This is a genomic window from Pseudomonas sp. HR1 (genome assembly GCF_030175875.1).
Classification (GTDB): Bacteria; Pseudomonadota; Gammaproteobacteria; order Pseudomonadales; family Pseudomonadaceae; genus Chryseomonas; species Chryseomonas oryzihabitans.
Map to the genome: position 1 here is coordinate 1 of NZ_JASNRF010000001.1, position 114,750 is coordinate 114,750.

The window sequence follows — 114,750 nt, forward strand, 5'->3', positions numbered from 1 at the left end:
GGTCGAGCGCAGCGAAGCCCGATAGATCCAGCTCAGTCGTAGGGTGGATGACGGCGCAGCCTCATCCACGCGTGCCGACTTGCCCCCACCCCAACCCTCCCACGCCAGCGGGAGAGGGGGCAGTTAGGAGTAGGCTGGGTCGAGCGCAGCGAAGCCCGACAGATCCAGCTCAGTCGTAGGGTGGATGACGGCGCAGCCTCATCCACGCGTGCCGGCTTGCCCCCACCCCAACCCTCCCCCGCAAGCGGGAGAGGGGGCAGTTAGGCGTAGGTTGGGTTGAGCGCAGCGAAGCCCAACGGCCGAACCCTAAACTCGTTTCAATCCCAACAGCGCCTGCGCAGTCCCCGCCACCACGATGGCCGGCAGGGTCGCGCCCCAGGCCGGGAGCAGGGTCGGCAACAGATGGTAGACGGCCACGCCCAGGGCCCAGGCGATCAGGGACTCCAGGCGCAGCGCCTGTGTCCGCTGCGGGGCCTTGCGGCGGCGCAGCAGGAAGTGATCCACCAGCACTACGCCGAATAGCGGAGCGAACACCGAACCGATCAGCAGCAGGAAGTGTTCGTACTGGGCCAGGGGTACCAGCAGCGCCAGCAGGGTGCAGAGGATGCCGATGGCCAGGGTCAGCTGCCAGATCTTCACCTGGGCCAGGAAACCCGTGGCCACCGCCGCCGAGTGATAGGCGGCGAAGGCGTTTTCCGACTCGTCCAGCAGGATCAGCAACAGCGGCAGGCCGAGGCCGGCCACGGCCAGGGCGCGCAGCAGGGCGTCGGCTTCACCGCCGCTGGCAAAGGCCAGGGTATAGGCGAAGCCCAAGCCCATCAGCCAGAGGTTGCCGCAGAAATAACCCAGCATGACGCCGCGCCCGGCGCTGCGGCCGGTGCGGGCGAAGCGGGTGTAGTCGGCGATCACCGGCAACCAGGACAGCGGCATGGCCACCACCAGGTCGAAGCCCAGGGCCTGGCTCAGGGAGCCGTCGCCCGGGCGCTGCCAGAGCGCGGCCAGGTCGGCGCGCAGAAACAGATCCAGGGTCAGCCAGGTGCAGGCGCCGAGCAGCAGCCAGATGCCCCAGCGACTGAGAAAGCGGCGGACGAAGGTCAGCGGACCGGCCACCGCCAGGGCCGTGGCCAGGGCGCCGAAGACCAGGGTCCAGAGCACCGGCGAGGCCCAACCCTGCAGACCCCAGCTGCCCAGCAGCACGCTGGCCGCCTCGCGCATCACCACCAGTTCGAAGGCGCCCCAGCCGATCAGCTGGGTGATGTTGAGCACCGCCGGCAACAGCGCGCCGCGCTGGCCGAGACTCTGGCCCAGGGCGGTCATGCCGGCGAGGCCCGTGTCGCTGCCCACCAGGCCGGCAGCGGCCAGCAGCAGCACCCCGACCGCGGTGCCGAGCACCAGCACCAGCAGGCCATCGGCCAGGCCCAGTCCGGGCGCCAGCAGCGCGCCGGCCTGGGCCACCATCAGGCCGATGCCGAGGGAGAACCAGAGGGTGAAGAGGTCGCGCCCGCCAAGGATGCGGCGGTCCGCCGGAACGGGGACGGTGGGGGTATAGAGGCCGGGGGCCTGGGCCATGATGGGTCTCGTGGATAAGGGGTTGAGGACGCCCAACGTCGTTGGTTGGCGTTGGGCATTGTTGGGCTTCGCTGGGCTCAGCCCAACCTACGGAAACAGGGTGCTGGCCTAGCAGACGTAGGTTGGGCTGAGACGGCTCTACCGTCGAAGCCCAACAGTGCGGGATCGATCTGGGCATTGTTGGGCTTCGCTGCGCTCAGCCCAACCTACGATTTTCAGACCTGCTTGTAGATCACGCCGCCTTCGTCCTTGAAGCGCGCCGCCTGTTCCTGGAAGCCGGCCTCGATGGCCTTCTGCTCGTCGGTCAGGCCGTTTTCCTTGGCGTAGTCGCGGACCTCCTGGGTGATCTTCATGGAGCAGAACTTGGGTCCACACATTGAGCAGAAGTGCGCCACCTTGGCCGAGTCCTTGGGCAGGGTCTCGTCGTGGAAGGCGCGCGCCGTGTCCGGGTCCAGGCCCAGGTTGAACTGGTCTTCCCAGCGGAATTCGAAACGCGCCTTGGACAGGGCATTGTCGCGGATCTGGGCGCCCGGATGCCCCTTGGCCAGGTCGGCGGCATGGGCGGCGATCTTGTAGGTGATGATGCCGGTCTTGACGTCGTCCTTGTTGGGCAGGCCGAGGTGCTCCTTGGGCGTCACGTAGCAGAGCATGGCACAGCCGAACCAGCCGATCATGGCGGCGCCGATGCCGCTGGTGATGTGGTCGTAGCCGGGGGCGATGTCGGTGGTCAGCGGGCCGAGGGTATAGAACGGCGCCTCGTCGCAGCACTCCAGCTGCTTGTCCATATTCTCCTTGATCAGCTGCATGGGCACATGGCCGGGGCCTTCGATCATGGTCTGGACATCGTGCTTCCAGGCGATCTTGGTCAGCTCGCCGAGGGTTTCCAGCTCGCCGAACTGGGCGGCGTCGTTGGCGTCGGCGATGGAGCCCGGGCGCAGGCCATCACCCAGGGAGAAGCTCACGTCGTAGGCCTGCATGATCTCGCAGATGTCTTCGAAGTGGGTGTAGAGGAAGTTTTCCTTGTGGTGCGCCAGGCACCACTTGGCCATGATGGAACCGCCGCGGGAGACGATGCCGGTGACGCGCTTGGCGGTCAGGGGCACGTAGTGCAGGCGCACCCCGGCGTGGATGGTGAAGTAGTCCACGCCCTGCTCCGCCTGCTCGATGAGGGTGTCGCGGAACAGCTCCCAGGTCAGTTCCTCGGCGACGCCGCCGACCTTTTCCAGGGCCTGGTAGATGGGCACGGTGCCAATGGGGACCGGCGAGTTGCGGATGATCCACTCGCGGGTCTCGTGGATGTGCTTGCCGGTGGACAGGTCCATCACGGTGTCGGCGCCCCAGCGGATGCCCCAGGTCAGCTTTTCCACCTCTTCCTCGATGGAAGAGCCCAGGGCACTGTTGCCGATGTTGCCGTTGATCTTCACCAGGAAGTTGCGGCCGATGATCATCGGCTCCAGCTCCAGGTGGTTGATGTTGGCCGGGATGATGGCGCGACCACGGGCTACCTCGTCGCGGACGAACTCCGGGGTGATCTCCTGGGGAATGCTGGCGCCGAAACTCTGGCCACGGTGCTGGTTGCCGAGCAGACCGGCGGCGCGGGCCTCCTGCAGCTTCATGTTCTCGCGGATGGCGATGTATTCCATCTCCGGGGTGACGATGCCCTGGCGGGCATAGTGCATCTGGGAGACGTTGCGCCCGGCCTTGGCCCGCCGCGGCTGGCGCGCCAGGTCGAATCTCAGGGCGGCGAGACTCGGATCGGCCAGGCGCGCCTGGCCGAATTCGGAAGAGAGCCCGGCCAGCAGTTCGGTGTCGCCGCGCTCTTCGATCCAGCGCGAACGCACGTCCGGCAGGCCCTTGCGCAGGTCGATGCGCGCCGCCGGGTCGGTGTAGGGACCGGAGGTGTCGTAGACGAATACCGGGGCGTTGCGCTCACCGCCAAAGGCGGTGGGGGTGTCGGCGAGGGAAATTTCCCGCACCGGCACGCGGATGTCGGGGCGCGAGCCGGTCAGATAGACCTTGCGCGAATTGGGCAGCGGCTGAGTGGACTGGCGGTCGACGCGGGTGAAGTCGGTGACGTTGTTCTGCTTGTTCATCGAGGCTCTCCTGGTGGGCGCGTTGCCGAGGGAAGAACCTGGACGAAGGGTGGGCACGCTAGAAGCGGCAAGCCCGGACGGATGGCGACCACGGAATAAGGCTGCGGACGCCCTCTTGTTCCCTACGCAGGTTGACGCACCGCCATGCGGCGCGCCTAGCCTGATCAGGTTCAACGGGATCCGGGACTACCCGATCTCAGCGCCTCGTAGCGCACCCCGACAAGAACGCGGCCAGTGTAAACCCAGAGCGGCAGAAACTTCGACCGCTATTTCCTCTCCTATGCCGGATTCGGACGAAGCCACTACACTGGCGCGGTCCCTCAAGGAAGGCTCCCAGAATGCGAAGATTCCTGCTGCTCGCGGCGCTCTGCAGCTCGGCCGGCCTGGCCCAGGCCCAGGCCCAGGCCCAGGTCACCGGCAATGGCCTGCTCGACGTCTACCGCGAGGCGCTGGACAACAACGCCGACCTCGCCGCCGAGCGCGCCGGCCTCGGCGCCCAGCGCGAGGCGGTGCCCCAGGCGCGCGCCGGCCTGCTGCCGCAGATCGGCCTTGGCGCCCAGTTCAACGACACCCATACCAGTCTGCAACTCAAGGACAATCCGGCGTTGGGCGTCCAGGGTGGCCGCTACAGCAGCGATCGCAGCAGCCAGCTGATCCAGGCCACCCTCAGCCAGCCGCTGTTCCGCGCCGATCGCTGGTTCCAGCTCAAGGCCGCCCAGGCCGCCACCGAGCAGGCCGAGCTGCAATTCTCCGCCGCCCAGCAGCAACTCATCCTGCAGACCGCCGAGGGCTATTTCAGCGCCCTGCGTGCCCAGGACGCCCTGGCCACCGCCCGCGCCGAGGAAAAGGCGCTGTACCGCCAGCTGGACCAGTCCCGCGAGCGCTACAAGGTCGGCCTGACCGACGACACCGACGTGCTCCAGGCCCAGGCCAGCTTCGACAACGCCCAGGCCAACCGCTCCCAGAGCGAGCAGCAGGTGGCCGACGCCTTTCAGGCCCTGACCCGGCTGACCGATCGCGACTACGGCAGCATCGCCGGCATCCGCCACGACCTGCCGATCCTGCCGCCACAGCCCAACGATGCGCGGCTGTGGGTGGACACCGCCATGCGCCAGAATCTGCAGCTGCTGGCCGCCGGCCAGGGCGTCAACGCCGCCCAGGAGACCTTGCGCCAGCGCCGCGCCGGACACCTGCCGACGGTGGATGCGGTGGCGCGCTACAGCCACAGCGACAACGACGCGGTGAATCTGCCCAACGCCGAGCAGCTGTCCCTGTTCGGCAGCCCGGTCAACAGCCGCAGCATCGGCATCCAGGTGGAAGTACCGCTGTACAGCGGTGGGGCCACCAGCTCCCAGGCGCGCCAGGCCTATCAGCAGCTGGACCAGAGCGAACAGCGCCAGGAGAGTCTGCGCCGCCAGGTGGTGCAGAACACCCGTAACGCCCACCGGGCGATCAATACCGACATCGAGCAGGTGCGCGCCCGCCGGCTGTCCATCGCCTCCAGCCAGCGCGCCCTGAGAGCCACCGAGATCGCCTACCAGGTGGGCAGCCGCACCATCGTCGACGTGCTCGACGCCCAGCGGTTGCTGTACAACGCCGTGCGCCAGTACAACGACGCCCGCTACAACTACATCCTGGACACTCTGAGGCTCAAGCAGGCGGCCGGCACCCTGGCGCCCAACGACCTGCTGGCGCTGTCCGGCTATCTCGATCCCCACTATGACCCGGATCGCGACTTCCTGCCGCCGGATCTGGCCAAGACCCGCGCCGACGTCCTGCCGGCGCGCTCGGTTCAGGGGGTGAGCAACCTGTCCAGTCCGGAGAGCAGCCGCTCCAGCGCGCCCTGATTGGCGGCCAGTACCGCCAGGCCCGCCTGCTGGCGTCGCGCGGCTTCCGCCGGCTCGGCCCAGAGCCGGGCCACGGCGGCGGCGATCGCGGGTGCTTCCGCCACGGTTTGCAGAGCGCCGGCGTCGCGCAGCTGGGCGACGATGTCGAGGAAGTTGAACACGTGCGGACCGCTGAGCACCGGCAGGCCGAGGGCGGCCGGCTCCAGCGGATTGTGACCACCGCGCTCGATCAGGCTGCCGCCGACGAAGGCGACATCGGCAAGGGCGTAGAGAAACAGCAATTCGCCCATGGTGTCGCCCAGCAGCACCTGGGTCTGCGGCTGCACCGCCTCTCCCGTCGAGCGCTGCACCACGCCGAAACCTTCACGACGCACCTCGGCCAATACCTCGGGGAAGCGCTCGGGATGGCGCGGCACCAGGATCAGCAGGGCATCGGGGTGTGCGGCCAGCAGCTGGCGATGGGCCTGGAGCAGGATCCCGTCTTCGCCGGCATGGGTGCTGGCGGCGATCCATACCGGGCGCTGGCCCCAGCCCTGGCGCAGCGCAGCGGCGCGGACCGGCAGTTCGGGATCGATGCGCAGGTCGAACTTGATGGAGCCGGTCACCGTGACCCGCTCGGCACGGGCGCCCAGGGCGCGAAAGCGCTCGGCTTCCACCGGCGTCTGCACCGCCAGCCAGGCCAGTTCCGCCAGCATCGGCCCCGTTACCCCACCCAGCTTTCCGTAGCCACGAGCCGAGCGCTCGGACAGCCGGCCATTGGCCAGGGCGATGGGAATATCGCGGCGCGCCGCCTGGTGGATGAGGTTGGGCCAGAGCTCGGTCTCCATCACCACGCCCAGGCTTGGCCGCAGCCGGTCAAGGAAGCGTCCGGCCAGCCAGGGCAGGTCATAGGGCAGGTAGCAGTGGTGGACGTCGTCACCGAACAGGGCGCGGATGCGCTCAGAGCCGGTGGGCGTCATGCAGGTCACGGTGATCGGCAGGTCGGGATGCCGCTGGCGCAGGGCGCGAATCACCGGCGCGGCGGCGATGCTCTCCCCCACCGACACCGCGTGTACCCAGATACCGCCGGGCGGCACCTCAGGCAAGCCCAGCGCCAGGCGTTCGCCGATGCGCTGCCGATAGGCGGGGGCCTTGCGCCCGCGCCAGAGCAGGCGCAGCAGGATGAAGGGCAAGGCCAGGGTGAAGATCAGGCTATAGAGGGTACGATTCATGGCGGCAGAGCTTAATGAAGCAGGGCCGCTAGTGCGAGCCCGATACCTCCGAGCCTGTCCAGAAGGCTGCTGCGCGTCGGCCAAACGGCGTTGAAAATGCTTTCGGAATGCTCATTTACTATTCGTAAACTCCGCGTCCTCAAACATTTTCGCCTTGTTTGGCTCTAGCTCGCGAGCCTTTGAACAGACTCTCAGTGCGAATGCCGCGGCACCCCACCCTCGCGCGCGATCACCTTGAGGTGCAGGGTGGCCGGCTCCAGGCAGCCACCGGTGGAGAGCTGGCCCACCAGTTGCCGATAGAGTTCCTGCCAGGGGGTCTGGGCCGGCGGCAGGTTGGGCGTCCATTCGGCGCGGCGGCGCTCCAGTTCGCCATCGTCGAGCAGCACGTCGACGCTGCGGGCATTGAGGTCCACGCGCAGCCGGTCGTTGGTCTTGAGCAGGGCCAGACCGCCGCCCACCGCCGCTTCCGGCGACATGTTGAGGATCGAAGGGCTGGCCGAGGTGCCGCTCTGGCGACCGTCGCCCAGGCACGGCAGGGAATCGATGCCCTTCTTGATCAGCGCCGCCGGGGGCGCCATGTTGACCACCTCGGCGCTGCCCGGATAACCCACCGGACCGGCGCCGCGGATCACCAGGATGCAGCGCTCGTCGATGTCCAGCGCCGGATCGTCGATGCGCGCGTGGTAGTCCTCCGGGCCTTCGAAGACGATGGCCCGCGCCTCGAAGCTGTTTTCCTTGCCCGGCTCGGCCAGGTAGGTCTGACGGAAGGCCTCGCCCACCACCGACATCTTCATGATGGCGCTATCGAAGAAGTTTCCGCTGAGCACGATGAAGCCGGCGCGGTGCTTGAGCGGCGCCTCATAGGGCTGGATCACCGCAGGATCCGAGCTGGCGGCGCCCTCGGCGATGGTGCCGATGGTCTTGCCGGAGACGGTCAGGCACTCGCCGTGCAGCCGGCCGGCCTTGAGCAGTTCGTGGAGCACCGCCGGCACCCCGCCGGCGCGGTGGAAGCCTTCGCCCAAATACTTGCCGGCCGGCATGCAGTTGGCCAGCAGCGGGATGTCCTCGCCCAGGCGCTGCCAGTCGTCCAGCGATAATTCGATGCCCATGTGCCGGGCGATGGCGATCAGGTGCGGCGGACAATTGCTGGAGGCGCCCAGGGCCGAGGCCACCACGATGGCGTTCTCGAAGGCCTCGCGGGTCATGATCTGCGAGGGGCGGACGTCGTCCAGCACCAGCTGGCAGATGCGCTTGCCGGTGGCATAGGCCATCTGGCCGCGCTCACGGTAAGGCGCGGGGATGCTGGCGCAGCCGGGCAGCGACATGCCCAGGGTCTCGGCCAGGGCATTCATCGACAGGGCCGTGCCCATGGTGTTGCAGTGGCCCACCGAGGGCGAGGCGGCAGTGGTCAGGGCCATGAAGCCCTCGTAGTCGATCTCGCCGGTCGCCAGCAGGTTGCGTGCGTGCCAGAGCACGGTGCCGGAGCCGATCAGCTCGCCCTTGAAATGCCCGTCGAGCATGGGTCCGCCGGACAGCACGATGGCCGGCAGGTCGGTGGTGGCCGCGGCCATCAGGCAGGCCGGGGTGGTCTTGTCGCAGCCGGTGGTGAGCACCACGCCATCCAGCGGGAAGCCATGCAGGATCTCCACCAGGCCGAGGTAGGCCAGGTTGCGATCCAGGGCCGCGGTGGGCCGGCGGCTCTGCTCGGCGATGGGGTGCACCGGGAATTCCATGGGGATGCCACCGGCATCGCGGATGCCGGCCTTGACCCGCTGGGCCAGTTCCAGGTGGTGGCGATTGCAGGGGGTGAGGTCGCTGCCGGTCTGGGCGATGCCGATGATGGGGCGACCGGACTGGAGTTCGTCGCGGGTCAGGCCGTAGTTCATGTAGCGCTCGACATAGAGCGCGGTCATGTCGGCATGGGCAGGGTCATCGAACCAGAGCTGGCTGCGCAGCGGGCGTTTGGCGGAAGTCATGATGGTCTCTAGTTGTTATTAGGAAAGAAAGGATCAGCGGCCCAGCAGGCCACGGGCGGCCAGGTTGTGCATCAGGGCGCCGAGGCCGAAGCGCCAGGCCGGGGCCTGGTCGCTGGTGGTCACCCGGTTGTGCAGGGTCCCCAGCAGCGGGCTGGCGATGCTCACCCGGTCACCCACCTTGTGGGTGAAGCCACCGCCCGGGGCGTCGCGGTCCTGGGTCGGGGCGAACAGGGTGCCGAGAAAGAGCACGAAGCCGTCGGGATACTGGTGGTTGGCATTGAGGGTCTGGGCGGCGAGATCGGTGGGATCGCGACTGATCTGCGCCATGGAGCTGCTGCCCTGGAGTCGGAAGCCGTCTTCGCCCTGGACCTCCAGGGTCACCACGCACTGGCGCACCTGGTCGAGATCGAAGGTCTCGTCGAACAGGCGGATGAAGGGCCCCAGGGCGCAGGAGGCGTTGTTGTCCTTGGCCTTGCTCAGCAAAAGGGCGCTGCGGCCCTCGATGTCGCGCAGGTTGACATCGTTGCCCAGGGTGGCTCCATGCAGGCGGCCGCGGCTATCGGCCACCAGCACCACCTCGGGTTCGGGATTGTTCCACTGGGACACGGGGTGGATGCCGATGGCGCTGCCAGAGCCGACCGCGGCCAGCACCGGCGCCTTGGTGAAGATCTCGGCGTCCGGCCCGATGCCCACCTCCAGGTACTGCGACCACATGCCCTTCTCGATCAGCAGCGCCTTGAGCGCCTGGGCGCGCGGACTGCCCGGCTCCAAGCCCTGCAGGTCCGCGCCGATCACCGCCTGCACCTGCTCGCGGATGGCTACGGCGCGCCCGGCATCGCCACCGGCCTGCTCTTCGATCACCCGCTCCAGCATGCTGGCGGCAAAGGTCACCCCGGCGGCCTTGATCACCTGCAGATCGGCTGGCGGCAGCAGGTGCAGACGGTCCGCAGCGGCCTGCTCGCCGCTGTTGGCCAGCAGTTCCTCCACGCTGCCGAGGTAACGTCCGGGGGTATCGCGCAGGGCCTGCAGCGGCGCGTCTTCCTCGAACAGGGCACTTAAGGTGGCGAACCGCTGGGAGACATCGAAGACGCCGTCTTCGCGCAGCACCACGGGCGAGGGACCGGCCAGCGGGCCGGGCACCCAGGCGCGGCCCACCAGGGTGCCGGCCAAGCCATCGGTGGGAAGGGTGTTGGCAGGCGAGAGACGAAGGGACATGGGCAGGACTCCAGGGCTGATGGGTCCACGCTAGGCAGCCGGACTGATAAACTCAAATGGGCTTATTTCATCATTCGATAACCTGCGCTTATCGCCTGGGAGGCACCCGTGTCCGAGCCGTCGTTCAGCCAGATCTGCCACTGGCTCAAGTTTCGCCACCTGCTGCTGATCGACACCCTGGGGCGCACCCGCAACATGCACCTGGCCGCGCAGCAGATGAATCTCAGCCAGCCGGCCATCAGCAAGATGCTCAAGGAGATCGAGCACCTGCTGGGCTTCGCCCTGTTCGAGCGCCAGCCGCGCAGCATGCCACCCACCGCCCTGGGTGAGCACGTGCTGCGCTATGCGCGGGTGGCGCTCAACGATGCCCGCGACTTCGCCGAGCAGATCGACAGCCTGAGGCGCGGTGGTCATGGCCAGCTCAAGGTCGGCGGCATCTTCGCCGCCACCGCGGTGGCCCTGCCGCAGGCCATCGTCGCGATCAAGCAGCGCTGGCCGCTGCTGGCCATCGAGGTGATGGAGCAGACCAGCGATCACCTGATGGAGATGCTCGACGACAAGCTGCTGCACCTGGCGGTGGCGCGTTTCACCGACGAAGCCCAGGCCCAGCGCTTCGACTTCCAGCCCCTGGCGCCGGAGCCCTTCCGCTTCGTGGTCAACGCCGATCACCCGCTGGTGGGCAGCGGCCCCGTGGGCCTCGACCAGGTGCTGGCCTGGCCCTGGATCCTCTATCCCAAGGGCACGCCCATCCGCGGGCGCATGGAGCGGGCCTTCGCCGCTGCCGGCCTGCCGGTGCCGAGCAACACCATCGACACCATCTCCATGCAGACCTTTCTCCAGGTGCTGCGCGCCGGCCCCATGATCGGCATGCTGCCCGAGGCCATGGTCGAGCCCTATCTCGCCAGCGGCGCGCTCAGTGCCCTGGAGCTGCCCTTGCACCTGCCGGCGCAGGACTACGGCATCCTCACCCGCAAGGGCGAACCCCTGGGCGAGGCGGCGCGGGAATTCGCCGCCATCCTGCTGAGCCATGCCGGTCGCGGAGAGGCCTCGGCCTAGAGGCTTCGATAACGCGCCGTTATCGAATGATCCGCAAATGCCATTGGGAAAGAATCGCTCTCGCTCCTAGAGTGGCCTGGCGATTCAGACGGCCACCCTGCATCCCCGGCCGCCTTCGACCTCTTCAATAACAACAACGGGCCCCAAGGCCCCGAAGGTCATTCCCATGTTCGAGACCACCGCTCCCCAGGGCGCCGCTGGCGATGCCTTCGAAGAACGCACCTATCGCAAGGTGGTGCTGCGCATCCTGCCGATCCTGCTGCTGTGCTACATCGCCGCCTACCTGGATCGGGTCAACGTCGGCTTCGCCAAGCTGGACATGCTCGACGACCTCGGCTTCAGCAACACCGTCTATGCCCTTGGCGCCAGCATGTTCTTCTGGGGCTACTTCCTCTTCGAGGTCCCCAGCAACCTGCTGCTGCATCGCTACGGCGCGCGCTTCTGGATCGCCCGCATCATGCTGACCTGGGCGATCATCTCCATGGCGGTGGCCTTCACCCAGCCGCTGGCGCAGTTCTTCGGCATGCAGTCGAGCACCCTCTTCTATGTGCTGCGCTTCCTGCTGGGCGTCTGCGAGGCGGGCTTCTTTCCCGGGGTGATCCTCTATCTCAACTACTGGTTTCCGACCCGCCGACAGAGTCGGGTGATGTCGGGCTTCCTCATCGCCCTGCCCTTCAGCCTGAGCTTTGGCGGCGTGCTCTCCGGCTGGCTGATGAGCAGTCTGCACAACTGGCACGGTCTGGCCGGCTGGCAGTGGATGCTGCTGGTGGAAGGGGTGCCCTCGATCATCATGGCGGTGGTGGTGTTCTGCTGCCTGAGCGACAACATCGACAAGGCGCCCTGGCTGGACGCCCGGGAAAAGGCCCTGCTCAAGCGCAACCTGGAGCAGCAGAACGCCGGCAAGGCCTCGCGACTCGGCGAAGTGTTCTTCAATCCGCGGGTCTGGCTGCTGGTGTTCATCCTGCTGATCTTCAACACCGGCTTCTATGGCCTGGCCTTCTGGATGCCCTCGATCATCAAGAACGCCGGGGTCAGCGGCAGCCTGCAGATCGGCCTGCTCACCGCCATCCCCTACAGCGTCGCCCTGGTGGTCATGCTGCTCAACGCCCGCCACTCGGCCCGCACCGGCGAGCAGCGGCTGCACGCGGCGGTGCCGGCCTTCGTCGGCGCCCTGGGCCTGGTGCTGAGCGCCTGGTTCATCCACAACATCGTGCTGTCGATCTTCTTCCTCACCGTGGCCGCCTCGGGCCTGCTGGCGCTGATGCCGATCTTCTGGTCGCTGCCCGGCACCCTGCTTTCCGGCGTCGCCGCCGCGGCGGGCATCGGCATGATCAACGCCATCGGCAACCTCTCCGGCTTCACCGGTTCCATGATCACCGCGACCATGGAAACCCTCACCGGCGACATCAACAACGGCACCTATGTGCTCGGCGCCTGCCTGTTCGTCAGCGGCCTGCTGATCCTGGCGATCCCGGCCTCGATGCTGCACCGCGCGCCGACCGCCGTGCCGCTGGACCTGAAGCCCGCCTAGCCCGCCTCGGGCACGGCCGAGCGCCCGGCTCCCGCGGCGCTCGGCCGGCCGATCCACAGGGCCATCAGCGCCGCCAGGATGCCGGTCAGGCCGGCCAGCACCAGGGCCTCCTGGTAGGAGCCGAAGTGCTCGCGCAGGGCCCCGGCGAGAAAGGCCGCGCAGGCGGCGCCGAGCATGTGGCCGCAGAACACCCAGCCGAACACCACCGGCGCGCTCTTTTCGCCAAAGCTCTGGTTGGTCAGCTTGACCGTGGGCGGCACCGTGGCGATCCAGTCCAGCCCGTAGAAGATGCCGAACAGCAGCAGCTGCTCGGGGGCGAAACCGGAGAACGGCAGATAGATCAGCGAGAGACCGCGCAGGCTGTAGTAGACGAACAGCAGGCGGCGCGGATCGTACCTGTCGGTCAGCCAGCCGGAAGCGGTGGTGCCTACCAGATCGAAGATGCCCATCAGCGCGAGGATCCCGGCGGCCTGCACCTGGGACAGCCCGTGGTCATGGCCCATGGCGATGAAGTGGGTGCCGATCAGCCCGTTGGTGGTGAAGCCACAGACGAAGAAGGTCAGGAACAGCAACCAGAAATCGCGCCGCCGACTGGCCATGGCCAGGGTGCCGAGGGTCACGCGAAACAGGTTGCCCGGTGCGGTAGCAGCTGGCGCCTGGTAGTCCGCCGGGGCGCCATGGGGCCGCAGGCCGATGTCCGCCGGCCGCTCCGGCAGCAGCCAGGCCACCAGCGGGATCAGCGCGGCGCTGGCCACGGCCACGGTCAGCACCACGGTCTGCCAGCCTTCGTGGCTGGCGAGATGGGCCAGCAGCGGCAGAAAGACCAGATTGCCGGTGGCGGTGCTGGCCGCCAGCAGCCCCATCATCAGCCCCCGCCGGGCGACGAACCAGCGATTGACGATGGCCGCGCCCAGCACCATGGCCACGCAACCGGTGCCCAGGCCGCTGAGCACGCCCCAGGTGGCGACCAGATGCCAGGGTTCGCGCATCAGGGTGCTCAGGGCGGTGGCCAGGCTGATCAGGGTGAGGCCGCCGAGCAGGGTGCGGCGGATGCCGAGGGTCTGCATCAGGGCCGCGGCGAAGGGGCCTACCAGGCCATAGAGAAAGATGCCGATGGCGGCGGCAAGCGAGACCGTCTCGCGACTCCAGCCAAAGGTGTCCTGCAGCGGCAAGAGCAAGACGCCGGGGGTGGACCTGACGCCCGCCGAAACCAGCAGGGCGAGAAAGATCAGCGCCAGGACGACGAAGACAAAGCGCTGGCCGAGGGCGGGAGGTGTGGTCATGGCGATCTTCACCGGCGGGAAAGGGATGAGTCGAGTATTGCAGCCCGGGCGACCTGGCGCTGGTCAAGCTGGCCCACGGATCTGGCCAGAATGGGTGTTCGTTGGAAAGAGTTGTGGGCGAGTGCTGGAAGCCCAACACGTCGATTCAACCGATCGCCCGCAACTCTTCCGCCAGGCGCTGCGCCAGCCAGCGCGCCGCCGGTCCCGGTGCGGCGTTGCGGCGCCAGGCCAACTCCACCACCAGGGCCGGCGGTACCCATTCGCAGGCCAGTTCGGCCAGCAAGCCCTGGTAGGTGGGATAGCGCGCCACGTGTCGCGGCAGCCAGCCCCAGCCCAGGCCGCGCATCAGCAATTCGGCGAGCAGGTAGAAGCTGTCGGCGCGCCAGACCTGGGGGGCGATCTGCTCGCCGCCGGGATAGGGATTCTCCAGCGGCGCGATCAGCAACTGACGGTGGCGGGCCAGTTCGCGCCGGCCCACACCCTGCTGGCGCGCCAGCGGATGCTGGGCGCCGCAGGCGGTGACCTGGGCGACATCGCCCAGGGCCTGGCGCTCCAGGGCCTCGGGCATGTGCTCATGGCGGAACAGCAGGCCGAGGTCGGCCTGGTCGGTCAGCAGCTTGCGCGCCACATCGCCCTGGGCGCCGCTGGTGAGCTGGACCTCCAGGTGCGGAAAGGCCGCGGCCAGGGCGTCCAGCGCATCGAGCACCGGCTGGTAGGGCATGGCCTCGTCCAGGGCCAGGCGCAACAGCGGTTCCTGTCCAGCGCAGAGGGCCTGGGCCCGGCTGTCCAGCCGCTGGCACTGGCGCAGCACCTCGCGCGCCTCCTCCAGCAGGGCCAGACCGGCCGCGGTGATGACCGGCGTGCGCCCGTTGCTGCGCGCGAACAGCGCCACGCCCAGATCGGTTTCCAGCAGGGCGATGGCCGAGCTGATCGCCGATTGCGCCCGACCCAGACGCCGCGCCATCGCCGAGAAACTCGCGCCCTCGGCGATGCCGACGAAGATCTCCAGCTGCTCAAGATTCCACTGCACGACCCATCTCCCCAATAGATAGGTATCAACTTTCACCTATCGCCCGAAAAGGCACAATGGGGCCTTCTACAGGAGGAAGCCCCATGAGCGGATACATCTACCTGGCCATCGCCATCGCCGCCGAAGTCGTCGCCACCACCTCGATGAAGGCCATCAGCGGCTTCAGCAAGCCGCTGCCGCTGATCCTGGTCGTTTGTGGCTACGGGCTGGCCTTCTGGATGCTGACCCTGGTGGTGCGCAGCATCCCGGTGGGCATCGCCTACGCCATCTGGGCCGGCCTTGGCATCGTGCTGGTGAGCATCGCCGCGGCCTTTCTCTACGATCAGAAGCTGGACCTGCCGGCCCTGCTGGGCATGGGGCTGATCGTCGCCGGGGTGGTGGTGATCCAGCTGTTTTCCGGCAGCACCGGGCATTGAGACCAGCGGCGGCGAGGAGCGTGTAAAATCACTTCTTTGCCGATCACCCGAGCAGGCCGTTCATGTCCCAACCCTGGTCCACCGATATCCTCATCGTCGGCGGCGGCGTCGCCGGCCTCTGGCTCAACGCCCGCCTCCGACGCGCCGGCTACGCCACCGTGCTGGTGGAGACCGGCGCCCTGGGCGGCGGCCAGAGCGGCAAGTCCCAGGGCATCATCCATGGCGGCACCAAGTACGCCCTGACCGGGATGCTCACCGGTGCCTCCGAGGCCATCGCCGACATGCCGCGGCGCTGGCGCGAGAGCCTGGCCGGCAGCGGCGAGCTGGACCTTTCCAGCGTGCGCCTGCTCTCCGAAGCCCATTACCTCTGGTCGCCGGGCAGCCTGGCCGGCAACCTCACCAGCTTTTTTGCCAGCAAGGCGGTGCGCGGCCGGGTGGATGCCGTCAAGGGCGACGAACTGCCACCCGCCCTGCGCGACCGCGCCTTCAAGGGCAAGGTCTATCGCCTGGCCGAACTGGTGCTGGACGTGCCCAGCCTGGTCGCGCGCCTGGCCGAGCTGGCCGGCGACAGCCTGCTGGCCGGGCATGAGCTGCAACCGCTGCGCGAAGCCGGCGAACTGACCGGCCTGGTGGTGGACGGCCAGCCCATTCGCGCCCGCCGCATCGTGCTCACCGCCGGCGCCGGCATGGCCGATCTGCTCCAGGCCCTCGGTCTCGAACAACCGGCCATGCAGCGCCGCCCGCTGCACATGGTGGTGGTCAAGGGCCCCATGCTCAAACCCCTCTATGCCCACTGCCTGGGCGGCGGCCCCAAGCCGCGGGTGACCATCACCAGCCACCCCACCGCCGACGGCCAGTGGCTGTGGTACCTGGGTGGCGACCTGGCCGAAGCCGAGGGCGTGGCGCGCGAACCCCAGGCGCAGATCGCCGCGGCGCGCGAGGAGTTGCAGCGCCTGCTGCCCTGGATCGACTTCGCCGGCGCGCGCTGGGCGACCCTGCGCGTGGATCGCGCCGAGCCGGCGCAATCCGGACTGGTGCGTCCGGACAATGCCTTCCTCGCCGAGGAAGGTCGCCTGCTGGTGGGCTGGCCGACCAAACTGGCCCTGTCGCCCGACCTGGCCGACCGCGTCCTGGCCAACCTCGACCGCGATGGCATCGCGCCGGGGCAGTACCCCGCCCTGCCCGCCCATCCGCAACCGCCGGTGGCCGCGCCCTTCTGGGAGGAGCTGCTGCCATGAGTCTGCGCACCCTGCATGGTCTGCAGCGTCCGCTGGGCAGCACCGGTCTGGAGATCTCCCCGCTGGGTCTGGGCACGGTCAAGTTCGGGCGTGACCAGGGCGTGAAGTATCCCAATGGCTTCACCATCCCCGACGACCGCAGCGCCGCGGACCTGCTGAGTCTTGCCCGCGAACTGGGGATCAATCTGCTGGACACCGCTCCGGCCTATGGCCGCAGCGAAGAACGCCTGGGTCCGCTCTTGCGTGGCCAGCGCCAGCACTGGGTGATCGCCAGCAAGGTCGGGGAGGAATTCGAAGATGGCCTGTCCAGCTTCGACTTCAGTCCGGCCCACACCCGCCGCTCGGTGGAACGCAGCCTGCAACGCCTGGAAACCGACTGGCTGGACCTGGTGCTGGTGCACTCCGATGGTAACGACCTGGCCATCCTCCAGGACAGCGGCTGCTACGAGACCTTGGCCGAGCTCAAGCGCGAGGGGCTGATCCGCGCCTTCGGCTTTTCCGGCAAGACCGTCGCCGGCGGCCTGAAAGCCCTGGAAGCCGGCGATTGCGCCATGGTCACCTTCAACCTCAACGAAGACGCCGAGATCCCGGTGATCCAGGCCGCCGCCGCCCAGGGCAAGGGCATCCTGATCAAGAAGGCCCTGGCCAGCGGTCACGCCGTGCTCGGCGCCGGCCAGGATCCGGTGCGGGCCAGCTTCGCCCGGGTGTTCGGCGAGCCCGGGGTGAGCAGTGCGATAGTCGGCACTATCGATCCCCTGCACCTGTCACATAATGTCCGTACCCTGGCCGAAGTGATCACCGCTCGGCCCTGATCCAGAGCGTTTCGCTGAACCCTTGCCTTCGTCCGCTGGACGCCCCGCCCGGCTTGCCCGGGACGGCGCGTCCGCGGCATACAACAAACAGGAGTCGGCCATGCCCCAGCTCATCGCCCGCCACAATCCCAAGGCGTTCAAGACCCTGCCCCTTTCGGTCGAGGCCAACCATGACGGCCTCACCTACCAGGCCCTCGGCCAACCCCTGAATTTCAGCGAGATGCTGGAGCGGCGCAAGCCCATCGAGATCGACGATGCCCAGCACTTCAGCGCCAGGCTCGCCAATCTGGGGGTCTCGGTACGCCTGACGCTGAACTGGCAGGGCCAGGATCACTGGCTGCTGGTGCGCCAGCGCCGGCCCGATCGGGGCGACGTGGTGCTCAAGCTGATCTCCGGTTACATCCCGACCCACGAACTGGCGCTGCCGCTGCTCACCGCCGTCCAGGAGGTGGCCGAGGAGTGCCTGATCGAGACGCCGCGCGGCTGGCTGGCGGGACGCTTCGCCGACACCTGGCTGCCGACGCCCTATGCCCCGGCCCTGCCCTATCGCGAGGACGTGGCCTTTCGCCTGACCCCACGTTCGGGCGCGGCGCGGCCGGTACGCTGCGGCAGTCTGGCGCTGCTGGAACGCCCACGCGCCTATGTGCACACCCCCACCGCCTCGCTGCAACTGGTCTATGACCTGCTGCTGGAGCTGCCCAAGGAGTGCAAGGCGCCGAGTCTGTTCCACGTCGACGAGAAGATCGAGAACGGCCAGTTGCTGGCGCGTCTGGCCCGGCAACGCCCGGATCTCTATCTGGTCGCCCTGGACGACGGCAAACCCACCGGCGAGCTCTATACCCTGTCCGCCGGCCAGCGCCTGCCGGTATCGACCCGCGGCCTCTGGCTGTCGGAAAGCTTCGCCCGCCAGGACGGCTGGCTGGTCCACGACAGCCGGGTACGCTGGCGTGACTGGCTGGAGCGCATGGCGCCCCAGAGCGCCCTGCAGCGGGCCTAGGGTCGGCGGGAGATCAGTCGCCACCGGCGCGGCGTTCACCGACGCCGCCGCCGGCCGCGGCCTGGACCCGGCCCGCTAGCCGGGAAAAGGGCAAGGTCTGGATCCACACCGTGCCGTGGCCGCTCAGGGTTGCCAGCACCAGGCCTTCACCGCCGAACAGCATGCTGCGCAGGCCACCTGCCAGCTTGATGTTGTAGTCGATGCCGCTGGTGAAACCCACCAGACAACCGGTGTCCAGGCGCAGGGTCTCGCCCCTCAGTTCCTTGCGGATCACCGTGCCGCCGGCATGCACGAAGGCCATGCCATCGCCCTCCAGCCGCTGCAGGATGAAGCCTTCGCCGCCGAAGAAACCGGCGCCCAGACGGCGGGTGAAAGCCACGCCGATGCGGGTGCCCTTGGCCGCGCAGAGAAAGGAATCGCGCTGGCAGAACAGGGTGCCGCCCAGGGCGGCGAGGTCCAGGGGTACCACCTGCCCGGGATAGGGCGCGGCAAAGGCGACGTGGCGCTTCTCGCGGCCTTCGTTGGTGAAATGGGTCATGAACAGCGACTCGCCGCCGAGCATGCGCTTGCCGGCGCCCCAGAGCTTGCCGAGCAGGCCGGCGGAACCATCGCCCATGCGCGCGGTGAAAGCTATGTCGGCCTCCATGTAGGTCATGGCGCCGGCTTCGGCGATCACCGTCTCGCCCGGATCAAGGCCGATTTCCACCGCCTGCAGGGATTCACCGAGAATGCGATGATCGAGGATATGGCTGGGCATGGCTGTGGGACTCCTGGTGTAGCGTGGAAAACGGCACAGCCTTTTCCACTGTCCTGCGTATGGGCAAGGCGCGTGGAAAACGCTGCGCGGTTTTCCACCCTACAACATCGCGGCCATTACCGGCGCTACCTGGCTTCCCTCACCCCAACCCTCTCCCGGAGGGAGAGGGGGATATCCGGTGCGGATGGACATTCCGTAGGTTGGGTTGAGCGCAGCGAAGCCCAACCTATTGCAGCCCGTAGCGTGGAAAACGGCACAGCCTTTTCCACTGTCCTGCGTATGGGCAAGGCGCGTGGAAAACGCTGCGCGGTTTTCCACCCTACAACATCGAGGTCATTACCGGCGCTACCTGGCTTCCCTCACCCCAGCTCTCTCCCGGAGGGAAAGGGGGATATCCGGTGCAGATGGACGTTCCATAGTTTGGGTTGAGCACAGCGAAGCCCAACCTATTGCAGCCCGTAGCGTGGAAAACGGCGCAGCCTTTTCCAGTGCCCTGCGAATAGGCGACGCGCGTGGAAAACGCTGCGCGGTTTTCCACCCTACGAATCGGCTCCCACGTCTCGCAGTTCGCCAGCGAAGCGCGCCAGGCGCTGGCGCAGACGCTGGTTTTCGCGGCGTAGTTCTTCCACCTCATCCAGCAGGTGCAGGGCCAGGGCGGTGGCGGACCAGTCCAGTTCCAGCTCGTGCCTCAGGCGCACGGCGCGGCGGGCGCGATGCAGGGCGCTGGTATCGAAGTGCCACTCGGCCGGGCGCTTGCCCCGCTGGGGTGCCAGGATGCCGTGCTCGACGATCTCCACCACCACCGGCTCGCTCACCTCGCAGAGCACGCAGAATTCCTGCAGGACGATCAGACTGCTCATCAGACTTTCCTCCAGTCGCGGCGGGGATCGAAGGCCGCCCGCTCGGCCAGTTGGCGCCACAGCGCCTGGGTTTCTTCATCGCCCCTGGGCGGCATCACCACCTTGAGCAGGGCATGCAGATCGCCCTGCCCCGCCTTGCCGACCAGGCCCTTGCCGCGCACCCGCAGCCGCGCACCGTTCTGGCTGCCGGGCGGGATACTGAGCATGATCTGTCCATCAAGCGTCGGCACCTGCACCTTGGCGCCCAACGCAGCTTCCCAGGGGGCGAGCGGTACGCTGACCACCAGATCCTGGCCGTCCACGTCGAACAGCGGATGGGGCACCAGGCGGATGACCAGATAGAGATCCCCCGCCTCCGCGCCGCCGACGCCCGGCTCGCCCTGGCCTTTCAGGCGGATACGTTCGCCGTCGGTGCTGCCGGCGGGAATCTTGACGTTGAGGGTCTTGGTGGTCTCGCCGACGCGGCGGCCCAGCTCGTCGCGCTGCGGCAGCGTAAAGCTCAGTGGCTTGGTGCTGCCCGCCTGGCTCTCTTCGAGAAACAGCGGCAGCTCCAGCTCGACATCGCGGCCACGGCGGGCGAAGCCACCGTGCTGGGAACGCCCGGCAGCACCGAACAGGGATTCGAAGAAGTCGGAGTAGTCCGCGCCGAAGCCGGCATGGGGATCGCTGTAGTCATCGCCTGAACCCGGCTGCCAGTCCGGCGGTACTTGGAAGCGCTCGCCCTGCTGCTGGTAGAGGCGTACCTGGTCGTACTCGGCGCGCTTGTGCGGATCGCGCAGGACGTCATAGGCCTCGGCCACCTCCTTGAAGCGGGCCTCGGCATCGGCCTCCTTGCTCACATCGGGGTGGTACTTGCGCGCCAGCTTGCGATAGGCGGTCTTGAGGGTCTTGTCGTCGACGTCGGGAGCGACGCCGAGCACCTCGTAGTAGTCCTTGAAGTCCATTGCGGTCTCCAGTAACGGTTCTCCTAGAGACCGCGGAGCGCCCCCAGGGGTTGCACGCAGCCGGTCAGTCGCCTCGCTTGCGAAAGGCCAGGGTGCCGGCCAGCACCGTGAAGGTCGCCACCAGCGCCACCAGGATCCAGAAACCATGGGGCGAATCGGCCAGCGGGATACCGCCGACGTTCATGCCGAAGAAGCCGGCGATGATGTTGATCGGCAGGGCCAGCACCGTGACCAGGGTCAGGGTGAACAGGGTGCGGTTGGTCTGCTCGGCGGAGGCGGCGGCGATCTCTTCCTGCAACAGCTTGAGCCGCTCCACCAGGGCGGCGAGGTCGTCCAGCACCCGGTCGAATTCCTCGGTGGCCTCCCGCAGGGTCTGGATGTCGTCGCGGCGCAGCCAGGCCGGCGGCCGGTTGAGCAGCCGCAGCAGGGAACCCGGCTCCAGGGCCAGCAGCCGTTGCAGCCGGACCAGGGCGCGTCTCAGGCTGCCCAGTTCGGCGCGACTGGCGGACAGCCGCTGGGACAGCAGGCGATCCTCGATGGCATCCACCTTGACCGTGGTGTCGCGGATGATGCCGGTCAGTACGTCGGCCTGGTCGCGCAGGAGATGCACCAGCAGTTCCAGGGTCGAGCCGAAGCCCTCGCCGCGGCGTACCGCGTGGCGCAGGCGATCCACCGAACGCAGTGGCTGGGCCCGGGCGGTCACCAGCAGCCCCGGGCGGGCGCAGGCCCAGAGGGTGGCGACGTCCACCGACACCTGGCCGTAGGCGAGGGTCACGTCGTTCACCACCCCGAGCAGGGTGTCGTCGGCCGGTTCCAGGCGGGTCGAGTGGGAACCGGCATGCAGGGATTCGAAGAATTCCTCGGGCAGCCCCAGGTGCTCGCGCATCCAGCGTTCGGCGGCGGCGTGGGCCAGGTTGAAGTGCAGCCAGCGAAATCCGCCCTCTTCCGCCTCCCAGGGATCTTCCGGCGCCATGGTCAGGGCCCGGCCCGGCTGGCCGGAGGTGAAATGATAGGCGTATAGCAGCCCCAGCCGTTCGGCGGCCGGATGCAGGGGGATCAGCGTATTGGTCATGGCTACCTGCGGAGGGAACGCGACATCAGGGCTCTGTTAGCAGGTCCGAATGAACCTTTGATGACAGAGCCCCGGTCGGCAGGCACCGAAGCGACGCCCCGGACGGGACGCCACTTTTATTGCGGACGCATGTGCGGGAAGAGGATGACGTCGCGGATCGACGGCGAGTTGGTCAGCAGCATCACCAGGCGGTCGATGCCGATGCCTTCGCCGGCAGTGGGCGGCATGCCGTATTCCAAGGCGTTGATGAAGTCGGCGTCGTAGTGCATGGCCTCGTCGTCACCGGCGTCCTTTTCCTGGACCTGCAGCATGAAACGCTCGGCCTGGTCTTCGGCGTCGTTGAGCTCGGAGTAGGCGTTGGCGATCTCGCGGCCGCCGATGAACAGCTCGAAGCGGTCGGTGACGCTGGGATTGTCGTCGTTGCGGCGCGCCAGTGGCGAGACCTCGAAGGGGTACTCGGTGATGAAGTGCGGCTGCTCCAGCTTGCTCTCCACCAGCTCCTCGAAAATCATCACCTGCAGCTTGCCCAGGCCTTCGTGGCCGAGCACCTTGGCGCCAGCCTTCTTGGCGATGGCGCGGGCCTTCTCGACGTCCTGCAGGTCTTCCGCGGTGATGTCCGGGTTGTACTTGAGGATGGAGTCGTACACCGACAGGCGCACGAAGGGCTCGCCGAAGTGGAAGACCTTTTCGCCATAGGGCACATCGGTGGTGCCGAGCACGGCCATGGCCAGTTCGCGGAACAGTTCCTCGGTGAGGTCCATGTTGTCGCGGTAGTCGGCGTAGGCCTGGTAGAACTCGAGCATGGTGAACTCGGGGTTGTGCCGGGTCGAGACGCCTTCGTTACGGAAGTTGCGGTTGATCTCGAAGACCTTCTCGAAGCCACCGACCACCAGGCGCTTGAGGTACAGCTCCGGCGCGATGCGCAGGAACATGGCCATGTCCAGGGCGTTGTGGTGCGTCTCGAAGGGCTTGGCCGCCGCACCGCCGGGAATGGTCTGCAGCATGGGGGTTTCCACTTCGAGGAAGCCCCGCTCCATGAGGAAGCGGCGGATGTGGGCGATGACCTGGGAGCGTACGCGGAAGGTCTGGCGCACCTCTTCGTTGACGATCAGGTCGACATAGCGCTGGCGATAGCGCAGCTCGGTGTCGGTCAGGCCGTGGTGCTTGTCGGGCAGCGGTCGCAGCGACTTGGTCAGCAGTCGCACGTCGCTCATGTTGACGTAGAGATCGCCTTTGCCGGAGCGGGCCAGGGTGCCTTCGGTAGCGATGATGTCGCCCAGGTCCCAGGTCTTGACCGCTTCCAGGGTCTCGGCCGGCAGGGTCTTGCGGTCGACGTAGACTTGGATGCGCCCGCTGGTGTCCTGCAGCACCATGAAGGCGCCGCGGTTGAGCATGATGCGGCCGGCCACCTTGACCTTGATGCCCGCGGCTTCCAGCTCTTCCTTGGTCTTGTCGGCGTACTGCTGCTGCAGATCACCGGCCAGGCTGTCGCGGCGGAAGTCGTTGGGGAAGGGAATGGCCTGCTGGGCACGCAGCGCGGAGAGCTTTTCCTTGCGCTGGGCGATCAGCTTGTTGTCTTCCTGTTCCTGGGCTTGGGGGTCTAGGGGTTGTTCGCTCATGTCTGCTGTTTACCTGGGGAGTGCTTGCCGTAGGAGCGGCCCATGGCCGCGATAACTAGCAGGATCGCGGCCATGGGCCGCTCCTACAGAGATAGATTGGTTAGATGCCCTGCTTGAGGCTGGCTTCGAGGTATTCGTCCAGATCGCCGTCGAGCACCTTGTCGCAGTCGCTGCGTTCCACGCCGGTGCGCAGATCCTTGATCCGCGAGGCGTCGAGCACATAGGAGCGGATCTGGTGGCCCCAGCCGATATCGGACTTGGAGTCCTCCAGCGCCTGGGAGGCGGCGGTGCGCTTCTGCATCTCCAGCTCGTACAACTTGGCCCGCAGCATCTTCATGGCGGTGTCCTTGTTGGCGTGCTGGGAACGCTCGTTCTGGCAGGCCACCACGGTGTTGGTGGGCACGTGGGTGATCCGCACCGCGGAGTCGGTGGTGTTCACGTGCTGACCACCCGCACCCGAGGAGCGGTAGGTGTCGATGCGCAGATCGGACGGGTTGATCTCGATGTCGATGTTGTCGTCGATCTCGGGCGAGACGAACACCGCGGTGAAGGAGGTGTGGCGACGGTTGCCCGAGTCGAAGGGACTCTTGCGCACCAGGCGGTGCACGCCGATTTCGGTGCGCAGCCAGCCGAAGGCGTATTCGCCCTTGATGTGCACCGTGGCGCCCTTGATGCCGGCGACCTCGCCTTCCGACAACTCGACGATCTCGGCGCTGAAACCGTGCTGGTCGGCCCAGCGCAGGTACATGCGCAGCAGCATGTTGGCCCAGTCCTGGGCCTCGGTGCCGCCGGAGCCGGCCTGGATGTCCAGGTAGCAGTTGTTGGGGTCCATCTCGCCGCTGAACATGCGGCGGAATTCCAGCTTCTCGAGGATGCCGCGCAGGCGCTCCACCTCGGTCGCCACGTCATCGACCGCGCCCTGGTCCTCCTCTTCGGCGGCCATCTCCAGCAGGTCGCTGGCATCGGCCAGGCCACCGGTCAGCTCGTCCAGGGTCCCGACCACCTGGGCCAGCTGGGCGCGCTCGCGGCCGAGATTCTGGGCGTATTCGGGCTTGTTCCAGACAGCGGGATCCTCGAGCTCGCGCTCGACTTCGACCAGACGATCCTTTTTCAGATCGTAGTCAAAGATACCCCCGAATGGTCTGGGTACGGCTGGTGAGGTCCTTGATGCTGGTGACGATCGGGTTGATTTCCATGGGGGAAACACTCGCGAGAAAAGCTGTGGAAAAGCTCGCGAGTATAACCCAATCGGCGGCGAAACTCAGCGGGCGGCGGGCAGCGCCGCCCGCACGCGCCTCAATCGGCGTCGAGATCGCGATGGCGGGTTTCCGGCAGGCACAGCAGTCCCACCACCAGGCTGACGCCGGTGATCAGCACCGGGTACCAGAGGCCGTAGAAGATGTCGCCGGTATAGACCACCAGGGCGAAGGACACCGTGGGCAGGAAGCCGCCGAACCAGCCGTTGCCGATGTGGTACGGCAGCGACATGGAGGTGTAGCGGATGCGCGTGGGGAACAGCTCCACCATCAGCGCCGCCAGCGGTCCGTAGCAGAGGGTGGCGATCAGGATCAGGGCGAAGATCACCGCCACCACCATCGGCTTGTTGACCTGGGCCGAGTCGGCCTTGGCCGGATAGCCGGCGGCCTGCACCGCGGCGCGCAGGGCCGGTTCGTCGAAGCCGACGATGAGCTTGTCGCCGACGCTGACCTGCACCGCATCGCCGGGCGCCGCGGCCACGCTGCGGTAGGGCAGACCGCTCTTGGCCAGCAGTGTCTTGACCCGGTCGCAGGGACTGTCGAAACGCGCCTTGCCCACCGGATCGAACTGGAAGGTGCAGGTGGCCGGGTCGGCGGTCACCACGATGGGCGCCTGCTGGCTGGCCTGGTAGATCTGCGGATTGGCGTAGTGGGTCAGGGCCTTGAACAGCGGGAAGTAGAGCACCGTGGCCAGCAGCAGGCCGAGCATCAGGATCGGCTTGCGCCCGACCTTGTCCGACAGCCAGCCGGCGATGACGAAGAAGGGGGCCCCGAGGATGACGCTGATGATCAGCAGGTTGTTGGCCAGCACCGGATCCAGCTTGAGGGTCTGGGTGAGAAAGAACATCACATAGAACTGCGACAGGTAGAAGGTCACCGCCTGGCCGCCGTTGATGCTGAACAGCGCGATCAGCACCACCTTGAGATTGCTCCAGTTGGTGAAGGAATCGCGGATCGGCGCCTTGCTCTGCTTGCCTTCGGCCTTCATGCGCACGAAGGCGGGCGATTCGTGCATCGACATGCGGATCCAGGTGGAAATGGCCAGCAGGAAGATCGACAGCAGGAACGGCAGGCGCCAGCCCCAGACCTCGAACTGGTCTCCGGTCAGGTACCGGCAGACCAGGATCACCACCAGCGACAGCAACAGCCCCAGGGTCGCGGTGGATTGCAGCCAGCTGGTATGGGCGCCGCGCTTGCCGGGCGGCGCGTGCTCGGCGATGTAGGTGGCGGCGCCGCCGTATTCGCCGCCCAGGGCCAGGCCCTGCAGCAGGCGCAGCACCACCAGGATGATGGGTGCGGCCACGCCGATGCTGGCGTAGGTGGGCAGCAGGCCGACGCCGAAGGTGGCGATGCCCATGAGGATGATGGTGGCGAGAAAGGTGTACTTGCGGCCGACCATGTCGCCCAGGCGCCCGAACACCAGGGCGCCGAAGGGCCGCACCACGAAGCCGGCGGCAAAGGCCAGCAGGGCGAAGATGAAGGCGGTGGTGTCGTTGACGCCGGCGAAGAACTGCTTGCTGATCACCGCCGCCAGGGCGCCATAGAGAAAGAAGTCGTACCACTCGAAGACGGTTCCCAGGGACGAGGCGAAGATCACCTTGCGTTCTTCGCGGCGACTGCTGGCCGCGCTGGGTTGGACCCGGGGTTGGGCATAGTCGGACATCGCACGTTCTCCTGACCCGGGATCGCCGGGCTGATTGTTGTTATGGGCGACAGCTACTACGGTGGAAACGGCAGGAGGCCCCGCCGTCGGTGAAAGCGGAGAGACGCCGCTAGGCCGCCGAGACCGCGCTGGCCCGGGCCACCGCGGCGGGCAGCTCGTGCTTGCCCTGCTCGCGCGCCTCGGCCAGCATGAAGCTGGCCGCCTGCTCGGCGATCATCAGCGTTGGCGAGCAGCTGTTGCCCGAGACCAGGGTCGGCATGATGGAGGCATCGGCCACCCGCAGCCCGGGAATGCCATGCACCCGCAGGCGCGCATCGACCACGGCGTCGGCGTCCTGGCCCATGCGGCAGGTGCCGGATGGATGGAAGATGGTGGTGCCTATGGCGCCGGCCGCCTGCTGCAATTCCTCCTCACTCTGGTAGGCCGGTCCTGGCAGGTATTCCTCGGGTCGATAGGCGGCCAGGGCCGGAGCGGCGACGATGCGCCGGGTCAGGCGGATGGCGTCGGCGGCCACCTTGAGATCCTCCGGCGCGCTGAGGTAGCGCGGCTGGATCAGCGGCGCGGCCAGCGGGTCGGCGCTGCGGATGGCCACCTGGCCGCGACTGGCCGGACGCAGGTTGCACACCGAGGCGGTAAAGGCGGGAAAGCCGTGCAGCGGCTCGCCGAAGCGCTCCAGCGACAGCGGCTGCACGTGATACTGCAGATTGGCCGAGGGCTGCCCGGGATCGGAGCGGGCGAAGGCGCCCAGCTGACTCGGCGCCATGGCCAGGGGACCACTGCGTTTCCAGAGGTATTCCAGGCCCATCCCCAGCTTGCCCCAGAGGCTGCCGGCCAGGGCGTTGAGGGTCGGCACGCCGTGCACCCGGTAGATCAGCCGCAGTTGCAGGTGATCCTGCAGATTGCCGCCCACCCCTTCCAGGCGGTGCCGGACGCCGATGCCCAGGCCTTCGAGCAGACCGCGCGGCCCTATGCCGGAGCGCTGCAACAGGGTCGGCGAGCCGATGGCGCCGGCGCAGAGCACGATCTCCCGCCGTGCCACCAGGCGCTGGGGCTCGGCCTGGCCCGGCAGGCGCGCCAGCACCGCCCGTGCCCTGCCCTCCTCCAGCAGCACCCGCTCGACCTGGACGCCGGTCAGCACCTCGAGATTGGCGCGCTGGCGGACGGGCTTGAGAAAGGCCTTGGCGGCATTCCAGCGCACACCGTTGCGCTGATTGACCTGGAAGTAGCCGCAGCCTTCGTTGTCACCGGTGTTGAAGTCCTCCACCGGCGCGATGCCGGTTTCGCCGGCGGCGGCGCGAAAGGCGTCGAGCAGCGTCCAGTGCAGGCGCTGCCGCTCGACCCGCCATTCGCCCCCGGCGCCATGAAACTCTGAATTGCCGTCGCAGTGATCCTCCATGCGCTTGAACAGCGGCAGCACGTCCTGCCAGCCCCAGCCGGGATTGCCGGCGGCGGCCCAGCCGTCGTAGTCGCGGGCCTGGCCACGCATGTAGATCATGCCGTTGATGGACGAGCAGCCACCCAGCACCCGCCCGCGTGGATAGTTGAGCGCGCGGCCCCCCAGGCCCGCTTCCATCTCGGTCTTGAAGCACCAGTCGGTGCGCGGATTGCCGATGCAGAACAGATAGCCGACGGGAATGTGGATCCAGGGATGGTTGTCGCGCCCGCCGGCTTCCAGCAGCAGCACGCGATAGGCCGGATCGGCGGACAGTCGATTGGCCAGCAGGCAGCCGGCCGGACCGGCGCCGACGATGATGAAGTCATATTCCGCAGCAGGACCGGGCATGACGTTCCCTCGCTTTTTTGTTGTTGTGGTCCCTATCCTAGTGTCGTCATCCGCGAACAACAGTCGCAGAAAACGGGCACCGGCTGTGCATTTCTGAACAGCGCCCCGCAAGCGACCGCGCAGACAGACCTAGACGAGGGAGACGGGATGTTCGACTGGAACGATCTGCGGGTTTTTCTGGAGATCCAGCGCCATGGCCGCCTGCTGACCGCCGCCCGTAGCCTGGGCGTCAGTCATGCCACCGTCGCCCGCCACCTGGAGGCCCTGGAGCGCGCCCTGGGCAGCCAGCTACTGGTGCAACAGGCCAGCGGTTATCAACTCACCCCGGCTGGTCAGGCCCTGCTGGCGCACGCCCAGGCAATGGAAGAAGCCGCGTTGCTGGCCCAGGAGGCAGTGACCCAGAGACTCAATCCGCTGGGCCAGGTGCGGGTCGGGGTGACCGAAGGCCTGGGCACCGGCTTTCTCGCCCAGCGCCTGGGAGCGCTGCTGCGCGACTATGCGGGCCTGGAAGTGGAACTGGTCTCGGTGCCGCGCTTCGTCAGCGTCACCAACCGCGAGGCGGACATCGCCATCACCCTGGAAAGGCCCACCGCCGAAGGCCTGATCGGCCGGCGGCTGACGCCCTATCGCCTGAGGTTCTACGCCAGTCGCACCTACCTGGATCGGGCGCCGCCCCTGGGGGCCGAAGCCGACCTCGGCGAGCAGACCTTCATCGGCTACGTCGACGACCTGCTGTACACCCGCGAACTGCAATTTATCCAGGGACTCTGCCCCGAGCCGCGCATCGTCTTTCGCAGCACCAGCGTCATCGCCCAGCGCGAAGCCGCCTGTGCCGGCATCGGCATCGCGGTGTTGCCCTGCTACCTGGTGGGTCAAGGCACGCCCCTGGAAGGCGTGCTCCCGGAGCGCTCCTTTACCCGGGAGTACTGGATTTCCACCCACCGCGAACTGCACCGCTCCGCGCGCCTGCGCGTGGTCTGGGATTTCCTGCTGCACCTCTGCGCAGCGGAGCGGAGCGTCCTGCTGGGCGAGGAACGTGCCCTCGCCTAGCCGTCAGACCGCTGCGGCCTCGCGCTCCAGTTCGGCGCGCAGGCCGGGCTCCAGTCGCAACTGGCGCGCCAACTCGTCCAGATAGGCCTTTTCCATGTATTGCTGATCGTCGATCAGCATCAGGCTGGCCAGGTACATCTCGGCCGCCATTTCGGGGGTTTCCGCCGCAGCGGCGACCTTGGCCGGGTCGAGCGGCTGTTCCAGTTCGCGCTGCAGCCAGCTGCGCAGTTCGGGATCGTTGTCCAGCTTGGCCATCTCGGCTTCGATGGCCTGACGTTCCTGGTCATCGACATGGCCATCGGCCTTGGCCGCCGCGATCAGGGCGATCAGCACCGCCCGGCCGTGGGCCTCGGCTTCGTGCTCCGGTACCCGATCCACGGTGCGGGGCTCGGCGGCCGCCGCGCCCTGGGCCTGGTTGGCCTGCCAGGACTGATAGGCCTTGTAGGCCACCATGCCGAGCGCCGCCAGACCGCCATAACCGACCGCCCTGCCCCCCATGGCACGCCCGCGCTTGCTGCCCAGCAGGGCGGTCAGGGCTCCCGCGGCCAGGCCGCTGTTGCCCAGTCCGGAGAGCAGACCGCCGAGGGGATCCTTGCCGGAAGACGGGGTACCGGGTCGTGGGGCCGCGTGGCCGGTCTTCTTGGCCAGGGCCTGCTGGCCCGCCTTGAGCAATTGATCGAGCAAACCGCGGGTGTTCATGGATGACCTCCACAGAGTCGGGATTCAGCCTCTTGGGACCGCCGTCCGCACCGTCCGGCTCCCGGCACCTGCTTACCGGATGTTGCCGGGAACACCGTCGCCAGCGGCCAGCCGCTACAAAATATTGCTGACCGCGGGCCGCCCACGGCGCTACTCTTGCGCCTCCCCCCCTGCAGTTGCCGGAGACACCCCATGCGCTCGCGTCTGGCTGTGCTGTTCGCGCTTTCGGTCGCCCTTACCGCCGGCCAGGTCCAGGCCGCCGCCGAGGATGCCCGCCTCATCGCCAATCGCTATCTCGATGCCTGGAACGATCACGACGCCGAGGCCGCCAGCGCCCTGCTCGATCCCAAGGTGCAGTATTTCGACAGTGGCGCCGCCACCACCGAGACCAGCCGCACCCAGGCCCGCGACAGGATCGTCAAGGTCACCCTCAAGGCGGTACCGGATCTGCAGGTGAAGATGGTGCACAAGCCGGTCATCGGCCCGCGCAGCATCGCCTTCGAATGGGAACTGACCGGCAACCGCACCACCGCCACCGGCAAGCAGCCGGTGAAGATTCGCGGCGCCAGCATCATGAAGATCCGCGACGGTCGCATCTGGTACCTGGGCGACTACTACGACAGCGACGCCCTGGAAGCCATGCTGCGCCCGGTCAAGCCCTGACCCGGGAGCCATCCGGGCGGATGGCTCCGTTGCTCCCCTATTCCACCCCGAACGGCTTGCGCAGCGGCGTATCCCGGTGCGCGGCGCGGACATACTGCGGCGGCCAGGAGACCTTCTCGCGCAAGGCTTCGGCGGCATTCAGCGGCCAATAGGGATCGCGCAGCAGCTCACGGGCCAGCAGCACCAGATCGGCCTGACGGGTGCGCAGCACGTGCTCGGCCTGGGCCGCATCGGTGATCATGCCCACCGCGCCACTGGGAATTCCGGCTTCCTTGCGCACCCGCTCGGCGAACTGGGTCTGGTAACCGGGGCCGGTGGGAATGTCGGCCTGGGCCGCGGTGCCGCCGGAAGAGACATCGATCAGGTCGACGCCCAGGGTCTTGAGCCGGCGCGCCAGTTCCACCGTCTCGTCGACGTCCCAGCCGTCTTCCACCCAGTCGGTGGCCGAGACCCGCACGAACAGCGGCAACTCCTCCGGCCAGACCGCGCGCACGTCGGCGGTCACCTCCAGCAGCAGGCGGATGCGATTCTCGAAATTGCCGCCGTAGTCGTCTTCGCGACGGTTGGAGAGCGGCGAGAGGAACTGGTGCAGCAGATAGCCGTGGGCGGCATGGATCTCGGCCACCTTGAAGCCGGCCGCCAGGGCGCGCTCGGCGGTGTCCACGAAGGCCCGGCGGATGCTGGCGATGTCGTCGCGATCCACCGCCGTGGGCCGGGTGTGCTGGGGATCGAAGGCGATGGCCGAGGGCGCCACCGGCACCCAGCCGCCTTCGGCGATGGGCACGCTGCCGTGCTTGCCGAGCCAGGGTTGCCAGGTGCTGGCCTTGCGCCCGGCGTGGGCCAGCTGGATACCGGCCACACTGCCCTGCCCCTCAATGAACTGGGTGATGCGCCGCAGGGGCTCGATCTGCTCGTCCTTCCACAACCCCAGGTCCTGGGGCGTGATGCGCCCGTCGGGGGTGACCGCGGTGGCCTCGAAGATCACCAGGCCGGCACCACCGGTGGCGCGACTGCCCAAGTGGACTAGGTGCCAGTCGTTGGCGAAACCGTCTTCGCTGGAGTACTGGCACATCGGGGAGACCACCACGCGATTGGGCAGGGTCAGCTGACGCAAGGTCAGGGGCTGGAACAGGAGACTCATGGCGGACCTCGTCTTCTCGGGATTCACGGCATTGGAGTGTTCCCGAACAGAATAGGTCGCTATTCCGACTAACGAGGTGCCAGGTGCACCACCAGCAACTGCACACTCTCGTTGCCGCGGAATTCGTTCACGTCCAGCCGATAGGCCAGCTCGGCCCAGCGGATGTTGGGATCGGGCCAGGTGTCGCGATCGATGTTGAAGGCGATGCCGTCCAGCTCCGGTCCGCCCTGCTCGCTGCGCAGGGTCAGCTTGAGATGCCGCTCCTTGAGCAGGCGCTGGGAGAGGATCTCGAAGGTGCCGTGGAACAGCGGTTCGGGAAACTGCTGCCCCCAAGGACCGGCCTGGCGCAGGGCCTGGGCCAGGCCGAGCTGGAACTCGGTGGGAGCCAGGCAACCATCGGTCTGCAGGCGACCACTGAGGTCGTCGGCCTGCAGATGGCGGCGCACCTCGGCGTCGAAGGCCGCGGCAAAGGTCTCGTAGTGCGCCTGGGGCAGGCTGAGGCCGGCGGCCATGGCGTGACCGCCGAACTTGGTGATCAGTCCCGGATGCCGGGTCGCCACGGCGTCCAGGGCATCGCGGATGTGCAGCCCGGGCACCGAGCGCGCCGAGCCCTTGAGCATGCCGTTGCCACTGCCGTCGTCGGCAAAGGCCAGCGCCGGGCGGTGATACTTCTCCTTGAGGCGCGAGGCGAGGATGCCGATCACGCCCTGGTGCCACTCCGGATCGAACAGGCAGAGACCGAAGGGCAGATTGTCTTCCGGCAGCTCCTTGAGCTGCTTGAGCGCCTCGCGCTGCATGCCCTGCTCGATGCTCTTGCGATCCTTGTTGAAGTCGTCCAGCTGCTGGGCGTATTCCTGCGCCAGCTGCGGGTCTTCGCAGAGCAGCAGCTCGATGCCGATGGACATGTCGTCCAGCCGGCCGGCGGCATTGAGCCGCGGGCCGAGAATGAATCCGAGGTCGCTGGAGGCCACCTTGCCCGGCTGGCGCCCGGCCACTTCCAGCAGCGCCTTGAGTCCCGGCCGTGCGCGGCCGGCGCGGATACGCATCAGCCCCTGGTGCACCAGGATGCGGTTGTTGGCATCCAGCGGCACCACGTCGGCGACGCTGCCGAGGGCGACCAGATCCAGCAACTCGGCCAGATTGGGCTCGGCCAGGCCCTGACGCGCGAACCAGCCGTTCTCGCGCAGGCGACTGCGCAGGGCCAGCATCACATAGAAGATCACCCCGACCCCGGCAATGCACTTGCTGGGAAAGGCGCAGGCCGGCTGGTTGGGATTGACGATGGCGTCGGCGGCGGGCAATTCGGCGCCCGGCAGGTGGTGATCGGTGATGACCACCTGCAGCCCGGCGGCCTTGGCCGCGGCCACGCCGTCCAGGCTGGAGATGCCGTTGTCGACGGTGAGCAGCACCTCGGGTTCGCGCTGCAGGGCCACGGCGACGATCTCGGGCGTCAGGCCGTAGCCGTATTCGAAGCGATTGGGCACCAGGTAGTCGACCCAGGCCGCACCCAGACGCCGCAGCGCCAGCACGCCCACGGCACTGGCGGTGGCGCCATCGGCGTCGAAGTCGCCGACGATGAGGATGCGCCGACGCTCTTCCAGGGCCCGCGCCAGCAGCTCCACCGCGGCCTCGATGCCCTTGAGCTGGTGATAGGGCACCAGCCGCGCCAGACCCTTGTCGAGTTCTTCCGGCAAGGTCACGCCGCGCGCGGCATAGAGCCGGGTGAGCAGCGGCGGCAGATCGCCCAGGTCGGGCAGCACCGCCGGCAGCGGACGGGGCTCCAGGCGCATCAACGTTCGCCCAGCAGCCATTCCAGCTGCAATTCGTGCTGACCGCGGTCGTCGGTGACGAACAGGGTGCCTTCGCTGATCATCACCTGCCAGGAAATGCTGCGTGGCAGGTCGCGGGCCAGCTCGGCCAGGGGCTCGGCAGGCACCGCGGCGATGTGCAGATTCTTCAGCGTCCTGACCGCGTCCACCACCTTGGTCTGCCAGACGCGCAGGTTGCCATAGGCCAGCAGACTGGTGCGCTCGGTGCGGCGGCTGCACCAGGTCAGGCGCTCAGCATCGGGCTGGCCGACTTCGATCCAGTGCAGCACCCGGCCATCGAGGCTCTTTTCCCACAGCGCCGGCTCGTCGACGTCGGACAGGCCGCGGCCGAAGGCCAGCTGCTCGTTGTACCAGAGCACATAGGCCAGCAACCGCACCGCCATGCGCTCCTCGGTCTCGGAGGGATGCCGCGCCACGGTCAGGCGCAGATTCTCGTAGACCCCGCGATCCAGGTCGGTGAGGTTGAGTTCGACTTTGTAGGGCGTGGCTTGCAGAGCCATGGCGGGTCACCGGCAGGGAAAGCCGGGCATTGTACCGGAAAAGGCAGGGGGCTCGGGATCAGAGGAGCGTCAGGGGATCGGTGGAGCGGAGGTAGGATGTATCGCGGCCATGCCGGTGCGCCGTAGCGACCGCTCCTACAGGTGCTCAGACTTCCCGTAGGAGCGGCCCATGGCCGCGATAACCGCGATCTAAAGGGCTAAAAATCTACAGCGGCTGCCCACGCTTGCCGTGGCGGCTGACGAAGGCCTGGACGGCGGCCAGGTCGTTGGGCAGCACGGTGCAACGCTCTTCCCTCTGCAGCAGGTCGGCCAGGTGGTTCGGCAGGCTGAGGGTCGCGCCGATGCCGGCCTTTTCCACCGCCTCGGGGAATTTGACCGGGTGGGCGGTGCCCAGCACCACCATGGGCGTGGCCAGGCTGCGTCGGCATTCGCGAGCGGCGCGGACGCCGATGGCGGTGTGCGGATCCAGCACCTCGCCGGTGGCGGCATACACCTCGGCGATGGTGGCGCAGGTCTCTTCATCGCTCACGGCGAGGGAATCGAACAGCTTGCGCGCTTCGGTCCAGCGATCGTCGGCCACCGTCAGGGTGCCGCTGCTGCGGAAATTCGCCATCAGCTCGGCCAGGGCCAGGCCGTCGCGACCGTGCAGGTCGAACAGCAGGCGCTCGAAATTGGACGAGACCATGATGTCCATGGACGGCGACAGCGTGGCTTCCAGCTGCTGCTTGTCGTAGCGGTTGCCCGACATGAAGCGGTGCAGGATGTCGTTGCGGTTGGTGGCCACCACCAGCTGGCTCACCGGCAGACCCATGTTGCGGGCCAGGTAGCCGGCGAAGATGTCGCCGAAGTTGCCGGTGGGTACCGAGAAGGCGATGGAGCGCGCCGGGGCGCCCAGCTGCAGGGCCGCGTGGAAGTAGTAGACGATCTGGGCCATGATCCGCGCCCAGTTGATCGAGTTGACCGCCACCAGCGGGGTGCCCTTGAGGAAACCCTGGTCGGCGAAGCTGGCCTTGACCATCTCCTGGCAGTCGTCGAAGTTGCCTTCGATGGCGATGTTGTGGATGTTGTCGCCCAGCAGCGTGGTCATCTGCCGGCGCTGCACTTCCGACACCCGCTGGTGCGGATGGAGGATGAAGATGTCCACGTTCTCGCAGCGCTTGCAGCCTTCGATGGCCGCCGAGCCGGTGTCGCCGGAGGTGGCGCCCATGATCACCACGCGCTCGCCGCGCTTGGCCAGCACATGGTCGAGCAGCCGCCCCAGCAGTTGCAGGGCGAAGTCCTTGAAGGCCAGGGTCGGGCCGTGGAACAGCTCCAGCACCCATTCGTTGGCGTCCAGCTGGCGCAGCGGCGCGATCGAGCTATGGGCGAAACCGGCGTAGGTCTCTTCCAGGATGGCCTTGAATTCGGCATCGGCGATGGAGCCGGCGACGAAGGGCTTCATCACCCGGAAGGCCAGCTCGTGGTAGGGCAGACCGGCCCAGGAGGCGATCTCCTCCAGGGAAAAGCGTGGCAGGTTCTCCGGCACATAGAGACCGCCATCGCTGGCGAGACCCGCCAGCAGCACTTCTTCGAAATTCAGCGCGGGCGCCTGGCCGCGGGTACTGATGTAACGCATGACTCGACCTCGGGAAAGACGGCGGCGCCGGGCGCCGCCAGGCTGCTCAGTTCAGGTGCTCGACGCGGATGCGGACGACATCGCCGACGACATCGTCCAGGGCTTCCAGCGCGGTGATGGCCTCGACCATGTGGCGCTCGGTCACGCGATGGGTCAGCAGGATCATGGGCACCAGGCCGTCATGTTCCTCGGCTTCCTTCTGCATGATGGACTCGATGTTGATGCCGCGCGCCGAGAGGATGCTCGCCACCTGGGCCAGCACGCCCGGGTGGTCCTTGGCCTGGATGCGCAGATAATAGGCGCTCTCGCAGGCCTCGATCGACAGCACCGGATGGTCGGACAGCGCATCGGGCTGGAAGGCCAGGTGCGGCACGCGATTCTCCGGATCCGAGGTCATGGCGCGCACCACGTCCACCAGGTCGGCCACCACCGCCGAGGCGGTCGGCTCCTGGCCGGCACCTGCGCCATAGAACAGCGTCGAGCCGACGGCGTCGCCATTGACCATCACCGCGTTCATCACGCCGTTGACGTTGGCGATCAGGCGATCGGCCGGGATCAGCGTCGGGTGTACCCGCAGCTCGATGCCCTGGTCGGTGCTGCGCGCCACGCCCAGATGCTTGATGCGATAGCCCAGTGCCTCGGCGTAGCCGACGTCGGCGGTGGTCAGGCGGGTGATGCCCTCGGTGTAGGCCTTGTCGAATTGCAGCGGGATGCCGAAGGCGATGGAGGCCAGGATGGTCAGCTTGTGGGCGGCATCGATGCCTTCCACGTCAAAGGTCGGATCGGCCTCGGCATAGCCCAGCGCCTGGGCTTCGGCCAGGACATCGGGAAAGGTGCGACCCTTCTCGCGCATCTCGGAGAGGATGAAGTTGCCGGTACCGTTGATGATGCCGGCCACCCAGTTGATGCGGTTGGCGGCCAGGCCTTCGCGCAGCGCCTTGATCACCGGGATGCCCCCGGCCACCGAGGCTTCGAAGGCGACGATCACGCCCTGCTCGCGCGCCTTGGCGAAGATCTCGTTGCCGTGCACGGCGATCAGCGCCTTGTTGGCGGTGACCACGTGCTTGCCGTTGGCGATGGCTCGCAGCACCAGTTCGCGGGCCAGGGTGTAGCCACCGATCAGCTCCACCACCACGTCGATCTCGGGATTGTCGGCCACCGCCAGGACCTCGGCGGTGATCGGCGTGCTACCGGTGTCGCATTGGGGATTGGGCCGGCGCTGGGCGATCTGCGCCACCTCGATACCCCGACCGGCGCGCCGGGCGATTTCCTCGGCGTTGCGCTTGAGTACGTTGAAGGTCCCGCTGCCCACGGTACCCAGACCACAGATGCCTACTTTGACCGGCTTCACACCCTTATCCCCATGTCGTGTGGGACCGCTCCGCGGCCCCGTTCATAACTCTGATTGAGGCGCCTAGCGGGCGCCGATTGCCGCTTCCGCCAGCTGGTCGGCCGGCTGGTAGCCCGGGATCATCTGGCCATCGGCGAGAATGATCGCCGGCGTGCCCTGGATACCCATGTTCTGCCCCAGCGCGAATTGCTGGGCGACCGGATTCTGGCAGCTCTCGGACTTGACCTCACGACCGGTGAACATCTGGTTCAGCGCCGCCGGCTTGTCCTTGGCGCACCACACCGCCTCCAGTTGCTTGGAGCCCGGCGAGCCCATGCCCTGGCGCGGGAAGGCCAGGTAGCGCACCTCGATGCCGCGCTTGTTCAGCTCGGGCACCTCGGCGTGCAGCTTCTGGCAATAGGGGCAGGTGGTGTCGGTGAAGACGGTGATGTGCGCCTTGGTCTCGCCCTGGGCGGGATAGACGATCATCTGGTTGCGATCGAGGCCGTTGATCTGCCGCGCCACGGCGACGTTCTCGGCCTTCTCGGTCAGGTTGGAGGCCTTGCCGTCCTTGACCTGATACAGATAGCCCTGCATGACGAACTGGCCATCGCCGCTGGCATAGAGCACGCGCCCGCCCTTGAGCTGGACCTGGTAGAGCCCTTCCAGCGGACTCTTGGCGATGGACTCGATGGCGAGATTGGGTTGTAGCGCGGTCAGGCTCTGGCGAATGGCCTGCTCAGGTTCGGCCTGAGCCAGTTGCACGCCGAGCCCCAGGCAAGCGGCGAGCAACAGTTGGGAAATACGCATGTTTGACTCCTGTTGAGACGCCGGCAAGCCTACCACAGACCTGCCGGCTACGGCGGTCCCGCCCTACCCCCGCGGATGGTGCTGGGCGTGCAGTTGCTGCAGCCGCACGCGGGCGACGTGGGTGTAGATCTGGGTGGTGGACAGGCTGGTATGGCCGAGCAGCATCTGCACCGTGCGCAGGTCGGCGCCGTGATTGAGCAGATGGGTGGCGAAGGCGTGCCTCAGGGTATGCGGCGACAGCGAGGTGCGGATGCCGGCCACCTGGGCATGCAGCTTGATGCGGTGCCAGAAGGTCTGCCGGGTCATGGGCGTGCCGCGCTGGCTGGGAAAGAGGATGTCACCGGGCTGGCCGCCCAGCAGCAGCGGACGCGCGGTCTTCAGATAGCTTTCCAGCCAGGCGATGGCCTCTTCGCCCAGGGGGATCAGCCGCTCCTTGCTGCCCTTGCCGAAGACCCGCAGCGAACCCTCGCGCAGGTTGATCTCGTCCAGGGTCAGGCTGATCAGCTCGGTCACCCGCAGGCCGGTGGCATAGAGCACCTCGAGCATGGTGCGATCGCGCAGGCCCAGGGTGTCCTCGGTATCCGGCGCGGCCAACAGGGCTTCCACATCCGCCTCGGACAGGCTCTTGGGCAGCGGCGCACCCAGCTGCGGCATGCTCACCAGCAGCGTCGGGTCCTCGGCCAGCCGCCCCTCGCGCACCGCATACTTGTAGAAGCTGCGCAGCCCGGAGAGGAAACGCGCCGTAGAGCGCGCCTGGTAACCCTCGCTCAGGCGCCAGCCGAGGTGATCGAGCACGGCGTCGCGGCCGACGGACTCCAGGGTCAGGCCCCTGCCCTCCAGCCACCGAGCGAAGGCCAGCAGGTCGGTGCGGTAGGCGCTGCGGGTATGGGGCGACAGCCCCTTCTCCAACCACAGGGCGTCGAGGAATTCCTCGATCAGCCGCTCGGCGTTCACGCGGCGAATCCGGGCAGCACCGGCGTCGGCTTGCCCTCGTCATCGACGGCGACAAAGCTGAAGGCGCCATTGATGGCGCGCTCGCGGCCTTCCGCCAGCATGCCTTCGACGAAGACCTCCACCTGCACCTTGATGCTGGTGTTGCCGACCTTCACCACCCGGCCGATCAGTTCGACGATGGAGCCCGCGGGAATGGGATGGTTGAAATCGATGCGGTCGGTGGAGACCGTGACCAGCGGCTTGCGACAGAAGCGCGTCGCGGTGATGAAGGACACCTCGTCCATCCAGGCCAGGGCGGTGCCGCCGAACAGGGTGTCGTGATGATTGGTGGTGGGCGGGAAGACCGCCTTGGCCACCCGGGTTTCCGACAGCGCGGTGCGCCGCTGGATTTCCGCTTCGCGGGTCGTCATGTCTTACCTCGAACCTCAGAACCTACACAAAATCTGCTGCGCGTCGGCCAAACGTCGTTGAAGCTGGCCTGGAAGGCCAGCCCCGTCAGAATGCTCATTTACCAGCTGTAAACTCGCGCGCGAGCCCGGTCCGCTTCCTCAGCCAGCTTCGCCTTGTTTGTCTCTAGCTCGCGAGATTTTGACTAGGCTCTTAGAAACGAAAAAAGCAGCCGAAGCTGCTTTTTTCTGGTCACGCCGCGATCAGGAAAGCTTTTCCTTGATGCGGGCAGCCTTGCCGGACAGTTCGCGCAGGTAGTACAGCTTGGCCTTGCGCACGTCACCGCGACGCTTGACGCTCAGGCTGTCGACCAGCGGGCTGTAGGTCTGGAAGGTACGCTCGACGCCAACGCCGTTGGAGATCTTGCGTACGGTGAAGGCGCTGTTCAGGCCGCGGTTACGCTTGCCGATCACCACGCCTTCGAAGGCCTGCAGACGCTGACGGTCGCCTTCCTTCACCTTAACCTGGACAATCACGGTGTCGCCGGGGGCGAACGCCGGGATTTCTTTGTTCATCTGCTCAGCTTCGATCTGGGCAATGATTTTGTTGGTCATGTCACTCTGCTCCTAAGACAGGCCGCGGCCCGCCATCGATACCTAACTATCGTTCCGCTGACGGAGGTATTCCGCCAACAGGTTCTGCTCTTCTCCAGAAAGCGAGCGGCCATCCAGAAGATCGGCGCGTCGCTCCGCAGTGCGTCCCAGGGACTGCTGCAGGCGCCAGCGCCGGATATGCTCGTGGTTACCACTGAGCAACACGTCGGGTACGCGACGGCCCTCGTACACCTCGGGTCGGGTGTAGTGCGGGCAATCGAGCAGGCCATCGGTAAACGAGTCCTGCTCGGCGGAATCCGCATGCCCCAAGGCTCCAGGCAGCAGTCGCGTGACCCCATCGATCAGCACCATGGCCGGCAATTCACCGCCGGACAGCACATAGTCGCCAATCGACCATTCTTCATCCACGTGCGTCTCGATGAAACGCTCGTCGATGCCTTCGTAACGCCCGGCGATGAGGATCAGATGCTCCTCCTGCGCCAGTTCCCGTACCGCCGCCTGGTCGAGTTTGCGACCCTGGGGAGACAGGTAGATCACCTTTGCCGCCGAATCACCCTTGGCATCGGCCAGGGCGCGCTCCAGCGGCTGGATCTTCATGACCATGCCGGGACCGCCGCCAAAGGGCCGGTCGTCCACGGTCTGGTGACGATCCTCGGTATAGCTGCGCGGGTTGTAGCAGGTCAGCTCCAGGAGCCCCTGCTTCATCGCGCGACCGCTCACGCCATAGGCGCTGACGGCCTCGAACATCTCGGGAAAGAGGCTGATGACATCGATACGCATGGATCAGAAATCCGCGTCCCAGTCGACCTGCATCTCGCCCTTGGCCAGATCCACCGCCAGCACGTACTGGTCGGGCAGATAAGGCAACAGACGCTCACGATCGTCGAGGCTGCCAGCACAGGGCTTGACCACCATGACGTCGTTTGCCCCGGTCTCCAGCAGATGATCCACCACGCCCAGCCACTGGCCTTCGCGATTGATCACCTTGAGACCTTCCAGCTGATGCCAGTAGTAGTCACCGGCGCCCAGCTGGGGCAATTCACTGCGCGGCACGCAGATCTCGAAACCGGCCATCAGGCGGGCTTCTTCGCGATCGTCCAGGCCCTGCAGACGTACCGTCAGGACCTTGCCGTGCATCCGACCGCCGAGCACCTTGACCTGCCGGGTCTCGCCTTCGCGCCGCAGCGTCCAGGTCCGATAGTCCAGCAGATTGTCGAGCGGATCGGTAAAGGAGTAGATCTTGAGCTCACCGCGTACGCCAAAGACCGAAACTATCTTGCCCAGGACCACCAGGTCGGGGGCGGAGGTCGGCGTACTCATGGTCTTCAGGCGGTAGCCTGAGCGCTCTTCAGCAGCTGAGCGACGCGCTCGGACGGCTGGGCGCCCTGCGACAGCCAGTAGTTGGCGCGCTCTTGGTCCACCGACAGACGGATTTCGGCGCCGCTGGCCACCGGGTTGAAGAAACCGATGCGCTCGACGAAACGACCATCGCGCGCATTGCGGCTGTTGGTCACGGTCAGGTGGTAGAAGGGGCGCTTCTTGGAGCCGCCACGGGCTAGACGGATGGTTACCATTGAACTTCGTTCCTGTAGTCGGTGCTTGTAGCTGTGGGCACACTGGGCCACATGGCCCGAAAGGCCGCATATTCTAAGGGCTGTTACCCGGTTTGCCAATGGCTTTCAACGGCACCCTCGGCATAGCGGCAGCCTGGAGACTCCAGCGGTGGAGCCCCGTCGCTCGCGAAGGTGCATCAGCACTGGTGCCGACGCATCTCGCAGAGCCCTTTCCGATGCCGGCCATCTGGCGACGGGCGGCACTCGGAAATCACATCTTCGGCATGCCGCCGCCGGGGAACATGCTGCCCATGCCGCGCATCATCTTGGCCATGCCGCCCTTGGCGGTGACCTTCTTCATCATCTTCTGCATCTGCTTGTGCTGCTTGATGAGGCGGCCGACGTCCTGCACCTGGGTGCCGGAACCCAGGGCGATGCGCTTCTTGCGCGAGCCGCTGATCAGCTCCGGATCGCGGCGCTCGGCCGGGGTCATGGAGTCGATGATGGCTTCCATCTGCTTGAAATGCTTTTCTGCGGCGCCCTGGGCGTTGCCCATCTGCTGGATGTTCATGCCACCCATCATGGTCGGCAGCTTGTCCATCAGCGAACCCAGGCCGCCCATGTTCTTCATCTGGCGCAACTGGTCGCGGAAGTCTTCGAGATCGAAGCCCTTGCCCTTCTTGAGCTTCTTGGCCAGCTTGTCGGCCTTTTCGCGATCCAGGGTCTGTTCGGCCTGCTCGATCAGCGAGAGGACGTCGCCCATGCCGAGGATGCGCGAGGCGACGCGATCCGGGTGGAAGGGATCGAGGGCTTCGCTCTTCTCGCCCATGCCGATGAACTTGATCGGCTTGCCGGTGATGTGGCGGACCGACAGGGCGGCACCGCCCCGGGCATCGCCGTCGACCTTGGTCAGGATCACGCCGGTGAGCGGCAAGGCGTCGTTGAAGGCCTTGGCGGTGTTGGCGGCGTCCTGACCAGTCATGGCGTCGACCACGAACAGGGTCTCGGCCGGCTTGGTAGCCGCATGGACCTGCTGGATCTCCGCCATCATCTCGCTATCGATGTGCAGGCGACCGGCGGTGTCGACGATGACCACGTCGATGAACTTGAGCTTGGCTTCGCGGATGGCGGCCTGGGCGATCTCCACCGGCTTCTGGCTGATGTCGGAGGGGAAGAAGGTGACACCCACCTCCCCGGCCAGGGTTTCCAGCTGCTTGATGGCGGCCGGACGATAGACGTCGGCGGAGACGACCATGACGGTCTTCTTCTTGCGCTCCTTGAGGAAGCGCGCCAGCTTGCCCGCGGTGGTGGTCTTGCCCGCGCCCTGCAGGCCGGCCATGAGGATGACCGCCGGCGGCGCGACGTTGAGCGCCAGGTCTTCGTTGGCCGCGCCCATGATGGCTTCGAGCTCGGCGCGCACGATCTTCACGAAGGCCTGGCCCGGGGTCAGACTCTTGGACACCTCGGTGCCGACCGCCCGCTCCTTGACCCGATTGACGAACTCCTTGACCACCGGCAGGGCGACGTCCGCCTCGAGCAGCGCCATGCGCACCTCGCGCAGGGTGTCCTTGATGTTGTCTTCGGTGAGCTTGGCCTTGCCGGTAATGTGGCGCAGGCTTTGGGACAGGCGGTCTGTGAGATTCTCGAACATGCGGACATCCAGGGCAGAAACGGCGGCTGACCGGCAAGTATAACGAAAGAGCGCCTGAGCAGGGATAGCCGCCAGGGCCGCTACCGCGTGAAACCGTCAGCAGGGCCGGTATCGGCGAGCCGCCGAGGCAGGAGCGCGAGGCACCGACGCCAGGGCCGGTGCCTGCGGGGAGGGGATCAGAAGATCAGCGAGAAGATGCCGATGACCACCACCAGGCCGATCAGAAAGATGATGCCCATGGTACCGCCGAGAAATTTAAGCATGGTCGCGACCTCTTCAAGATATGTACCTCTTGGGACCACCCGCTGGCGGCCAGGGTTCGCCCAGCCTGGCCAGCCGGCGCCAAGGCGCGGCTCAGACTTTCTGTACCGCCCTGTCTGTGCCACACTCGCCTGCTTTCCGCTCTGCTGAAACCGGACCATGCACGCCCTGCTGCCCACCCTCCTGGCCGCCGCCCTCTATCTGCTCGCGACCCTCTACCAGGGCAGTTGCCTGCTGCGCAAACAGCCGTCGAGCAAGCCCCTGGTCCTGGGCGCCGGCATCCTGGCCCTGCTGCCCCACGCCCTGGCCGTCTATCTGCAGCTGATCCTCGAACCGACCCTGAGCCTGGACTTCTTCGACGCCTCCAGCCTGATCTCGGCGACCGCCATCGCGCTGATGCTGATCGGCTGCCTGCGCATGCCGCTGCAACCGCTGCTGGTGCTGGTCTATCCCCTCGGTGCCATCACCGCGCTGCTGGCCGAATTCGTGCCACCGGGCACCGTGACGCCGCTGGACGTGTCGCCCAAGATCGTCGTGCACGTGCTGCTGTCGATCATCGCCTACGGGCTCTTCACCCTGGCGGTGCTGCAGTCGCTGCTGCTGCTGATCCAGGATCGCCAGCTCAAGAACAAGCACCCGTCCGGGCTGATCCGCAGCTTTCCCCCGCTGCAGACCATGGAAAGCCTGCTGTTCGGCTTTCTCTGGGCCGGCTGGGTGGTGCTGTCGCTGTCGCTGATCTCCGGCTGGTTCTTTGTCGAGGACATGTTCGCCCAGCACCTGGTGCACAAGACGGTGCTCTCCTGCATCGCCTGGGTGGTGTTCGGCATCCTGCTGTGGGGGCGCAATCGCCTGGGCTGGCGCGGCCACCGGGCGATCCGCTGGACGCTGCTGGGCTTCATCCTGCTGATGCTGGCCTATTTCGGCAGCAAGCTGGTGCGGGAATTCATCCTGCATCGTTGACAGTCGTCGTTCCACTACCTGCATAATCAGGCGACCGAACCACGTTCGGCGCGACCCGGCCAACAGCCGCTTCGCGCCCGGCACGTCATAACAGGTCGTCCCGCCCGTCCCCATCCTCGGACAGCCGCTGCCCCACCGGGCCGCTCCGGCAGACGCCTCCTACAAGAACGACTGCCCGGTACCCCTGCATGTCCACGACCGCTGCCGCCTTCGACGCGCCCACCTCCGTGCCGCGCAACTCCCCCACTCGCGTGGCCACCGCCAGCTTCATCGGCACCGCCATCGAGTTCTACGACTTCTACGTCTATGCCACGGCCGCGGCCCTGGTGATAGGCCCGGTGTTCTTTCCCCAGGGCGCGGGCATGGCCCAGACCCTCAGCGCCTTCATCACCTTTGGCATCGCCTTCCTGGCGCGGCCGCTGGGTTCGCTGCTGTTCGGCCACTTCGGCGATCGCATCGGGCGCAAGTCCACCCTGGTGGCCTCGCTGCTGCTGATGGGCATCTCCACCACCCTGATCGGCCTCCTGCCCGGCTACGCCAGCATCGGCGTCTGGGCACCGATCCTGCTCTGCCTGCTGAGGTTCGGCCAGGGCCTGGGCCTGGGTGGCGAATGGGGCGGCGCGGCGCTGCTGGCCACCGAGAACGCCCCGCCCGGCAAGCGCGCCTGGTTCGGCATGTTTCCCCAGCTCGGTCCTTCCATCGGCTTTCTCATGGCCAACGGTCTGTTCCTGGCCCTGGCACTGCTGCTGGACGACGAGCAATTCCGCGCCTGGGGCTGGCGCATCCCCTTCCTGCTCAGCGCCCTGCTGGTGGTGGTCGGCCTCTATGTGCGGCTGTCGCTGCACGAGACGCCGGTGTTCGCCGAGGCCATGGCGCGGCGCGAGAAGCTGCGCCTGCCCATGGTCGAGACCTTTGGCAAGCACGGCAAGGCGGTACTGCTGGGCGCCCTGAGCATGGTGGTGTGCTACGCGCTCTTCTATATCTCCACGGTGTTCTCGCTGAGCTACGGGGTGAAGAATCTCGGCTACAGCCGCCAGGAATTCCTCGGCCTGCTCTGTGTGGCCGTGCTGTTCATGGCCCTGGCCACGCCGCTGTCGGCCTGGCTGTCCGATCGCTTCGGCCGCAAGCCGGTACTGGCGGCCAGCGCCATCGCCGCCCTGCTGTCGGGCTTCGCCATGGAGCCGCTGCTGACCCACGGCTCCAGTCAGGCGGTCGGCCTGTTCCTGGCGCTGGAGCTGTTTCTCATGGGCATGACCTTCGGTCCCATGGGCGCCCTGCTGCCGGAAATCTTCCCCACCCGGGTGCGCTACACCGGTGCCTCGGCGGCCTACAACCTGGGCGGCATCCTCGGCGCCTCCCTGGCGCCCTACGCCGCGCAGCAACTGGTGGAGGCCGGTGGCCTGAGCTGGGTGGGCGGCTATGTCTCGGCAGCAGCGGCCATCAGCCTGGTGGCGGTGCTCTGTATGCGCGAGACGCGCGACCAGTCGCTGTAGATCTCTCCAGCCAATGAAAAAGGGCCCCGCGGGGCCCTTTTTCGTGGTGCGCAGCCGGCCTTACAGCTCGACCTTCACCGCCTGGGACGCACGCACGGCCTTGGCCCGGGCGGCTTCGATGCTTTCGTCGCGGGCCAGGGCGACGCCCATGCGCCGCTGCCCCTTCACCTCGGGCTTGCCGAACAGGCGCAGCGCGGTGTCGGGTTCGGCCAGGGCCGCGCCGAGGTTGGCGAAGGCGGTCTGCCGCGAATCGCCGTCCACCAGGATCACCGCCGAGGCCGAGGGACCGAACTGGCGGATGGTGGGGATCGGCAGGCCGAGGATGGCCCGGGCATGCAGGGCGAATTCGGAGAGATCCTGGGAGATCAGGGTCACCAGGCCGGTGTCGTGGGGCCGCGGGGAGACCTCGCTGAACCAGACCTGGTCGCCCTTGACGAACAGTTCCACGCCGAACAGGCCGCGACCGCCCAGGGCCTCGGTGACCGCGCGGGCGACCCGCTCGGACTCGGCCAGGGCCTTGTCGCTCATGGCCTGGGGCTGCCAGGACTCGTGGTAGTCGCCCTTGACCTGGCGATGCCCGACCGGCGCGCAGAAGGAGGTACCGCCGACGTGGCGCACGGTCAGCAGGGTGATCTCGTAGTCGAAGTCGACGAAGCCCTCGACGATCACCCGGCCCTTGCCGGCGCGACCGCCTTCCTGGGCGTATTGCCAGGCGGCCTGCAGCTCGTCGGCGCTGCGCAGCAGGCTCTGGCCCTTGCCCGAGGAACTCATGATCGGCTTGACCACGCAGGGATAGCCCAGCGCCTCGGCGGCGGCGGCATAGTCTTCGTAGGTGTCGGCGAAATGATAGGGCGAGGTGGGCAGGCCCAGTTCCTCGGCGGCGAGGCGACGGATGCCTTCGCGATTCATGGTCAGCTGGGCGGCGCGGGCGGTGGGCACCACGGTGTAGCCCTCGCCTTCCAGCTCCACCAGGGTGGCGGTGGCGATGGCTTCGATTTCCGGCACGATGAAGTGCGGCTGCTCGCGCTCGATCACTGCGCGCAGGGCGGCACCGTCGAGCATGTCGATGACGTGGCTGCGGTGGGCGACCTGCATGGCCGGGGCATCGGCGTAGCGATCCACGGCGATGACCTCGACGCCCAGGCGCTGCAGTTCGATGACGACTTCCTTGCCCAGTTCGCCGGAGCCGCAGAGCAGCACGCGGGTGGCGCTGGGGGACAGGGGGGTACCGATACGGGGCATGACAGATCTCTCCGGCTGATGTCAGGTCAGGAAGGCCGCACCGCCCGCCCGCGCCCGCTCGCTGCAGCGCAGCAGCACCTCGCGGCGCTCGCTGTCGCTCATGGACATCCAGCGGGTGATCTCGGCGGCGCTGCGCTGGCAACCGATGCAGATGTCCTGTTCGTCCAGGGCACAGACATGGACGCAGGGCGAACGCACGGGTGAATCGGCGGTGGTCATGCGGCTTCCCTCGAATGGCCGCGCATTGTGCCCGTTAATGCCCGACTTGGCATGTGCCTTTACCTTGCCGATACCGCTCAATCCCGCCTGGGCGGTGCCTTGAGCACGATACCGGCGTCGTACAGCAGGTTGACCAGTTCGACGATGATCACCGCCGTCAGCCCCCAGATGCGGTGCTCGCCATACTGATAGCTGGGCACCTGCCAGCGCAGGCCGTCGTGGTCGACCCTGAGGGTGTAATCCGGCGGCACCTCGCAGAAGAACTGCAGGGGCACGCTGAAGATCGCGGCGATCTCGGCTTCGCTGGGAACGTATTCGAGCTGATCGGGGATCAGCGCGACGATGGGGGTCACCGCCAGGCCGTAGCGCGACACCAGCGGACTCAGGGGGGCGATCACCTCCACCAGGCCCGGTGGCAGTCCGACCTCTTCCTCGGCCTCGCGCAGGGCAGTGGCGACCAGATCGGCGTCCTCGGGATCGCGCCGGCCGCCCGGCAGGGCCACCTCGCCGCCGTGGGTGGACAGGTTGCTGGCCCTCAGGGTGAGCAGCAACTCGGGATGCTCGCCACGGATGATGGGCACCAGCACCGCCGCTTCCTGGTAGCTCTCGGTGCCGCTCAGGGTGCGCGGCTGATAGTGACGCAGGCGCTGGAGCAACTCATCCACGCCGGAATTCTCCCTTGCTCATCGTATCCCCTGGATCATGGCACGCCCGTCGGGCAATCCCAAGCCCAGCCATCGCTTGCGAGGCCCGGGATCGCCCCGGCACACTGCAGCAAAACGAGGGTGAACCATGAAGCATTGCAATCACTGTGGCGGACTGCTGGAAGAACGCCTTCCCGCGGGTGACAACCGGATGCGCCTGGTCTGCAGCCAGTGCGGCGCAGTGCATTATCAGAATCCGCGGGTGGTGGCCGGCTGCCTGGCGACCTGGGAGGGCAAGGTGCTGCTCTGCCAGCGCGCCATCGAACCGCGCAAGGGTTACTGGACGCTGCCGGCGGGCTTCATGGAAAACGGCGAGACCACCACCGAGGCCGCCGCCCGCGAGACCTTCGAGGAAGCCGGCGCGCAGGTGCAGGGCCTGGAGCTCTATACCCTCTTCGACCTGCCGCACATCGACCAGATCTACATGCTGTTCCGCGGCGAACTGGTCGACGGCCGCTTTGGCGTCGGCGAGGAAAGCCTCGACGTGCGCCTTCTGGACGAAGCCGATATCCCCTGGTCGTCTCTGGCTTTTCCGACCATCAAGCGGACACTAGAATGCTTTTTCGCCGACCGCCGTCGCGGCGAGTTTTCCCTGCGCCATGAAGGCATGGCGCCTATGGTGGTCGCACCCAAGCCTGCCTGAGCTCTTCCGAGGATCTTCCCGACATGCGTCCGTTGCACCTGTTGTTGGCGCTCTGCTATGTGCTGTGCGGTTCGTTGCTTCCCCAGCTGGCCCAGGCCAGCACCAGCGTCACGGTGATCCGCCAGCCGGCCGCGCCGCTGATCGACAAGGTGCTGGTCATCAAGTCGCGCAATCAGCTGCAACTACTCAGCGGCGATACCGTGATGAAGTCCTATCGCATCTCGCTGGGCAAGAATCCCCGCGGCCCCAAGCTGCGCGAGGGCGACAAGCGCACCCCGGAAGGCTTCTACTGGATCGACTGGCGCAAGACCAGCGACAAATTCAACCTGGCCATGCACATCTCCTATCCCAATCGTGAGGACCTGGCCCGCGCCAGCCAGGCCGGCGTGCGTCCCGGCAGCATGATCATGCTGCACGGCACGCCCATCGACGAGGAGTACCCGGAGTGGTACTTCAACTCGCTGAACTGGACCGAGGGCTGCATCGCCATGACCAACCACGACATGCGCGAGGTCTGGGGCCTGGTCAAGGACGGCACCCTGATCGAGATCCGCCCCTGAGCCTCAGGCCGTTAGGCGGCAGTCCTGCGACCGCCGCCTGAGTCCCCGCCCTACCCCGCCACCTGCTCCGCCGGCGAGACGATGGTGGTCTTGCCCCGCGACCGACCGCTGCTGAGGTAGTCGGCGATGGACTCCTGGGTGACCTCGCCCAGGAAGTCGTTGTCGGCGCTGAGCACCGGCAGCCAGGAGCTGTTGAACTGGTACATGCGCGACAGCAGGATGCGCAGGTGCTCGTCGAAGGCCGCGGTAGCCTTGAACGGGGTGATGAAGGGCGCCACCGGGCCGCTCTGCCCGCGCAGGTCGCGGCGGCGCACGTAGCCCAGGCCCTTGTTGGCGGCATCCGTCACCACCAGGTAGCGGCGATCGTGCTCCTCCATCAACTCCACGGCATCGCCGATCAGGGTCTCGGCCTGGATCGAGGGCGCGTTGTCGGCCGCATCCTCGGCGCGGATCAGCAGGAGACGTTTCAAGGTGCTGTCCTGGCCGACGAAGTTGCTGACGAAGTCGTCCTTGGGATGGGCCAGCAGGGTGTCCGGGTGATCGAACTGCACCAGGCGGCCGCCGCGGAACACCGCGATCTTGTCACCCAGGCGGATGGCCTCGTCGATGTCGTGGCTGACCATGATCACCGTCTTGTTCAGCGCCCGCTGCATCTGGAAGAACTCGTTCTGGATGGCATCGCGGTTGATCGGGTCCACCGCGCCGAAGGGTTCGTCCATCAGCAGCAGCGGCGCCTCGGCCGCCAGGGCGCGGATGACGCCGATGCGCTGCTGCTGGCCACCGGACAGTTCGCGCGGATAGCGCGACAGGTACTGCTTGGGTTCGAGCTGCACCATGCTCATCAGCTCGGTGGCGCGCTCGCGGCATCTTTTCTTGTCCCAGCCCAAGAGCTTGGGCACCACGGTGATGTTTTCCTCGATGGTCATGTTGGGGAACAGACCGATCTGCTGGATCACGTAGCCGATATGGCGCCTGAGCGTCACCTCGTCGATGCCGGTGGTGTCCTCGCCATTGATCAGCACCCGGCCCGAGGTGGGCTCGATCAGGCGGTTGATCATCTTCAGGGTGGTGGTCTTGCCGCAGCCGGAGGGGCCGAGGAAGACGCAGATCTGGCCCTCCTCCACGGTGAGGCTCACGGCGTCCACCGCGGTCACGTCCTTGCCATGCTGCTTGAAGGTCTTGGTCAGGCGGTCGAGTTCGATCATCTGGGACTCCTTAAGGGGCGCTGCGCAGGCCGCGCGGGGTGAGGCGGCGTTGCAGCCACTGCAGGACGAGGTCGGCGACGATGGCCAGCAGGCTGACCAGCACCGCGCCGACGATGAGGGTGGCCATGTCGCTGCGACTGATGGAGGTGAGGATGAGCACGCCCAGGCCGCCGGCGCCGATGGTGGCGGCGATGGTCATGACGCCGATGTTCATGACCACGGCGGTACGCACCCCGGCCAGGATCACCGGCAGGGCGATGGGCAGTTCGACCATGCGCAGGCGTTGCCAGAAGGTCATGCCGATACCGGCACCCGCCTCGCGGATGCCCGGCTCGACGCTGGTCAGCGCCAGGTAGGTGTTTCTCAGGATCGGCAGCAGCGAATAGAGGAACACCGCGGTGATGGCCGGCAGCGGACCGAGGCCCTGGCCGAACTTGGAATAGAACGGCAGCAGCAGCCCGAACAGGGCGATGGAGGGCAGCGTCATGACCACCGTGGCCACCGCCTGCAGCGGTCCGGCCAGCCAGGGATAGCGGGTCATGAGGATGCCCAGGGGCACGCCCACCAGGATCGCCAGGGTTACGGCGATCCCCACCAGGGTGATGTGCTGGCGAGTCAGTTCGAGGACCTGCAGCCAGTCGATGTGATTGAAGGAGGTGACGAAATCCATGGGTCATTGCCCTCCGTCTAGGGGGTGCTGGGCGAGGAAGTCGCGGGCCACCTGGGCCGGCGTCTGTCGCTCGATGTCCACCTTGGCGTTGAGCTGACGCATGGTGGCCTGGTCCAGGCTTTCCGCCAGGGGCCTCAGCAGCTCGGCGAGATCCGGGTGCTTTTCCAGATACTTGGCGTTGACCACGGGGGCAGCGGTGTAGTCGGGGAAATAGCCCTTGTCGTCTTCCAGCACCTTGAGCCTGAAGGCATCCAGGCGGCCGTCGGTGGTGTAGACCAGGCCGGTGAAGACCTGGCCGTTGCGCAGGGCGGTGTAGACCAGGCCCGGGTCCATCTGGCGGATGTCGTCCCGGGTGTAGCTCAGGCCATAGGCCTTGACCAGGCCGGCGAGGCCATCGGAGCGGTTGGCGAATTCGATGTCCAGCGCGGTGAGGTGCTGCTTGCCGGCCTCGGCCTTGAGCAGTCCGGCCAGGTCGCTGATGCTGTTCAGCTCGGGATGCTGTCGAGCGATCTTCTCCGGCAACGCCAGGGCATAGGTATTGTTGAAGCGGGTGGGCGCCAGCCAGGCCAGACCGACCTTGGCGTCCAGCTGCTTGACCCGCTGGTAGGAGGCCTCCTTGTCCAGTCGTTCGGTGACATGGTTGTAGGCCACCAGGGAGGTGCCGGTGTATTCCCAGGTGAGGTCGAGCTGGGCGTTCTTCACGCCATTCCAGGCGATGGTGCTGCCCAGGCCGCCGACGATCTCCGGCTGATAGCCGTGGCGGGACAGATACTGCCCAGTGAGTTCGGCGAGGATGGCCTGCTCGGTAAAGACCTTGGCGCCGATGCGGATCGGATCGGCCTGGGCAGCGCTGGCCAGCGTCAGTCCGAACCAGGCGGCGCCCAGGGCGATAAGCAACTTCTTCATCTCGTCTCCTTAGCGGGCCAGGCCGCGTTCCAGCCAGAGGCGACTGGCGAGCAGCACCAGGCCGTCCAGCAGCAGCGCCAGCAGCGCCGTGGCGGCGGCGCCCAGCAGCAGCTGCGACTGGTTCTCCAGGGCGATGGCGGGAAAGATCAGGCTGCCCAGGCTGTTGGCGCCGATGAGAAACACCAGCGGCGTGGTGCCGACGTTGATCGCCAGGGCGACCCGCACCCCGCCGATGATGATGGGCACGGCATTGGGCAGCTCCACCTTGGTCAGCACCTGGGTGGGGGTCATGCCGATGCCGGTGGCAGCCTCCTTGAGCGAGGCCGGCACGTTCTTCAGCCCCTCGTAGGTGTTGCGCACGATGGGCAGCAGCGAGGCCAGGAACAGCGCCAGGATCGCCGGCCCATCGCCGATGCCGACGATGCCCAGGGCGATGGCCAGCACCGCCAGCGGCGGCACGGTATTGCCGATGTTGAACACCTGCATGAAGCGCTCGGCGCTGCGGGCGAACGCTGGCCGACTCAGCAGCACCCCGGCGGGGATGCCCACCAGCAGGGCCAGGACCATGGAGACGGCCACCAGGTAGAGGTGGGCCTGGAGATAGAACAGCAGATCCGCACGATAGGTACTGAGGGTATCCCTACCGATCCAGTGCACCAGCAGTGCCAGGATCACCACCCCCACGGCCGTGCCGAGCAGGAGGGTCTTGAACTTCGCCATGTCAGGCTCCTTCAACGGGCGGACAGGCCGCATGCCTTCCGAGTGCGGACCTCGCACGGGGGCGAGGCGCAGGACGGCCGTCCGGGTTCAGGGTCGAGACACAGCAGGGCATGGCGGGTATGCCGGCTGGACCAACGGGGCACTGCGGATCTCTGATCTGCCTAGCCCTTGGGTGTCGCTCCGGGGGAACGACATGGCGCCTTGTCTCGACCGAAGAGATTGACGTCCATCGCAGTCGATAGTTCGCCAGCTCCTTTTCAGGCTAACCCAATAGACTCGCTCAATGCCAACCCGATCATGCAAAGCGGGACGTCTTGACAGGGTGAAAGGCCCGGCCGAGAGGCCCGGACAGCCGGCAAAAAGCGAGAGTCGCGCGCTAGAGCCTTCGGCGAATGTGTGACGATAAATTTAATACGCTTACTGTTAGCTGCTTTGCAGTACCAGCGCGACGCCTGTCACGGATGCCGGGGCAAGCCACGGCGGTTTCGTGGAGCGGCACACAGCTCAGCTGACGTACGGTCATAACTGAAACATCTTTCTGTGAGCCAGTGCGGTGACGGGGTTTTGGCACCCCTTTATCATGCCGACGAATGGCTGACGCTTTGAGGGATCATTCAGCCATACCAAGGTCAATAGGTGGCCCAGTGATAGCACCAAGCGCCATTTCTGGAACCGCTATAAAAACAGACTATTCACCGAGCTAACTTCAAAGGGAACGTTATGAATGACATGACGGCTTGTGCATCGTTGGACTCCGCTGTTCTCTCCTCTGCCCCCGTGATGCTGCTGCAACCCAAGGTGGAAAACTGGGTGGTGGTGTATGCGCATGGCGGCCTGATCGCCGAATTCAGCGACGAGGCCTCGGCCCGCCGCGAAGCCGAGCAGTGGGCTGGGATCTGCCTGCGTCGCTAAAGACCGCTTTCGAATGACCTGCCTGCGCCATATAAAGATGGAAAGCAGTCACAGGCAGTTCATTACCCGCGCTACCCTTCTTCCTGCCCTGCCCAGGGGCCGCGCTGCCCGAATCCAGCCGCCGCGGCGTCCCGCTCCAAGCTGCCCGCCAGTCTACCCAGCTCGCATTTCCGCGGTTTTCGCCCGACATTAACGTTGTCTGGCGCACCTTCTGAGCCTTGCACTGCAACTTCCCGGCGTCTCTTCAGGCCTCATGGCGGATCGGGCCACGACCGCCCGACATTCCTACGTCTTCCGTCACTGTCCGGGACCTTGCCGATGACGCTACGCCTGAAATCCAAGCTCACCCTGTTGTTCACCCTGCTTTGCAGTCTGGCTGCCATGCCGGTCGCCCAGGCCGCCACACGGGACTTCCCCACCGATCTCGTCGGCCTGAATTTTTCCGGCGCCGGGTTCGCGCCCCACGTACTGCCGGGCAAACCGGGAACCAACTACTTCTTTCCCGACGCCGGCCATTACCGACGCTGGGCGGCCAAGGGCATCCGGGTGATCCGCTTCCCGGTCATCTGGGAGCGCCTCCAGCCCACGCTGGGACAACCCCTGGATCCCGCCTACGCCAAGCTGATCGACCAGACCCTGGACAACGCCAAGCGCTATCGCATGAGCGTGATCCTCGATCTGCACAACTACATGAGATACCGCGGCCAGGTCATCGGCAGCGCGGCGGTGCCCTATCCGGCCTACGCCGATGTCCTGCGCCGGATCGCCCAGCGCTGGCACGAGCACCCCGCCCTGGCCGCCTACGACATCATGAACGAGCCCCACGATGCCGTGGAGCAATGGCCGGTGGCCGCCCAGCACGGTATCGACGCGGTGCGCGAGGTGGATCGGGCGCGTCCGCTCCTGATCGAAGGCAATGGCTGGTCCAGCAGCTATCTCTGGCCGCGCTACAACGCCAAGCTGCTCGGTCTCAAGGATCCGGCCGACAACCTGATCTATTCGGCGCACGTCTATTTCGACAATGACGGTGGCGGCAAGTACCTCAAGAAGGACATGACCGACTTCGATCCCGATGTCGGCATCCGCCGGGTCGAGCCCTTCATCACCTGGCTCAAGCAGCACGGCAAGCGCGGTCACATCGGCGAATTCGGCGTGCCGGACAACGACCCCCGCTGGCTGGCCGCCATGGACCGCCTGCTGGCGCGGCTGCGCCAGGAATGCATCCCGGCCATGTACTGGGCAGCCGGCCCCAACTGGGGCGACTATCCGCTGGCGATCGAACCGGTCAAGGGCAAGCCCCGCCCACAATGGAAGGTGCTGCAAAAGTACGTGAAGCCGGCCGACTGCCAGACCCTGGGTCCCCGCTGAGCGAAGCGCCGCCAGGCAGCACGGGCGGCGCCTTCTTGCAGTCAGGTGACAACTTGTCTGGAAATCGGTGACTGCAATCACAAAACGCCGGGCCAGGGACGGCCTAGCAAGAACTTGCTGGATTTTGGCGATCAAAATGTAACAGCAAGTAATAGTTCGACTATTAAGAAGCTTGCGACGCACAAGAGCCAGGATGCCATGTCAGCTTTCACGTTCCCGCACTACCCCTCCGCTCTTTCCCCCTAACGGCAGCGCTGCATCCGTTCGCCTCTTCTTGCCGCACCCTCAGGGATATCCCATGGAAAGATTTGTCGCTTTGGATAGCTTTCGCGGTCTGTTGGCCGTCGCCGTCGTGCTGTTTCACACCTATGTCGCTCAGGCCGCCTCGGAAAATCCGCTGATCGCCAACGCCTACCTGTTCGTCGAGTTCTTCTTCGTGCTCAGCGGCTTCGTGCTCATGCACACCTATGAGAGCCGGCTGCGCACCCTGGACGATTATCGCGACTTCGCCATCAGTCGCGCGACGCGGATCCTGCCGCTGCATCTGGCCATGCTGGGTCTCTATGTGCTGCTGGAGTGCGGTCGCCTGCTGGCGGAAAAACTGGGGGTCGGCTTCAACGATCCGGCGTTCAGCGGCGCCACCGCGCCCGAGCAATTCCTGCCCAATCTGTTGCTGCTGCAATCCTGGCTGGGCCAGGCCATCACCGGCTCCTTCAACTACCCATCCTGGAGCATCAGCATCGAGTTCTACCTCTATCTGATCTTCGGCCTGCTGGTGCTCAAGGGCCAGGGTCATCAGCGCCAGTGGTTCCTGGCGATCGCCCTGCTGGCCTTCGTGCAGCTGCTGTTTCCCTTCCTTCCGTTGAAGACCGAGATCTTCCGCGGTCTGTCGTGCTTTTTCGCCGGCGCCTGCACCTATCGCCTCTATGTCTGGATCAAGCAGCACAACGGCGGACAATTCGGTGGCACCCTGCTGGAACTGGCCTGCCTGATCGCCGGCGCCGCGGTGATGACCTCCGATCTACCGGTACCCAAGAAGGGCGTGCTGGCGACCCTGGTGTTCTGCGTCACCATCCTCACCTTCGCCTTCGAGCGCGGCCTGGTCTCCAGCGTGCTGCATCACGGCCTCTTCGTGCGCCTGGGGGTACTGTCCTATTCGATCTACCTGTGCCACGCCGCGGTGATCTTCGTGGTCAAGAGCGCTTTCATCGTGTTGGGCAAGCTGCTGCACCAGGACCTCACGGTGGTGGCGCCCTCCCATGACGCCCCGCTGCCCTTCATGATCCGCTACATCGCCACCGGCAGCGTCGTGCTGGACAACCTGGTGGTGGTGGTGGAACTGGCGGTGGTCTTCGCCTTCGCCTGCCTGACCCACAGATACATCGAGGTCCCGGGCATGGCGCTGGGCAAGCGTCTGGTGCGCCGCAAACGCACCCCACCCTGCTGCGACGGTAACATCCAGCCGCAGCGCTGAGCGGCGCCTGGTGCAGTCCTACCGACCTCAAGCCGGTAGGACTGCCCTCTGCTATACTCCGCCCCCTCTTTTTTCGCTCTCGCCCAGGTTCATCCATGACCACCCAGGCCGCCGAAGTCGCCAAGCGCCGTACCTTCGCCATCATTTCCCACCCCGACGCGGGCAAGACCACCATCACCGAAAAGCTGCTGCTGATGGGCCAGGCCATCGCCGTCGCGGGTACGGTGAAGTCGCGCAAATCCGACCGGCACGCGACCTCCGACTGGATGGAGATGGAAAAGCAGCGCGGCATCTCCATCACCACCTCGGTGATGCAGTTCCCCTATCGCGAGCACATGATCAACCTGCTCGACACCCCCGGCCACGAGGACTTCTCCGAAGACACCTACCGCACCCTGACCGCGGTGGACTCGGCGCTGATGGTGCTCGACGGTGGCAAGGGCGTCGAACCCCGCACCATCGCCCTGATGGACGTCTGCCGCCTGCGCGACACGCCCATCGTCAGCTTCATCAACAAGCTCGACCGCGACATCCGCGATCCCATCGAACTGCTCGACGAGATCGAGGCGGTGCTCAAGATCAAGGCCGCGCCCATCACCTGGCCGATCGGCAGCTATCGCGACTTCAAGGGCGTCTATCACCTCTCGGACGACCGCATCTACGTCTATACCCCCGGCCATGGCCACGAGCGCATCGCCACCAAGACCATCGACAAGCTGGACTCCGACGAGGCCCGCGCGCACCTGGGCGATCTCTACGAGCGCTTCGTCGAGGAGCTGGAGCTGGTCCAGGGCGCCTGCCACGAATTCGATGGCGAGGCCTTCCTGCGCGGCGAGATGACCCCGGTGTTCTTTGGTACCGCGCTGGGCAACTTCGGCGTCGACCAGGTGCTCGACGCCGTGGTCGACTGGGCTCCGCGCCCGCTGTCGCGCGCCGCTCACGAGCGGGTGGTGGAGCCGGTGGAAGAGAAGTTTTCCGGCTTCGTGTTCAAGATCCAGGCGAACATGGATCCCAAGCACCGCGACCGCATCGCCTTCATGCGCATCTGCTCGGGCAAGTACGAGAAGGGCATGAAGCTGCGCCATGTACGCATCAAGAAGGATCTGAAGATCGCCGACGCCCTGACCTTCTTCTCCAGCGAGCGCGAGCACCTGGACGAGGCCTTCGCCGGCGACATCATCGGCCTGCACAACCATGGCACCATCCAGATCGGCGACACCTTTACCGAAGGCGAAGCCCTGGGCTTCACCGGTATCCCGCACTTCGCCCCGGAACTGTTCCGCCGCGTGCGCCTCAAGGATCCGCTGAAATCCAAGCAGCTGCGCCAGGGGCTGCAGGAACTGGCTGAGGAAGGCGCCACCCAGGTGTTCTTCCCCGAGCGCAACAACGACATCGTGCTCGGCGCGGTGGGTGTGCTGCAGTTCGACGTGGTCGCCAGCCGCCTGAAGGAGGAATACAAGGTGGAGTGCGCCTACGAGGCCATCAACGTCTGGTCGGCGCGCTGGATCGAGTGCGACGACAAGAAGAAGCTCGAAGACTTCAAGAACAAGGCCTTCGAGAACCTGGCGGTGGACGGCGGCGGTCACCTCACCTACCTGGCGCCGACCCGGGTCAACCTGGCGCTGATGGAAGAGCGCTGGCCGGAGATCAAATTCCGCGCCACCCGCGAGCACCACTAAGCGCCATCGCCCTGACCGGTGCGCCTGGCACCGGTCAGGCGCACCCGCCCTCCTCCTGAAACCGTAGCGCCGGATCAGCCCTGGTCGGAAGACTCGGCCGCAGCTTCCAGCTCGACCATCGTCAGCTCCAGTTCCGCCCGCTCGGTCCACTGGCCGTCCAGTTCGGTGCGTACCGCCACGCCCAGCTCCTTGAAGTCGGCCACCTGCTTGACCAGGTTGCCCGGCCCGCCCACCAGTTGGCCGCAGGCCTTGCGATAGGCTTCGCCGGCCTTGTCCAGACTCTTGCCGATGCCGTCCATGCTGCCGAGAAAGGTGCGCAGCTTGTCGTAGACCTTGCCCGCGCGCTCGGCCAGTTCGGCGGTGTGGCGATTCTGGTCTTCGAAGCGCCAGAGCTGGCGGACGATGTTGAGGCTGGTGAGCAGGGTGGTCGGCGTCGCCACCAGGACATTCTGCTCGATGGCGCGCTGGAACAGACTCTCGTCGGCCTTGAGCGCCTCGACGAAGGCCGATTCGATGGGGATGAACAGGAAGACCATCTCCGGCGAATTCAGCCCCGGCAGGCTGAAGTATTCGCGATCGGCCAGTTCGCGGATACGCTCGCCCACGGCGCGCACGTGCTCGCCCAGGGCCAGGCGCCGCTCGCCCTCGTCTTCGCTGTTGACGTAGCGGGTATAGGCGTTGAGCGACACCTTGGCGTCCACCACCAGGTGCTTCTTCTGTGGCAGATGGACCAGCACGTCCGGTCGCCGGCGGCCGGTCTCGGTGGTGAAGCTGCGTTCGCGGACGAAGTCGCGCCCCTCGCGCAGGCCGGAGCGTTCCAGCACGTTTTCCAGGATGAGTTCGCCCCAGTTGCCCTGGGCCTTCTTCTGGCCGCGCAGGGCGGTGGCCAGGTCGTGGGCCTCCTGGGTGATCTGGCGGTTAAGCTCCTTGAGGTCGAGCAGTTGCTGGCCGAGGGCCGCCTGCTGCTGCACATCCTTGTGGTGGATGTCTTCGACCTTGGCGCGAAAACCCTCGATCTGCTCGCGGAAGGGCCGTAGGAGCGCATCCAGGGATTGCTGGCTGTGCTGGGCGAAGGCCTGGCCCTTGGCGTCGAAGATGCGTCCGGCCAGTTGCTCGAATTCCAGCTTGAGTTGCTCGCGACTCTCGCGCAGCAGCTGTTGCTGCGCCTGGAAGTGCTCTTCCTTCTGTTCCAGGGTGGTCCGGAGCGTCGCGTGTTCTTCGGTCAGGCGCGCATGGCGTTCCTGCACCTCGGCGTGCAGCTGCTGCTCGCGGTGCTGGCGCTCGCGCACCTCGGCGAGCTGCTCCTGGATGCCCTGCAGCTGGGCGCGGGTGGCCTCGGCCAGGGCGTGCTGTTCGGCGGCCTGCAGCTGCGCCTGGCGGGTCTGCTGGCGCAACTCGGCTTCCAACTCGCGATTGGCCTCCAGCTGGCGCTGCAGGGCGGCGGTGCGTTCGCGCTCGGCGCCCAGCTCCACCACCTGGCGACCGTTGGCCAGCTCGGCGCGTTGCAGGTCGTCGCGCAGCATGTCGTAGCGCTCGGCGGCACTGTCGAGTTGCTGTTGCAGATAGCGCTGGCGCCCGGTCAGCCAGACGGCCGAACCCGCCCAGCCGGCCAGCAGCAACAGGGGAAGCACAAGGGAAACGAAAGGCAGGGAAGTCATGGCGCTCTCATCGCGGACGGCTCCCCTCACCTTAGGCAGGCGCGAGGGGAGCGTCCAGCGTTTATCTGTACATTTACACAGTGTTTCGCAAATCCAGGTCCAGGCCGCTGACGCGGCGGACCCGACGGGCCACCGCCTCGGCGAAGATGCCGCTCCGGGCCTCGATCAGGGTGAAATCATCGCGCGCCCGGGTGATGCCGGTATAGACCAGCTCCTTGGTCAGCACCGGACTGAGCTGCTCGGGCAGCAGCAGCGCGGTATGGGCGAATTCCGAGCCCTGGGACTTGTGCACGGTCATGGCGAACACCGTCTCCACCGCCGCCAACCGGCTGGGCAGGACGAATCTCAGACCGCCGCTGCCATCGCCGCGCGGGAAGGCGACCCGCAGGACCTTGCGTCCCGGATGGGTGGCGTCGGGCAGGCAGAGGGTGATGCCGATGTCGCCGTTCATCAGCCCCAGGCTATAGTCGTTGCGCGTCACCAGCACCGGACGGCCCTCGTACCAGCCGTGCTCGCCCGCGAGCAGGCCGGCCGCCAGCAGGGCGCTGGCGATGCGCAGGTTGAGGCCTTCCACGCCCCAGGGGCCCTTGCGCACGGCGCAGAGCAGCTGGAAGTCGTCGAAGGCGGACAATACCTGGCCGGCCCAGAGCGTCCAGGCGGGATCCTCCAGGACGGTATCCAGTTGGGGCCGCGTCCCCTGCAGGACCTCGAGATAATGACGATAGCCCCGGGCGCGCCCGCGTCCCTCCAGCACCAGGCGTTCCAGGGCGCGATCCTCCGGCCCCTTGAGCAACACCCGATGGAGATCGGCATAGCCGCCGTCGACCAGCACCTGCTGAGCACCCTGGCCGTCCTGGGCATTGACCCGGCGGGCCAGCTGGCCGATCCCGCTGCCGGCGCCGAAACGCCGTGAGCGCCTGAGCATCACCACCTGCTGCGCCAGGGCGTCACCCTGGTCGTCGCCGACCGCCAGGGCCGTCCGGGCCAGCGACTGGCCACTCACGGCTTCCAGCCAGGCGCGGGTGGCCGGACTGTAGCGTCCGGCTTCGGCATCCCGGCAGAGATCGCCCAGCACCGCGCCCGCCTCCACCGAAGCCAGCTGATCCTTGTCACCCAGCAGCACCAGGCGCGCCCGCGGCGGCAAGGCCGCCAGCAGACTGGCCATCATTTCCAGGTCGATCATCGAGGCTTCGTCCACCACCAGCACGTCCAGCGGCAGGGGATGCCCGCGGTGATGGCGGAAATGGCGGGTGTTGGGCCGACTGCCCAGCAGCCGGTGCACCGTGGTCACCCCGGTGGGGATGTGCCGGCGCAGCTCCTCATCCACCGGCAGGCGACTGACCTGGCCGCCGATGGATTCGGTGAGGCGCGCGGCCGCCTTGCCGGTCGGTGCGGCCAGGCGGATGCGCAAGGGACGACCGGCCGCCACCGCGGGCGCCTGGAGCAGCGCCAGCAGGCGCACCACGGTGGTGGTCTTGCCGGTACCGGGTCCGCCGGTGACGATGCTGAAGGCACCGCGCACCGCCAGGGCGCAGGCCAGTTTCTGCCAGTCGGGTTCGCCGCCCGCGTCGGGGTCCGGCGGAAACAGCCGATCGAGACGCTCGGCGAGATCCGCCGGCAAAGGTTCGTGGGTGGCCAGGCGCTGGCGCAGGCTGGCCGCCACCGCGCGTTCGTAATTCCAGTAGCGACGCAGGTAGAGGCGCTCGCCACCCAGCACCAGCGGTCGTTCCGGACAGCTGCCGTCGCCATCGACCAGGTCGCTGGCCAGCAGCGCCCGCTGCCAGGCCTCGAGGGTCTGGCCGTGCAGCAGTTGCGACGGCAAGAGCGAGGCGCGCGCCTCGTCGCCCTCGGGCGGCAGCGACAGGGCGGCATCGGGATTGCGCAGGGTGGCGGCGAGATCCAGGCAGACATGGCCATGGCCGAGCTGATGGCTGGCCAGGGCCGCGGCCAAGAGCACCGCCGAGTCGCCCTGGGGTTCGAGTTCGCCGAGAAAGCCGGTGAAGGCCCGGTCCACCTGGCGCAACCAGCCGCGCTGCACCCAGAGCTCCAGCAGGCGAAAGAGGTCGTCCCGCTGTTCGAGCGGGGCAAGCGGGCGCTCCTGGGCCAGGGACGCCAGGCGCAGCAGCCGTTCGGTGGCGGGGCTGAAATCAGACATGGGCATTCTCCGCACCGCTGAACAACAGATCCAGGGTCTCGATCAGCGCCTGGGCGGGCCGCTCGACGAAGACGCCGTGGCCGGCCGGATCGCAGCCGCGCAGGAAGAGGTAGACGGCGCCGCCGAAGTGGCGCTCGTAGCTGTAGTCGGGCAGCCGCGCCTTGAGCAGCCGGTGCACGGCCAGGCTGTAGAGCACGTACTGCAGGTCATAGCGCTTGGCCAGGACGGCCTCCTCCATGGCCGCGCGGGTATAGGCGCCGGCTTCGGCGCCCAGCCAGTTGGACTTGTAGTCCACCACGAAATAGCGCCCCTCGTGTTCGAAGACCAGATCGATGAAGCCCTTGAACAGGCCGTTGAGCTGCCCCGGCTCCAGCATCGGTCGCACCTGGCCGCGGTGGGTACCACGACTCACCAGGTCATCCAGCCGCTCCAGATCGACGCCATGGGTGGCGAACCAGAATTCCATTTCCACCTGGTAGCGCGCCAGTTCGCCCAGGCGCTGGCTGCCCCCCGGCAGGGGCAGCGGCAGCGTCAGCAACTGGCGCAGCCAGCCCTGCAGGATGGGAATCCAGTGATTCCAGCCGCGCCGCTGGCAACGCCGGGCGATCAGGTCGTCCAGCCGCTCGGGCGCCGCCTGGATGGCGGTGAAGCCTTCCTCGCCGACCCACTCCAGCAGGCTGTGCAGGAAGGTGCCCGGGCCGGGGCCGCGGGGAAAGCGATGCAGGTCTTCACCGGCTGCGGGCTGGCGGGCCTCGTCGGGAGCGAGGCGGTCGTCGTCGAACAGCTTCTGGGCCGCCGGGGTATCCAGGTCCAGCTCCAGGTTGAACGGGCCCTCTTCCCGCGCCTCGCCCAGGCGCGTACCGATCCGCAGGGCGCTGTAGGAGGCGATCCACCAGTCCTCGCGGGCCGCCCGACGCGCCGTCAGCGCCTTGAGGGTCACCGGCGCTTCGCGGGCTTCGGGCAGGCGTGCCGGACTGGCCTCGGGGAGCGGCAGGATAAGGGTGTCGGGCTGGGCGCCGATCAGGGTGGTCAGGGCGGTGCCCAGGGCCGCCGAACTCGCCAGGGGCTCGCCGCCGGTGGCCAGGTAGCCGAGGGCACTGCGGGCGAAGCCGGATTCCTTGCTGCGCCCGCGCTTGAGATCGGCCACCCCGACCCAGCAGGCATGGCGGGCCCGGGTCAGGGCGACATAGAGCAGGCGCAGGTCTTCGGCCAGGCGCTCGTCGTCGGCGCGGGCCAGTTCCTCGGCGGAGGGCTTGAAGGTGCGGCGCAGCTGGCCTTGGTCATCGTGATAGCGCAGCGGCAGGGTCGTGCCTTCTTCGGCGCGATAGGCGCAGGCGAAGGGTAGGAACACCAGGGGATATTCCAGGCCCTTGGACTTGTGCACCGTCACCACCTTGACCAGCTCGGCGTCGCTTTCCAGGCGCAGGATCTGCTCGTCGGCGGCGCCTTGGGCGGCCAGTTGCTCGGCCAGGTGGCGGATCAGCGCCTGCTCGCCATCCAGCTCGCCGGCGGCACGCTGCAGCAGTTCGGCGAGGTGCAGCAGATTGGTCAGCACCCGCTCGCCATCGGCGCGAGCCATCAGCCGCTGCGGCAGGCGGAAGTCCTGCAGCAGGCGGCGCAGCATGGGCAGCACGCCCTGGCCGCGCCATAGCTGGCGATAGCCGCGGAATTGCAGCACCCGCGCCTCCCAGGCCTGCTCGTCGTGGTTGAGGGCATCCAGTTCGGCCAAGGGCAGGTCGAGGGTCAGGCTGCCCAGGGCCGCACGCAGCCGGCGATCCACATCGGGCTCGGCGCAGGCCTTGAGCCAGTCCAGCAGGCAGCGGGCCTCCTGGGCGGTGAACACCGAATCCTTGTCCGACAGATAGACGCTGCGCACCCCGCGCCGCACCAGCGCCTGGCGTACCGCCTGGGCCTCGCTGCCGGCGCGCACCAGGATGGCGATGTCGGCGGGCCGCAGTGGCGTGAACTCGCCGTCTTCGCGCCGAAAGCCGGCCTTGGCCTCGGCGGCCAGGCTCAGCAACCGGACGATCTCACTGGCGGTGCTCTCGGCCAGGGCGGCGCGATAGGCGGTGCCGGCCAGGGGCTCGTCACCGGCCAGCTGCCAGAAGGTCAGGGCCGCACCCGGCGTGCCGTCGATCTCCAGCACCTCACGCCGCCCCTGGGCGCGGACCGGCTCGAAGGGCACCGGATTGTCCTCGCCCTGGCGGAACAGAAAGGCCGCCCGCGGGGCCGTGGCCTCGCCATGGGCGAACACCTGGTTGACCGCCTCGACCATGGCGGCGGTGGAACGAAAGTTGGTGTCCAGCGAGTGCAGGTGGCCGGCATTGGCGCGCCGCGCCTGCAGATAGGTATGGATATCGGCGCCGCGGAAGGCATAGATGGCCTGCTTGGGATCGCCGATCAGGAACAGCCCGGTGCCCTCGCCCGCGCCATAGACGCTGCTGAAGATGCGGTACTGCACCGGGTCGGTGTCCTGGAATTCGTCGATCAGCGCCACCGGGAATTGCTCGCGGATCAGCGCCGCCAGCCGCGCGCCGGCGCCATCGGCCTGCAGCGCCCGATCCAGGCGGGTGAGGATGTCGTCGAAACCCAGCTCGGCGCGACGCAGCTTCTCGCGCTCGAATTTCTGCTGCACCCAGGCCGCCGCGTGCTCCAGCAGCGGCACCTCCGGGCTGGGCAGCTCGGCCAGTTGCCCGGGCAGGCGCGCCATGGCCGCCAGGGCCGGATGATCCGGCGGACTGGCCTTGGTCCAGGCCTCGGCGAAGCCCTCCTCGGTCAGCCGGGTAAAGCCGGTGCCGATATCCAGGTCCTCGCTGGTGGGGTTGTCCGCCCAGGCGACCAGCTTGTCGCACCAGGGCCCGAAGAATCGCTTCTGCAACTTGCGGCCGTCGACCACCTTGGCGTCGCAGCCGGCCTGGCAGAGGTCACGCACCTCTTCCGCCCACTGGGCCCAGGGCGCCTTGAGGCGTGCCAACCGCTCGCGACGCTCAGTCAGGGCGGTGGCCAGCAAGGCGGCCGGTTCGCCCCGGGGCGCGCCCAGGACCTCGCTCAGCAAGGGGCGCAGGCGCGCGGCCAGGGCACGGGGTTCGCCCCAGTGCTCGATGACCCAGTCCAGCGCCTCGCCTTCCAGGGGGTAGCAAAAGCGTCGCCAGTAGTCGCGCACCACCTGGGCGAGCAGCTCGCTCTGGTCCTGCTCCAGGTTCTGCACGAACAGACTGCCGCTGTCGAAGGCGTGCTCGCGCAGCATGCGCTGGCACCAGCTGTGGATGGTGGAGACGGCCGCCTCGTCCATCCACTGGGCGGCGATGTCCAGGCGCCGGGCGCAATCGGCCCAGCCCTCGACCGGAAAGTCCTCGCGCAACTCGGCAAGCAGCGGATCGGGCGCGGCGATCTCGTCGCGGAAGAAACGCGCGGCTTCGGCCAGGCGATGGCGAATGCGATCGCGCAATTCCTGGGTGGCGGCCTCGGTAAAGGTCACCACCAGGATCTGGGGCGGCAGCAGTTCGCGACCGAAGGCCGTCTCGGGCGTGCCATGACCCAGCACCAGACGCACATAGAGCGCGGAGATGGTGAAGGTCTTGCCGGTCCCGGCGCTGGCCTCGATCAGCTGATTGCCCTGCAGCGGAAAGCGCAGGGCGAGCGGACGCTGACTCATGCCTGCCCCTCCCCGCCCACCACCTGCCAGCCGGCGGAGTGCACCGGCGCATAGAGGGTCTGGCACCAGCCGTCGAATTCCTCGTCGGCCAGCAAGGCGGCGAAGTCCGGATACTGCCGGCGCAGCGCCGGATGGGTCGCCGCCTCGCCCTGATAGGCCTGCTCGGCGGCGGCCAGGGCCTTGTCCGGGTCATTGGCCAGCCAGGCGAAGGCGGTGCGCGGCGCGACGGGAAGCGGACGCCGCTGCCCCAGGGCCCAGGCATCCAGCAATTCGTTCAGCTGACGGCGGGCCAGCTCGGCGTCCAGTGGCGCCAGCAACAGGGTCAGATCGGTCGCCACCACCGCGGCGGTCAGCTGCAGGCCGCCAGCCGCGGCGACCAGATGCTGTACCCAGGGTCGCAGCAGCCGGTGCCACTTGCGGGTGCGCGTATTGCCCAGGCCATTGGCCTGGGCGGTCAGCGCCAGCAGGCCCTCGGGGCCGCGGCGCAGCCGTTCGAGGTTGGCCACCAGTTGCAGCTCGCGATGTTCGATATCCAGGGTCAGGGCCTCTTCCAGGGGTTCGGGCCAGCGCAGCGTCAGGGCCTCGACCTGGGCCACCACGGCGGGCAGCGGCTCGCGTAGGGCCCGCCCGGCCCGCTCGCCAAAACCGGCCAGCGGCAACCGACCACTGCCGCGCAGGCGCTCGGCGGCGGCCATGAGCGCCTGATCCGCCTCGGCCGGCGCGGCCAGAGCCGCAGCCAGCAGGTCTTCGCCCAACTGGTAGCGGGTCAGGGCGTCCAGGCCGAAAGGCTCTTCGTCTTCCGCCGGCGCATCAGGCGCCGCGAAATGCACCTTGAGGCGATTGGCGAAAAAGAGGTCCACCGGTCCGCGCAGAAAGCGTGCGAGATCATCGAGGCCCAGGGGCTCTTCGGGCACCAGTGGCGGCAACAGCTCATCCTCGTCACGCGTGGTGCGGTCATGCACGCCCAGCCATTCGGCCGCGAAGCTGAAATAGCCGCGCTCGCCGCGGAAGTAGCGGGCACTGAAAGGCTGCAGGGGATGCTCCTGGGTTAGGGCCATGAGCAGGCGCTCCGGCTCCTCTTCATGCCCCGCCAGCCGCCAACCGGCCTGGAGATGGTCGCGCAACTGGGCGACCAGCACCGACGGCGGACGCTCGCTGTTGTCGCGGATGCTGCGCCCCACCCAGCTGACATAGAACTGATCGCGCGCCGAGAGCAGCGCCTCCAGCAGCAGATAGCGGTCGTCCTCCCGTCGCGAGCGGTCCCCGGGACGGTAGTCCTGAGCCATGAGATCGAAATCCAGCGGCGACTGGATGCGCGGATAGGCGCCATCGTGCATGCCCAGCAGGCAGACCACGCGGAAGGGAATGGCGCGCATGGGCATCAGGGTGCAGAAATTGACCGCGCCGGCGAGAAAGCGCTGGGCCAGGCCACCGCTGTCCAGCCCCGCCAGCCAGGCCTCGCGTACCACGGTGAGCGGCAACTCTTCAACCAGCGCCACGTCTTCGCACAGTTCCAGCCAGCGCTCGCGCAGATTCTCCAGCTGTTCCAGCAGGTATTCGTCGTGCTCGTCCTGGGCGCTGAAGAACAGCGCCAGCAGCGCCTGCAGGCGGGCGCCCCACTCCGCCGGTCGCGCCGGCTGGGCCAGCGCCGCCTGGGCCGCGTCCAGGGCATCGAGCAGATCCACCAGCGGCCCGACCAGGGCTGCGTCCAGGCCGCCCACCTCGTCGAAGGGCTCGATGTCGCCCAGCGCTGCGCCACTGCCCACGGCATAGCCCAGCAGCATGCGCCTCAGGCCGAAGCGCCAGGTGTTCTGCGTCAGCCCCTCGGGCAGGTCCAGGCGACTGCGCTGCTCGGCGTCCAGTCCCCAGCGCACGCCGGCGCCTTCCAGCCACAGATGCAGGGTCGGCAGATCGCCCTCGCGCAGGCCGAAGCGGGCGCGCAGCGCCGGCACGTCCAGCAGGTCGAGGATCTCGCTCAGGGCGAAGCGGCTATCGGGCAGCTGCAGCAGGTGCTCAAGGGCGATCAGCAAGGGTTGGAAACCGCGCTGGTGCTGGTCGGCCAGGCTGAAGGGGATGAAGCGCGGATCGCCGCGCTCGAGCTGGCCGAATACCGCGCGGATGTGCGGCGCATAGGCATCGATGTCCGGCACCATGACGATAACGTCGCGCGGCCGGAGGCTGCTGTCGCTGCTGAAGCGCGCCAGCAGCTGGTCGTGAAGGATCTCCACCTCGCGCTGGGGACTGTGGGCCACATGGAAGCGCATGGACCTGTCCCGCGCCGGATCGACCGCCGGCCAGCGCTCGCGGGTCTCGCTCAGCGGACGCAATTCGAGAATGTCGTCCTGCAACTGGCCGAGCAGGTGCTGGGGTTCGGTCTCGGCGAAGAGGTCGATGCGCCCGCCATTGAGGTCCTCGAACAGGCGGCGATAGCCATCGGGTTCGTCGAATTCGTCCAGCAGGTGGATGTAGTCGCGGCCCTGCTTGCCCCAGCTCGCCAGCAGCGGCTGACCGTGCTGGTGCAGCGCCTCGGCATCCAAGGTCTGTGGCATGCCCGGCTTGCGCTGCTGGCGGCGATAGTTCTGCCGCAGCAGATCCTGGTCGGCGACGATGTCGGACCAGTGATGGCGACAGGGATTGTGCACGCAGAGCAGCACCTGGCTGAAGCGCGCCAGCGCGGCCAGGGCTTCGAGGGTCTGCGCCGGAATCGCCGACAAGCCAAAGATCACCACCCGCCGCGGCAGCCCGGCTGGCGGCTCGGTCGCCGCCTGCATGATCTCCAGGAAGCGCCGGTGCACGCCGGCGCGACTGCGGGCCAGACCGCCGTCGCCCACATCGTCCAGCAGCGCCCGCCACAGCTGCGCCTGCCAGCGGCAACTTTCCGGCAAGGGACGCCGGCCGTCGCGCAGGCTGGCCAGCAGATCGCGCCCCGCCGCCCAGTCGTTGAGCCAGTCGGCGCGATAGACCTGGTAGCCGTCATAGAGATCGGCCAGGCGCTCGGCCAGCTGATAGCGCTTGCGCAGATCGCCGTCATCGTCGAGAAAGCGCCGCAGGGCGGCGAAGTCCGGTTGCAGGAGCAGGGTCGGCAGGAGCCGCATCAGGCGCCAGGTCAGGGGCGCGCGGTCCAGCGGCGAGGATGGTGGGACCTGGTCACGCCCCAATACCTGGCGATAGGTCCGCCAGAGGAAGGCCGCCGGCAACTGCACCTCGAGAGCCGCAGCGACCCCGCAGCCACCCTCGTCATCACCGCGCGGATCCTCGGCCAGCGCCAGCTTGAGCCACTGGGCGATGCCATTGCTCTGCACCAGCACCTGTTCGTTTTCCAGCGGCGCCAGGGGATACCGCCGCATCCAGCCGACCGCCAGGCCACGCAGCTCTTCGAGCCGATTGCCGTGTACCACCATGAATCCGGGAGTGAGCGCCTCGGACATCCTACGCCTCGCTGTTCGCTATCTGCGGCCAGGGTAAGGATCACCCGCGCCAGACACCAGCCCGCAATGTGATGACCGACGCATGACCCAGTGCACAGCCGCTCCGTCCACCCGCCTATCACGGGGCTCCAGCCGGTAGACTCATGGCCTATCGGCCGCCGGCCTTCGACAGGATGTTTTCATGCGTTTCCTCGTTGCCCTTCCCCTGCTCCTGGGCGCCGCCCTCGCCCATGCCGACAACGGCGAGCCCGTCGACTGCGCCAGCCTGCAGGCTCAGTTGCCCTTGCCCCTGCTCCAGCAGACCTCCGGCCTGCCCCTGGCCTATGCCCGGCAGATCGCCGGCGGCTGCGCCTTCACCGATCGCGACACCGGCCAGCCGGCCAACTACCTGCTGGGGCTGTCGGCGGGCTACGAGAATGGCGGTCGGGCGCTGCCCAAGCTGCGGCGGCAGGTGCAGTCGCTGAGCGAGCAACTGGAGTGCAAGGCCATCGACGGCCTCGGCGAAGGCGCCAGCGCCTGCAGCAAGCCCTTGCTGGGCACCCAGGTCTTCTTCATCAAGCGCGACCGCATCCACACGGTGACGGCGTCCAGCCCGCTGGAATACGAGAAACCCGAGCTGGCAGCCAAGCTGCGCCAGGCGGCCCAGGCGACCGCCCAGGCGTGGGCGCAGCGGCTATAGGGGAAGGCGCGTCCTAGTGGCCGCGCCGATTGAGGTCTTCCGAATAGAGATCGTCTTCCAGCTCATTGCCGGGGATGGCGTGCTCTTCCGCTGCCCAGGCACCCAGGTCGATCAGTTTGCAGCGGTCGGAACAGAAGGGCCGGTTGGCGCTCTTCTCGCTCCATTCCACGGGTGCGCCGCAGGTGGGGCAGTCCACGGTAAGGGTGCTCATGCTTGGCCTCCGTCAAGGGTCAGATAAAAGGAATGCAGGTGCTCCACCTCGGCGTGGAGCGCAGCGAGATCGCCGTCGTTGCAGATGACGTCATCCGCCTTGGCCAGCCGCTCGGCGCGCGGCAACTGCGCCGCGAGGATGGCCCGCACCTGGGCTTCGTCCACCCCGTCACGGCGCATGGCCCGTTCGAGCTGCAACGCTTCCGGCGCGTCTATCACCAGTCCTCGCCGGACCAGCGCCCGCTGTCCGGACTCGAACAGCAGCGGCGACACCAGGATGGCATAGGGCGACTCGGCACCAGCCAGGGCCGCCAGGATTTCCTGGCGAATGAGGGGATGCAGCAGGGCTTCCAGCCAGCGCCGCTCGGCCGGATCGGCAAAGATCGCGGCTCTCAGCGCCGCTCGATCCAGGCTGCCATCCGACTGCAAGACAGCGGGCGAAAAATGCCCGGCGATCTCGGCCAACGCCGGTCGTCCTGGCTCCACCACCCAGCGGGCGGCCTGGTCAGCATCGACACAGGTGATGCCCAGTTGGGCGAAATGCTCGGCAGCGGCGCTCTTGCCACTGCCGATGCCCCCGGTCAGGCCGAGGGTCCAGGCAGAAGTCATCGGAATCCGGCGAAGTTCAGGTACAGGCCGGTTATTTGATCACCCCAGAGCAAGGCAATCCACCCCGCCACGGCGAGATAGGGACCGAAGGGCAAGGGCGTGCTGCTTTCCGCCCGCCGCAGCCGAAGGGTAATGACGCCCAGAATGGCGCCCACCAGCGACGACAGCAGGATGGTCAATGGCAGGATCTGCCAACCGCCCCAGGCGCCGAGCAGCGCCAGGAGCTTGAAGTCGCCATAGCCCATGCCTTCCTTGCCGGTCACCAGGCGGAATAGCTGGAACACCAGCCACAGACTCAGATACCCCGCCACCGCGCCCCAGACCGCATCACCCAGATTGGTGAACAGGCCGAACTGGTTGACGATCAGCCCCAGCCACAGCAGCGGCAGGACGATGACGTCCGGCAACAGTTGGTGATCGGCATCGATCAGACTGGCCGCCAGCAAGCCCCAGGTCAGCAACAGGAAGGCCCCGCCCTGCCAGGTCACGCCCAGATGCCAGATGACCCAGGCCGACAGCAGTCCACAGGCCAGCTCCACCAGCGGATAACGCAGGCTGATAGAGGCCTGACACCCATTGCAGCGACCGCGCAGGAGCAGATAACTCAGCACCGGCACATTTTCCCAGGGCCGCACGGCGCGCTGGCAATGAGGACAGCGGGAAGCAGGTCGCGCCAGGTTGAAGGGGGCGCCTGCCGGCTCGGCCGGCAGCTCCAGTACTTCACGCGCCTCCGCCTGCCAAGCCCGCCTCAGCATCACCGGCAGGCGATAGACCACCACATTGAGAAAGCTGCCCACTAGCAGCCCCAGGACCAGCGCGCACAGCGCCGCGGCCAGCGGCGCGCCAGCCAAAAACTCCAGCAGCGCCATCAAACCACCGAGCCGAGCTGGAAGATGGGCAAGTACATGGCAATGATCAGACCACCCACCAGAACCCCCAGGACCGCCATGATCATCGGCTCCATCAGGGTGGTGAGGTTGTCGACCATGTTGTCGACCTCGTCTTCATAGAAGGTCGCGACCTTGGACAGCATCTCGTCCAGCGAGCCCGACTCCTCACCAATGGCCGTCATCTGGATGGCCATCGAAGAGAACACCCCGGTGGTACGCATGGAGAAGTTGAGCTGCATACCGGTGGACACATCGCCCTTGATCTTCTCCACGGCATTGCGGAACACCACGTTGCCGGTTGCCCCTGCTACCGAGTCCAAGGCATCCACCAGCGGGACACCCGCCGCAAAGGTAGTGGCCAGGGTCCGGGCATAACGGGCAATGGCGGACTTATAGAGAATTGAGCCAATGAGCGGGATCTTCAGCAGCCCCCGATCCGTAGCGTCACGAAACTTCTCCGACTTCTTGTAGAAGTGCCGCAGGACGAAAGCCAGCACAAAGATTCCGCCCAGTACCAGCAACCACCACTCCTGCAAGACCTCGGAAATGGCGATGACCATAAGGGTAAAGGCCGGCAACTGAGCACCGAAGCCCTCGAACACCGATTGGAATTGAGGCACTACCTTGATCAATAGAATGGCCGACACGATCACCGCGACGACGATGACCGCCGCAGGATAGGTCATGGCCTTCTTGATCTTCTTCTTCAACGCCTCGGTCTTTTCCTTGTAGGTGGCTACCCGATCCAGCAAGGTCTCCAAGGCACCCGATTGCTCACCGGCATCCACCAGGTTGCAATAGAGATCGTCGAAATACTGCGGCTGCTTGCGCAAGGAGTTAGCGAGGCTGTTACCTGCGGCGACGTCCTGCTTGATGTCGTCGACCATCTTGCGCATGTTGGGATTGTCGAAGCCCTCGCCGATGATGTCGAAGGCCTGCAGCAGGGGCACTCCTGCGGTCATCATAGTCGCCAGCTGCCGGGTGAACAGGGCGATATCCATGGGCTTGATCTTCTTGCCCTTGCTGAATAGCGACGCTGACTTCTTGCGCACCCGGGTCGGATTGATGCCCTGCTTGCGCAACTGCGCCTTGATCAACGCCGGATTCAGGCCCGTCATCTCGCCCTTCACCTTGGTCCCTTTGCGATCGGTCCCCTCCCAGGTGAAGCTGCCCATCTTGATAGCTTTATCGGCCATGGCCTCGACTCGTCAAAGGCTCGGCCCGCGGTGGCGAGCCCGTCAAAAGAATGCTCTGTTCAGAGCCGGTTGCCGCTTTAAAGGCAAGCATCGCGCCAAACATCGACGGCTTTAGCGTTCTGCGGCAATCAAGACGCGTGGACAGCAATCATGCGATGCACCATTCCAGTCCCCTCTCCCTTCGGGAGAGGGCTAGGGTGAGGGAAGCCGTTAATCCTTTGTGACCCGATTAATCTCTTCCAGGCTAGTGATTCCCTGCATCGCCTTCACCAGCCCCGACCGCCGCAGATCATTGAAGCCCTCCTTACGCATCCGCGCCGCGATCTCGATGGAGTTGCCCTCCTCCATGATCATCTGCTGCAGCGCCGGGGTGATCTTCACCACCTCGTAGATCCCCACCCGGCCGCGATAGCCCGCATTACAGTCTTCGCAACCGATGGGCTGATAAAGGGTGAAACTGCCGACTTCTTCCTCGCGAAAGCCTTCGGCCAGCAGCGCCTCACGGGGCACCTCATGGACTCTCTTGCACTTGTTGCACAGCTTGCGCGCCAGCCGCTGGGCGATGATGAGGTTGACCGAGGTCGCCAGGTTGAAGGCAGGCACCCCCATGTTGCGTAGACGCGTCAGGGTTTCCGCCGCGCTGTTGGTGTGCAGAGTCGACATCACCATGTGACCGGTCTGGGCTGCCTTGATGGCGATCTCCGCCGTTTCCAGGTCGCGGATCTCACCCACCATGATCACGTCAGGATCCTGACGTAGAAAAGCCCGCAGCGCCTGGGAGAAGTCGAGCCCCTGACGCGGATTGACGTTGACTTGGTTGATGCCTTCCAGGTTGATTTCCACTGGATCTTCAGCGGTGGAAATATTGATGTCTTCGGTATTGAGAATATTTAGGCCGGTATAGAGGGATACCGTCTTGCCCGAACCGGTCGGCCCGGTCACCAGGATCATGCCCTGCGGCTGCTTGAGTGCCTGTAGATAGAGCTCCTTCTGCACATCCTCGTAGCCCAGGGCATCGATCCCCATCTGGGCGCTGGAGGAATCCAGAATCCGCATCACGATCTTTTCGCCCCAGAGGGTGGGCAGGGTGTTGACCCGGAAGTCGATGGACTTGGTCTTGGAGACCTTGAGCTTGACCCGGCCATCCTGCGGCTTACGGCGTTCGGAAATATCCATATTGGACATCACCTTGAGCCGCGCCGAGATCCGCGACACCAGTTGCACCGGCGGGCGCGCCGCCTCGTGCAAGACGCCGTCGGTACGGAAGCGTACCCGGTACATCTTTTCATAGGGCTCGAAGTGCAAGTCGGACGAGCCCTTCTTGATGGCGTCGAGCAGCATCTTGTTGACGAACTTCACCACGGGTGCATCGTCGGCGTCGGTACCCGCAACGGCTTCCTGAGGCCGCTCGCCACCCTCAGTCTCCAGATCAAGGTCGATATCGCCCAGATCCAGGCCACCCGTACCGCCATCGAGATACTTTTCGATGGCCTGGTGCAGCTTGTCATCCTCGACCAGCACCACCTCGACGGCGAGCTTGCTGCCAAAGGACACATCATTGATGGCCTGTTGGTTAGTCGGATCAGAGAGCGCGATGAAAAGCTTGTTACCTCTCTTGCTCAAAGGCAGGAAGTGATGCTGCTGCATCAACTTCTCGTTGACGATGTCCTTGGGTAGTTGCTCCTTGTCGATAGCCGCCAGATCGAGAAAGGGCACACCGAACTCCTGAGCAGCCAACTCCGCCAGAGGCCGGCTTTGCACCAGACGTTGCTGAACGAGATAGGTTACCAATGGCACCTTGGCCTGCTTGGCCTTGACCACCGCCTGCTGCGCTGCCGCCTCGGCCAGCAGCTGAGCATCCACCAACTGGCGCGCCAGCCCCGACAGCATCACAGTCTCGTTCATCGTCATTCCCACCTTTGGCTACAACAGGCGTTATAGCACCCCCCAGACCGCCCGCAAAATGGCGCCAGACAGCTGACATTTTTTGTCATGACCTGCCCCTTTGTTGACGCCCATCTCGAAGAAAACGTGCTGCAGTCGCCACTTTTCGTTGGCACGGTCTGTGCTAAGCCTCAAGCAGGCACGTTGGCCTGCCTCAACCTTGGAGATTTGGAATGAGAGCTCAAAAAGGCTTTACTTTGATCGAACTGATGATCGTTGTAGCGATCATTGGTATTCTGGCAGCTGTTGCCATTCCACAATACCAAAATTACGTGGCACGATCGCAAGTTACTAGGGTAATGCAGGAAACTGGCGCACTTAAAACAGCTGTAGAAACCTGCATCAACGAAGGTCGTACTACTGTTGGAGCTGCCGCAGGCAACTGTGATCCGGGCGCTACTGGCTCCAACCTTATGGCTGCGGCTACCGGTACTTCCGCCATGGTCACCGGCGCCCCTGCAGCTGGCCAGGGCACTCCTTCTGTAACTTCCCCTCTTACTGCCACATCCACCATTCAGGCAACTTTCGGCAATAACGCTGCAGCAGTCCTGACTACTGGCACCGCCTCAACCCTCACTTGGACTCGAAACGCAAACGGCGGATGGACTTGCGCTACAACTGCACCCGCGAACCTTCGCCCAGTTGGCTGTCAGTAAAAAAAGAAATCTATGGCGCACCCAGTGCGCCATAGATTTATAACGCCTAAAGCAAATACCGGCTTCCGCCTGATCTAAGAACGATTAGGGCATCCCCTTCCCCCCAAATGCCCCCACCACCGTTCCCGTACTAAAACTCGCATCCTCCTCCGCCAGCGCCACATAAAGCCCCGCCAATTCCGCTGGCTGCCCTGCCCGCCCGAGCGGCGTATCCTGCCCGAATTCCTTCATCTGCCCTTCCAACTGCCCGCCCGCCACCTGCAGCGGCGTCCACACCGGACCCGGTGCCACGGCGTTGACGCGGATGCCCTTCTTGGCCAGTTGCTTGGCCATGCCCTTGGTGAGATTGAGGATGGCGGCCTTGGTCGAGGCGTAGTCGATGAGTTCTTCGCCGGGATCGTAGGAGTTCACCGAAACGGTATTGATGATGCTGGCGCCCGGCGGCAGGTGCGGGATGGCGGCCTTGCTGAAGCGGAAGACGTGATAGACGTTGGTCTTGAAGGTCCGATCGAATTGCTCGTCGGTGATCTCGAGGATGTCCGCCTTGCTCTGCTGATAGGCGGCATTATTCACCAGCAGGTCCAGGCCGCCGAGTTGCTGGATGGCCTTGCTCACGACGTCTTCGCAGGCCTCCTGGGTACGGATGTCAGCCGGCAGGGTGATGGCCTTGCGGCCGGCTTCCTGGATCAGCTTGACCACCTCCTGAGCATCGGATTCTTCGGAAGGGTGGTAGTTGATGGCCACATCAGCCCCTTCCCGGGCGAAGGCAATGGCCACGGCGCGACCGATGCCGCTGTCGCCGCCGGTGATGAGGGCCTTGCGTCCGGCCAGACGGCCCGAGCCGTGATAGCTGGTCTCGCCATGGTCGGGACGCGGCTCCATCTTGCTGGTGAGCGCCGGCCATTCCTGGCGCTGCTCCTTGAAAGGCTCGCGGGTGTACTTGGTGCGCGGGTCCTGCAGTGGCTTGGCGGGACGAGTCGCACTGCTGCCATCCTGAGCAACGGCAGCGCCCGAAGCAGCGGCGGCGAGCCCCACGGCGGAGCCGACGAGGACATTACGACGGGTGAGGGAGTAATCGGTCATCGAGGCTCTCCGCATGGGCAGCTATCTAGTGGCAGGATCATGGGGTCGAAGCTGCGGCAAGGCTGGATCCGCGAAGGTTTAGGTATGACGACTCCCGTAAAGGTTTCCCGAATGCATGCCGCCCTGACCGCTGACCTTCGCGCGCAACAATCACGTCAGGCCGAGAAGCATTGACGAATCGCGAAATCAGAGGCGGACAGCAGTGCGACACATCGCCACAGGGCTTGGCACAGGCACGACGACCAGGCTTGCACAGCAGATGAGTGAAGACTTATCATTGAAAGCTTCGTGCCGGTGTAGCTCAGTTGGTAGAGCGGCGCATTCGTAATGCGAAGGTCGTAGGTTCGACTCCTATCTCCGGCACCATCCCTCCGCTTCATCCCTCCTCGCTCTTTTCAAAGCCTTCAAGGCCTTAGCCGCCTTGGGCCGCGCCTTTCTGCGCCCCTTTCCGATCTGCGCCTTGCGTGCGAGCCGACCGCAAACGCCGGAGCAAACTGGCGGCTCCCTGTCCCTCGGCTACTCTTACCCAGCGCATGACAGTGCCTTACACCGCCTGATTTCGGCTTGCTTGACGGGCGGCAACACCTGAACGGCGGCTGACCAAAGGGTCGAATATCCAGCCCCTCTGTGGCACCATACCGCGCTGCGAAATCCCGCAATTTCTGCAATCCATCAGCCTGCCGCACGGATGCCTGTCCGTTGCGGAGCATGAGGCTGGCGACAGGCACGTTGAGAGAATAACCACGATGAGCCGCTCTACTGAGGTCGTGAGATGAAACTAACGAAGTATCTAAAACCAACCGGTTGGCTTCTGGCCGGTGCCGCCGCGCTGCTGCTCAGCGGGTGCGACGCCGTGCTGCTGGACCCGAAAGGCTCCATCGGCGTGCAAGAACGCAACCTCATCTACACAGCGTTCGGCCTCATGCTGATCGTGGTGATCCCGGTCATCGTGATGACCTTCCTGTTCGCCTGGAAGTACCGCGCTACCAACAAGGAAGCCAAGTACACCCCGAACTGGGCTCACTCCTACAAGATCGAAGCCGTGGTCTGGCTGGTCCCCCTGGCCATCGTGGTGTTCCTGAGCATCCTGAACTGGAAGACTTCCCACGAGCTGGATCCCTTCAAGCCGCTCGACCATTCCGAGCAGCCGCTGGTGATCGAAGCGGTCTCGATGGACTGGAAATGGCTGTTCATCTATCCCGAGCAAGGCATCGCTTCGGTGAACGAGATCGCCATCCCGGTGAATCGTCCGGTGCAGTTCAAGATCACCTCCGAGTCGGTCATGAACACCCTGTCGATCCCGGCCCTGGGCGGCATGATCTACGCCATGTCCGGCATGCAGAGCCAGCTGCACCTGATCGCCGATCATCCCGGCGAATTCGAAGGTCGCTCGGCCAACTACAGCGGCGCCGGCTTCTCCGACATGATCTTTGCCGTGCACGCGGTACCCACCGCCGGTGATTTCGACGCCTGGGTGAACAAGGTCAAGCAGTCAGGTGGCAAGACCCTGGACCAGGCGAGCTACACCGAGCTGGCCAAGCCCAGCGAGAAGCAGCCGGTCGCCTACTACTCGACGGTCGAGCCGGATCTGTTCAGAACGGTCATCAAGAAGTTCATGAAGTCCGACTTCAGCAAGCAGACCGATCACGTGATGGACATGAGCCAGCACGGCGGTCAACACGGTACCGAGGAATAAGTCATGTTCGGTAAATTAACTCTCGCGGATATTCCGTATCACGAGCCGATCATTCTCGTAACGTTCATCGTGGTCGCCCTGGGCGGCCTGGGACTGGTGGGAGCGATCAGCTACTTCGGCAAGTGGGGCTACCTCTGGAAAGAGTGGCTGACCACCGTCGACCACAAGAAGATCGGCGTGATGTACTTCATCGTCGCCCTGATCATGCTGCTCCGTGGCTTCTCCGACGCCATCCTGATGCGTAGCCAGCAGGCCATCGCCTCCGGCGGGGCCGAGGGCTACCTGCCACCCCATCACTACGACCAGATCTTCACCGCCCACGGCGTGATCATGATCTTCTTCGTGGCGATGCCGTTCGTGGCCGGCCTGATGAACGTGGTGACCCCGCTGCAGATCGGTGCCCGCGACGTGGCCTTCCCCTTCCTGAACTCGCTGAGCTTCTGGCTGTTCGTGGCCGGTGCCGTGCTGATCATGATGTCGCTGTTCGTGGGCGAATTCGCCGCGACCGGCTGGGTGGCCTATCCGCCGCTGTCAGGCATCCAGTACAGTCCAGGCGTAGGGATGGACTACTACATCTGGGCGCTTCAGCTCTCCGGTATCGGGACGACCCTGACCGGCGTCAACTTCTTCGTGACCGTGCTGAAGATGCGTACCAAGGGCATGACCCTGATGCGCATGCCGATCTTCACCTGGACCTCCTGGTGTACTGCCATTCTGATCATGGCAGCCTTCCCGATCCTGACCGTGACCCTGGCGCTGCTGACCCTGGACCGTTACCTGGGCTTCCACTTCTTTACCGCGGAAGCCGGCGGCAACCAGATGATGTACACCAACCTGATCTGGGCCTGGGGCCACCCCGAGGTATACATCCTGATCCTGCCGGCTTTCGGCGTGTTCTCGGAAGTGACCTCCACCTTCAGCAAGAAGCGTCTGTTCGGCTACGTATCGATGGTCTGGGCAACGGTAGCCATTACCGTGCTGTCCTTCATCGTCTGGCTGCACCACTTCTTCACCATGGGCTCGGGCGCTAACGTCAACGCCTTCTTCGGCATCGCGACCATGATCATTGCGATCCCGACAGGGGTGAAGATCTTCACCTGGCTGTTCACCATGTATCAGGGCCGCATCCAGTTCACCTCGCCGATGCTCTGGACCCTGGGCTTCATCGTGACCTTCAGCATCGGCGGCATGACCGGCGTCCTGCTGGCGGTACCGGGTGCCGACTTCGTGCTGCACAACAGCCTGTTCCTGATCGCCCACTTCCACAACGTGATCATCGGCGGCGCCGTGTTCGGCTACTTCGCCGGCATGATCTACTGGTTCCCGAAGGTCTTCGGCTTCAAGCTGAACGAGAAGCTGAACAAGCAGGCCTTCTGGTGCTGGCTGATCGGCTTCTATGTCGCCTTCATGCCGCTGTACATGCTGGGCTTCATGGGCATGACCCGTCGCCTGAACCACTACGACAACCCCGACTGGCACCCCTTCCTGGTGACCGCCGCCATCGGCGCCGGCATCATCGCCCTGGGCATCCTGAGCCAGCTGTGGATGTTCTACGTCAGTATCCGCGACCGCAATCTGCCGGAGAACGTGGACGTGACGGGCGATCCGTGGGATGGCCGCACCCTGGAATGGTCGACCTCTTCGCCGCCGCCCTTCTACAACTTCGCTGAAGTGCCGGAAGTGCACGACATCGACGCCTACTGGGGCATGAAAGAGAAAGGCATCACCGAGAAGAAGGATGCGGACTACAAGCAGATCCACATGCCGCGCAACACTGGCGCCGGTATCGTGATCAGCCTCTTCGCCCTGATCCTCGGCTTCGCCCTGATCTGGCACATCTGGTGGCTGGCCATCGCCAGCTTCGTGGGCTGCATCGTCACTGCGGTTGTCCGCAGCTACGACGACGACGTCGACTATTACGTACCAGCGGAAGAAGTGGCACGCATCGAAACCGCGCGCATTCAGTCCCTGGCGAAATTGAAGCAGGCCTAACCCAATGGCGAATCAAGTTATGCATAACGAAGTCGCCCATGCCGAGGAGCATGGGCACCACGACGCCGGATCGATGAAGACATTCGGCTTCTGGTCCTACCTGATGACCGACTGCATTCTGTTCGGGACGCTGTTCGCGACCTATGCAGTCCTGAGCGGGGCCCATGCCGATGGCCCCTCCCAGAAGGACATCTTCGAACTGTCGTTCGTCCTGGTCGAAACCTTCCTGCTGTTGTTCTCCAGTATCACCTACGGCTTCGCCATGATCGCCCAGCATCATGGCAGCAAGGGTGGCGTCCTGGGTTGGCTGGCGGTTACCTGGCTGTTCGGTGCCGGCTTCATCGGCATGGAACTCTATGAGTTCAACCATCTGATCCATGAGGGCTATGGTCCGGATCGCAGTGCCTTCCTGTCCGCGTTCTTCGCCCTGGTCGGTACCCACGGTCTGCACGTGAGCTCGGGTCTGATCTGGATGATCGTGTTGATGCTGCAGATCTCTTCCAAGGGTCTGACCACCACCAACGTGACCCGCCTGTCGTGCCTGAGCCTGTTCTGGCACTTCCTGGACATCATCTGGATCTTCGTCTTCACCATCGTCTATCTGATGGGGGTGCTGTAATGGCGCACGACCATAACGCCCACGGGCATACCGCCGAGAGCCATGGCACTTTCAAGAGCTACATGGTCGGCTTCATCCTGTCGGTCATCCTGACGGTCATTCCATTCGGCCTGGTGATGTTCCCCACCTTCTCCAAGGGCGCGACCCTGGCGATCGTGGTAATCATGGCGGTGGTACAGCTGCTGGTGCACCTGTACTTCTTCCTGCACCTGAACACCTCCGAAGAGCAGCGTTGGAACGTGATCTCCTTTGGTTTCACCGTGGTCATCGTCGGTATCCTGGTCGTGGGATCCCTGTGGATCATGTACCACATGCACCAGAACATGATGATCCACTGAACCGGGCCGACGTGATGATCAAGAAGTACCTTCTCGTGACGAAGCCGGGCATCATCTTCGGCAACCTGATCTCGGTTGCCGGCGGGTTCTTCCTGGCGTCCAAAGGGAGCATCGACCCGCTGTTGCTGCTGGCGACGGCTATCGGGGTGTCGTTGGTCATTGCTTCCGGCTGTGTGTTCAACAACGTGATCGATATGGACATCGATCAGAAGATGGAAAGAACCCGCAATCGTGCGCTGGTCCAGGGCACGATCTCCTCGAAGGTGGCGCTGGCCTATGCCACCCTCCTCGGCCTGGCCGGGGTGGGTCTGCTGTACGTGGCGACCAATGCGGTCGCCACCGCCTTCGCGGTGATGGGTTTCGTGGTGTACGTAGGGCTCTACAGCCTCTGGCTGAAGCGCACCTCGGTATACGGCACCCTGGTCGGCAGCCTGTCCGGTGCCGCACCGCCGGTGATCGGCTACTGCGCCGCCAGCGGCCAATTCGACAGTGGCGCTGCGGTGCTGCTGCTGATCTTCTGCCTCTGGCAGATGCCGCACTCCTACGCCATTGCCATCTTCCGTCTCAAGGACTACACCGCGGCCTCGATTCCGGTCCTGCCGGTGGCCAAGGGGATCTCGGTGACCAAGCGTCACATCGTCTGGTACACCGTGGCCTTCATGGCCGCCACCCTGCTGCTGACCGTGCTCGGCTACGCCGGCTACGTCTATCTGGCAGTGGCCGCCGTGATCGGGGCCTGGTGGCTACGCCTGGCCTTCATGGGCTATCAGGCCGAGAACGATGTCCAGTGGGCACGCAAGCTGTTCGGGTTCTCCATCATCGCCATCACCGCCCTGAGCGTCATGATGTCGGTGGACTTCCAGATCCCGGGCGACGTGCTGCTGACCTACGCACGCTGAGACGCACCGTTCCATGAAAGAGCCCGGCCCAGTGCCGGGCTTTTTCATGTCTGCGTGAAAGCTGCTGCCGCTAGTCCTGGTTGGTGATGACGCGCCAGGTTTGGCGGCGACTGGCGGGCAGGTCACCCCGCAAGCCATTCGGCGACTTGCCGTCGCTGCCATAGATCGCCGCATCCGCCAGGGTCCCTTCCATGCTGAAAGTGCCGTCACCGTAGACGAAGGGCACGATCCCACCGAGCAGACCATCGAGCTGGATACGCCCATAGACTGTATCCGTCCCCAGGTTGAACAGGCCGCTGTTGTTGCCGCCGGTGTAGGGATCCAGGGCATAGAGGTAGGTGGTGACCCCAGCGGTACAGGCGTCGGTGCTGGGAATTAGCGAACTCATCAGCAGGGTGCCGCTGAAGAGCTGGGGCTTGTTGATTACTAGTTCGCCATTCAAGGGAAGATTCAGATACCAGCCCTGTTTGCCGTTGGTCGCCGTAATAGCGTCGTAGTTCACCGACGTCGTGGAGAGGGTGTTCGCCGTACTGCTGACACTGGAACCGGCAGAACTGGTGTAGCTGATGCGCTGGTCGGTGCCCAGGGTCTGCTGCTGGAGGTTGGCGATCGTCAGTACCGGAGTACTGCTGGCCGCCGACCCATCGGTCTGGCGATCCCAGATGCCATAGAGCGTCATGGCCTTGCTGGTATTGGCGAGGGCATCGCTGGCCTCAAGGTATTTACCGGTACCAAAGAGCACCAGATGCCCCGTTCCACTGGGATGAGCCACGACCGAAGGACTGGCGGTAATCGGCTGGACCGCGTTGGTGGCGCCGGGCGCCAGGCTAGTGGCCTGGGCGGTATAGAGGGGTCGCCCCCCGAAGGCAACACGGAAGTTGTCTGCTGCAGCCGTTGCGGTCAGGGAGGTGCCGATCAGGTCGAAGCGCCAGAGATTGCCGTGGAGGTCACCGGCATAGGCGTAATCGGCGATCAGGTCGCCATCGACATCGGCCACGAAGGGCGAACTCAGGCCGTTGGGTGTGGCGATGTTATCGCTGGCGGGTAGCGCCTTGATCAGACTGCCGTCGGCTACATTCATCATATAGAGCACGGCGTTGTCCTGCGCACTGTTGTAACCGTTGCTGACCACCACTGCCCAACCACCGGTATGCAGCCGGGTGATGATCGGCTGCGCGTAGGTGAAGCCCAGGTCCTTGTAGCTGGCATCCGCGTCCGACTTTTCCCAGAGCAGCGCTGGGACATTGGGATTGGTGATATCCAGCGCGAAGATGCCCCGCCCTCCCCCGCGCAGCGTGCCGATCAGTACCGTGCGCCAGGCCCCGTTGAAATAGACGTCGCCTACCACTGGCGTGTTGTCGACATAGGACTGATGGCCCCCACCGTTATAGCTGCGCTCGGTCAGTCGGTTGAGATTGCCGATGACCGCGCTGGGAACGAAAGCAAATACCTCCTGCCCCTGATCGTTGAAGGCATGCAGCATGCCGTCGTTGGCACCGACATAGATACGTCGCTCACGAGCCGCATTGGTGGTGCGGAACGTGGCGTAGGAATTGTCGCCAACGGTCGCATTCATCAGGGCGATGGGGCTGTTGGGACCGTCCACCACCACCGGAGAGGAATTCACGATATCACCAAGGATATGGCTACGCGGACGGAACGACGGCGTAGCTCCCGGCGCTTCCAGACTGCGATCCCCGCGCAGATAATCCACCCGGCGACTGCCATAGGTGTCGGTGGCACCACCGGCGGTCTTGTTGAGCCTGAGTTGTTGGTCGGTATTCAGATTCGCCCAGGCGAAATCGGTCAAGGCGCCTCCCTTGGCCATGTAGATCTTGCGGGTGCCGAAGACGGTATTACCCGGAGCCAACCTGCCATCGAGTTGTTGAGCGGCGCTCCAGATCCTCGTCTGGGTAGTACCCGTGCGCTGGTACTTGATGACATCCCCACTCCAGTCGGCGCTGGAAAAGGACGGGGAATAGGTGAAGAGCGCGGTGGTATCCCCTACCCGGGTGGGGGAAACGGTCTGGCTGGCCCCGACGCTGGTGGACTGGGCGATCCGCGTGACGACCTTGCCAAGTGAGGTGATCAGATCACTGGCACTTTCCGCGCTGAAGAACTCGCCCCGCGAATTGATTGCCGCGTGCCAGAGGTCATAGACATTGTTCTGATTGACCGAGTTGTCTGCACCCGCCACTGGCCAGGACGTAGTACCTGCGGCCAAGCCAGCGTAGCCGCCGGCAAAGGTATCGCCATCCCAATCCGGATTGATCAGCGCACTGCTCAAGCCGATACCCACGTAGAACCCCGTGAGGTGCTGCCAGGTGGCTGGGTCGTTACGCGGATTCCAATAGGGCGAAAGCGTAGTGGTCCCCCGGACCTCATTGCTGGTCACGGTATTGTAGGGCGGCACCTTGTTGTCGAGACCGGGCTGGGCATCGGTGCGCCAGTAGAGAAAGGCCAGGTCTGCGAGAGTGCTGGCCGTAGTGTCCTGGAACGGTGCCTGTGGTGAGTACTGCTGCCCGTCCGGAAGGGTTGCGGCTGTACCATCGACGTTGCCGGAATTCAGCGCAGAGTTCCAGATACCATCGGTCACCACCAGACTGTAGCTGGCGCGACAGCCGTAGACAGGCGACTCGCTATTACCCGGATCGTACGCATATGGACTGTTGCTACCGCTGGTCTTGAGCAGTTCGCCAACGCGAGCAACCGCCTGGAGCAGCGGCGTGCTCTGGTTGTAATAGACTTCTCCGAGCCAGGTGAAGAAAGCGGCTCGGTGCGCACCGGTAAAGGGTCTCAGCCGATTATCGTAGGCAGTTGAACCGGAGTTGCTGATACCGCGACAGTTGGCATTGGCCGCTACCAGGATGCAACTGTCGCTGGTTCCCAGTGCCTGCCAGCCAAGCCGGAGATTTTCCGACGCATCCGCCAAGGCCAGGTTGGTCGAAGTTTGAGCCGCCAGGGCGCGACTGCGATAGAAGGAATACCAGTTGGCGAAGTTTTGCCTTTCGTCCGTCCCGTTGGGACCGGAAGAGCTGTCGACCAGTACCCGCCGGTAACAGCCCTCGGTCTGCAAGGCGACGGGAAGACAGGTGCTGAGCGTCGTATCGTAGAGATAGTAGTAGGCCTGTACGCCAGTGATGGCAGCAGAAATGTTGGTATTGGCGGTGACCGTGTAGTTGACCGAGGAAACCACCCCAAGCAGTCCATAGTCCACGTTTCGGGTACAGGTAACATTGCTGTAGGTAACCGCCGCCGTATTGGCAATGCTCGCGGTACAGCCACCGTTGAGCGCAGCTCCTGTCAGCAGGCGCTCAAGCAGGGAGGCGTCACTGATACTGACTTGGGCACCGTTGATGTTCTCGGTGAAGCCGGCACCCAACAAGATATTGAGCAGCGTGAGGCTGCCATAGGTCGCGCTTGTTCCACGGTAAGTACCACTACTGAAAAAATCCTGAGACGGGTTCTCCGCCAGCATGCTCGGGCTATTGTTCTGCAGCCCCGGGTTTCCGTAGGCATTACCCCGCGCCACATTGGGATCTGTAGTCACCAAATTAGGGTTATAGCTCCAGCTCACGCGGTAGTCGGTGGCGAGATTGACACTACCCAAGCTCGGTCGATAGCCGTTTACGTAGGCACTGGTAAAGCTGGTCGCCAGTCGCGTACGGGTCAGTCCGCCCGTAGTGCTGTAGCTCACCGCATAGGGCGCCGGATAAGTAATCGCCGGGTTGTAGTAGAGGCTATTGAAAGCCGCCGATTTAGCGCGACGGGTTGGTCGGATGGAATCGGTATTCGACGCATCCGGCACAACCGCCATCTGCATGCTGGTGGAGTTATCCAGCGTGACGAACAGATTGGGACCGACACTATTGGTCAGGAACAATGGCTGCTGACTGAGATTCAAGGCCGCGGCCTGCGTCGCAGGTGCGGCCAAGGTTAATAGGAGGACCAGAGTTCCAATGCCTAACGCAGCCCGACTCATGGCACCTCCAGGGCGACGATACTTTGCAGAATTACCGGAAAGCGCCCTTCAGGATTTTTAGCAACTGCCGTGACTCGAAACAGGTTGCTTGTAGGCTTTGATACATCCACCGAACTACTACCGATCACTGTTACGGCCCAACTCAGGTATCCGTTAAATTTAGCTTTACCATCCGACCCTTTATAGGAAATGGCACGATCTGTTCCGGCAGGCTGCAGTGCTGCTAATGCCCAGCTTTGGGTCAGGCTACTGGTGGATAGATCGAAATTCTTACTGAGAATGCAGAGCTGCGGCTTAGAGTCGTCTGGGAAAGCCAACTTAAGCGGCAGCGCAAGGGAGTTATTACTATCTGTGCAATTGGAGAAGCCTGAACTGAAAGCTATAAAATCAGGCTGACGACTCACAGCCACCAATCGCCGCTCACCTTCGCGCAACGCCGCCTCCGCCGCATTGAAGGTCTGGGTGTTTTCCAAAGCGGCGCCGCCGCTGCGGGCCTGCAGCAAGGTCTGACGCATGCTGGAGGCGGCCAGTAGCGACAGCAGCAGCAACATCACCAGGGCGATCAGCAAGGTCGCGCCGCGCTGCCTGCCAATGACCGGACTCATAGCGCCAGATTCCTCAGGGTAACGGTGCTCTGCAGTATCTGCATGGGTCGACTGGCGTCCGCGATCTGCAGGCCGGTCAGGGTCTGCCAATTGGCAGCCGTGTTGCTGGCCACATCGCTGGTCAATGCCTCCGTGGTGCTGAGCAACGCCGCGTAGCGCACGGCTGGTGCATCCGCCTTGGGCGGAATGGACCAGCGAAAATCCTGCAGCCCCTGCACCAGCACCGCACTGCCCTTGCGCGTCAACGCGCCCCCACGCTCGCTCCAGACGGTGCAGCTCAGGGTGCCCCCGCCCGGGGTATTGCCCGCGGTGTAGCGCAGCTTGAGCAGCACGTTGCCGCCGGCATTGAGGTTCACCCGCGGGATGGGGTTGCCCAGACAGTCCTGGTCCTTGCTGTCCAATGCGCCCTGATAGCGAATGCAGACGCCGGTGGGCGCATTGGCGCTGTCCGTGGTCGCCGCGAAGGTGGCGCCAGCGGCAAAAGCTGGACAGCTGATGTCATCGGTATCCTTTACCTCACCGACCGCCGGAAAGGCTGCTTGGAGGCTACCCTGATAACGGATTTCCGCGCGGAAGCCGGTCCGTGCCAGTTGCCGATCAAGTACCTGCAAGGTCAACTGGGCATTGTTGCGATTGCCGGTCTGGCCTTGCTGGAAGAGAAAACTGCGCTTGTTGTTGATATAGATCTGCGAGACGCCCAACACCAGAAAGGTACCCACGGTCAGGGCGATCATCATCTCGATGAGTGAAAAACCCTTCTGGCTACGCGACATGATGAGCATGGCCTACAGCTCCGAGCGCAAGGCGTAGTAGCAGACGCCCTTGGGACAATTCAGCGAATCGTTGCTGATGTCCTGCCAGGCAACCACCACCATCACCGGTGCCACCGCATTGGTCTCGCAGGCACCCAGCGGCGTCGTGTTGCCTGCAGGATCGCTGGACGGCAGTTTCGGTACGCCGGACGCCGGACAGACCGCGAAACTGCTGGCGATCAGGGCATCCGTCACGGGTAGCAGCGCCTTTACCTGATTCAGCCAACATCCCAGATCCTGCCCGGCGACCGTTTCCCCGCCTGCAGAGCGATCCCGGGTCAGGCAGGTCTTGCCAGCATCGAGTGCCTTGGTGCGAAAGTTGGTACCAGGCTGCTTGATGTAGGCCCCGTCGATCTTGACCTTGTCGCTCACCACCACCTGATCGCGGTTGCTGCGCATCAACTCCAGCAGGTCGTTGGCCAATACCATGGCATTGCTGCGCTGCACCGAATCCTGGGACAGCGCCACACTGCGGGTCTGCAGGGCCACCATGCCCAGCACGCCAATGCAAATGATCACCAGACTGACCAGCACCTCAATCATGCTGAACCCCCCTTGCCAGCGCTTCATCTAGCTGCACCCCACGGCGCTGGCACGGTTAGGCACATAGTCGCTCACCGTCAGCACCCCGCCCTGACTGAGGGTGAATTGCTTGCCCTGGGTGAGCGCATTGGTAGCGCAGACGAGAATGGTGGCTTCACCGCTGAGTTTCAGGCTGCCATTGGGTTGGAAGGTCAGACTGGTCAGGGGGGTACCGCCCAGGGATCCGGTTCCGTTGACGCCGCTGCCCAGTCCCCCGCTGTACTGCCGCAACACTTCGGCAGTGGGCAGCACCACGGTCTTGGCCGTGGTGATCCTCAGCGCGCCCATCCAGCCGTTGGCATCCTCCGGATCCGTGGTGACGACGACGTTCACACCGCGACTCATGGCTTCGCTGCGCGCGTAATAGAGAGCGCGCTGCAACTCCCCCGCTGCCGCCTGGACACGGTTGCTTTGCACCAGGCTCGCGAAGCCAGGTGCCGCCAGCGCCGTGACGATGCCCAGCAGCGCTATGACGACCAGGACCTCAATGAGCGTGAAACCCGAGAGGCGCTTCGACTGCATCCCCACCGCCTGAAAACCCGTGACTTCACCTGATAGTAGTAAGGGCTCAGGCAGTCGCTATGACCGGCTATCGCTTCGATAGGCGCGGGTAACCACCTGGATCAAGGCGTTCGCCGGAGATGGGCGAAATAGAGCGCGGCGGGCAGAAGCGAGGGTGGCAGACCGGAACACGCCTTGTCCCAGGATCTGCTTGAAGCAGCGGCATTTGAGGGAGCAACTCGGCCTGAGCCCTGGCGGGATGCGCGCCTCACAAGCAGAGGGACCAGATCTCGGACAGAGAAAACGATGCCCTAGAAACGCAAAAACCCTCCTTGCGGAGGGTTTCTGGTAAAAATGGTGGGTCGTGTAGGATTCGAACCTACGACCAATTGGTTAAAAGCCAACTGCTCTACCGACTGAGCTAACGACCCAAATATGGTCGGGGTAGGGGGATTCGAACTCCCGACATCCTGCTCCCAAAGCAGGCGCGCTACCGGGCTGCGCTATACCCCGAGAATGGAAGTGGCTCCGCGACCTGGACTCGAACCAGGGACCCAATGATTAACAGTCATTTGCTCTACCGACTGAGCTATCGCGGAATTTCGATCTTCCAACCCCTCTTACGTCAGTGCCTTTCGGGCTTTGCCGTAAGTGAGGTGCGCCATTTTACGGAAGTGGAAACAGACGTCAACACCTAGCCTGCTGTTTTTTCACAAATTTATGCGAAAGGCCGGGCGACCCCTGGGATCGCCCGGTCATTTCCTAGGCGAAGACGATCTCGTCGCCCTCTACCCTGCCCTCGATGCGGCTGTTCGGCGCGAAGGCGCCCGAAAGGATGCGCTGGGCCAGCGGATTCTCGATCCAGCGCTGGATCGCCCGCTTGAGCGGACGGGCACCGTAGACCGGGTCGTAACCCACCGCCACCAGCTTGTCCAACGCCTCGGGCGACAGCTCCAGCTGCAGGTCACGCTCGGCCAGGCGCTGCCGCAGCTGCTGCAGCTGGATCTCGGCGATGCCGGCGATCTGTTCGCGGCCCAGGGGCTCGAACACCACCACCTCATCGATCCGGTTGATGAACTCGGGGCGGAAGTGACTGGCCACCGCATCCATCACCGCGGCGCGCTGGGCATCGGGATCGCCGACCAGCTCCTGGATCTGCGCCGAGCCCAGGTTCGAGGTCATGACGATCACCGCATTGCGGAAATCCACGGTTCGGCCCTGGCTGTCGGTCAGACGCCCGTCGTCGAGCACCTGCAGAAGGATGTTGAAGACATCCGGATGAGCCTTTTCCACCTCGTCCAGCAGGACCACCGAGTAAGGCTTGCGCCGCACGGCCTCGGTCAGGTAGCCACCCTCTTCATAGCCGACATAGCCGGGCGGAGCCCCGATCAGGCGAGCCACGGAGTGCTTCTCCATGAATTCGGACATGTCGATGCGCACCATGGCGTCTTCGGTGTCGAAGAGAAACTCCGCCAGCGACTTGCACAGCTCGGTCTTGCCCACCCCGGTCGGGCCGAGGAAGAGGAAGGAACCGCTGGGGCGATTCGGATCGGACAGGCCCGCCCGCGAGCGGCGCACGGCATTGGCCACGGCGGTGACCGCCTCGTCCTGGCCGATCACTCGGTTGTGCAGGGCCTCTTCCATGCGCAAGAGCTTGTCACGCTCGCCTTCGAGCATCTTGCTGACCGGAATGCCGGTCCACTTGGAGACCACCTCGGCGATCTCGTCTTCGGTGACCTTGTTGCGCAAGAGCTGGTTGGCCGGCTTCTCGTGCTGGTCGACCATCTGCAGGCTGCGTTCCAGATCGGGAATGGTGCCGTACTGCAGCTCGGCCATGCGATTGAGGTCGCCCTTACGACGAGCGGCCTCAAGCTCGGTGCGCGCCTGCTCGATGCGCTGCTGCAACTGGGCGGAATCCTGGACCTCGGCTTTTTCCGCCTTCCAGACCTCTTCCAGATCGGCGTATTCCTGCTCGAGGCGGGCGATGTCCTCGTCGAGTTTTTCCAGTCGCTTGCGCGCGGCCTCGTCCTCTTCCTTCTTCAGCGCCTGACGTTCCACCTTGAGCTGGATCAGCCGGCGATCCAGACGATCCAGGGCCTCCGGCTTGGAGTCGATCTCCATGCGGATGCGGCTGGCGGCCTCGTCGATCAGGTCGATGGCCTTGTCCGGCAGCTGACGATCGGTGATGTAGCGATGAGACAGCTTGGCCGCGGCGATGATGGCGCCATCGGTGATGGCCACCTTGTGGTGCACCTCATAGCGCTCCTTGAGGCCACGCAGGATGGCGATGGTGTCTTCCTCGCTCGGCTCGTCCACCAGCACCTTCTGGAAGCGCCGCTCCAGGGCCGCGTCCTTCTCGATGTACTGGCGGTACTCGTCGAGGGTGGTGGCACCCACGCAGTGCAGCTCGCCACGGGCCAGGGCCGGCTTGAGCATGTTGCCGGCATCCATGGCGCCCTCGGCCTTGCCGGCGCCGACCATGGTGTGCAGCTCGTCGATGAAGAGGATGATGCGCCCTTCCTGCTTGGCCAGTTCGTTGAGCACGCCCTTGAGGCGCTCTTCGAATTCGCCGCGGAATTTGGCGCCGGCGATCAGCGCGCCCATGTCCAGGGCCAGCAGGCGCTTGTCCTTGAGGCCGTCGGGCACTTCGCCATTGATGATGCGCTGGGCCAGGCCCTCGGCGATGGCGGTCTTGCCGACGCCTGGCTCACCGATCAGCACCGGGTTGTTCTTGGTGCGGCGCTGCAGGACCTGGATGGTGCGGCGGATCTCGTCGTCCCGCCCGATCACCGGGTCGAGCTTGCCGTCTTCGGCGCGCTTGGTGAGATCGACGGTGAACTTGTCCAGCGCCTTGCGGCTGTCTTCGGCATTGGGGTCATTGACCGCCTCGCCCCCGCGCAGGTTGTTGATGGCGTTCTCCAGCGCCTTGCGCGAGACGCCCTGCCCCAGCAGCAACTTGCCGAGGCGGGTGTTCTCGTCCATGGCGGCGAGCAGCACCAGCTCGCTGGAGATGAACTGGTCGCCCTTCTGCTGGGCCAGACGATCGGCCTGGTTGAGCAGCCGCGCCAGATCCTGGGACAGATTCACGTCGCCGGTGGGATTCTGGATCTTGGGCAGCTTGTCCAGCTCTTCGGCCAGGGTCTTGCGCAGGCTGGCGAGGTCGAAGCCGACCTGGCGCAGCAGCGGAGAAATGGAACCGCCCTGCTGGTCGAGCAGCGCGGAGAACAGGTGCAGCGGCTCGATGGCCGGATGGTCATGGCCGACGGCCAGGGACTGGGCATCCGCCAGGGCGAGCTGCAATTTGCTGGTGAAACGGTCTATACGCATGGGCAAGGTCCTATCTGAGACGCGGGATGGCGCAGCAGAGGGCGCTTTCGATTACCCGCGGGAATGACCTTTAGATAGGGGCGATGCCTAACGATTCAAGCCATAGAGGCTTGACATCCGAAAAAATACTTAGGCGTTGATCCAGATCAGGCTGGCAAAGCGACCGGTCCGCGCGCCCCGCCGATAGGAAAAGAAGCGCTCCTCGTCGGCGAAGGTGTCGAAGCCACCGCCGTGGACCGCCGTGATGCCCCGAGCCGCAAGACGCAGACGGGCCAGGGCATAGAGATCGCCCAGGTACTTGTCCCCGCCCCTGGCCACGAAACACCGCTCGGCCTCGGCGTGCTGGGCGACAAAGGCCTCACGCACCTCGACGCCCACTTCGAAACTGGCCGGCCCTATGGCGGGACCCAGCCAGACCAGTACTTCGGCGGGGGGCACGTCCAGACTGGCCGCAGCCGCCTCCAGCACGCCACCCGCCAGACCGCGCCAGCCGGCATGGGCCGCCGCGACGCGGGAGCCGTCCCGTCGGCAGAACAGGGCTGGCAGGCAATCGGCGGTCATCATGGTCACCGCGATACCGGGCGTGGCCGTCCAGGCGGCATCGGCCTGGAGCACCCGGGTCGGATCGGCTTCGACGACGGCAGTGCCATGGACCTGTTCAAGCCAGGCCGGCCGGCACCCCAGGGCCTGGCCCAGGCGTCGACGATTCTCGGCGACCGCAGCCGGATCGTCACCGACGTGGGCACCCAGGTTGAGACTGGCGAAAGGCGCCTGGCTGACGCCACCCGCGCGGGTGGTCACACAGGCCTGGACGCCGACCGGCGCCGGCCAGTCCGGCCGCAGCCAGTCGGCACCGATCATTCGAAGGATTCCCGATCCTGGCGCAGCAGATCCAGCAGCCAGACCAGGTCTTCCGGCAGCGGCGACTCCCAGCGCAGGCGTTCGCCGGTCACCGGATGATCCAGTTCGAGGAAGCGCGCATGCAGTGCCTGGCGCGGGAATTCGCGCAGGGTCTTGACCAGGGTCGGATTGGTCGCCGGCGGAATCTTGAAGCGACCGCCATAGACCGGATCGCCCACCAGCGGAAAGCCGACATGGGTCATGTGCACGCGGATCTGGTGGGTGCGCCCGGTCTCCAGCTTGACCCGGGTATGGGTATAGGCACGGAAGCGCTCCAGCACCCGGTAGTGACTGACCGCGGGCTTGCCCCCGGCGATCACCGCCATCTGCTGGCGGCGCTGGGAGTGACGGCCGATGGGCGCATTGACGGTGCCGCCGGCGACGATCACCCCGGCGACGATGGCTTCATAGATGCGACTCACCGAGCGCGCCTGCAACTGGGCGACCAGGTGGGTATGGGCCTCCAGGGTCTTGGCCACCACCATGAGTCCGGTGGTGTCCTTGTCCAGGCGATGGACGATGCCGGCGCGCGGCACGCTGTCCAGCGAGGGCACGTGGTGCAGCAGGGCATTGAGCAGGGTGCCGTCGGCATGGCCGGCGGCCGGATGCACCACCAGCCCGGCGGGCTTGTCGAGCACCAGCAGGTGATCGTCTTCGTAGACGATGTCCAGTTCGATGTCCTGGGCCACCCACTCGCCCTGGGCCTCGCGCTCGGCGCGCAGCGCCAGCTGGGCGCCGCCATGGACGGTGTCACGCGGACGCAGCACGGCGCCGTCGACGGTCAGGCTACCGTCCTTGATCCAGGCGGCGAGACGCGAGCGGGAGTGTTCGGCGAACAGCTGGGCAGCGACCTGATCGAGGCGCTGGCCACCGAGTTCGTAGGGGACTTCGGCATTGAGAACGATGGATTCGGACATGGATCTGCGCGGGCAATGGCAGGGCTTTTGGAATCGGCCCGACCCTGTGGTTAAATACGGCGACTTTTTTGCCCCGGCATTCCGGGTCGATCATCATAACAGGACGGTTCCGGCCCCGTCACAGGCTAGGTGAGCGCTCTCCGCGCTCATCCCTGCACCGCCGACCGTTTCGGGGAATCCAAGCCGCCATGCAATTGAAGCACCTGCTGCTGGTCACCAGCCTAGTCCTCACCGCCGCCTGCTCCTCGAAAGCGCCCGAGGTTCCGGAAAATCTGCCGGAAGGCGAGCTCTACACCCAGGCTCAGCGCGATATTTCCAACAGCAGCTACACGGACGCCATCAGCAAGCTGAAGGCCCTGGAGTCGCGGTATCCCTTCGGTCGCTATGCCGAGCAGGCCCAGCTCGAGCTGATCTACGCCAACTACAAGAATGGCGAGCCCGAGGCGGCGCGCACGGCGGCGGATCGCTTCATCCGTCTGCATCCGCAACACCCCAATGTCGACTACGCCTACTACATGAAGGGCGTGTCCTCCTTCGAACAGGATCGCGGCCTGCTGGCTCGCTTCCTGCCGCTGGACATGACCAAGCGTGACCCGGGCGCGGCGCGCGATTCCTTCAACGACTTCGCCCAGTTCACCAGCCGCTTCCCCAACAGCCGCTACGCCCCGGACGCCAAGGCGCGCATGGTCTACCTGCGCAACCTGCTGGCGGCCTACGACGTGCACGTCGGCCACTACTACCTGACCCGCAAGGCCTATGTGGCCGCCGCCAACCGCGGCCGCTACGTGGTCGAGAACTTCCAGGGCACCCCGTCGGTGGGCGATGGCCTGGCGATCATGACCGAAGCCTACAAGCACCTGGGTCTCAACGACCTGGCGGCCACCAGCCTGGAAACCCTCAAGCTCAACTACCCGGACAACGTCAGCCTCAAGGATGGCGAATTCCAGCTGCGCGAGCCGGACGACAAGGATCAGCAGCGCTCCTGGCTGACCCGTGCGACCCTGGGCCTGATCGATCGCCCGAGCGATCCGCTGCCGCCCGGCGAGACCCGCGCCAGCCAGGATATCCAGCGCAAGTACCAGGAAGAGCGCGACAACCTGGCGCCCGAGCTGCGCATCGTCGACCCGGCCGAAGCCGAGAAGGCCGGCGGCGCGACGCCAGCGCCGGCCAAGCGCTCCTGGTTCAGCCGCCTGACCTTTGGTCTGTTCGACTGATCCGGCAGCAGACGTGAAAAGGGGAAGCCAGTGGCTTCCCCTTTTTTATTGACCGCAATGGCAGCGCTACCCTCTGGCGCCGGATCGCAGGGGTCCGGCGCCAGACGAGCTAGTCGCCGATGCGCCAGCCCGAGGTGATCGGATAGCGCCGGTCACGCCCGAAACCGCGCTGGGTGACCCGGGCGCCCACCGCCGCCTGGCGCCGCTTGTATTCGTTGAGATCCACCAGGCGCAGCACCTTGCGTACCGTTTCCTCATCGAAGCCGGCGGCGACGATGTCCACGGCCGAGAGATCCTGCTCGACATACAGTCGCAGGATCTCGTCGAGCACCGGATAGGGCGGCAGCGAGTCCTCGTCCTTCTGGTCCGGCGACAGCTCGGCCGATGGCGGGCGATCGATCACGCGCTGGGGAATCACCTCGCCCGCGCGATTGCGGTATTCGCAGAGGCGGAACACCAGGGTCTTGGGCACATCCTTGAGCACGTCGAAGCCACCGGCCATGTCGCCATAGAGGGTGGCGTAACCGACGGCCATCTCGCTCTTGTTGCCGGTGGTGAGCACCAGGTAGCCCTTCTTGTTGGAAATGGCCATCAGCAGGGTCCCGCGGCAGCGCGCCTGCAGATTCTCCTCGGTGGTATCCCGCCCGAGTCCGGCGAATTCGCCGGCCAGGGTCGCCTGAAAGGCCTCGACCATGGGTGCGATGGGCAAGACGCTGTAGCGCACTCCCAGCGTCCGCGCCTCGGCTTCGGCGTCGTCCAGGCTGATCTGGGCGGTGTAGTGATAGGGCATCATCACCGCCTCCACCTGCTCCGCGCCCAGCGCATCCACGGCGACCGCCAGCACGAGGGCCGAATCGATGCCACCGGACAGGCCCAGCACCACGCCCTTGAAGCCGTTCTTGCACACATAGTCGCGCACCCCGAGCACCAGGGCGTCATAGACGCTGGCCTCCAGCGAGGCGACGGGGGCGAGCTCGGCCGGCTGCGGTTGCAGGGCCTCATCGATGATCACCGGATAGAGGCCTTCGACAAAGGCCGGCGCGCGCTGACTGACCTGCCCCTGGGCATCGACCACGAAGGAATGACCGTCGAACACCAGCTCGTCCTGGCCACCCACCTGATTGACGTAGACCACCGGCATGCCGCCCTCGCGGGCACGCTCGCCCACCACGGCCTCGCGCTCCGGCTGCTTGCCGCCGTGGAAGGGCGAGGCATTGAGGTTGAGCATCAATCGTGCCCCGGCCGCGCGCGCCCTGGCCATGGGCTCGGCGAACCAGATGTCCTCGCAGATGGTGACGCCGATGGGCACGCCCTGGTAGTCGAACACGGCCGCGCTGTCGCCCGGCTCGAAATAGCGCTTCTCGTCGAACACCCGGTAGTTGGGCAATTGCTGCTTGCGATAGAAGGCCAGCTCGGCGCCATCGCGATAGACCGCGCAGGCGTTGTAGCGTCGCCCCTCCTCCAGCCAGGGAAAGCCCACCAGCACATGGATGCCGGCGATCTCCTGGCGGATCCGCTGCAGCCCCTGCTCGATCCGGCGCTGCATGCTCGAGCGCAGCAGCAAGTCCTCCGGGGGATAGCCGCACAGCGACAGCTCCGGAAAGACGATGAGATCGCCCTGCAGCTCATCCCGGGCCTGCCGGGCGGCGGCGATGATGCGCTCTACATTGCCATGGATGTCGCCGACCTTGAGGTTCACCTGCGCCATCACGACGTTCAGCAACTGACTCATGCACTCTTCCTTGCCCGATTGATCGGCGCATTTTCCCGCAAGCAGCGAAGCGGGACAATCGATGCCATGCGGGGCTCACCGCCTGCAGCGGCCCTGCTAAACTCCACCCTCCTTCACGCTGCGAGATCGCCATGGGTCTGCTTCGCCTGCTGTTGTGGCTCGTCCTCCTGGGCGCGCTGTTCTGGATGATCAGACGCTGGTGGCGCGGCAAGACGCAGACGCCGTCCGGCAAGGCCCGTCCGCTACCGCCCAACCCCATGGTGCGCTGCGCCCATTGCGGCGTGCACGTGCCCCAGGAGAGAGCCCTGGCCGATGGCGAAGGCCAGCGCTGGTACTGCAGCGCCGAACATCGCCGGTTGCAGCATGAGCACCGCGACTGATCCAGGCACCCTGAGAGCCGACGCGGTCCTGCGGCTCTATCACCTCTATCGCATCGTCATCGGCCTGGCGCTGGTGGTGCTGATTTCCAGCGACCTGGACCAGCACTGGCTGCGCACCGTCGACGGCCAGCTGTTCCGCCAGGCCAGCTGGGCCTATCTCGCCATCAACGCCGTGCTGGCGGTCGGCCAGCGGCTGCTGCGCGGCCGCGCCTTCACCCTAGCGCTGATCGACATCCTCGCCCTGGGCGGCCTGTTCTTCCTGGCCGGCGGCATCGCCAGCGGCATGGGCAGTCTGCTGGTGGTGACCGTCGGGGTGTCCAACGTCCTGATCCGTGGCCGCCGCGGCCTGCTGATCGCCGCCCTGGCGGCCATCGCCCTGCTGCTGGCGACCGGCTATCTCGACCTGCGCCGCGGTGACAGTGGCAGTGGCTATGTGCAGGCAGCGGGCCTGGGCACCCTCTGCTTCGCCACGGCGCTGCTGGTGCAGGGCCTGGTCCGGCGGCTGCTGGACAGCCAGGCCCTGGCCGAAACCCGCGCCACGGCCGTGGCCGAACTGGAGGCCCTCAACGCCCTGATCCTCGAACGCATGCGGACCGGCATCCTGGTGTTCGACGCCGAATACCAGGTGCTGCTGGTGAATCCGGCAGCCCGCCGTCTGCTCGGTGTGGACGACGAGAACACCATCGCCCCCCTGGCCCTGGGTCTCGCCCAGCGCCTCGAGGAATGGGAGCGCAATCCCAGTATCCGGCCGGCGCCCTGGCGCGCCTATGCCAACGGCCCGCTGTTGCAACCCAGCTTCGCCCGTTTGCAGCAGGGCGAAGGCGAGCGGGTGCTGACCTTTCTCGAAGACGTCTCGCGCATCGCCCAGCAGGCCCAGCAACTCAAGCTCGCTTCCCTCGGCCGTCTCACCGCCGGCATCGCCCACGAGATCCGCAATCCGCTGGGCGCCATCAGTCACGCCGCGCAGCTGCTACAGGAATCCGAGGAGCTGACCACGCCGGACCGGCGCCTGGCGCAGATCATCCAGGACCAGTCGCGGCGGATGAATCGGGTGGTGGAAAACGTCCTGCAACTGTCTCGCCGCCAGCAGGCCGCCCCTCAGCTGATCGACCTGCGCTACTGGGCGCACCGCTTCGCCGGGGAGTTGCGCCCTACCCTGCCCGCCGGCCAGACGCTGCACGTCAAGACCGAGCCGGGCACCCTGCAGACGCACATGGATCCCCACCAACTGGGCCAGATCCTGACCAACCTGGTGCAGAACGGCCTGCGCTACAGCTGCCAGAAGCACGGCATCGGCCAGGTCTGGCTCAGCACCTACCGCGATCCGGAAAGCGACCTGCCCATCCTCGAAGTGGTCGACGACGGACCGGGCGTCGCCGCCGAGCAACTCGACCACCTGTTCGAGCCTTTCTTCACCACCGAGAACAAGGGGACCGGGCTGGGCCTGTACATCTCCCGTGAGCTTTGCGAGAGCAACCAGGCCAGACTTGGCTATCATCCCTTGGCGAACGGCAGCTGTTTTCGCATCACCTTCGCCCATCCCCGCACAATGAGCTGAGCATGGCCCGACAGAAAGTCCTGATCGTCGACGATGAACCCGATATCCGCGAACTCCTGGAGATCACCCTGGGGCGGATGAAGCTCGACACCGCCAGCGCCAAGAACATCGCCGATGCCCGGGCCATCCTCGAACGGGAAAGCTTCGACCTCTGCCTGACCGACATGCGTCTGCCCGACGGCTCGGGACTGGACCTGATCCAGTTCATCCAGCAACGCTTTCCGCAATTGCCGGTAGCCATGATCACCGCCTTCGGTAGTCTGGAAACCGCGGTCCAGGCCCTCAAGGCCGGTGCGTTCGACTACCTCACCAAGCCGGTGGACCTGCCGCGCCTGCGTGAACTGGTAGGCACGGCCCTGCGGCTGTCCGGGCCTGCCCCGGCGGCGGCAGGCGCCAGCGAAACCCAACTGCTCGGCGAATCGCCGCCCATGCGCGCCCTGCGCAACCAGATCGCCAAACTGGCGCGCAGCCAGGCGCCGGTCTACATCAGCGGCGAATCGGGCAGCGGCAAGGAGCGGGTGGCACGACTGATCCATGAGCAGGGTCCGCGGGCCGGTCGGCCCTTCGTGCCGGTCAACTGCGGCGCCATCCCCTCGGAGTTGGTGGAAAGCGAATTCTTCGGCCACCGCAAGGGCAGCTTCACCGGCGCCATCGAGGACAAGCAGGGCCTGTTCCAGGCCGCCCAGGGCGGCACCCTGTTTCTCGACGAGGTGGCCGATCTGCCGCTGCCGATGCAGGTCAAGCTGTTGCGCGCCATCCAGGAAAAGGCCGTGCGCCCGGTAGGTAGCCAGCAGGAGATCAGCCTGGACGTACGCATCCTCAGCGCCACCCACCGGGATCTGGCCGCCGAGGTCGCCGCCGGGACCTTCCGCCAGGACCTCTACTATCGCCTCAATGTCATCGAATTGCAGGTGCCGGCCCTGCGCGAGCGCCGCGAAGACATCGGCATCCTGGCCAACCATATGCTCGAACGCCTGGCACGCGACGCCGGCCTGGCCGCGGCCACGCTGGGCGAGGATGCCCTGGCCAAGCTCAAAAGCTACCGTTTCCCCGGCAACGTGCGGGAACTGGAAAACATGCTGGAGCGGGCCTACACCCTCTGCGAGGGCGACATCATCCGCCCGGCCGATCTGCGCCTGGCCGATGCCCCGGCAGCCACCGCCACCGGCGAAGCCAGCCTGGCCAACATCGCCAATCTGGAAGACCACCTGGAGTCCATCGAACGCCAGCTGATCATGCAGGCGCTCGAAGAGACCCGCTGGAATCGCACCGCCGCCGCGGAACGCCTGGGTCTCTCCTTCCGCTCGATGCGCTACCGACTGAAGAAGCTTGGCATCGACTGATCAGTCCGCTGCCAACCGCGCGCCTGGCGCATAGGGCGCCGGATCGATGATCGGCGTGCGTTCGGTCAGCAGATCGGTCAGCAACTGGCAGGACGCCGGCGCCAGCACCAGGCCGTTGCGATAGTGCCCGCAGTTGAGCCACAGCCCGGGCAGCTCCGGTACCGGCCCGATGAAGGGCACGCCATCCGGCGAGCCCGGCCGCAGTCCCGCCCAGTGCGCCACCGGCGCCTGGCCGGCCAGCGCCGGCAGCAACTCGGCGGCCGAGGCCTGCAGGCTGGCCAGCGCCTCGGCGGTCGGCGTCTTGTCGAATTCGGCGTGCTCCAGGGTGCTGCCGATGAGGATATGCCCATCGCGGCGCGGAATGGCGTAGCGCCCCTTGGCCAGTACCATGCTGGTCAGGTAACCCACTGGCTGGCGATACAGCAGCATCTGCCCCTTCACCGGCCGCACCGGCACGGCCAGCCCCAGGCTCTGCAGCAAATCACCACTCCAGGCCCCGGCACAGACCACCACGGACTCGGCATGGATGGCCTCGCGCGCGGTCTGCACCCCCACTACCCGCTCGCCCTGGCGCAGGAAACCGGTCACCGGCGACTCGCTCACCAGCGTCACATTCGGCATGCCTAGCAGGGCTTCGCGCAGAGAGCGCACTAGCCGGGGATTGCGCACATTGGCCACCCCCGCCATGAAGACTGCCCGCTCATAGCCCGGCCCCAGCACCGGCACCCGCTGCCGCACCGCCGCGACCGACACCGACGCCAGCGGCCGCACATTGCGCCGCGCCCAGTCCAGCGCCTCGGCTTCGTCCTCCAGATCGAGCCAGTACAGCCCGGTCACTTCCACCTCGGGGTCCACCCCCGTCTCCTGCCGCAACCGTTCCCCCAGTACCGGATAGAAATCCTGCGACCAGTGCGCCAGCGCCGTCACCGCCGGCTGATAGCGCCACGGATAAAGCGGCGACACGATCCCACCGCCGGCCCAGGACGCCTCCCGCCCCGGCTCACCGCGCTCGACCACCACCACCCGCCGACCGCTCAAGGACAGGCAATAGGCCGACATCAACCCGATCGCACCCGCCCCGACCACCGCTACATCAAAGATCACGTCACACCTCTACATCCTGGAATTGACTGTTCCGCCGTCCTGGCGCAAAACGGCTAGCGCGGCCAGGAAGGCCGCCTACCCACAAGGACGTCAACATGACCTATCGCATCGCGCGAGGCTTCAGCCTCTTCGAATCCCTGATCTGCCTCAGCGTACTGAGTATTGTCGCCTCCCTGGCCATTCCTGCCTTTGGCGGCATACTGCAGCGCAATCGCCAGCAGCTGGCCATTCAGCAACTCAGGGAGACGGTCAACTTCGCACGGGCGGCTGCCATCAACGGCTATGGCAGCGTGTCCATCTGTCATGCACCGACCGGCGAGTGCGACAGCTCGAACCTCTGGTCGGCTACCACCCGCGTCTTCCGCGACTGGGATCGCGATGGCCTTCAATCGGTCGAAGAGCCCACCCTGCTGATTAGTCAGCTCCCCGACGGACTGCACTGGCGGTGGAACAATTTCCGTACGCTACCTCATCTGACGTTTTTAAACAGCGGCGTGACCGACGCCCTGAACGGCAGCTTCATCCTCTGCCAAGGCGCCGAGCCGCGCGCACGACTGGTCCTTAACAAGGCTGGGCGGATCGAGGTGGCGAATCTTCGCACCAGCGATCGCTGCGCCTGAACGTCCTGACCAGACACCTTCCCGTTTCGACCGGATATCCGCCCTACGCTGGTCCAGCCAGGCATGATCCCCCATGCTTGGCCTTCCAGCCCGGCGAAACCGACGATGCGGACCCAGTACGGCTTTACCCTGATCGAAACCCTGGTAGCGCTCGCCATTCTGGCGATCGTGGTCAGCATTGCTGCGCCTTCTTTCACTCGAACGCTACAGAGCAACAGGGCTGCGGTCATGAGCAATGAACTGCTTGGCGCCATGCAGATAACACGCTCCGAAGCCCTGAAGCGTCGTACCGACGTCACCCTATGTCGGCGTAATGTCGCGGGTGATGCCTGTGAAAGCGGTACCGACTGGACTGCGGGCTGGTTGATGATTCAGGGCCCCAATGTCATTCGGGTCTGGGAGCCAACTACCGGCATCACCTTGACCGGTCTTGCCGATGGCGTCACCTATCGCAGCACCGGTCTCACCACTCTCGCTGCCGTCCAGTCGTTCAGTATCGAAACACCCAGCTGCCGCCGTACGGTTTCGGTAAGCCTTACCGGAAATGCCTTCGTCAATCAGAACGGCTGCCAGTCACCATGAATGCAAAGCAGCAAAGGGGCGCAACCCTGATCGAGGTATTGGTTGCCATGGTCATTCTCGCCATTGGGCTGCTAGGGCTCGCGGGGCTGCAATCGGTAAGCGTCCAAAGCAACCAAGGTGCCTATTACCGCTCACAGGCGACTATCTTGGCCAACGACATGGCTGATCGTATGCGTGCGAACCGTACCGCTGCCTTGGCTGGTAGCTACGCCCTGACCACCTTTCCCGCTCCGTCGGCCAGTAACGCTATCACTGGTACCCCGGCCCAGCGCGATACGGGCCAATGGCTTAACAACCTGGCAACCACGTTGCCACAGGGCACAGGGACCATAGTGACCAGCGGACAGATCGTGACCGTGACCATCTGCTGGAACGACAGTCGAGCCCGAATCAAGTCCACTCAATACGTCGCGCCACAGAACGATAGCTGTACCTCTACCGCCGAGAATTCGGGCTTCGAAACCTTTTCCTACAGGACTCGCCTATGAAATATCGGGCGACTCGCCGCCAGAAGGGCCTATCCATCATCGAACTCATGATCGCCTTGCTTCTGGGGCTATTGCTCATGGGCGGCGTCATGCAGGTATTTCTCTCTTCCCGGCAAACTTATCAGACCAATTCCGCGCTATCTCAGGTACAGGAATCGGGACGCTTCGCCCTGGACTTTCTGGCCTATGATCTGAAAAACGCCGGCTATCGCGGAGACTGCCTGTTTCCACTCTATGATCCAACGCCTACGACACTGACCAAGGACGAACGCTATGTTCTCGGTACCGGTATCGAAGGCTGGAATGACGCTGGAGAGAACTCTATCCCGGGCTGGCTGAACGACATCTACACCACGAGCCGACGAGCCGGAACGGATGTCATTCTACTCAAGCATGCTGCTGGCGCGACCGGCATAGCCCTATCCAATCCCGTCAGTGCAGACGCCACGACCATTAACACGACTGCAGCGACCGGCCAGACACCTGGTAGCCTGCTGATCATCTCCGACACAGCTGGCTGCCAACTCTTCATCAATCAAAGCGCAGCCAACGCCACCACGTTGACAACGCTGCAGGCGATCAATCGTCCCTATGCGCAAACGGCGGTAATCTCAAATTTTCAAAGTTCGCTCTATTACATAGGTCAGAGTTCCGTTGCAGCCGGCCTTCCTGCGCTACGCCGAATCCGCTATCTGGCCACAGCCGACGCAAGGCCCTTGGTTGTCGATGAGGAATTAGTCAGTGGCATCCAGGATCTGCAGATCCAATATGCAGTAGGCAATAGCAATGGCCAGATAGCAGGACAATATAGAGACGCTCAGGACATCAACGATTGGCAGTCCGTAATTTCCGCCCAAATCAGTCTGATTGCCGTTAGTAGAGATACCCAGGCCGTATCGCCAGATCAGCAACTTACCTTTCGTGGCGGTACCGTCCCCCTTGATAACGGTCGCCTGGGGCAGGTATTCAACCTAACCGTCAGCATTCGGAACCATCTGCCATGAGAACTTCAGCCCTCCATCAAAAAGGCGCGGTGTTGATCGTGACCTTGGTGATGCTGCTACTGATGACCCTGATTGCCCTGGCCAGTATGAGAGGCACGACGCTGCAGGAACGCATGGCAGGAAATGCTCGCGATCAAAGCCAGGCTTTTCAAGCATCGGAAATGGCCCAGCGACAGGCCGAAGCCTTCGCCCTCACCCGCAGCGTCACCGACTGGCAAAACGCTGCCCAAACTGCCACCTGGACAAATGCAGATGCTTTGACGGATCTGCCCAATCAGGCCCGCTTTAGGATCAATCCAACACCAGGTGTCAATCCGCTGAGATCCGGCGATGGCCTTCAGGTGATTCCGCTGGACGTAAGCGTACTGCGCATCGAAACCCAGGGTGCTGGAGCGGCTACCACTGCCGGAGCCGGGTCGGCGTCCACGGCGAATGTCACCATCAACACCATCTTTGTCAGGCGATAGCTACTCGGAGAGCGTCATGCCTCATCAATTGCGAATTCTGACGTGGACTCTGCCTTCAGCGATGGTGCTGCTTCTGCTGAGTACGCCAGGCAACGCCACGGTATCCCAGACTCCGCTGGCTGTAGGGGGAGACATTCCAGGCAGCCTGGCGCTGGTGCCCTCGGTAGAATGGCCGACGGTCCTCTCTGTAGCCAATCTTGGCAGCTACAGTTCCAGCAATGTCTATAGCGGATACTTCGATTCGGAAAAATGCTATACCTACGCCTTTGGCGGCTCACTGGACAATAGTTGGTTCAATCCTGTCAGTGCCGCCAATAGCCGTCGCTGCAGCGGTGCCAGGCAATGGAGCGGCAATTTCCTCAACTGGGCCGCCACCCCAACCATCGACCCTTTCCGTAGCGCTCTGACCGGCGGTGCCAGAGTGCGGGATGATGTTGGCCTTACCGTCTTGCAAAAAGCTCGGCACAGTGGACAAAACTCTGCTGGCAACCGTTTGAATAGCGGTCAGGGACTGCTGCCAGCGTCCGAGATTGCCGGTGCTACCCCCTTTGCGGCCAACTGGGCTGGCTTCTATGTTCGTCTGGAAGGCCAAGGTTTCGATATGCTGTTCTCCAACTGGAACGATCGAATCGGTGGCGGCGGCTCTGCCGACTATGGCGCGGGCAACAACATGTCGAGCGTCTGGGTGAATCTGGACCCAAACGACAACAACCAATGGAATGGTAATTTACTCAAGGCTGACTATACCGTGGGTTCTATTTTCAATTCGACCCGCTACAGTGTCTATCGAGTAAGAGTGCAAGTAAAAGTATGCGACCCCACCGTTGGCCTAGAAGCAAATTGCAAAAGATACTCGGCAAGCAATTACAAACCCGAGGGGCTTCTACAACAATATTCTGACAAGTTGCGCTATTCGGTATTTAGCTATCTTAATGACTCCAGCGCAACACGTGATGGCGGTGTACTACGGGCTAACCAAAGTTTCATCGGGCCTCTCAAGCCAGATCTCAGCAGTAATGCTGCACGCGCCGAATGGGACCCTCAGACAGGCATTCTGGTGCGTAATCCCTCCGCTAGTGAAGCCTCGGCGACAGGCTATGGAGTGGCAGACAGTGGCGTCATCAACTATTTGAACAAATTCGGCTCAATGCCTTATGCGCCGAACACTTATCTAAGCCTAAAAAGCAACGACCCGGTCAGCGAGCTCTATTATACAGCGCTACGTTACTTCAAGAACCAAGGAAACGTATCTGCCTACAGTAACTTATCCGGCTCCACGGACACCGATAAATACGCCCAAGCCGACGGCTTTCCCGTAGTGACCGACTGGCAGGATCCCATTACCTATTCTTGCCAGAAGAACGTCATTCTTGGCATCGGCGACACGAACACTTGGAATGACAAGAATCTACCGGGCGGTATCACTTCCTCAGGCGGAGAGCCCGCCAAGCCAGCGGAAGTGAACCGTGATACCTCGATAGATGTTGAGGCTTTGACACAAAAAGTCGCCAGTCTCGAAAATATCACCATAAACACTCCCTTCACAGGTCGTGGCAATTCTGCATACATCGCCGGCCTTGCTTATGATGCCCATACGCGGGACCAGCGTAGCGATAAAGCAGGTAGCCAGACCATTTCCACCTATTGGATGGATGTCCGCGAGAATCAAAGTCTGGCTGGCAGATCATCGAACCAATACTGGCTCGCTGCTAAATATGGCGGCTTCACGGTCCCCCAAGGCTTTTCTAGCAGCGCAGCCACCGCTGCTGCCATTACCGACGACCTGTGGTGGACTAGCGGTGAGTATCTCTCATCCAATTACAAGCGCCCTGACAATTTCTACGTTGCTAGTGATGCTCCCAATATGATCAAGGGCCTTCGAGCAGCCTTTGCCAAGATCGTCCAAGAGGTAACTACTTCGACTACCTCGATCAGCACCAACGGCCAGCAACTCGATACCGGGAGCGGCACCTTCCAAACTCAATTCGAAGCAAAATTCTGGAGTGGCGATCTACTGGCCAGAGCGCTTAATACTTCGGGTGTTGCCAGCTCCTCCAGCTGGAGCGCGGCAAAAAAACTTGACATCTTAGAGCCAAGCAGCCGTAAGATTTTTACGAGCAACACCCTAACCGCTCAGAGCAACAACACCTATTCAGTGGCAACGGGCCAAGGTGTCAATTTTCTCTGGAGCAGCTTGGATACTGAGAGCAAGGTCGCGCTGCAAAGAACCGCGACGACGGGCACTAACGTCAGCACTACAGAAGGGTCGCGACGTCTCGATTATCTGCGCGGTGACCGAGGTCAAGAGACCGTTGGTAGTAATCCTATGCGTAAACGCAAGAGCCGCTTGGGAGATATTGTCAACTCAGACCCTCTATATATAGGCAAACCAGATTATGGCTATAACCGTCTAGCCGGATCCGTATGGGGAAGTGCTGGTGAAAGCTATCTGACCTACCGTCAAAGCACAGCCTATCAGGCACGCAAGGCGCTGGTCGTAGTAGGCGCCAACGACGGTATGCTTCACGGTTTCGACGCCAGCCTGGCCGATGGCGGCAATGAACTGTTCGCCTATGTACCTCGTACCCTGATGGGTGAGCTTTACCGCCTGACCGATCCCAGCTATAGCCATCGCTACTATGTAGACGGTTCGCCAACGGGAGGAGATGCCTGGATCAACAATAGCTGGAAGTCCCTCATCGTGGGGACGGCTGGTGCCGGGGGGAATACCGTATTTGCCCTGGACGCGAGCGACCCCAGCAACATGGCCCCCAGCAACGTACTCTGGGAGTTCTCTTCGCCCGACATGCGATATCCCATTCAGAAGCCTGCCCTGGTCGCACTGGAGAATGGCAAGTTCGGTGTAATCGTGACTAGTGGCTTCAGCGACAGCAGTGTCAGTCAGGGCAAAATCTGGATCCTGGACGCCGGCACTGGCAGCGTCCTCAAGACCTTTACTGTCTCTACGACCGGGGGCTTGGGAGAGCCCCTTGCCATTGATACCAATAACGATCGCATCGTGGATCGCCTTTATGCTGGCGATACTGCCGGCAATATCTGGCGTTTTGATCTGAAAGGAGTCAATCCGGCCAATTGGGACGCTCCTGCTGCCTTGAAGAGCGGGGCAAACATTCTGCCCCTGTTCACTGCAAGAACAGCCAATGGCACCAGCAATCCCGCTCAACCTATCACTGCGCCTCTCGAAGCCGCCCTCAACAGCGACGGCAATCCGCTTATTCTTTTCGGTACCGGAAGCTACTATCAGATTGGGGACAACGAGGTACCTGCCAATCCGCGCCTGGAAACCTTTTATGGCCTGATCGACAGGGGACAGCAGATCAGCCGTAGCAATCTCGTTGAACAGGCCATCATCGCCCAGCAAACCATTGGCAACCGCCGTGCCCGTGCGGTCACCAGCGCTAAGATCGGCTCGGATAAATCAGGTTGGTTCATGGATCTGGTGTGGAAGAGCAGCAACGGTGGGTCTGGAGCGCTAACGAGCGAAAGGGTCATTGCCAGGCCGACACTGAGAAACGGTGTCTTGGTCTTCACCACCATGACACCCAACAGCGACCCCTGCGGTGGCGGAGGTACAAGCTGGATCATGACGTTGGACGTCCTGAACGGGGGTACTCTCAACTTCAGTTTCTTCGATTACAACGGTGACGGCACCTTTGATCAAGGTGATTATTACAGCTTGGCAAACGGCACCAAGGTCCCTTTCTCTGGAATTTCAGACGACCAGAGCGGCATCATCAAGACACCCAGCTTCGTTCGCGGTAATGGCGATACAACCGACGGCTCTACAGCAACAGGGAAATTGTGCCATTCGGACTCGAATGGCAACACGATCTGCCAAGATATCAATGACCCGAACAGCAGTTCGAAACGCATGACCTGGCGCGAGATCAGATGAAGTCAATGACACAATATCTACATCCAAACCGCCAAAGAGGCTTCACGCTCATCGAGTTGATGATCGTTGTGGCTATAGTTGGCATCTTGGCGGCCATTGCCTATCCGTCCTACACGGAGCACGTACGCAAGGGGAACAGGGCTGACGCTCAGGCTTCTCTCATGGAGCTGGCTCAGCTTATGGAGCGTAACTTCACTCGATTAGGAAGCTACACCACGGATACGGCAGGCACGACGGCACCCACTCTGCCGTTCACTACCTCTCCGAAGGATGGCGGGCGGGCCATCTACGATTTGAGTCTGAGTGCGATCACGGCTACTACCTACACCCTCCAGGCGGCGCCTCGTGCAGGCGGCTCCATGGCAGGTGATCGATGCGGAAGTCTGACACTCACCAACACCGGCTTGAAGGGCCAAACCGGCCAAAACGTCACCACCGCCGACTGCTGGCGCCGCTAGGGCGCCAGCGACGTCCTATACCGCCTTTACCCTAAGCTCTCGCGGCAGGGTGAAGGTGATGTGTTCCGGCTCGCCTTCCAGCTCGACTTCATCGGTGGCGCCCCAGCTCTGCAGCTGGTCGATGACGCCGCGTACCAGGACCTCGGGGGCCGAGGCGCCGGCGGTTACGCCGATGCGTTGGACGCCTTCGAACCAGCTCTGCTGCAGGTCTTCGGCGCCGTCGATGAGATAGGCCGGGGTGCCCAGGCGTTCGGCGAGTTCGCGCAGGCGGTTGGAGTTGGAACTGCTGGGGCTGCCCACCACCAGCACCACGTCGCTTTCCAGCGCCAGGGTCTTCACGGCGTCCTGGCGGTTGGTGGTGGCGTAGCAGATGTCGTTCTTGCGCGGGCCATTGATGCGGGGAAACTTGGCGCGCAGAGCATCGATCACCTTGCGGGTGTCATCCATCGACAGGGTGGTCTGGGAGACGTAGAACAGGGCTTCGGGGTTGCGCACCTCGAGCTTTTCCACGTCTTCCTCGTCTTCCACCAGGTAGATGGCACCGCCGGCACGATCATCGTACTGGCCCATGGTGCCCTCCACCTCCGGGTGCCCGGCATGGCCGATGAGGATGCATTCCTGGCCGTCACGACTGTAGCGTGCGACTTCCATGTGCACCTTGGTCACCAGCGGACAGGTGGCGTCGAACACCTTGAGGCCACGCTCGGCGGCCTCGCGGCGCACGGCCTGGGAGACGCCGTGGGCGCTGAAGATGAGGATGACGTCGTCCGGTACATCGGCCACGTCTTCGACGAAGACGGCGCCACGGGCGCGCAGGTTGTCGACCACGAACTTGTTGTGCACCACTTCGTGACGCACATAGATGGGCGGACCGAAAACGTCCAGCGCCCGGTCGACGATGTCGATGGCGCGGTCCACGCCGGCGCAGAAGCCGCGGGGATTGGCGAGCTTGATCTGCATAGGCTCCTCTGCCCGCTTCACGGGCGGCGTTGGATCAATGGGAGACGGCAGGCTCGATGGCCAGGATTTCCACGTCGAAGGTCAGCACACGGCCGGCCAGCGGGTGGTTGAAGTCGATGATCACCTGCTCGTCGTCGTAGCTCTTGACCACGCCAGGCATCTCGCCACCGGCGGCGTCGCTGAAGATGATCAGCAGGCCGGGCGACAGCTCCATGTCACTGAAGTCGTCCCGCGCCATGGTCTGCAGATTGCCATCGTTGGGCTGGCCGAAGCCGCGCTCCGGCGGAATGGTCAGGCTGGTCTTGGTACCGGCCTCCAGGCCGAACAGCGCCTGCTCGAAACCGGGCAGGAGATTGCCGTCGCCGACGGTGAAGGTGGCCGGCGCCTTGTCGAAGGTACTGTCCACCACGTCGCCATTCTGCAGCTTGATGGCGAAGTGCAGGGTGACCCGGGTATCCGGGCCGATGGTGATCTCAGCCATGGGCTTCCTCGGGCTTCTTCTTGCGGAACATGTCCAGGGCCAGCATCACGGCACCGACGGTGATGGCGCTGTCGGCCAGGTTGAAGGCCGGGTAGTACCACTCCTGGCGCCAGTGCACCAGGATGAAGTCGATGACGTGGCCCAGGACCAGGCGGTCATAGAGATTGCCCAGCGCACCACCGAGGATCAGGGCCAGGGCGATGGCGGTCCAGGTGTCGTTGCGCAGGCGCTTGAGCCAGACCACCAGGACCACGCTCACTACGGCGGCGATGCCGGCGAAGAACCAACGCTGCCAACCGGAGTGATCGGCCAGGAAGCTGAAGGCGGCGCCCGGGTTGTAGGCCAGGGTCCAGCTGAGGATGTCCGGAATCACCGGCACCTTCTGGTAGAGCGACAGGTTGGCCTGGAAGTAGAGCTTGGTCAGCTGATCCAGCAAGATCACCAGCACACTCAGGGCCAACCAGGGCAAGGCACCGAAACGCGAGGCGTCACGCATGCTCGCGCACCTCGCCGGCACCGTAGACGTTGGTCACGCAGCGCTCGCAGATCTCCGGATGCGCGGCATCCTGGCCGACGCTGTGGCTGTGGTGCCAGCAGCGGGCGCACTTGGGTGCCTCGGACTTGCGGACCACCAGCTTGAGACCGCTCAGTTCGCTGGCCACGGCGCCTTCCGGAGCCTTTTCCAGCGGCTGGACAGCGGCCTGGGACGAGATCAGCACGAATCTGAGTTCGTTGCCCAGGGCTTCCAGCACGGTCTGCAGGGCGCTGTCGGCGTAGAGGGTGATCTCCGCCTGCAGGCTGCCACCCAGGGTCTTGGCGGCGCGCTGGTTCTCCAGCTCCTTGTTGACCGCGGCCTTGACCGCCATCACCTGATCCCAGTAGGCACGATCCAGGGTCGCGCCCTCGGGCAGGGCGAAGAGGCCGTCGTACCAGGTGGTCAGCATCACCGACTCTTCCCGCTCGCCCGGCAGGTACTGCCAGATCTCGTCGGCGGTAAAGGACAGGATGGGCGCGATCCAGCGCACCAGGGCCTCGGCGATCAGATACAGCGCGGTCTGGCAGGAACGCCGCGGCAGGCTGTCGGCGCCGGTGGTGTACTGGCGGTCCTTGATGATGTCGAGGTAGAAGCCGCCCAGCTCCTGCACGCAGAAGTTGTGCACCTTCTGGTAGACGTTGAGAAAGCGGTACTCGGCGTAGGCCTGCTCGATTTCCTGCTGCAGCAGCAGGGCGCGATCCACGGCCCAGCGATCCAGATCGATCATGTCCTCGGGAGCGACCCGGTTGACCGCCGGATCGAAGCCGGAGAGGTTGGAGAGCAGGAAGCGCGCGGTATTGCGGATGCGGCGATAGGAGTCGGCGCTGCGCTGCAGGATCTGGTCGGAAACCGCCATCTCGCCGGTGTAGTCGGTGGAGGCGACCCAGAGGCGCAGGATGTCGGCGCCCAGGCTGTCGATGACCTTTTGTGGGGCGACCACGTTGCCCAGCGACTTGGATTGCTTGCGGCCCTGCTCGTCCACGGTGAAGCCGTGGGTCAGCAGTTGCTTGTAGGGCGCATGGCCGTCGATGGCGCAACCGGTCAGCAGCGAGGAGTGGAACCAGCCACGGTGCTGGTCGGAGCCTTCCAGGTAGAGATCGGCCGCCGGGCCCTGGTCATGGGCCAGCTCGGCATGGGAGCCGCGCAGCACGTGCCAGTGGGTGGTGCCTGAATCGAACCAGACGTCGAGGGTGTCGCGACTCTTGTCGTACTGACCGGCTTCTTCTTCGCCGAGCAGTTCAGCGGGATCGAGCTTGAACCAGGCTTCGATGCCCTCGCGCTCGACGCGCTGGGCGACGGCTTCCATCAGCTCGACGGTACGCGGATGCAGCTCGCCGCTTTCCTTGTGGGTGAAGAAGGGAATCGGTACGCCCCAGTTGCGCTGGCGCGAGATGCACCAGTCGGGCCGGCCGGCGATCATGCCGTGCAGCCGCGCCTGGCCCCAGGCCGGGACGAAATGGGTCTGCTCGATGGCCGCCAGGGAACGCTCGCGCAGGGTGGCGCCCTCGTTGGGCTGCTTGTCCATGCCGACGAACCACTGGGCGGTGGCGCGATAGATCAGCGGGGTCTTGTGGCGCCAGCAGTGCATGTAGCTGTGGTTGATCGCCTCGTGCTTGAGCAGGGCGCCCGCCTCTCCCAGGGCGCCGACGATGACCGGGTTGGCCTTCCAGATGAACTGGCCGCCAAACAGCGGCAGCGACTCGGCATAGACGCCGTTGCTCTGCACCGGATTGAGGATGTCGTCGTTGCTCAGGCCGTACTGCTTGCAGATACGGAAGTCGTCCTCACCGTAGGCAGGCGAGCAGTGCACGATACCCGTACCGGCGCCCAGCTCGACGTATTCGGCCAGGTAGATGGGCGACAGGCGCTCGTACAGCGGATGACGGAAATTGATCAGCTCCAGGGCGGTTCCCGGGGCAGTGGCGATCACCTCGCCCTGCAGGCCGTAGCGCGCCAGGCAGCTTTCCACCAGCTCTTCGGCCAGCAGCAGCAGGCGATCACCGACGTCCACCAGCGCATAGGCGAACTCGGGATGCACGTTGAGCGCCTGGTTGGCCGGGATGGTCCAGGGGGTGGTAGTCCAGATGACGATGGCGGTGGGCTTGGCCAGCGCTTCGAGGCCGAAGGCGGCTGCCAGCTTGTCGGCATCGGCGACCGGGAAGGCCACGTCGATGGCGTCGGAACGCTTGTCCTGGTACTCCACCTCGGCCTCGGCCAGGGCCGAGCCGCAGTCGAAGCAGAAGTTGACCGGCTTGAGGCCCTTGAAGACGAAGCCCTTCTTGACCAGTTCGCCCAGGGCGCGGATCTCGCCGGCCTCGTTGGCGAAGTTCATGGTCAGGTAGGGGTTGCTCCAGTCACCCAGCACGCCCAGGCGGACGAAGCCGGCCTTCTGCTCTTCGATCTGCTCGCTGGCATAGGCGCGGCAGCGCTCGCGGGTCAGGTCCGCCGGCTGATTCTTGCCGAAGGTGGTCTCCACCTTGTGCTCGATGGGCAGGCCATGGCAGTCCCAGCCCGGCACATAGGGGGCATCGAAGCCGGCCAGGGTCTTGGACCGGGTGATGATGTCCTTGAGGATCTTGTTCAGCGCATGACCGATGTGGATGCTGCCGTTGGCATAGGGCGGACCGTCATGCAGGATGAAGGTCGGACGGCCCTTGCCGATGGCGCGCAGCTTCCCGTACAGGTCGATGTCCTGCCAGCGCTTGAGCGCTTCCGGCTCGCGCTGCGGCAGGCCGGCTTTCATCGGGAATGCCGTTTCCGGCAGGTTGAGCGTCGCTTTGTAATCGGTCATGTCAGTCCAGGCTCGTTGACGGTTGCCCCTGCCAGTAGGCGCGGGCCGTGGCGACGTCCGCTTCGATCGCCGCCTTGAGGGCCTCCAGAGAGGCGAATTTCTGTTCGTCGCGGACCTTCTGCACGAAGGTCACGCTGAGGTGGCGGCCATAGAGGTCGCCGGCAAAGTCCAGCAGATGGATCTCCAGGTGCGGACGACCATCGCCCTGCACCGTCGGCCGCTGGCCGATATTGGCCACGCCCGGCACCACCCGCCCATCGATCAGGCTGCTGACCAGATAGACGCCGCGCAGCGGCGGTCGACGCCGCTTGAGCTGGACGTTGGCCGTGGGCCAGCCCAGCTGACGCGCCAGCTTCTGGCCGTGCAAGACCCGTCCCGAGAGGCTGTAGGGCCGGCCCAGCATGCGCGCGGCCAGGGCCAGATCGCCGTCGGCCAGGGCCTGGCGGATCAGGGTACTGCTCACCCGCAGGCCGTCCAGCTCGACGGTGGTGGCGGCTTCCAGGGTGAAGCCGTGGTCGCGGGCAGCCAGGTTCAGGTAGGTGAAGTCGCCGGCGCGGTCGCAGCCGAAGCGGAAATCGTCACCGATCTCCAGGTGTTTCACCCCCAGGCCTTCCACCAGCACCTGCTGGACGAAGGCCTCGGCAGACAACTCGCGCAGCCGCCGATTGAAGTTCAGGCAGAGCACGTTGTCGACGCCCAGGCGCGCGAAGCATTCCAGCTTCTCGCGCAGGCGGGTCAGACGCACCGGCGCGATATCGGGCAGGAAGAATTCCCGCGGCTGAGGTTCGAAGATCACCACGCAACTGGGCACCCCGAGCTCCGCCGCCCGCTCACGCAGCCGCGCGAGGATGGCCTGGTGCCCCAGGTGAACCCCGTCGAAGTTGCCAATGGTGGCAACGCAGCCCTTGGGAAAGGCGTCGAGATGATGGAGACCACGAAACAGCTGCATGGGTAGGTATTGCTCAGAAATTAATCGATTATATCCGGATGCCCGCCGCGAGGACAGGCGCACACCCGGCCTTGTGCAATCACAGCACCGCGCGCCGATTGAAGTCGCGCACGCGGAAGCCGAGCAGGAAGAGACTGGCGAAATAGGCCAGCACCCCCGCCGCGACCAGCCCGCCCAGACGCAAGAGGCGCTGCCACATCAGTCCTTCGCTCCAGCTGGGCAACAGCTGCATCAGGCCGACCAGGACGGCGGTCATCACCGCCACCGCGATCAGCAGTCGCAGCAGGAAGCCTGTCCAGCCTGCCTGGGGGATGAACAGGTTATGGCGGCGCAGTTGCCAGAATAAAAGGCCGGCGTTGAGACAGGCCGCCAGGCCTATGGCCAGGGCCAGGCCGACATGCTGCAGCGGACCGATCAGGATCAGGTTGAGCACCTGGGTCACCGCCAGGGTGAAGAGCGCGATCTTCACCGGGGTCTTGATGTTCTGCTGGGCATAGAAGCCCGGCGCCAGCACCTTGACCAGGATGATGCCGAGCAGCCCCACGGCATAGGCGACCAGTGCCCGCTGGGTCATCAGGGCGTCATGGGCATCGAAACGGCCGTACTGGAACAGCGAGACGGTCAGAGGCTCGGACAGCAGCGCCAAGGCCGCCGAGCAAGGCAGCACCAGCAGGAAGCACAGTCGCAGGCCCCAGTCGAGCAGCCGGGAGTATTCCTGGCGATCGGCCTTGGCGTAGGTGCGCGACAGCGCCGGCAGCAGGATGGTCCCCAGCGCCACGCCGAGCACCCCCGAGG

At 65.2% G+C, this 114,750-nt stretch carries 97 protein-coding genes, 4 tRNA genes, 1 pseudogene and 1 riboswitch (1 of these 103 only partly in view); of the genes and pseudogenes, 36 read left to right on the top strand and 66 right to left on the bottom strand.

The genetic code is table 11. From position 1 onward, the window contains the following. Positions 1-306: 306 nt before the first annotated feature. Both cytX and thiC read right to left on the bottom strand, forming a co-directional pair. Positions 307-1,569: a putative hydroxymethylpyrimidine transporter CytX gene (gene cytX, locus QKY98_RS00005; RefSeq protein ID WP_058792782.1), complete on the bottom strand. Its 1,263-nt coding sequence runs from the start codon at positions 1,567-1,569 to the stop codon at positions 307-309. Positions 1,570-1,784: 215 nt separating this feature from the next. Next, positions 1,785-3,662 (bottom strand): phosphomethylpyrimidine synthase ThiC, encoded by a 1,878-nt coding sequence (gene thiC, locus QKY98_RS00010; protein WP_007162105.1) that lies wholly within the window; start codon positions 3,660-3,662, stop codon positions 1,785-1,787. A gap of 102 nt (positions 3,663-3,764) precedes the next feature. Continuing rightward, positions 3,765-3,891: riboswitch (TPP riboswitch) on the bottom strand. A 109-nt stretch (positions 3,892-4,000) separates the two neighbouring features. On the opposite strand from thiC, the gene QKY98_RS00015 reads away from it, so the two are divergent. Then, on the top strand, positions 4,001-5,509 hold the full coding sequence (locus QKY98_RS00015) for a TolC family outer membrane protein (protein WP_284670126.1): 1,509 nt from the start codon (positions 4,001-4,003) through the stop codon (positions 5,507-5,509). Here the strand turns inward: QKY98_RS00015 and waaA are convergent. The 3 genes from waaA to QKY98_RS00030 all read right to left on the bottom strand — a co-directional run bounded on the left by waaA (position 5,455) and on the right by QKY98_RS00030 (position 9,911). Beyond that, the gene (waaA, locus tag QKY98_RS00020) at positions 5,455-6,720 is read right to left on the bottom strand and encodes a lipid IV(A) 3-deoxy-D-manno-octulosonic acid transferase (RefSeq protein ID WP_284670127.1); all 1,266 of its coding nucleotides are present in this window, start codon (positions 6,718-6,720) and stop codon (positions 5,455-5,457) included. The two genes, QKY98_RS00015 and waaA, sit on opposite strands and share 55 nt — an antisense overlap. Positions 6,721-6,911: 191 nt before the next feature. Then, on the bottom strand, positions 6,912-8,696 hold the full coding sequence (locus QKY98_RS00025) for an IlvD/Edd family dehydratase (RefSeq protein ID WP_027600810.1): 1,785 nt from the start codon (positions 8,694-8,696) through the stop codon (positions 6,912-6,914). Between the two features lie 33 nt (positions 8,697-8,729). After that, positions 8,730-9,911, bottom strand: coding sequence for a fumarylacetoacetate hydrolase family protein (locus tag QKY98_RS00030; protein WP_077171605.1), 1,182 nt, complete (start codon positions 9,909-9,911; stop codon positions 8,730-8,732). Between the two features lie 108 nt (positions 9,912-10,019). Here QKY98_RS00030 and QKY98_RS00035 point away from each other — a divergent pair, with 108 nt between their 5' ends. After that, a complete protein-coding gene (locus QKY98_RS00035; protein WP_027600237.1) occupies positions 10,020-10,967 on the top strand; it encodes a LysR family transcriptional regulator in 948 nt (315 codons plus the stop codon). Positions 10,968-11,133: 166 nt separating this feature from the next. After that, positions 11,134-12,498: an MFS transporter gene (locus QKY98_RS00040; protein ID WP_284670128.1), complete on the top strand. Its 1,365-nt coding sequence runs from the start codon at positions 11,134-11,136 to the stop codon at positions 12,496-12,498. Here QKY98_RS00040 and QKY98_RS00045 read toward each other — a convergent pair. Beyond that, the gene (locus QKY98_RS00045; protein WP_077171604.1) at positions 12,495-13,781 is read right to left on the bottom strand and encodes an MFS transporter; all 1,287 of its coding nucleotides are present in this window, start codon (positions 13,779-13,781) and stop codon (positions 12,495-12,497) included. The two genes, QKY98_RS00040 and QKY98_RS00045, sit on opposite strands and share 4 nt — an antisense overlap. Positions 13,782-13,926: 145 nt before the next feature. Further along, a complete protein-coding gene (locus QKY98_RS00050; RefSeq protein ID WP_284670129.1) occupies positions 13,927-14,811 on the bottom strand; it encodes a LysR family transcriptional regulator in 885 nt (294 codons plus the stop codon). Positions 14,812-14,894: 83 nt separating this feature from the next. Between QKY98_RS00050 and QKY98_RS00055 the strand changes: the two genes are divergently transcribed. The 4 genes from QKY98_RS00055 to QKY98_RS00070 all read left to right on the top strand — a co-directional run bounded on the left by QKY98_RS00055 (position 14,895) and on the right by QKY98_RS00070 (position 18,274). Continuing rightward, positions 14,895-15,227 carry a DMT family transporter gene (locus QKY98_RS00055; RefSeq protein ID WP_027600233.1) on the top strand — a complete coding sequence of 111 codons (333 nt, stop codon included), beginning with the start codon at positions 14,895-14,897 and terminating at the stop codon, positions 15,225-15,227. 62 nt (positions 15,228-15,289) lie between these two features. After that, complete coding sequence (locus QKY98_RS00060) at positions 15,290-16,465, top strand: NAD(P)/FAD-dependent oxidoreductase (RefSeq protein WP_284670130.1); 1,176 nt, start codon at positions 15,290-15,292, stop codon at positions 16,463-16,465. Next, positions 16,462-17,277, top strand: coding sequence for an aldo/keto reductase (locus tag QKY98_RS00065; RefSeq protein ID WP_027600231.1), 816 nt, complete (start codon positions 16,462-16,464; stop codon positions 17,275-17,277). Before QKY98_RS00060 ends, QKY98_RS00065 begins: the two co-directional genes overlap by 4 nt. A 100-nt stretch (positions 17,278-17,377) precedes the next feature. Continuing rightward, entirely contained in the window at positions 17,378-18,274 is an 897-nt protein-coding gene (locus tag QKY98_RS00070; protein ID WP_007162117.1) for a hypothetical protein, read from the top strand. Between the two features lie 13 nt (positions 18,275-18,287). On the opposite strand, the gene QKY98_RS00075 is transcribed toward QKY98_RS00070, so the two are convergent. The 8 genes from QKY98_RS00075 to QKY98_RS00110 all read right to left on the bottom strand — a co-directional run bounded on the left by QKY98_RS00075 (position 18,288) and on the right by QKY98_RS00110 (position 28,228). Then, complete coding sequence (locus QKY98_RS00075; protein ID WP_284670131.1) at positions 18,288-19,031, bottom strand: TIGR00266 family protein; 744 nt, start codon at positions 19,029-19,031, stop codon at positions 18,288-18,290. 539 nt (positions 19,032-19,570) lie between these two features. Further along, positions 19,571-19,891, bottom strand: coding sequence for a chaperone modulator CbpM (locus QKY98_RS00080; protein WP_074583934.1), 321 nt, complete (start codon positions 19,889-19,891; stop codon positions 19,571-19,573). After that, positions 19,891-20,835 carry a curved DNA-binding protein gene (cbpA, locus tag QKY98_RS00085; RefSeq protein ID WP_007160975.1) on the bottom strand — a complete coding sequence of 315 codons (945 nt, stop codon included), beginning with the start codon at positions 20,833-20,835 and terminating at the stop codon, positions 19,891-19,893. The genes QKY98_RS00080 and cbpA overlap by 1 nt, the downstream gene beginning before the upstream one ends. A gap of 64 nt (positions 20,836-20,899) precedes the next feature. Continuing rightward, a complete protein-coding gene (locus QKY98_RS00090) occupies positions 20,900-21,907 on the bottom strand; it encodes a transporter (RefSeq protein ID WP_007160974.1) in 1,008 nt (335 codons plus the stop codon). 116 nt (positions 21,908-22,023) lie between these two features. Further along, positions 22,024-23,526, bottom strand: coding sequence for a lysine--tRNA ligase (gene lysS, locus QKY98_RS00095; RefSeq protein ID WP_284670132.1), 1,503 nt, complete (start codon positions 23,524-23,526; stop codon positions 22,024-22,026). 100 nt (positions 23,527-23,626) lie between these two features. Then, a protein-coding gene (gene prfB / locus QKY98_RS00100; protein WP_100168977.1) for a peptide chain release factor 2 occupies positions 23,627-24,722 on the bottom strand; the annotation gives its coding sequence in 2 pieces (ribosomal slippage) (positions 23,627-24,649 and positions 24,651-24,722; 1,095 coding nt in all). A gap of 100 nt (positions 24,723-24,822) precedes the next feature. Further along, complete coding sequence (locus QKY98_RS00105) at positions 24,823-26,445, bottom strand: MFS transporter (RefSeq protein WP_007160970.1); 1,623 nt, start codon at positions 26,443-26,445, stop codon at positions 24,823-24,825. Positions 26,446-26,554: 109 nt separating this feature from the next. After that, positions 26,555-28,228, bottom strand: a complete 1,674-nt coding sequence (locus QKY98_RS00110) for a GMC family oxidoreductase (RefSeq protein ID WP_284670133.1) — start codon at positions 28,226-28,228, stop codon at positions 26,555-26,557. Between the two features lie 147 nt (positions 28,229-28,375). On the opposite strand from QKY98_RS00110, the gene QKY98_RS00115 reads away from it, so the two are divergent. After that, positions 28,376-29,278 carry a LysR family transcriptional regulator gene (locus QKY98_RS00115; protein ID WP_007160968.1) on the top strand — a complete coding sequence of 301 codons (903 nt, stop codon included), beginning with the start codon at positions 28,376-28,378 and terminating at the stop codon, positions 29,276-29,278. A gap of 3 nt (positions 29,279-29,281) precedes the next feature. Here the strand turns inward: QKY98_RS00115 and QKY98_RS00120 are convergent, their stop codons facing one another. Further along, positions 29,282-29,977, bottom strand: coding sequence for a tellurite resistance TerB family protein (locus QKY98_RS00120; RefSeq protein ID WP_284670134.1), 696 nt, complete (start codon positions 29,975-29,977; stop codon positions 29,282-29,284). A 192-nt stretch (positions 29,978-30,169) separates the two neighbouring features. Here QKY98_RS00120 and QKY98_RS00125 point away from each other — a divergent pair, with 192 nt between their 5' ends. Continuing rightward, a complete protein-coding gene (locus QKY98_RS00125) occupies positions 30,170-30,640 on the top strand; it encodes a nuclear transport factor 2 family protein (protein WP_007160966.1) in 471 nt (156 codons plus the stop codon). Between the two features lie 37 nt (positions 30,641-30,677). Here QKY98_RS00125 and QKY98_RS00130 read toward each other — a convergent pair whose 3' ends face one another. The 14 genes from QKY98_RS00130 to QKY98_RS00195 form a co-directional block, all read right to left on the bottom strand. Continuing rightward, positions 30,678-31,781, bottom strand: coding sequence for an NADH:flavin oxidoreductase/NADH oxidase (locus tag QKY98_RS00130; protein ID WP_284670135.1), 1,104 nt, complete (start codon positions 31,779-31,781; stop codon positions 30,678-30,680). Between the two features lie 68 nt (positions 31,782-31,849). Further along, positions 31,850-33,571, bottom strand: coding sequence for a single-stranded-DNA-specific exonuclease RecJ (recJ, locus tag QKY98_RS00135; protein ID WP_042137138.1), 1,722 nt, complete (start codon positions 33,569-33,571; stop codon positions 31,850-31,852). Beyond that, positions 33,571-34,110 carry a YaeQ family protein gene (locus QKY98_RS00140; protein ID WP_007160963.1) on the bottom strand — a complete coding sequence of 180 codons (540 nt, stop codon included), beginning with the start codon at positions 34,108-34,110 and terminating at the stop codon, positions 33,571-33,573. Before QKY98_RS00140 ends, recJ begins: the two co-directional genes overlap by 1 nt. A gap of 205 nt (positions 34,111-34,315) precedes the next feature. Beyond that, positions 34,316-35,725, bottom strand: coding sequence for a threonine synthase (gene thrC / locus QKY98_RS00145; RefSeq protein ID WP_284670136.1), 1,410 nt, complete (start codon positions 35,723-35,725; stop codon positions 34,316-34,318). A 46-nt stretch (positions 35,726-35,771) separates the two neighbouring features. Next, positions 35,772-37,076, bottom strand: a complete 1,305-nt coding sequence (locus QKY98_RS00150) for a homoserine dehydrogenase (RefSeq protein ID WP_007160961.1) — start codon at positions 37,074-37,076, stop codon at positions 35,772-35,774. 63 nt (positions 37,077-37,139) lie between these two features. Further along, the gene (locus tag QKY98_RS00155; RefSeq protein WP_007160960.1) at positions 37,140-37,865 is read right to left on the bottom strand and encodes a thioredoxin fold domain-containing protein; all 726 of its coding nucleotides are present in this window, start codon (positions 37,863-37,865) and stop codon (positions 37,140-37,142) included. Positions 37,866-37,928: 63 nt separating this feature from the next. Then, entirely contained in the window at positions 37,929-38,819 is an 891-nt protein-coding gene (gene xerD / locus QKY98_RS00160) for a site-specific tyrosine recombinase XerD (protein ID WP_007160959.1), read from the bottom strand. Continuing rightward, positions 38,816-39,229 carry an acyl-CoA thioesterase gene (locus QKY98_RS00165; protein WP_007160958.1) on the bottom strand — a complete coding sequence of 138 codons (414 nt, stop codon included), beginning with the start codon at positions 39,227-39,229 and terminating at the stop codon, positions 38,816-38,818. Before QKY98_RS00165 ends, xerD begins: the two co-directional genes overlap by 4 nt. Before the next feature lie 240 nt (positions 39,230-39,469). Further along, positions 39,470-39,820 (bottom strand): 50S ribosomal protein L19, encoded by a 351-nt coding sequence (gene rplS, locus QKY98_RS00170; protein WP_007160957.1) that lies wholly within the window; start codon positions 39,818-39,820, stop codon positions 39,470-39,472. A 42-nt stretch (positions 39,821-39,862) separates the two neighbouring features. Then, positions 39,863-40,600, bottom strand: coding sequence for a tRNA (guanosine(37)-N1)-methyltransferase TrmD (gene trmD, locus QKY98_RS00175; RefSeq protein WP_007160956.1), 738 nt, complete (start codon positions 40,598-40,600; stop codon positions 39,863-39,865). A 3-nt stretch (positions 40,601-40,603) separates the two neighbouring features. After that, positions 40,604-41,140: a ribosome maturation factor RimM gene (rimM, locus tag QKY98_RS00180; protein ID WP_007160955.1), complete on the bottom strand. Its 537-nt coding sequence runs from the start codon at positions 41,138-41,140 to the stop codon at positions 40,604-40,606. 5 nt (positions 41,141-41,145) lie between these two features. Continuing rightward, positions 41,146-41,394 (bottom strand): 30S ribosomal protein S16, encoded by a 249-nt coding sequence (gene rpsP, locus QKY98_RS00185; RefSeq protein ID WP_007160954.1) that lies wholly within the window; start codon positions 41,392-41,394, stop codon positions 41,146-41,148. Positions 41,395-41,644: 250 nt separating this feature from the next. Next, positions 41,645-43,024, bottom strand: a complete 1,380-nt coding sequence (gene ffh / locus QKY98_RS00190) for a signal recognition particle protein (protein WP_007160953.1) — start codon at positions 43,022-43,024, stop codon at positions 41,645-41,647. 176 nt (positions 43,025-43,200) lie between these two features. Continuing rightward, positions 43,201-43,446 (bottom strand): small membrane protein YohP, encoded by a 246-nt coding sequence (locus tag QKY98_RS00195; RefSeq protein WP_169854828.1) that lies wholly within the window; start codon positions 43,444-43,446, stop codon positions 43,201-43,203. Between QKY98_RS00195 and QKY98_RS00200 the strand changes: the two genes are divergently transcribed. Continuing rightward, positions 43,445-44,245 (top strand): cytochrome C assembly family protein, encoded by an 801-nt coding sequence (locus QKY98_RS00200; protein ID WP_007160952.1) that lies wholly within the window; start codon positions 43,445-43,447, stop codon positions 44,243-44,245. The genes QKY98_RS00195 and QKY98_RS00200 overlap by 2 nt on opposite strands. Positions 44,246-44,433: 188 nt before the next feature. After that, complete coding sequence (locus QKY98_RS00205; protein ID WP_284670137.1) at positions 44,434-45,738, top strand: MFS transporter; 1,305 nt, start codon at positions 44,434-44,436, stop codon at positions 45,736-45,738. 60 nt (positions 45,739-45,798) lie between these two features. On the opposite strand, the gene purT is transcribed toward QKY98_RS00205, so the two are convergent. The 3 genes from purT to QKY98_RS00220 form a co-directional block, all read right to left on the bottom strand. Then, a complete protein-coding gene (purT, locus tag QKY98_RS00210; RefSeq protein WP_027600826.1) occupies positions 45,799-46,980 on the bottom strand; it encodes a formate-dependent phosphoribosylglycinamide formyltransferase in 1,182 nt (393 codons plus the stop codon). Between the two features lie 21 nt (positions 46,981-47,001). Beyond that, on the bottom strand, positions 47,002-47,199 hold the full coding sequence (locus tag QKY98_RS00215) for a DUF1289 domain-containing protein (protein WP_007160948.1): 198 nt from the start codon (positions 47,197-47,199) through the stop codon (positions 47,002-47,004). 77 nt (positions 47,200-47,276) lie between these two features. Further along, entirely contained in the window at positions 47,277-47,864 is a 588-nt protein-coding gene (locus QKY98_RS00220) for a CoA pyrophosphatase (RefSeq protein WP_007160947.1), read from the bottom strand. A gap of 127 nt (positions 47,865-47,991) precedes the next feature. On the opposite strand from QKY98_RS00220, the gene QKY98_RS00225 reads away from it, so the two are divergent. Further along, positions 47,992-48,546: an NUDIX hydrolase gene (locus tag QKY98_RS00225; protein ID WP_027600827.1), complete on the top strand. Its 555-nt coding sequence runs from the start codon at positions 47,992-47,994 to the stop codon at positions 48,544-48,546. Positions 48,547-48,683: 137 nt separating this feature from the next. Further along, positions 48,684-49,106, top strand: a pseudogene (locus QKY98_RS00230) (L,D-transpeptidase family protein); the annotation flags it as partial. Positions 49,107-49,156: 50 nt separating this feature from the next. On the opposite strand, the gene QKY98_RS00235 reads toward QKY98_RS00230, so the two are convergent. Genes QKY98_RS00235 through QKY98_RS00250 form a run of 4 tightly spaced genes read right to left on the bottom strand, consistent with a single transcriptional unit; the run spans position 49,157 to position 52,607 of the window. Beyond that, entirely contained in the window at positions 49,157-50,311 is a 1,155-nt protein-coding gene (locus tag QKY98_RS00235) for an ABC transporter ATP-binding protein (protein ID WP_132832796.1), read from the bottom strand. Between the two features lie 10 nt (positions 50,312-50,321). After that, complete coding sequence (locus tag QKY98_RS00240; protein WP_007160943.1) at positions 50,322-50,981, bottom strand: ABC transporter permease; 660 nt, start codon at positions 50,979-50,981, stop codon at positions 50,322-50,324. Between the two features lie 3 nt (positions 50,982-50,984). Beyond that, a complete protein-coding gene (locus QKY98_RS00245) occupies positions 50,985-51,887 on the bottom strand; it encodes a glycine betaine ABC transporter substrate-binding protein (protein ID WP_042137128.1) in 903 nt (300 codons plus the stop codon). Between the two features lie 9 nt (positions 51,888-51,896). After that, complete coding sequence (locus QKY98_RS00250; protein WP_044341554.1) at positions 51,897-52,607, bottom strand: ABC transporter permease; 711 nt, start codon at positions 52,605-52,607, stop codon at positions 51,897-51,899. A gap of 720 nt (positions 52,608-53,327) precedes the next feature. Between QKY98_RS00250 and QKY98_RS00255 the strand changes: the two genes are divergently transcribed. The 4 genes from QKY98_RS00255 (at position 53,328) to QKY98_RS00270 (ending at position 58,040) form a co-directional block, all read left to right on the top strand. After that, positions 53,328-53,519, top strand: a complete 192-nt coding sequence (locus tag QKY98_RS00255; protein ID WP_132832793.1) for a hypothetical protein — start codon at positions 53,328-53,330, stop codon at positions 53,517-53,519. Between the two features lie 318 nt (positions 53,520-53,837). Continuing rightward, complete coding sequence (locus tag QKY98_RS00260; protein ID WP_074583942.1) at positions 53,838-54,887, top strand: glycoside hydrolase family 5 protein; 1,050 nt, start codon at positions 53,838-53,840, stop codon at positions 54,885-54,887. A gap of 298 nt (positions 54,888-55,185) precedes the next feature. Continuing rightward, positions 55,186-56,361 (top strand): acyltransferase family protein, encoded by a 1,176-nt coding sequence (locus QKY98_RS00265; protein WP_027600209.1) that lies wholly within the window; start codon positions 55,186-55,188, stop codon positions 56,359-56,361. 95 nt (positions 56,362-56,456) lie between these two features. Then, the gene (locus tag QKY98_RS00270) at positions 56,457-58,040 is read left to right on the top strand and encodes a peptide chain release factor 3 (protein WP_007160937.1); all 1,584 of its coding nucleotides are present in this window, start codon (positions 56,457-56,459) and stop codon (positions 58,038-58,040) included. A 74-nt stretch (positions 58,041-58,114) separates the two neighbouring features. On the opposite strand, the gene QKY98_RS00275 is transcribed toward QKY98_RS00270, so the two are convergent. The 4 genes from QKY98_RS00275 to recC all read right to left on the bottom strand — a co-directional run bounded on the left by QKY98_RS00275 (position 58,115) and on the right by recC (position 68,936). Beyond that, the gene (locus QKY98_RS00275; RefSeq protein ID WP_108582494.1) at positions 58,115-59,698 is read right to left on the bottom strand and encodes a DNA recombination protein RmuC; all 1,584 of its coding nucleotides are present in this window, start codon (positions 59,696-59,698) and stop codon (positions 58,115-58,117) included. Positions 59,699-59,771: 73 nt separating this feature from the next. Then, the gene (gene recD, locus QKY98_RS00280) at positions 59,772-61,853 is read right to left on the bottom strand and encodes an exodeoxyribonuclease V subunit alpha (RefSeq protein WP_284670138.1); all 2,082 of its coding nucleotides are present in this window, start codon (positions 61,851-61,853) and stop codon (positions 59,772-59,774) included. Then, positions 61,846-65,508: an exodeoxyribonuclease V subunit beta gene (gene recB / locus QKY98_RS00285; RefSeq protein WP_284670139.1), complete on the bottom strand. Its 3,663-nt coding sequence runs from the start codon at positions 65,506-65,508 to the stop codon at positions 61,846-61,848. Before recB ends, recD begins: the two co-directional genes overlap by 8 nt. Next, entirely contained in the window at positions 65,505-68,936 is a 3,432-nt protein-coding gene (gene recC / locus QKY98_RS00290; RefSeq protein WP_284670140.1) for an exodeoxyribonuclease V subunit gamma, read from the bottom strand. Before recC ends, recB begins: the two co-directional genes overlap by 4 nt. 181 nt (positions 68,937-69,117) lie before the next feature. Here recC and QKY98_RS00295 point away from each other — a divergent pair, with 181 nt between their 5' ends. After that, a complete protein-coding gene (locus tag QKY98_RS00295) occupies positions 69,118-69,615 on the top strand; it encodes a hypothetical protein (RefSeq protein ID WP_027600836.1) in 498 nt (165 codons plus the stop codon). A 13-nt stretch (positions 69,616-69,628) separates the two neighbouring features. On the opposite strand, the gene yacG is transcribed toward QKY98_RS00295, so the two are convergent. The 5 genes from yacG to pilB all read right to left on the bottom strand — a co-directional run bounded on the left by yacG (position 69,629) and on the right by pilB (position 74,425). Next, on the bottom strand, positions 69,629-69,826 hold the full coding sequence (yacG, locus tag QKY98_RS00300; protein ID WP_007160931.1) for a DNA gyrase inhibitor YacG: 198 nt from the start codon (positions 69,824-69,826) through the stop codon (positions 69,629-69,631). Then, positions 69,823-70,434 carry a dephospho-CoA kinase gene (gene coaE, locus QKY98_RS00305; protein WP_042137111.1) on the bottom strand — a complete coding sequence of 204 codons (612 nt, stop codon included), beginning with the start codon at positions 70,432-70,434 and terminating at the stop codon, positions 69,823-69,825. The genes yacG and coaE overlap by 4 nt, the downstream gene beginning before the upstream one ends. Beyond that, complete coding sequence (locus QKY98_RS00310; RefSeq protein WP_042137109.1) at positions 70,431-71,303, bottom strand: prepilin peptidase; 873 nt, start codon at positions 71,301-71,303, stop codon at positions 70,431-70,433. The genes coaE and QKY98_RS00310 overlap by 4 nt, the downstream gene beginning before the upstream one ends. Next, positions 71,303-72,520 carry a type II secretion system F family protein gene (locus QKY98_RS00315; RefSeq protein ID WP_108582501.1) on the bottom strand — a complete coding sequence of 406 codons (1,218 nt, stop codon included), beginning with the start codon at positions 72,518-72,520 and terminating at the stop codon, positions 71,303-71,305. Before QKY98_RS00315 ends, QKY98_RS00310 begins: the two co-directional genes overlap by 1 nt. Positions 72,521-72,730: 210 nt before the next feature. Further along, on the bottom strand, positions 72,731-74,425 hold the full coding sequence (pilB, locus tag QKY98_RS00320) for a type IV-A pilus assembly ATPase PilB (protein ID WP_284670141.1): 1,695 nt from the start codon (positions 74,423-74,425) through the stop codon (positions 72,731-72,733). Positions 74,426-74,637: 212 nt separating this feature from the next. On the opposite strand from pilB, the gene QKY98_RS00325 reads away from it, so the two are divergent. After that, positions 74,638-75,120 (top strand): pilin, encoded by a 483-nt coding sequence (locus QKY98_RS00325; RefSeq protein ID WP_284670142.1) that lies wholly within the window; start codon positions 74,638-74,640, stop codon positions 75,118-75,120. An 84-nt stretch (positions 75,121-75,204) separates the two neighbouring features. On the opposite strand, the gene QKY98_RS00330 is transcribed toward QKY98_RS00325, so the two are convergent. Further along, complete coding sequence (locus QKY98_RS00330; RefSeq protein ID WP_284670143.1) at positions 75,205-76,203, bottom strand: SDR family oxidoreductase; 999 nt, start codon at positions 76,201-76,203, stop codon at positions 75,205-75,207. A gap of 290 nt (positions 76,204-76,493) precedes the next feature. Between QKY98_RS00330 and QKY98_RS00335 the strand changes: the two genes are divergently transcribed. The 6 genes from QKY98_RS00335 (at position 76,494) to cyoE (ending at position 81,747) form a co-directional block, all read left to right on the top strand. Continuing rightward, positions 76,494-76,569 (top strand) — tRNA-Thr (locus tag QKY98_RS00335). 406 nt (positions 76,570-76,975) lie between these two features. Then, entirely contained in the window at positions 76,976-77,899 is a 924-nt protein-coding gene (cyoA, locus tag QKY98_RS00340; RefSeq protein WP_007160924.1) for a ubiquinol oxidase subunit II, read from the top strand. 3 nt (positions 77,900-77,902) lie between these two features. Then, positions 77,903-79,891, top strand: a complete 1,989-nt coding sequence (cyoB, locus tag QKY98_RS00345) for a cytochrome o ubiquinol oxidase subunit I (RefSeq protein ID WP_007160923.1) — start codon at positions 77,903-77,905, stop codon at positions 79,889-79,891. A gap of 4 nt (positions 79,892-79,895) precedes the next feature. Continuing rightward, positions 79,896-80,510 carry a cytochrome o ubiquinol oxidase subunit III gene (locus QKY98_RS00350; protein ID WP_027600197.1) on the top strand — a complete coding sequence of 205 codons (615 nt, stop codon included), beginning with the start codon at positions 79,896-79,898 and terminating at the stop codon, positions 80,508-80,510. Next, the gene (cyoD, locus tag QKY98_RS00355; protein WP_007160921.1) at positions 80,510-80,848 is read left to right on the top strand and encodes a cytochrome o ubiquinol oxidase subunit IV; all 339 of its coding nucleotides are present in this window, start codon (positions 80,510-80,512) and stop codon (positions 80,846-80,848) included. The genes QKY98_RS00350 and cyoD overlap by 1 nt, the downstream gene beginning before the upstream one ends. 11 nt (positions 80,849-80,859) lie before the next feature. Further along, the gene (cyoE, locus tag QKY98_RS00360; protein ID WP_223855368.1) at positions 80,860-81,747 is read left to right on the top strand and encodes a heme o synthase; all 888 of its coding nucleotides are present in this window, start codon (positions 80,860-80,862) and stop codon (positions 81,745-81,747) included. Positions 81,748-81,817: 70 nt separating this feature from the next. On the opposite strand, the gene QKY98_RS00365 is transcribed toward cyoE, so the two are convergent. The 11 genes from QKY98_RS00365 to rluD all read right to left on the bottom strand — a co-directional run bounded on the left by QKY98_RS00365 (position 81,818) and on the right by rluD (position 93,373). After that, a complete protein-coding gene (locus QKY98_RS00365) occupies positions 81,818-85,729 on the bottom strand; it encodes a pilus assembly protein (RefSeq protein ID WP_284670144.1) in 3,912 nt (1,303 codons plus the stop codon). After that, positions 85,726-86,334 carry a pilus assembly PilX family protein gene (locus tag QKY98_RS00370; protein WP_027600845.1) on the bottom strand — a complete coding sequence of 203 codons (609 nt, stop codon included), beginning with the start codon at positions 86,332-86,334 and terminating at the stop codon, positions 85,726-85,728. Before QKY98_RS00370 ends, QKY98_RS00365 begins: the two co-directional genes overlap by 4 nt. Further along, positions 86,331-87,116, bottom strand: a complete 786-nt coding sequence (locus QKY98_RS00375; protein WP_027600846.1) for a PilW family protein — start codon at positions 87,114-87,116, stop codon at positions 86,331-86,333. The genes QKY98_RS00370 and QKY98_RS00375 overlap by 4 nt, the downstream gene beginning before the upstream one ends. 3 nt (positions 87,117-87,119) lie before the next feature. Next, positions 87,120-87,716, bottom strand: a complete 597-nt coding sequence (gene pilV / locus QKY98_RS00380) for a type IV pilus modification protein PilV (protein ID WP_284670145.1) — start codon at positions 87,714-87,716, stop codon at positions 87,120-87,122. Continuing rightward, entirely contained in the window at positions 87,717-88,250 is a 534-nt protein-coding gene (locus QKY98_RS00385; protein WP_284670146.1) for a GspH/FimT family pseudopilin, read from the bottom strand. Positions 88,251-88,584: 334 nt separating this feature from the next. Then, positions 88,585-88,660, bottom strand: a tRNA-Lys gene (locus QKY98_RS00390). 5 nt (positions 88,661-88,665) lie between these two features. Beyond that, positions 88,666-88,742, bottom strand: a tRNA-Pro gene (locus QKY98_RS00395). A 10-nt stretch (positions 88,743-88,752) separates the two neighbouring features. Then, a tRNA-Asn gene (locus tag QKY98_RS00400) sits at positions 88,753-88,828 on the bottom strand. A 163-nt stretch (positions 88,829-88,991) separates the two neighbouring features. Then, positions 88,992-91,556 carry an ATP-dependent chaperone ClpB gene (clpB, locus tag QKY98_RS00405; protein ID WP_284670147.1) on the bottom strand — a complete coding sequence of 855 codons (2,565 nt, stop codon included), beginning with the start codon at positions 91,554-91,556 and terminating at the stop codon, positions 88,992-88,994. Positions 91,557-91,685: 129 nt separating this feature from the next. Next, positions 91,686-92,417, bottom strand: a complete 732-nt coding sequence (pgeF, locus tag QKY98_RS00410; protein ID WP_144961756.1) for a peptidoglycan editing factor PgeF — start codon at positions 92,415-92,417, stop codon at positions 91,686-91,688. Further along, entirely contained in the window at positions 92,414-93,373 is a 960-nt protein-coding gene (gene rluD, locus QKY98_RS00415) for a 23S rRNA pseudouridine(1911/1915/1917) synthase RluD (RefSeq protein WP_027600189.1), read from the bottom strand. The genes pgeF and rluD overlap by 4 nt, the downstream gene beginning before the upstream one ends. A gap of 188 nt (positions 93,374-93,561) precedes the next feature. On the opposite strand from rluD, the gene QKY98_RS00420 reads away from it, so the two are divergent. Then, positions 93,562-94,587, top strand: coding sequence for an outer membrane protein assembly factor BamD (locus QKY98_RS00420; RefSeq protein ID WP_007160812.1), 1,026 nt, complete (start codon positions 93,562-93,564; stop codon positions 94,585-94,587). Positions 94,588-94,696: 109 nt separating this feature from the next. Here QKY98_RS00420 and QKY98_RS00425 read toward each other — a convergent pair whose 3' ends face one another. Further along, positions 94,697-96,319 (bottom strand): NAD+ synthase, encoded by a 1,623-nt coding sequence (locus QKY98_RS00425; protein WP_284670148.1) that lies wholly within the window; start codon positions 96,317-96,319, stop codon positions 94,697-94,699. 131 nt (positions 96,320-96,450) lie between these two features. Between QKY98_RS00425 and QKY98_RS00430 the strand changes: the two genes are divergently transcribed. From QKY98_RS00430 to QKY98_RS00440, 3 genes are read left to right on the top strand one after another with little or no spacing between them, the layout of a single operon-like run. After that, complete coding sequence (locus tag QKY98_RS00430) at positions 96,451-96,699, top strand: PP0621 family protein (protein WP_027600187.1); 249 nt, start codon at positions 96,451-96,453, stop codon at positions 96,697-96,699. After that, positions 96,683-98,257: a sensor histidine kinase gene (locus QKY98_RS00435; RefSeq protein WP_044341571.1), complete on the top strand. Its 1,575-nt coding sequence runs from the start codon at positions 96,683-96,685 to the stop codon at positions 98,255-98,257. The genes QKY98_RS00430 and QKY98_RS00435 overlap by 17 nt, the downstream gene beginning before the upstream one ends. A 2-nt stretch (positions 98,258-98,259) precedes the next feature. Beyond that, positions 98,260-99,600: a sigma-54-dependent transcriptional regulator gene (locus QKY98_RS00440; RefSeq protein WP_044341572.1), complete on the top strand. Its 1,341-nt coding sequence runs from the start codon at positions 98,260-98,262 to the stop codon at positions 99,598-99,600. Here the strand turns inward: QKY98_RS00440 and thiO are convergent, their stop codons facing one another. Continuing rightward, entirely contained in the window at positions 99,601-100,704 is a 1,104-nt protein-coding gene (gene thiO / locus QKY98_RS00445; protein ID WP_037008041.1) for a glycine oxidase ThiO, read from the bottom strand. It lies immediately after the preceding gene. A gap of 95 nt (positions 100,705-100,799) precedes the next feature. Here thiO and QKY98_RS00450 point away from each other — a divergent pair, with 95 nt between their 5' ends. From QKY98_RS00450 to QKY98_RS00480, 7 genes are all read left to right on the top strand, one after another. Then, positions 100,800-101,324 carry a GspH/FimT family pseudopilin gene (locus QKY98_RS00450; protein WP_284670149.1) on the top strand — a complete coding sequence of 175 codons (525 nt, stop codon included), beginning with the start codon at positions 100,800-100,802 and terminating at the stop codon, positions 101,322-101,324. 63 nt (positions 101,325-101,387) lie between these two features. Next, positions 101,388-101,906 carry a GspH/FimT family pseudopilin gene (locus QKY98_RS00455; RefSeq protein WP_256594442.1) on the top strand — a complete coding sequence of 173 codons (519 nt, stop codon included), beginning with the start codon at positions 101,388-101,390 and terminating at the stop codon, positions 101,904-101,906. Then, positions 101,903-102,394: a type IV pilus modification protein PilV gene (pilV, locus tag QKY98_RS00460; protein WP_058791933.1), complete on the top strand. Its 492-nt coding sequence runs from the start codon at positions 101,903-101,905 to the stop codon at positions 102,392-102,394. The genes QKY98_RS00455 and pilV (QKY98_RS00460) overlap by 4 nt, the downstream gene beginning before the upstream one ends. Continuing rightward, complete coding sequence (locus QKY98_RS00465; RefSeq protein ID WP_058791932.1) at positions 102,391-103,398, top strand: PilW family protein; 1,008 nt, start codon at positions 102,391-102,393, stop codon at positions 103,396-103,398. The genes pilV (QKY98_RS00460) and QKY98_RS00465 overlap by 4 nt, the downstream gene beginning before the upstream one ends. Then, positions 103,395-103,865: a pilus assembly PilX family protein gene (locus tag QKY98_RS00470; RefSeq protein ID WP_058791931.1), complete on the top strand. Its 471-nt coding sequence runs from the start codon at positions 103,395-103,397 to the stop codon at positions 103,863-103,865. Before QKY98_RS00465 ends, QKY98_RS00470 begins: the two co-directional genes overlap by 4 nt. A 16-nt stretch (positions 103,866-103,881) precedes the next feature. Further along, positions 103,882-107,781, top strand: coding sequence for a pilus assembly protein (locus QKY98_RS00475; RefSeq protein WP_158541737.1), 3,900 nt, complete (start codon positions 103,882-103,884; stop codon positions 107,779-107,781). After that, positions 107,778-108,239, top strand: a complete 462-nt coding sequence (locus tag QKY98_RS00480; protein ID WP_081320984.1) for a type IV pilin protein — start codon at positions 107,778-107,780, stop codon at positions 108,237-108,239. Before QKY98_RS00475 ends, QKY98_RS00480 begins: the two co-directional genes overlap by 4 nt. A 15-nt stretch (positions 108,240-108,254) precedes the next feature. On the opposite strand, the gene ispH is transcribed toward QKY98_RS00480, so the two are convergent. From ispH to murJ, 6 genes are all read right to left on the bottom strand, one after another. After that, entirely contained in the window at positions 108,255-109,199 is a 945-nt protein-coding gene (gene ispH / locus QKY98_RS00485) for a 4-hydroxy-3-methylbut-2-enyl diphosphate reductase (protein ID WP_007160801.1), read from the bottom strand. 34 nt (positions 109,200-109,233) lie between these two features. Next, a complete protein-coding gene (locus QKY98_RS00490) occupies positions 109,234-109,680 on the bottom strand; it encodes an FKBP-type peptidyl-prolyl cis-trans isomerase (RefSeq protein WP_007160800.1) in 447 nt (148 codons plus the stop codon). Beyond that, positions 109,673-110,176: a signal peptidase II gene (gene lspA, locus QKY98_RS00495; RefSeq protein WP_027600177.1), complete on the bottom strand. Its 504-nt coding sequence runs from the start codon at positions 110,174-110,176 to the stop codon at positions 109,673-109,675. Before lspA ends, QKY98_RS00490 begins: the two co-directional genes overlap by 8 nt. Beyond that, positions 110,169-113,006 carry an isoleucine--tRNA ligase gene (gene ileS, locus QKY98_RS00500; RefSeq protein ID WP_284670150.1) on the bottom strand — a complete coding sequence of 946 codons (2,838 nt, stop codon included), beginning with the start codon at positions 113,004-113,006 and terminating at the stop codon, positions 110,169-110,171. The genes lspA and ileS overlap by 8 nt, the downstream gene beginning before the upstream one ends. A 1-nt stretch (position 113,007) precedes the next feature. Then, on the bottom strand, positions 113,008-113,955 hold the full coding sequence (gene ribF / locus QKY98_RS00505; protein WP_007160797.1) for a bifunctional riboflavin kinase/FAD synthetase: 948 nt from the start codon (positions 113,953-113,955) through the stop codon (positions 113,008-113,010). A 79-nt stretch (positions 113,956-114,034) separates the two neighbouring features. After that, positions 114,035-114,750, bottom strand: the 3' portion of a protein-coding gene (gene murJ / locus QKY98_RS00510) for a murein biosynthesis integral membrane protein MurJ (RefSeq protein ID WP_027600860.1). Its footprint extends 823 nt past the window's final position; the window shows 716 of its 1,539 coding nt (coding positions 824-1,539); its start codon lies beyond the right edge, outside the window; the stop codon is at positions 114,035-114,037.

Excerpts from the sequence above, each read along its gene's own strand:
- cytX (WP_058792782.1), bottom strand. The coding sequence starts at position 1,569 with ATGGCCCAGGCCCCCGGCCTCTATACCCCCACCGTCCCCGTTCCGGCG.
- thiC (WP_007162105.1), bottom strand. The coding sequence starts at position 3,662 with ATGAACAAGCAGAACAACGTCACCGACTTCACCCGCGTCGACCGCCAG.
- QKY98_RS00015 (WP_284670126.1), top strand. The coding sequence starts at position 4,001 with ATGCGAAGATTCCTGCTGCTCGCGGCGCTCTGCAGCTCGGCCGGCCTG.
- waaA (WP_284670127.1), bottom strand. The coding sequence starts at position 6,720 with ATGAATCGTACCCTCTATAGCCTGATCTTCACCCTGGCCTTGCCCTTC.
- QKY98_RS00025 (WP_027600810.1), bottom strand. The coding sequence starts at position 8,696 with ATGACTTCCGCCAAACGCCCGCTGCGCAGCCAGCTCTGGTTCGATGAC.
- QKY98_RS00030 (WP_077171605.1), bottom strand. The coding sequence starts at position 9,911 with ATGTCCCTTCGTCTCTCGCCTGCCAACACCCTTCCCACCGATGGCTTG.
- QKY98_RS00040 (WP_284670128.1), top strand. The coding sequence starts at position 11,134 with ATGTTCGAGACCACCGCTCCCCAGGGCGCCGCTGGCGATGCCTTCGAA.
- QKY98_RS00045 (WP_077171604.1), bottom strand. The coding sequence starts at position 13,781 with ATGACCACACCTCCCGCCCTCGGCCAGCGCTTTGTCTTCGTCGTCCTG.
- QKY98_RS00055 (WP_027600233.1), top strand. The coding sequence starts at position 14,895 with ATGAGCGGATACATCTACCTGGCCATCGCCATCGCCGCCGAAGTCGTC.
- QKY98_RS00060 (WP_284670130.1), top strand. The coding sequence starts at position 15,290 with ATGTCCCAACCCTGGTCCACCGATATCCTCATCGTCGGCGGCGGCGTC.
- QKY98_RS00065 (WP_027600231.1), top strand. The coding sequence starts at position 16,462 with ATGAGTCTGCGCACCCTGCATGGTCTGCAGCGTCCGCTGGGCAGCACC.
- QKY98_RS00070 (WP_007162117.1), top strand. The coding sequence starts at position 17,378 with ATGCCCCAGCTCATCGCCCGCCACAATCCCAAGGCGTTCAAGACCCTG.
- QKY98_RS00075 (WP_284670131.1), bottom strand. The coding sequence starts at position 19,031 with ATGCCCAGCCATATCCTCGATCATCGCATTCTCGGTGAATCCCTGCAG.
- QKY98_RS00080 (WP_074583934.1), bottom strand. The coding sequence starts at position 19,891 with ATGAGCAGTCTGATCGTCCTGCAGGAATTCTGCGTGCTCTGCGAGGTG.
- cbpA (WP_007160975.1), bottom strand. The coding sequence starts at position 20,835 with ATGGACTTCAAGGACTACTACGAGGTGCTCGGCGTCGCTCCCGACGTC.
- QKY98_RS00090 (WP_007160974.1), bottom strand. The coding sequence starts at position 21,907 with ATGACCAATACGCTGATCCCCCTGCATCCGGCCGCCGAACGGCTGGGG.
- lysS (WP_284670132.1), bottom strand. The coding sequence starts at position 23,526 with ATGAGCGAACAACCCCTAGACCCCCAAGCCCAGGAACAGGAAGACAAC.
- QKY98_RS00105 (WP_007160970.1), bottom strand. The coding sequence starts at position 26,445 with ATGTCCGACTATGCCCAACCCCGGGTCCAACCCAGCGCGGCCAGCAGT.
- QKY98_RS00110 (WP_284670133.1), bottom strand. The coding sequence starts at position 28,228 with ATGCCCGGTCCTGCTGCGGAATATGACTTCATCATCGTCGGCGCCGGT.
- QKY98_RS00115 (WP_007160968.1), top strand. The coding sequence starts at position 28,376 with ATGTTCGACTGGAACGATCTGCGGGTTTTTCTGGAGATCCAGCGCCAT.
- QKY98_RS00120 (WP_284670134.1), bottom strand. The coding sequence starts at position 29,977 with ATGAACACCCGCGGTTTGCTCGATCAATTGCTCAAGGCGGGCCAGCAG.
- QKY98_RS00125 (WP_007160966.1), top strand. The coding sequence starts at position 30,170 with ATGCGCTCGCGTCTGGCTGTGCTGTTCGCGCTTTCGGTCGCCCTTACC.
- QKY98_RS00130 (WP_284670135.1), bottom strand. The coding sequence starts at position 31,781 with ATGAGTCTCCTGTTCCAGCCCCTGACCTTGCGTCAGCTGACCCTGCCC.
- recJ (WP_042137138.1), bottom strand. The coding sequence starts at position 33,571 with ATGCGCCTGGAGCCCCGTCCGCTGCCGGCGGTGCTGCCCGACCTGGGC.
- QKY98_RS00140 (WP_007160963.1), bottom strand. The coding sequence starts at position 34,110 with ATGGCTCTGCAAGCCACGCCCTACAAAGTCGAACTCAACCTCACCGAC.
- thrC (WP_284670136.1), bottom strand. The coding sequence starts at position 35,725 with ATGCGTTACATCAGTACCCGCGGCCAGGCGCCCGCGCTGAATTTCGAA.
- QKY98_RS00155 (WP_007160960.1), bottom strand. The coding sequence starts at position 37,865 with ATGCGTATTTCCCAACTGTTGCTCGCCGCTTGCCTGGGGCTCGGCGTG.
- QKY98_RS00165 (WP_007160958.1), bottom strand. The coding sequence starts at position 39,229 with ATGACGACCCGCGAAGCGGAAATCCAGCGGCGCACCGCGCTGTCGGAA.
- rplS (WP_007160957.1), bottom strand. The coding sequence starts at position 39,820 with ATGACCAACAAAATCATTGCCCAGATCGAAGCTGAGCAGATGAACAAA.
- trmD (WP_007160956.1), bottom strand. The coding sequence starts at position 40,600 with ATGCGTATCGATGTCATCAGCCTCTTTCCCGAGATGTTCGAGGCCGTC.
- rimM (WP_007160955.1), bottom strand. The coding sequence starts at position 41,140 with ATGAGTACGCCGACCTCCGCCCCCGACCTGGTGGTCCTGGGCAAGATA.
- rpsP (WP_007160954.1), bottom strand. The coding sequence starts at position 41,394 with ATGGTAACCATCCGTCTAGCCCGTGGCGGCTCCAAGAAGCGCCCCTTC.
- ffh (WP_007160953.1), bottom strand. The coding sequence starts at position 43,024 with ATGTTCGAGAATCTCACAGACCGCCTGTCCCAAAGCCTGCGCCACATT.
- QKY98_RS00200 (WP_007160952.1), top strand. The coding sequence starts at position 43,445 with ATGCACGCCCTGCTGCCCACCCTCCTGGCCGCCGCCCTCTATCTGCTC.
- QKY98_RS00195 (WP_169854828.1), bottom strand. The coding sequence starts at position 43,446 with ATGGTCCGGTTTCAGCAGAGCGGAAAGCAGGCGAGTGTGGCACAGACA.
- QKY98_RS00205 (WP_284670137.1), top strand. The coding sequence starts at position 44,434 with ATGTCCACGACCGCTGCCGCCTTCGACGCGCCCACCTCCGTGCCGCGC.
- purT (WP_027600826.1), bottom strand. The coding sequence starts at position 46,980 with ATGCCCCGTATCGGTACCCCCCTGTCCCCCAGCGCCACCCGCGTGCTG.
- QKY98_RS00215 (WP_007160948.1), bottom strand. The coding sequence starts at position 47,199 with ATGACCACCGCCGATTCACCCGTGCGTTCGCCCTGCGTCCATGTCTGT.
- QKY98_RS00225 (WP_027600827.1), top strand. The coding sequence starts at position 47,992 with ATGAAGCATTGCAATCACTGTGGCGGACTGCTGGAAGAACGCCTTCCC.
- QKY98_RS00235 (WP_132832796.1), bottom strand. The coding sequence starts at position 50,311 with ATGATCGAACTCGACCGCCTGACCAAGACCTTCAAGCAGCATGGCAAG.
- QKY98_RS00240 (WP_007160943.1), bottom strand. The coding sequence starts at position 50,981 with ATGGATTTCGTCACCTCCTTCAATCACATCGACTGGCTGCAGGTCCTC.
- QKY98_RS00245 (WP_042137128.1), bottom strand. The coding sequence starts at position 51,887 with ATGAAGAAGTTGCTTATCGCCCTGGGCGCCGCCTGGTTCGGACTGACG.
- QKY98_RS00250 (WP_044341554.1), bottom strand. The coding sequence starts at position 52,607 with ATGGCGAAGTTCAAGACCCTCCTGCTCGGCACGGCCGTGGGGGTGGTG.
- QKY98_RS00255 (WP_132832793.1), top strand. The coding sequence starts at position 53,328 with ATGAATGACATGACGGCTTGTGCATCGTTGGACTCCGCTGTTCTCTCC.
- QKY98_RS00260 (WP_074583942.1), top strand. The coding sequence starts at position 53,838 with ATGACGCTACGCCTGAAATCCAAGCTCACCCTGTTGTTCACCCTGCTT.
- QKY98_RS00265 (WP_027600209.1), top strand. The coding sequence starts at position 55,186 with ATGGAAAGATTTGTCGCTTTGGATAGCTTTCGCGGTCTGTTGGCCGTC.
- QKY98_RS00270 (WP_007160937.1), top strand. The coding sequence starts at position 56,457 with ATGACCACCCAGGCCGCCGAAGTCGCCAAGCGCCGTACCTTCGCCATC.
- QKY98_RS00275 (WP_108582494.1), bottom strand. The coding sequence starts at position 59,698 with ATGACTTCCCTGCCTTTCGTTTCCCTTGTGCTTCCCCTGTTGCTGCTG.
- recD (WP_284670138.1), bottom strand. The coding sequence starts at position 61,853 with ATGTCTGATTTCAGCCCCGCCACCGAACGGCTGCTGCGCCTGGCGTCC.
- recB (WP_284670139.1), bottom strand. The coding sequence starts at position 65,508 with ATGAGTCAGCGTCCGCTCGCCCTGCGCTTTCCGCTGCAGGGCAATCAG.
- recC (WP_284670140.1), bottom strand. The coding sequence starts at position 68,936 with ATGTCCGAGGCGCTCACTCCCGGATTCATGGTGGTACACGGCAATCGG.
- QKY98_RS00295 (WP_027600836.1), top strand. The coding sequence starts at position 69,118 with ATGCGTTTCCTCGTTGCCCTTCCCCTGCTCCTGGGCGCCGCCCTCGCC.
- yacG (WP_007160931.1), bottom strand. The coding sequence starts at position 69,826 with ATGAGCACCCTTACCGTGGACTGCCCCACCTGCGGCGCACCCGTGGAA.
- coaE (WP_042137111.1), bottom strand. The coding sequence starts at position 70,434 with ATGACTTCTGCCTGGACCCTCGGCCTGACCGGGGGCATCGGCAGTGGC.
- QKY98_RS00310 (WP_042137109.1), bottom strand. The coding sequence starts at position 71,303 with ATGGCGCTGCTGGAGTTTTTGGCTGGCGCGCCGCTGGCCGCGGCGCTG.
- QKY98_RS00315 (WP_108582501.1), bottom strand. The coding sequence starts at position 72,520 with ATGGCCGATAAAGCTATCAAGATGGGCAGCTTCACCTGGGAGGGGACC.
- pilB (WP_284670141.1), bottom strand. The coding sequence starts at position 74,425 with ATGAACGAGACTGTGATGCTGTCGGGGCTGGCGCGCCAGTTGGTGGAT.
- QKY98_RS00325 (WP_284670142.1), top strand. The coding sequence starts at position 74,638 with ATGAGAGCTCAAAAAGGCTTTACTTTGATCGAACTGATGATCGTTGTA.
- QKY98_RS00330 (WP_284670143.1), bottom strand. The coding sequence starts at position 76,203 with ATGACCGATTACTCCCTCACCCGTCGTAATGTCCTCGTCGGCTCCGCC.
- cyoA (WP_007160924.1), top strand. The coding sequence starts at position 76,976 with ATGAAACTAACGAAGTATCTAAAACCAACCGGTTGGCTTCTGGCCGGT.
- cyoB (WP_007160923.1), top strand. The coding sequence starts at position 77,903 with ATGTTCGGTAAATTAACTCTCGCGGATATTCCGTATCACGAGCCGATC.
- QKY98_RS00350 (WP_027600197.1), top strand. The coding sequence starts at position 79,896 with ATGGCGAATCAAGTTATGCATAACGAAGTCGCCCATGCCGAGGAGCAT.
- cyoD (WP_007160921.1), top strand. The coding sequence starts at position 80,510 with ATGGCGCACGACCATAACGCCCACGGGCATACCGCCGAGAGCCATGGC.
- QKY98_RS00365 (WP_284670144.1), bottom strand. The coding sequence starts at position 85,729 with ATGAGTCGGGCTGCGTTAGGCATTGGAACTCTGGTCCTCCTATTAACC.
- QKY98_RS00370 (WP_027600845.1), bottom strand. The coding sequence starts at position 86,334 with ATGAGTCCGGTCATTGGCAGGCAGCGCGGCGCGACCTTGCTGATCGCC.
- QKY98_RS00375 (WP_027600846.1), bottom strand. The coding sequence starts at position 87,116 with ATGCTCATCATGTCGCGTAGCCAGAAGGGTTTTTCACTCATCGAGATG.
- pilV (WP_284670145.1), bottom strand. The coding sequence starts at position 87,716 with ATGAAGCGCTGGCAAGGGGGGTTCAGCATGATTGAGGTGCTGGTCAGT.
- QKY98_RS00385 (WP_284670146.1), bottom strand. The coding sequence starts at position 88,250 with ATGCAGTCGAAGCGCCTCTCGGGTTTCACGCTCATTGAGGTCCTGGTC.
- clpB (WP_284670147.1), bottom strand. The coding sequence starts at position 91,556 with ATGCGTATAGACCGTTTCACCAGCAAATTGCAGCTCGCCCTGGCGGAT.
- pgeF (WP_144961756.1), bottom strand. The coding sequence starts at position 92,417 with ATGATCGGTGCCGACTGGCTGCGGCCGGACTGGCCGGCGCCGGTCGGC.
- rluD (WP_027600189.1), bottom strand. The coding sequence starts at position 93,373 with ATGTCCGAATCCATCGTTCTCAATGCCGAAGTCCCCTACGAACTCGGT.
- QKY98_RS00420 (WP_007160812.1), top strand. The coding sequence starts at position 93,562 with ATGCAATTGAAGCACCTGCTGCTGGTCACCAGCCTAGTCCTCACCGCC.
- QKY98_RS00425 (WP_284670148.1), bottom strand. The coding sequence starts at position 96,319 with ATGAGTCAGTTGCTGAACGTCGTGATGGCGCAGGTGAACCTCAAGGTC.
- QKY98_RS00430 (WP_027600187.1), top strand. The coding sequence starts at position 96,451 with ATGGGTCTGCTTCGCCTGCTGTTGTGGCTCGTCCTCCTGGGCGCGCTG.
- QKY98_RS00435 (WP_044341571.1), top strand. The coding sequence starts at position 96,683 with ATGAGCACCGCGACTGATCCAGGCACCCTGAGAGCCGACGCGGTCCTG.
- QKY98_RS00440 (WP_044341572.1), top strand. The coding sequence starts at position 98,260 with ATGGCCCGACAGAAAGTCCTGATCGTCGACGATGAACCCGATATCCGC.
- QKY98_RS00450 (WP_284670149.1), top strand. The coding sequence starts at position 100,800 with ATGACCTATCGCATCGCGCGAGGCTTCAGCCTCTTCGAATCCCTGATC.
- QKY98_RS00455 (WP_256594442.1), top strand. The coding sequence starts at position 101,388 with ATGATCCCCCATGCTTGGCCTTCCAGCCCGGCGAAACCGACGATGCGG.
- pilV (WP_058791933.1), top strand. The coding sequence starts at position 101,903 with ATGAATGCAAAGCAGCAAAGGGGCGCAACCCTGATCGAGGTATTGGTT.
- QKY98_RS00465 (WP_058791932.1), top strand. The coding sequence starts at position 102,391 with ATGAAATATCGGGCGACTCGCCGCCAGAAGGGCCTATCCATCATCGAA.
- QKY98_RS00470 (WP_058791931.1), top strand. The coding sequence starts at position 103,395 with ATGAGAACTTCAGCCCTCCATCAAAAAGGCGCGGTGTTGATCGTGACC.
- QKY98_RS00475 (WP_158541737.1), top strand. The coding sequence starts at position 103,882 with ATGCCTCATCAATTGCGAATTCTGACGTGGACTCTGCCTTCAGCGATG.
- QKY98_RS00480 (WP_081320984.1), top strand. The coding sequence starts at position 107,778 with ATGAAGTCAATGACACAATATCTACATCCAAACCGCCAAAGAGGCTTC.
- ispH (WP_007160801.1), bottom strand. The coding sequence starts at position 109,199 with ATGCAGATCAAGCTCGCCAATCCCCGCGGCTTCTGCGCCGGCGTGGAC.
- QKY98_RS00490 (WP_007160800.1), bottom strand. The coding sequence starts at position 109,680 with ATGGCTGAGATCACCATCGGCCCGGATACCCGGGTCACCCTGCACTTC.
- lspA (WP_027600177.1), bottom strand. The coding sequence starts at position 110,176 with ATGCGTGACGCCTCGCGTTTCGGTGCCTTGCCCTGGTTGGCCCTGAGT.
- ileS (WP_284670150.1), bottom strand. The coding sequence starts at position 113,006 with ATGACCGATTACAAAGCGACGCTCAACCTGCCGGAAACGGCATTCCCG.
- ribF (WP_007160797.1), bottom strand. The coding sequence starts at position 113,955 with ATGCAGCTGTTTCGTGGTCTCCATCATCTCGACGCCTTTCCCAAGGGC.